Annotated in this window: 102 protein-coding genes and 1 pseudogene (1 of these 103 running past the window's edge); 65 read left to right on the top strand and 38 right to left on the bottom strand. The window is 62.2% G+C overall.

The annotated features are described in order from the left end of the window. Positions 1-1,194 (top strand): arginine-ornithine antiporter (gene arcD, locus EGJ09_RS17315; protein WP_125924444.1); only part of this gene is annotated, 1,194 nt, incomplete at its 5' end. Here arcD and EGJ09_RS17320 read toward each other — a convergent pair. The 6 genes from EGJ09_RS17320 to gap all read right to left on the bottom strand — a co-directional run bounded on the left by EGJ09_RS17320 (position 1,180) and on the right by gap (position 7,937). Continuing rightward, positions 1,180-1,587 (bottom strand): YbaN family protein, encoded by a 408-nt coding sequence (locus EGJ09_RS17320; protein ID WP_125924445.1) that lies wholly within the window; start codon positions 1,585-1,587, stop codon positions 1,180-1,182. The two genes, arcD and EGJ09_RS17320, sit on opposite strands and share 15 nt — an antisense overlap. A 54-nt stretch (positions 1,588-1,641) precedes the next feature. Then, positions 1,642-2,235 carry a biliverdin-producing heme oxygenase gene (locus EGJ09_RS17325; protein ID WP_046784421.1) on the bottom strand — a complete coding sequence of 198 codons (594 nt, stop codon included), beginning with the start codon at positions 2,233-2,235 and terminating at the stop codon, positions 1,642-1,644. A gap of 199 nt (positions 2,236-2,434) precedes the next feature. Beyond that, a complete protein-coding gene (locus EGJ09_RS17330; protein ID WP_125924446.1) occupies positions 2,435-5,020 on the bottom strand; it encodes a TonB-dependent receptor in 2,586 nt (861 codons plus the stop codon). A 126-nt stretch (positions 5,021-5,146) separates the two neighbouring features. Next, on the bottom strand, positions 5,147-6,109 hold the full coding sequence (locus EGJ09_RS17335) for a FecR domain-containing protein (RefSeq protein WP_046784419.1): 963 nt from the start codon (positions 6,107-6,109) through the stop codon (positions 5,147-5,149). 90 nt (positions 6,110-6,199) lie between these two features. After that, positions 6,200-6,712, bottom strand: a complete 513-nt coding sequence (locus EGJ09_RS17340; protein ID WP_125924447.1) for an RNA polymerase sigma factor — start codon at positions 6,710-6,712, stop codon at positions 6,200-6,202. Positions 6,713-6,935: 223 nt separating this feature from the next. Beyond that, positions 6,936-7,937, bottom strand: a complete 1,002-nt coding sequence (gene gap / locus EGJ09_RS17350) for a type I glyceraldehyde-3-phosphate dehydrogenase (protein WP_119687719.1) — start codon at positions 7,935-7,937, stop codon at positions 6,936-6,938. 265 nt (positions 7,938-8,202) lie between these two features. On the opposite strand from gap, the gene edd reads away from it, so the two are divergent. The 11 genes from edd to EGJ09_RS17405 all read left to right on the top strand — a co-directional run bounded on the left by edd (position 8,203) and on the right by EGJ09_RS17405 (position 21,384). Further along, positions 8,203-10,029: a phosphogluconate dehydratase gene (gene edd / locus EGJ09_RS17355; RefSeq protein ID WP_125924449.1), complete on the top strand. Its 1,827-nt coding sequence runs from the start codon at positions 8,203-8,205 to the stop codon at positions 10,027-10,029. Then, positions 10,026-10,985: a glucokinase gene (locus EGJ09_RS17360; protein WP_125924450.1), complete on the top strand. Its 960-nt coding sequence runs from the start codon at positions 10,026-10,028 to the stop codon at positions 10,983-10,985. Before edd ends, EGJ09_RS17360 begins: the two co-directional genes overlap by 4 nt. Positions 10,986-11,049: 64 nt before the next feature. Further along, positions 11,050-11,775 carry a two-component system response regulator GltR gene (gltR, locus tag EGJ09_RS17365; protein WP_046784414.1) on the top strand — a complete coding sequence of 242 codons (726 nt, stop codon included), beginning with the start codon at positions 11,050-11,052 and terminating at the stop codon, positions 11,773-11,775. Next, the gene (locus EGJ09_RS17370; RefSeq protein ID WP_119687715.1) at positions 11,756-13,210 is read left to right on the top strand and encodes an ATP-binding protein; all 1,455 of its coding nucleotides are present in this window, start codon (positions 11,756-11,758) and stop codon (positions 13,208-13,210) included. The genes gltR and EGJ09_RS17370 overlap by 20 nt, the downstream gene beginning before the upstream one ends. 102 nt (positions 13,211-13,312) lie before the next feature. Beyond that, the gene (locus tag EGJ09_RS17375) at positions 13,313-14,539 is read left to right on the top strand and encodes an AGE family epimerase/isomerase (RefSeq protein ID WP_125924451.1); all 1,227 of its coding nucleotides are present in this window, start codon (positions 13,313-13,315) and stop codon (positions 14,537-14,539) included. Between the two features lie 104 nt (positions 14,540-14,643). Then, positions 14,644-15,930 (top strand): ABC transporter substrate-binding protein, encoded by a 1,287-nt coding sequence (locus tag EGJ09_RS17380; protein ID WP_125924452.1) that lies wholly within the window; start codon positions 14,644-14,646, stop codon positions 15,928-15,930. A 193-nt stretch (positions 15,931-16,123) separates the two neighbouring features. Beyond that, a complete protein-coding gene (locus EGJ09_RS17385) occupies positions 16,124-17,032 on the top strand; it encodes a carbohydrate ABC transporter permease (protein WP_012316021.1) in 909 nt (302 codons plus the stop codon). Continuing rightward, the gene (locus tag EGJ09_RS17390; protein ID WP_046784410.1) at positions 17,025-17,870 is read left to right on the top strand and encodes a carbohydrate ABC transporter permease; all 846 of its coding nucleotides are present in this window, start codon (positions 17,025-17,027) and stop codon (positions 17,868-17,870) included. The genes EGJ09_RS17385 and EGJ09_RS17390 overlap by 8 nt, the downstream gene beginning before the upstream one ends. Before the next feature lie 3 nt (positions 17,871-17,873). After that, the gene (locus EGJ09_RS17395) at positions 17,874-19,028 is read left to right on the top strand and encodes an ABC transporter ATP-binding protein (RefSeq protein ID WP_125924453.1); all 1,155 of its coding nucleotides are present in this window, start codon (positions 17,874-17,876) and stop codon (positions 19,026-19,028) included. 40 nt (positions 19,029-19,068) lie between these two features. Next, on the top strand, positions 19,069-20,412 hold the full coding sequence (locus EGJ09_RS17400; protein WP_125924454.1) for a carbohydrate porin: 1,344 nt from the start codon (positions 19,069-19,071) through the stop codon (positions 20,410-20,412). A gap of 117 nt (positions 20,413-20,529) precedes the next feature. Beyond that, entirely contained in the window at positions 20,530-21,384 is an 855-nt protein-coding gene (locus tag EGJ09_RS17405) for a D-hexose-6-phosphate mutarotase (RefSeq protein ID WP_125924455.1), read from the top strand. Here EGJ09_RS17405 and hexR read toward each other — a convergent pair. Then, positions 21,377-22,240 carry a DNA-binding transcriptional regulator HexR gene (hexR, locus tag EGJ09_RS17410; RefSeq protein ID WP_174141604.1) on the bottom strand — a complete coding sequence of 288 codons (864 nt, stop codon included), beginning with the start codon at positions 22,238-22,240 and terminating at the stop codon, positions 21,377-21,379. The genes EGJ09_RS17405 and hexR overlap by 8 nt on opposite strands. Before the next feature lie 211 nt (positions 22,241-22,451). Between hexR and zwf the strand changes: the two genes are divergently transcribed. The 3 genes from zwf to EGJ09_RS17425 are packed head-to-tail and all read left to right on the top strand — an operon-like array spanning position 22,452 to position 25,313. Continuing rightward, the gene (zwf, locus tag EGJ09_RS17415; protein ID WP_125924456.1) at positions 22,452-23,921 is read left to right on the top strand and encodes a glucose-6-phosphate dehydrogenase; all 1,470 of its coding nucleotides are present in this window, start codon (positions 22,452-22,454) and stop codon (positions 23,919-23,921) included. Further along, positions 23,908-24,621, top strand: a complete 714-nt coding sequence (pgl, locus tag EGJ09_RS17420) for a 6-phosphogluconolactonase (protein ID WP_125924457.1) — start codon at positions 23,908-23,910, stop codon at positions 24,619-24,621. Before zwf ends, pgl begins: the two co-directional genes overlap by 14 nt. A 17-nt stretch (positions 24,622-24,638) precedes the next feature. Beyond that, complete coding sequence (locus EGJ09_RS17425) at positions 24,639-25,313, top strand: bifunctional 4-hydroxy-2-oxoglutarate aldolase/2-dehydro-3-deoxy-phosphogluconate aldolase (RefSeq protein WP_046784404.1); 675 nt, start codon at positions 24,639-24,641, stop codon at positions 25,311-25,313. Positions 25,314-25,597: 284 nt separating this feature from the next. Here EGJ09_RS17425 and EGJ09_RS17430 read toward each other — a convergent pair whose 3' ends face one another. The 7 genes from EGJ09_RS17430 to aepX all read right to left on the bottom strand — a co-directional run bounded on the left by EGJ09_RS17430 (position 25,598) and on the right by aepX (position 31,097). After that, on the bottom strand, positions 25,598-26,158 hold the full coding sequence (locus EGJ09_RS17430; RefSeq protein ID WP_125924458.1) for a cupin domain-containing protein: 561 nt from the start codon (positions 26,156-26,158) through the stop codon (positions 25,598-25,600). Continuing rightward, on the bottom strand, positions 26,148-27,299 hold the full coding sequence (locus EGJ09_RS17435) for a hypothetical protein (protein WP_125924459.1): 1,152 nt from the start codon (positions 27,297-27,299) through the stop codon (positions 26,148-26,150). The genes EGJ09_RS17430 and EGJ09_RS17435 overlap by 11 nt, the downstream gene beginning before the upstream one ends. After that, on the bottom strand, positions 27,296-28,180 hold the full coding sequence (locus tag EGJ09_RS17440) for an NAD(P)-dependent oxidoreductase (protein WP_125924460.1): 885 nt from the start codon (positions 28,178-28,180) through the stop codon (positions 27,296-27,298). The genes EGJ09_RS17435 and EGJ09_RS17440 overlap by 4 nt, the downstream gene beginning before the upstream one ends. 172 nt (positions 28,181-28,352) lie before the next feature. After that, complete coding sequence (locus tag EGJ09_RS17445; protein WP_125924461.1) at positions 28,353-28,922, bottom strand: cupin domain-containing protein; 570 nt, start codon at positions 28,920-28,922, stop codon at positions 28,353-28,355. Then, positions 28,919-29,668 carry a PHP-associated domain-containing protein gene (locus tag EGJ09_RS17450; protein ID WP_125924462.1) on the bottom strand — a complete coding sequence of 250 codons (750 nt, stop codon included), beginning with the start codon at positions 29,666-29,668 and terminating at the stop codon, positions 28,919-28,921. Before EGJ09_RS17450 ends, EGJ09_RS17445 begins: the two co-directional genes overlap by 4 nt. Before the next feature lie 3 nt (positions 29,669-29,671). Further along, positions 29,672-30,232, bottom strand: coding sequence for an HD domain-containing protein (locus tag EGJ09_RS17455; RefSeq protein ID WP_125924463.1), 561 nt, complete (start codon positions 30,230-30,232; stop codon positions 29,672-29,674). Then, entirely contained in the window at positions 30,213-31,097 is an 885-nt protein-coding gene (gene aepX, locus EGJ09_RS17460) for a phosphoenolpyruvate mutase (protein ID WP_125924464.1), read from the bottom strand. Before aepX ends, EGJ09_RS17455 begins: the two co-directional genes overlap by 20 nt. A gap of 211 nt (positions 31,098-31,308) precedes the next feature. On the opposite strand from aepX, the gene EGJ09_RS17465 reads away from it, so the two are divergent. Then, positions 31,309-32,502 (top strand): MFS transporter, encoded by a 1,194-nt coding sequence (locus tag EGJ09_RS17465; RefSeq protein WP_125924465.1) that lies wholly within the window; start codon positions 31,309-31,311, stop codon positions 32,500-32,502. A 110-nt stretch (positions 32,503-32,612) separates the two neighbouring features. Here EGJ09_RS17465 and leuA read toward each other — a convergent pair whose 3' ends face one another. The 3 genes from leuA to xseA form a co-directional block, all read right to left on the bottom strand. Next, positions 32,613-34,286, bottom strand: a complete 1,674-nt coding sequence (gene leuA / locus EGJ09_RS17470; protein ID WP_125924466.1) for a 2-isopropylmalate synthase — start codon at positions 34,284-34,286, stop codon at positions 32,613-32,615. 367 nt (positions 34,287-34,653) lie between these two features. Further along, complete coding sequence (locus EGJ09_RS17475; RefSeq protein ID WP_125924467.1) at positions 34,654-35,481, bottom strand: M23 family metallopeptidase; 828 nt, start codon at positions 35,479-35,481, stop codon at positions 34,654-34,656. A gap of 3 nt (positions 35,482-35,484) precedes the next feature. Further along, a complete protein-coding gene (gene xseA, locus EGJ09_RS17480; RefSeq protein ID WP_046784402.1) occupies positions 35,485-36,864 on the bottom strand; it encodes an exodeoxyribonuclease VII large subunit in 1,380 nt (459 codons plus the stop codon). A 216-nt stretch (positions 36,865-37,080) separates the two neighbouring features. Here xseA and EGJ09_RS17485 point away from each other — a divergent pair, with 216 nt between their 5' ends. The 3 genes from EGJ09_RS17485 (at position 37,081) to guaA (ending at position 40,898) form a co-directional block, all read left to right on the top strand. Next, entirely contained in the window at positions 37,081-37,638 is a 558-nt protein-coding gene (locus EGJ09_RS17485; RefSeq protein WP_046784400.1) for a hypothetical protein, read from the top strand. A gap of 86 nt (positions 37,639-37,724) precedes the next feature. Further along, entirely contained in the window at positions 37,725-39,194 is a 1,470-nt protein-coding gene (guaB, locus tag EGJ09_RS17490) for an IMP dehydrogenase (protein ID WP_008094438.1), read from the top strand. A gap of 126 nt (positions 39,195-39,320) precedes the next feature. Next, positions 39,321-40,898 carry a glutamine-hydrolyzing GMP synthase gene (gene guaA, locus EGJ09_RS17495; protein WP_012316007.1) on the top strand — a complete coding sequence of 526 codons (1,578 nt, stop codon included), beginning with the start codon at positions 39,321-39,323 and terminating at the stop codon, positions 40,896-40,898. A 65-nt stretch (positions 40,899-40,963) separates the two neighbouring features. Here the strand turns inward: guaA and EGJ09_RS17500 are convergent, their stop codons facing one another. Beyond that, on the bottom strand, positions 40,964-43,912 hold the full coding sequence (locus EGJ09_RS17500; protein ID WP_125924468.1) for a membrane-targeted effector domain-containing toxin: 2,949 nt from the start codon (positions 43,910-43,912) through the stop codon (positions 40,964-40,966). A gap of 204 nt (positions 43,913-44,116) precedes the next feature. Between EGJ09_RS17500 and EGJ09_RS17505 the strand changes: the two genes are divergently transcribed. Beyond that, positions 44,117-45,502 carry a multicopper oxidase family protein gene (locus EGJ09_RS17505; protein ID WP_125924469.1) on the top strand — a complete coding sequence of 462 codons (1,386 nt, stop codon included), beginning with the start codon at positions 44,117-44,119 and terminating at the stop codon, positions 45,500-45,502. Continuing rightward, positions 45,502-45,981 carry a tRNA adenosine(34) deaminase TadA gene (gene tadA / locus EGJ09_RS17510; RefSeq protein ID WP_046784397.1) on the top strand — a complete coding sequence of 160 codons (480 nt, stop codon included), beginning with the start codon at positions 45,502-45,504 and terminating at the stop codon, positions 45,979-45,981. Before EGJ09_RS17505 ends, tadA begins: the two co-directional genes overlap by 1 nt. 104 nt (positions 45,982-46,085) lie before the next feature. Here tadA and mltF read toward each other — a convergent pair whose 3' ends face one another. Then, entirely contained in the window at positions 46,086-47,543 is a 1,458-nt protein-coding gene (mltF, locus tag EGJ09_RS17515; RefSeq protein ID WP_115273982.1) for a membrane-bound lytic murein transglycosylase MltF, read from the bottom strand. Between the two features lie 282 nt (positions 47,544-47,825). Here mltF and purL point away from each other — a divergent pair, with 282 nt between their 5' ends. Continuing rightward, positions 47,826-51,725 (top strand): phosphoribosylformylglycinamidine synthase, encoded by a 3,900-nt coding sequence (purL, locus tag EGJ09_RS17520; RefSeq protein WP_115273983.1) that lies wholly within the window; start codon positions 47,826-47,828, stop codon positions 51,723-51,725. A gap of 3 nt (positions 51,726-51,728) precedes the next feature. Further along, positions 51,729-52,040: an NGG1p interacting factor NIF3 gene (locus tag EGJ09_RS17525; protein ID WP_125924470.1), complete on the top strand. Its 312-nt coding sequence runs from the start codon at positions 51,729-51,731 to the stop codon at positions 52,038-52,040. A gap of 43 nt (positions 52,041-52,083) precedes the next feature. On the opposite strand, the gene tatC is transcribed toward EGJ09_RS17525, so the two are convergent. From tatC to tatA, 3 genes are read right to left on the bottom strand one after another with little or no spacing between them, the layout of a single operon-like run. Next, positions 52,084-52,842 carry a twin-arginine translocase subunit TatC gene (gene tatC / locus EGJ09_RS17530; RefSeq protein ID WP_119687701.1) on the bottom strand — a complete coding sequence of 253 codons (759 nt, stop codon included), beginning with the start codon at positions 52,840-52,842 and terminating at the stop codon, positions 52,084-52,086. Further along, a complete protein-coding gene (gene tatB, locus EGJ09_RS17535; RefSeq protein WP_046784393.1) occupies positions 52,839-53,129 on the bottom strand; it encodes a Sec-independent protein translocase protein TatB in 291 nt (96 codons plus the stop codon). The genes tatC and tatB overlap by 4 nt, the downstream gene beginning before the upstream one ends. Then, entirely contained in the window at positions 53,129-53,362 is a 234-nt protein-coding gene (gene tatA / locus EGJ09_RS17540; protein ID WP_046784392.1) for a twin-arginine translocase TatA/TatE family subunit, read from the bottom strand. Before tatA ends, tatB begins: the two co-directional genes overlap by 1 nt. 145 nt (positions 53,363-53,507) lie before the next feature. Between tatA and gspK the strand changes: the two genes are divergently transcribed. Next, complete coding sequence (gene gspK, locus EGJ09_RS17545) at positions 53,508-54,473, top strand: type II secretion system minor pseudopilin GspK (protein WP_115273985.1); 966 nt, start codon at positions 53,508-53,510, stop codon at positions 54,471-54,473. A gap of 111 nt (positions 54,474-54,584) precedes the next feature. Here gspK and EGJ09_RS17550 read toward each other — a convergent pair whose 3' ends face one another. After that, entirely contained in the window at positions 54,585-56,648 is a 2,064-nt protein-coding gene (locus EGJ09_RS17550; protein ID WP_125924471.1) for a PhoX family phosphatase, read from the bottom strand. Between the two features lie 224 nt (positions 56,649-56,872). Between EGJ09_RS17550 and EGJ09_RS17555 the strand changes: the two genes are divergently transcribed. From EGJ09_RS17555 to EGJ09_RS17610, 12 genes are read left to right on the top strand one after another with little or no spacing between them, the layout of a single operon-like run. Then, positions 56,873-58,513 (top strand): lipoprotein UxpA, encoded by a 1,641-nt coding sequence (locus EGJ09_RS17555; RefSeq protein WP_125924472.1) that lies wholly within the window; start codon positions 56,873-56,875, stop codon positions 58,511-58,513. Continuing rightward, complete coding sequence (locus EGJ09_RS17560) at positions 58,510-58,935, top strand: pilus assembly protein PilZ (RefSeq protein ID WP_115273988.1); 426 nt, start codon at positions 58,510-58,512, stop codon at positions 58,933-58,935. The genes EGJ09_RS17555 and EGJ09_RS17560 overlap by 4 nt, the downstream gene beginning before the upstream one ends. Positions 58,936-58,956: 21 nt before the next feature. Next, complete coding sequence (gene gspD / locus EGJ09_RS17565; protein ID WP_371316846.1) at positions 58,957-60,891, top strand: type II secretion system secretin GspD; 1,935 nt, start codon at positions 58,957-58,959, stop codon at positions 60,889-60,891. Beyond that, a complete protein-coding gene (locus tag EGJ09_RS17570; RefSeq protein ID WP_119687698.1) occupies positions 60,891-62,339 on the top strand; it encodes a GspE/PulE family protein in 1,449 nt (482 codons plus the stop codon). The genes gspD and EGJ09_RS17570 overlap by 1 nt, the downstream gene beginning before the upstream one ends. 3 nt (positions 62,340-62,342) lie before the next feature. Next, complete coding sequence (gspF, locus tag EGJ09_RS17575; protein ID WP_012315992.1) at positions 62,343-63,545, top strand: type II secretion system inner membrane protein GspF; 1,203 nt, start codon at positions 62,343-62,345, stop codon at positions 63,543-63,545. An 18-nt stretch (positions 63,546-63,563) separates the two neighbouring features. Next, a complete protein-coding gene (gene gspG / locus EGJ09_RS17580; RefSeq protein WP_046784384.1) occupies positions 63,564-63,998 on the top strand; it encodes a type II secretion system major pseudopilin GspG in 435 nt (144 codons plus the stop codon). 3 nt (positions 63,999-64,001) lie between these two features. Further along, entirely contained in the window at positions 64,002-64,439 is a 438-nt protein-coding gene (gene gspH / locus EGJ09_RS17585; protein WP_046784383.1) for a type II secretion system minor pseudopilin GspH, read from the top strand. Beyond that, the gene (locus EGJ09_RS17590) at positions 64,436-64,804 is read left to right on the top strand and encodes a type II secretion system protein GspI (RefSeq protein ID WP_125924473.1); all 369 of its coding nucleotides are present in this window, start codon (positions 64,436-64,438) and stop codon (positions 64,802-64,804) included. Before gspH ends, EGJ09_RS17590 begins: the two co-directional genes overlap by 4 nt. Beyond that, positions 64,801-65,391, top strand: coding sequence for a type II secretion system protein (locus EGJ09_RS17595; protein WP_046784381.1), 591 nt, complete (start codon positions 64,801-64,803; stop codon positions 65,389-65,391). The genes EGJ09_RS17590 and EGJ09_RS17595 overlap by 4 nt, the downstream gene beginning before the upstream one ends. Further along, positions 65,388-66,476, top strand: a complete 1,089-nt coding sequence (gspL, locus tag EGJ09_RS17600) for a type II secretion system protein GspL (RefSeq protein WP_125924474.1) — start codon at positions 65,388-65,390, stop codon at positions 66,474-66,476. The genes EGJ09_RS17595 and gspL overlap by 4 nt, the downstream gene beginning before the upstream one ends. Next, positions 66,473-66,859 (top strand): type II secretion system protein GspM, encoded by a 387-nt coding sequence (gene gspM, locus EGJ09_RS17605; protein ID WP_046784380.1) that lies wholly within the window; start codon positions 66,473-66,475, stop codon positions 66,857-66,859. The genes gspL and gspM overlap by 4 nt, the downstream gene beginning before the upstream one ends. Further along, the gene (locus EGJ09_RS17610; protein WP_125924475.1) at positions 66,856-67,515 is read left to right on the top strand and encodes a general secretion pathway protein GspN; all 660 of its coding nucleotides are present in this window, start codon (positions 66,856-66,858) and stop codon (positions 67,513-67,515) included. The genes gspM and EGJ09_RS17610 overlap by 4 nt, the downstream gene beginning before the upstream one ends. 61 nt (positions 67,516-67,576) lie before the next feature. On the opposite strand, the gene EGJ09_RS17615 is transcribed toward EGJ09_RS17610, so the two are convergent. From EGJ09_RS17615 to EGJ09_RS17630, 4 genes are all read right to left on the bottom strand, one after another. Continuing rightward, positions 67,577-72,103 carry a hemagglutinin repeat-containing protein gene (locus tag EGJ09_RS17615; RefSeq protein WP_125924476.1) on the bottom strand — a complete coding sequence of 1,509 codons (4,527 nt, stop codon included), beginning with the start codon at positions 72,101-72,103 and terminating at the stop codon, positions 67,577-67,579. A 27-nt stretch (positions 72,104-72,130) separates the two neighbouring features. Further along, entirely contained in the window at positions 72,131-73,810 is a 1,680-nt protein-coding gene (locus tag EGJ09_RS17620; protein ID WP_125924477.1) for a ShlB/FhaC/HecB family hemolysin secretion/activation protein, read from the bottom strand. A 160-nt stretch (positions 73,811-73,970) separates the two neighbouring features. Beyond that, on the bottom strand, positions 73,971-74,525 hold the full coding sequence (locus EGJ09_RS17625; RefSeq protein WP_012315982.1) for a murein L,D-transpeptidase family protein: 555 nt from the start codon (positions 74,523-74,525) through the stop codon (positions 73,971-73,973). Positions 74,526-74,543: 18 nt separating this feature from the next. Further along, positions 74,544-75,095 (bottom strand): NUDIX hydrolase, encoded by a 552-nt coding sequence (locus tag EGJ09_RS17630; RefSeq protein ID WP_046784376.1) that lies wholly within the window; start codon positions 75,093-75,095, stop codon positions 74,544-74,546. Positions 75,096-75,221: 126 nt separating this feature from the next. Between EGJ09_RS17630 and EGJ09_RS17635 the strand changes: the two genes are divergently transcribed. From EGJ09_RS17635 to purT, 5 genes are all read left to right on the top strand, one after another. Beyond that, positions 75,222-75,821 carry a CoA pyrophosphatase gene (locus tag EGJ09_RS17635; RefSeq protein ID WP_046784375.1) on the top strand — a complete coding sequence of 200 codons (600 nt, stop codon included), beginning with the start codon at positions 75,222-75,224 and terminating at the stop codon, positions 75,819-75,821. Between the two features lie 41 nt (positions 75,822-75,862). Next, positions 75,863-76,387, top strand: a complete 525-nt coding sequence (locus EGJ09_RS17640; protein WP_039602029.1) for a gamma carbonic anhydrase family protein — start codon at positions 75,863-75,865, stop codon at positions 76,385-76,387. Beyond that, complete coding sequence (locus EGJ09_RS17645; RefSeq protein WP_039602028.1) at positions 76,380-76,580, top strand: DUF1289 domain-containing protein; 201 nt, start codon at positions 76,380-76,382, stop codon at positions 76,578-76,580. Before EGJ09_RS17640 ends, EGJ09_RS17645 begins: the two co-directional genes overlap by 8 nt. 59 nt (positions 76,581-76,639) lie before the next feature. After that, a complete protein-coding gene (locus EGJ09_RS17650) occupies positions 76,640-77,107 on the top strand; it encodes a VUT family protein (protein WP_012315977.1) in 468 nt (155 codons plus the stop codon). Between the two features lie 76 nt (positions 77,108-77,183). Then, on the top strand, positions 77,184-78,365 hold the full coding sequence (gene purT, locus EGJ09_RS17655) for a formate-dependent phosphoribosylglycinamide formyltransferase (protein WP_115273998.1): 1,182 nt from the start codon (positions 77,184-77,186) through the stop codon (positions 78,363-78,365). A gap of 104 nt (positions 78,366-78,469) precedes the next feature. On the opposite strand, the gene EGJ09_RS17660 is transcribed toward purT, so the two are convergent. The 3 genes from EGJ09_RS17660 to EGJ09_RS17670 all read right to left on the bottom strand — a co-directional run bounded on the left by EGJ09_RS17660 (position 78,470) and on the right by EGJ09_RS17670 (position 82,075). Continuing rightward, the gene (locus tag EGJ09_RS17660; protein WP_046784372.1) at positions 78,470-79,771 is read right to left on the bottom strand and encodes an MFS transporter; all 1,302 of its coding nucleotides are present in this window, start codon (positions 79,769-79,771) and stop codon (positions 78,470-78,472) included. 279 nt (positions 79,772-80,050) lie between these two features. Then, positions 80,051-81,256: a transporter associated domain-containing protein gene (locus tag EGJ09_RS17665; protein WP_125924478.1), complete on the bottom strand. Its 1,206-nt coding sequence runs from the start codon at positions 81,254-81,256 to the stop codon at positions 80,051-80,053. A gap of 9 nt (positions 81,257-81,265) precedes the next feature. Continuing rightward, entirely contained in the window at positions 81,266-82,075 is an 810-nt protein-coding gene (locus EGJ09_RS17670; RefSeq protein WP_012315973.1) for an inner membrane protein YpjD, read from the bottom strand. A 296-nt stretch (positions 82,076-82,371) separates the two neighbouring features. On the opposite strand from EGJ09_RS17670, the gene ffh reads away from it, so the two are divergent. The 6 genes from ffh to EGJ09_RS17700 all read left to right on the top strand — a co-directional run bounded on the left by ffh (position 82,372) and on the right by EGJ09_RS17700 (position 86,428). Next, a complete protein-coding gene (ffh, locus tag EGJ09_RS17675) occupies positions 82,372-83,748 on the top strand; it encodes a signal recognition particle protein (protein ID WP_046784370.1) in 1,377 nt (458 codons plus the stop codon). 235 nt (positions 83,749-83,983) lie between these two features. Further along, complete coding sequence (rpsP, locus tag EGJ09_RS17680) at positions 83,984-84,235, top strand: 30S ribosomal protein S16 (RefSeq protein ID WP_012315971.1); 252 nt, start codon at positions 83,984-83,986, stop codon at positions 84,233-84,235. Between the two features lie 5 nt (positions 84,236-84,240). Further along, positions 84,241-84,777 (top strand): ribosome maturation factor RimM, encoded by a 537-nt coding sequence (gene rimM / locus EGJ09_RS17685; RefSeq protein WP_012315970.1) that lies wholly within the window; start codon positions 84,241-84,243, stop codon positions 84,775-84,777. A gap of 3 nt (positions 84,778-84,780) precedes the next feature. Then, positions 84,781-85,533 carry a tRNA (guanosine(37)-N1)-methyltransferase TrmD gene (trmD, locus tag EGJ09_RS17690; RefSeq protein WP_008094486.1) on the top strand — a complete coding sequence of 251 codons (753 nt, stop codon included), beginning with the start codon at positions 84,781-84,783 and terminating at the stop codon, positions 85,531-85,533. Between the two features lie 42 nt (positions 85,534-85,575). Then, on the top strand, positions 85,576-85,926 hold the full coding sequence (gene rplS, locus EGJ09_RS17695) for a 50S ribosomal protein L19 (RefSeq protein WP_008094487.1): 351 nt from the start codon (positions 85,576-85,578) through the stop codon (positions 85,924-85,926). A 94-nt stretch (positions 85,927-86,020) separates the two neighbouring features. Beyond that, complete coding sequence (locus tag EGJ09_RS17700) at positions 86,021-86,428, top strand: acyl-CoA thioesterase (protein WP_012315969.1); 408 nt, start codon at positions 86,021-86,023, stop codon at positions 86,426-86,428. Between the two features lie 4 nt (positions 86,429-86,432). Here EGJ09_RS17700 and EGJ09_RS17705 read toward each other — a convergent pair whose 3' ends face one another. Further along, a complete protein-coding gene (locus EGJ09_RS17705; RefSeq protein WP_125924479.1) occupies positions 86,433-88,259 on the bottom strand; it encodes a sodium:proton antiporter in 1,827 nt (608 codons plus the stop codon). A gap of 68 nt (positions 88,260-88,327) precedes the next feature. Between EGJ09_RS17705 and xerD the strand changes: the two genes are divergently transcribed. The 6 genes from xerD (at position 88,328) to EGJ09_RS17735 (ending at position 93,986) form a co-directional block, all read left to right on the top strand. Beyond that, positions 88,328-89,224, top strand: coding sequence for a site-specific tyrosine recombinase XerD (xerD, locus tag EGJ09_RS17710; RefSeq protein WP_039603504.1), 897 nt, complete (start codon positions 88,328-88,330; stop codon positions 89,222-89,224). Positions 89,225-89,376: 152 nt separating this feature from the next. Continuing rightward, positions 89,377-90,138, top strand: coding sequence for a bifunctional protein-disulfide isomerase/oxidoreductase DsbC (gene dsbC / locus EGJ09_RS17715; RefSeq protein ID WP_012315966.1), 762 nt, complete (start codon positions 89,377-89,379; stop codon positions 90,136-90,138). Positions 90,139-90,220: 82 nt separating this feature from the next. Next, on the top strand, positions 90,221-91,525 hold the full coding sequence (locus EGJ09_RS17720; protein ID WP_046784366.1) for a homoserine dehydrogenase: 1,305 nt from the start codon (positions 90,221-90,223) through the stop codon (positions 91,523-91,525). Positions 91,526-91,690: 165 nt separating this feature from the next. After that, positions 91,691-93,100: a threonine synthase gene (thrC, locus tag EGJ09_RS17725; protein WP_046784365.1), complete on the top strand. Its 1,410-nt coding sequence runs from the start codon at positions 91,691-91,693 to the stop codon at positions 93,098-93,100. A 126-nt stretch (positions 93,101-93,226) separates the two neighbouring features. Then, on the top strand, positions 93,227-93,625 hold the full coding sequence (locus tag EGJ09_RS17730; protein WP_012315963.1) for a histidine kinase: 399 nt from the start codon (positions 93,227-93,229) through the stop codon (positions 93,623-93,625). Positions 93,626-93,704: 79 nt separating this feature from the next. Then, positions 93,705-93,986: a DUF3509 domain-containing protein gene (locus EGJ09_RS17735; protein ID WP_080765825.1), complete on the top strand. Its 282-nt coding sequence runs from the start codon at positions 93,705-93,707 to the stop codon at positions 93,984-93,986. Between the two features lie 128 nt (positions 93,987-94,114). Here EGJ09_RS17735 and EGJ09_RS17740 read toward each other — a convergent pair whose 3' ends face one another. After that, the gene (locus EGJ09_RS17740) at positions 94,115-94,975 is read right to left on the bottom strand and encodes a TIGR02285 family protein (RefSeq protein WP_125924480.1); all 861 of its coding nucleotides are present in this window, start codon (positions 94,973-94,975) and stop codon (positions 94,115-94,117) included. Between the two features lie 14 nt (positions 94,976-94,989). Beyond that, positions 94,990-96,189 carry a CaiB/BaiF CoA-transferase family protein gene (locus EGJ09_RS17745; protein ID WP_125924481.1) on the bottom strand — a complete coding sequence of 400 codons (1,200 nt, stop codon included), beginning with the start codon at positions 96,187-96,189 and terminating at the stop codon, positions 94,990-94,992. A 132-nt stretch (positions 96,190-96,321) separates the two neighbouring features. On the opposite strand from EGJ09_RS17745, the gene EGJ09_RS17750 reads away from it, so the two are divergent. Next, positions 96,322-96,864, top strand: coding sequence for a YaeQ family protein (locus tag EGJ09_RS17750; protein WP_115274002.1), 543 nt, complete (start codon positions 96,322-96,324; stop codon positions 96,862-96,864). Between the two features lie 12 nt (positions 96,865-96,876). Beyond that, positions 96,877-98,586 carry a single-stranded-DNA-specific exonuclease RecJ gene (recJ, locus tag EGJ09_RS17755; RefSeq protein ID WP_046784360.1) on the top strand — a complete coding sequence of 570 codons (1,710 nt, stop codon included), beginning with the start codon at positions 96,877-96,879 and terminating at the stop codon, positions 98,584-98,586. Positions 98,587-98,701: 115 nt separating this feature from the next. Here the strand turns inward: recJ and EGJ09_RS17760 are convergent, their stop codons facing one another. Genes EGJ09_RS17760 through EGJ09_RS17770 form a run of 3 tightly spaced genes read right to left on the bottom strand, consistent with a single transcriptional unit; the run spans position 98,702 to position 100,748 of the window. Further along, complete coding sequence (locus EGJ09_RS17760; protein WP_177433166.1) at positions 98,702-99,232, bottom strand: hypothetical protein; 531 nt, start codon at positions 99,230-99,232, stop codon at positions 98,702-98,704. A 60-nt stretch (positions 99,233-99,292) separates the two neighbouring features. Further along, positions 99,293-100,162 carry a hypothetical protein gene (locus EGJ09_RS17765; protein WP_125924483.1) on the bottom strand — a complete coding sequence of 290 codons (870 nt, stop codon included), beginning with the start codon at positions 100,160-100,162 and terminating at the stop codon, positions 99,293-99,295. Beyond that, positions 100,155-100,748 carry a 2OG-Fe(II) oxygenase gene (locus EGJ09_RS17770; RefSeq protein WP_125924484.1) on the bottom strand — a complete coding sequence of 198 codons (594 nt, stop codon included), beginning with the start codon at positions 100,746-100,748 and terminating at the stop codon, positions 100,155-100,157. Before EGJ09_RS17770 ends, EGJ09_RS17765 begins: the two co-directional genes overlap by 8 nt. 372 nt (positions 100,749-101,120) lie before the next feature. Here EGJ09_RS17770 and EGJ09_RS17775 point away from each other — a divergent pair, with 372 nt between their 5' ends. Beyond that, complete coding sequence (locus tag EGJ09_RS17775; RefSeq protein ID WP_115274006.1) at positions 101,121-102,227, top strand: NADH:flavin oxidoreductase/NADH oxidase; 1,107 nt, start codon at positions 101,121-101,123, stop codon at positions 102,225-102,227. A 9-nt stretch (positions 102,228-102,236) separates the two neighbouring features. Here EGJ09_RS17775 and EGJ09_RS17780 read toward each other — a convergent pair. Next, positions 102,237-102,482, bottom strand: a pseudogene (locus EGJ09_RS17780) (type II toxin-antitoxin system HicB family antitoxin); the annotation flags it as partial. A 1-nt stretch (position 102,483) separates the two neighbouring features. Further along, positions 102,484-103,908 (bottom strand): gamma-aminobutyraldehyde dehydrogenase, encoded by a 1,425-nt coding sequence (locus EGJ09_RS17785; protein WP_125924485.1) that lies wholly within the window; start codon positions 103,906-103,908, stop codon positions 102,484-102,486. A 236-nt stretch (positions 103,909-104,144) separates the two neighbouring features. Here EGJ09_RS17785 and EGJ09_RS17790 point away from each other — a divergent pair, with 236 nt between their 5' ends. The 9 genes from EGJ09_RS17790 to prfB all read left to right on the top strand — a co-directional run. Then, positions 104,145-104,831: a tellurite resistance TerB family protein gene (locus EGJ09_RS17790; RefSeq protein ID WP_125924486.1), complete on the top strand. Its 687-nt coding sequence runs from the start codon at positions 104,145-104,147 to the stop codon at positions 104,829-104,831. A gap of 189 nt (positions 104,832-105,020) precedes the next feature. Further along, on the top strand, positions 105,021-106,583 hold the full coding sequence (locus EGJ09_RS17795; RefSeq protein ID WP_231386448.1) for a methyl-accepting chemotaxis protein: 1,563 nt from the start codon (positions 105,021-105,023) through the stop codon (positions 106,581-106,583). A gap of 5 nt (positions 106,584-106,588) precedes the next feature. Further along, on the top strand, positions 106,589-107,095 hold the full coding sequence (locus tag EGJ09_RS17800) for a chemotaxis protein CheW (RefSeq protein ID WP_115274010.1): 507 nt from the start codon (positions 106,589-106,591) through the stop codon (positions 107,093-107,095). Beyond that, entirely contained in the window at positions 107,092-108,336 is a 1,245-nt protein-coding gene (locus EGJ09_RS17805) for a protein-glutamate O-methyltransferase CheR (protein WP_125924487.1), read from the top strand. The genes EGJ09_RS17800 and EGJ09_RS17805 overlap by 4 nt, the downstream gene beginning before the upstream one ends. After that, entirely contained in the window at positions 108,333-108,998 is a 666-nt protein-coding gene (locus tag EGJ09_RS17810) for a chemotaxis protein CheW (RefSeq protein WP_125924488.1), read from the top strand. Before EGJ09_RS17805 ends, EGJ09_RS17810 begins: the two co-directional genes overlap by 4 nt. Further along, positions 108,995-111,262 carry a hybrid sensor histidine kinase/response regulator gene (locus EGJ09_RS17815; RefSeq protein ID WP_119687684.1) on the top strand — a complete coding sequence of 756 codons (2,268 nt, stop codon included), beginning with the start codon at positions 108,995-108,997 and terminating at the stop codon, positions 111,260-111,262. Before EGJ09_RS17810 ends, EGJ09_RS17815 begins: the two co-directional genes overlap by 4 nt. Next, positions 111,259-112,272, top strand: a complete 1,014-nt coding sequence (locus EGJ09_RS17820) for a chemotaxis response regulator protein-glutamate methylesterase (protein ID WP_046784349.1) — start codon at positions 111,259-111,261, stop codon at positions 112,270-112,272. Before EGJ09_RS17815 ends, EGJ09_RS17820 begins: the two co-directional genes overlap by 4 nt. A gap of 51 nt (positions 112,273-112,323) precedes the next feature. After that, entirely contained in the window at positions 112,324-113,328 is a 1,005-nt protein-coding gene (gene wspR, locus EGJ09_RS17825; protein ID WP_046784348.1) for a Wsp signal transduction system regulator diguanylate cyclase WspR, read from the top strand. A gap of 91 nt (positions 113,329-113,419) precedes the next feature. Then, positions 113,420-113,759, top strand: a protein-coding gene (prfB, locus tag EGJ09_RS17830) for a peptide chain release factor 2 (RefSeq protein WP_115274014.1) whose coding sequence is annotated in 2 segments (ribosomal slippage) — positions 113,420-113,491 and positions 113,493-113,759 — 1,095 coding nt in all; it runs 756 nt beyond the window's last position. Because the reading frame shifts where the segments join, the coding sequence is not laid out codon by codon here.

Consider the following 113,759-nt stretch of genomic DNA (forward strand, 5'->3'; position numbering starts at 1 on the left):
AAGGCCGGCTTCGGCGACTACATGGGCTTCTCCTCGGCGTGGGGCTACTGGATCAGCGCCTGGCTGGGCAACGTCGGCTACTTCGTGCTGCTGTTCAGTACACTGGGCTTTTATTTCCCGGTGTTCGGTGAGGGCAATACGCCCATTGCCATCGGCTGTGCCTCATTGCTGTTGTGGTCGGTGCACTTTCTGGTGCTGCGTGGCATCAAGGAAGCGGCGTTCATCAACCAGGTAACCACCGTGGCCAAGGTGGTGCCGCTGCTGATCTTCATCGTCATCGCCGCCTTCGCCTTCCGCGCCGACATCTTTACCCGGGATATCTGGGGCGTGAGCAACCCGCAGTTCGGTAATGTGCTGGACCAGGTGCGCAACATGATGCTGGTCACCGTATTCGTGTTCATCGGCATCGAAGGCGCCAGCGTCTATTCGGGGCGGGCGCTGCGCCGCACGGATGTGGGTAAGGCCACGGTGATCGGTTTTCTCGGCGTACTGGCGCTGCTGGTGCTGGTCAACGTGCTGTCGCTGGGGGTGATGACCCAGCCGGAACTGGCCGGGCTGCAGAACCCCTCACTGGCATCGGTGCTTGAGCACATCGTCGGGCCCTGGGGCGCGTTGCTGATCAGCATCGGCCTGGCAGTTTCGCTGCTCGGCGCCTTGCTCTCGTGGGCACTGCTGTGCGCCGAAATCCTCTTCGCCACGGCACGGGACAAGACCATGCCGCGCTTTTTGGCCAAGGAAAATGCCAACCATGTGCCGGCCAATGCCCTGTGGCTGACCAACTGCATGATCCAGGGGTTCTTGCTGATCACCTTGGTTTCGGCGGGTACCTACACCAGCCTGATCTACCTGGCGTCGTCGATGATCCTGGTGCCGTACCTGTGGTCGGCCGCCTACGCGGTGCTCTTGGCGCTGCGCGGGGAGAGTTATGCCGGGCAAGAGGGGCTGCGCCGCAAGGACCTGTTGGTGGCGTTGGTGGCGCTGGTGTATGCGCTTTGGCTGCTGTATGCCGGTGGGCTCAAGTACCTGCTGCTGTCGGCATTGCTGTATGCGCCTGGGGTAATCCTGTTCGCTCGGGCCAAGCGTGAACAAGGCCAGGTGCTGTTCACCACGTGGGAGAAGTTGATCTTCGCGGCGGTGCTGATTGGCGCTGCTCTGGCAGCGTATGCGCTGTATTCAGGGCTACTGAGCCTGTGACGCAGGCGGGCATGCCTGCTCTGGCCGTGACCAGATCCACAGGTTGCCCAGGGCCATGCCGGTGATGGCCAGAAATACCGGCCAGCGATGGTCAAAGAAGGCCAGCATCAGGCCTGCGCACACCAGCATGCTCAGAGTTGCGCTGACCTTTGCCCGGCGCTGGATCACCTTGCCATTGCGCCAGTTGAACAGGATAGGCCCGAACAGCCGGTGGTTCTCCAGCCATGCCGACAGGCGCGGCGAGCTGCGTGTCGCTGCCCAGGCGGCCAGAAGGATGAACTCGGTGGTCGGCAGGCCAGGAATGACGATGGCGACCAGGCCGATACCCAAGCTTACGTAAGCCAGGATGCCATACAGCAGGCGCGACAGTTTCGAGCGGGCAGGTCGGGTCATGGTCTCACTGCACAAAACGGTCCGGCCACCGGAAGGGTGGCCGGGTTAAGCGTATCAGGCCAGCGCGCTGTCGGCGGCGTAGGCATGCTTGAGCAGTTCGGTGAAGCGCTCGAAGGCGGCCACTGCGCCGCGCTCGGCAGCAGCGTCTTCTTCGGCAGACAGCGCCAGGCCATCGAGGGTTCGGGTGAACTGCTTCCAGCCCTCGGCGCGGCCACCGGCCGGTTCGCCCAGGTGGCGGGCGCCAAAGCTGTCGGACAGCTCCAGGGCCACGGCCCGCTTGATCAGAAACGCGGCGCCCAGTTTGGAGCCTTCGGAGACGAAGATCCAGCCCAACGCTTCTGCCAGGCTTGGGTCGTGCAAGGCGCCGGGTACTGCAGCCGGTACTTCGGTATCGAGGTCGGCGAGGTCCAGGCGGGCTTGATCGGCGCGGCAGCGCTGGGCCAGGTCAGGCACGATGGCGATCAGTTTCGGGTCGTTGTACAGGGCCTGCAGTTCGGACTGGAACAGGTACTGGGCGACGACGAAACGGGCGAAACTCTCGCGGCTGTCGAACGGTGCGTGGGATTTGACCAGGGCGTCGAGCTCGGTGTGCGGGGCGTGGGTGACCTGGTTGAGGCGTTGCGAGCGCAGGGCTGGGCGGTCGGTCATGGGGTGTCCTTGGGAATTTGGGGCGTCTAGTGACAAGACGAAACAGAGGGGTGGGGAGAGTAAAAAAACCGGTTTTTTGTGTTGTCGGTTCCGGCCCTGTCGCCAGCAAGGTGGCCCCCACAGGGTACCCACTGCCCTCAGGTTCAGTGGCGTAGCCGTGGGGGCTTGCCGGCGATAGGGCCAGTACCGATCAGCTCAGTCAGATATCCCACACCACATTGATGGCGAAGTTGCGCCCTGGCATGGTCAGGCGGTCGAGGTTGGCAGGCTGGGTCACGCCCGCCTCACCCTGGCCGTCGTAGCCGCGCACCGAATCCCACTGCCAGTATTTCTTGTCGGTCAGGTTGTACAGCCCAGCGTTGACCGTGATGTCGTCGGTCACCTTGTAGAAACCGCTCAGGTCCAGCACGCCGTAGCCAGGGGTACGGAACTGCGAGCTCTGGCCGTCCGGGGCGAAGAACGTGGTGTCGTCGACGCGGGTCTTGCGCTTGACAACGGTCCAGCTCAGCAGGCCGCCGTAGTTCGGTTGCTCGTAACCCAGGCCGAACACGCCGGTCAGTGGGTTGACGCTGTTCAGCGGCTGGCCGTTGTCATCGTTGCGGCCGTTGGCGTAAGCGATCGAACCTTGAGTGTAGAGGCCCTCTGGCGCACCGAAGTGGTCGAGGTTGAGGCGGCCTTTGACCTCTGCGCCCTTGATGGTGGCGTGCTTGATGTTGTTGGCCTGGAAGGTGGTTTCCAGGTTGGCCGACTGCACGGCGTCTTCGTCGATGAAGTCGCGGTACTTGTTGTAGAACACCGCAGCGCTGAAGTTACCGGCATCGAAGTTGCCGCGCAGGCCGGTCTCGTAGCTCTTGCTCTTCTCCGGCTCAAGCCCGGGGTTGCCCTGCACGACATAACCCTCGGCCTGGTTTTCGAAGCGGCCGTACATCGACTTGGCGGTTGGCGTGCGGAAACCTTCGGCGTACTGGCCGTACCAGGTGTAGTTGTCGTTGAAGGCGTAGGTCAGGCCGAACTTGGGCGACACGCGGTGCCACTTCTTGTCCGAGTCATCGAGGCTGCCAGGGGCTGCCCCGGAGCCTTGGATGCCACGCAGGAATTCGTCGGTGAATTTCGGCTCCATGCGTGTGTAGTCGTAGCGGGCGCCGGGCAGGAAGGTCCAGTTGTTCCAGCGAATTTCATCCTGCACGAACAGGCTGTAGGTGTTGACGGTCGGGTCCGGGAAGTCGCTGACCAAGGCCTGGGCGTCGGTAGGGCTGTCCTGGCCGACGGAACGGCAGCTTCCGCTGACTGCAAGGCAGGTGCCTGTGCCGCTGCGCGTGCCGGTGACCTTCTCGTGCTTGAGTGTGGTGCCGTAGGTTAGCAGGTGGTCGGTGGCTGCGATGCTGAACGCCTTGTCCAGTTGTGCATCGAAGACCCACTGGCGGTCCTTGTAGGTGGTGTCCCGGGTACGAAAAACCGTGCGGCTGAACGGGAAGTAGACTTCTTCAGTGTGCTGGTCGGTCTTGGCGATCTGGTAGTTCAGGCTCCATTTGATGTGGTCGGCCACCAGCGAATCCAGCCCGAACTCATGATTGATGCCAAAGCGCTCGCGGGTCACGGTGTCGTTGCCGTTGCGGCTGCGGTACATGCCAAGGCCTGTGCCGTTGGTGAACGGACCGCCCACGGCACTGAGGATGTTCTGGTCGCGGTCATCCTTGTAACGCTCGTAGGTGAAGCCCAGGCGTGCGTCGTCGGCGTAGTTCCAGCCGAGCTTGGCCAGCACGTTGGTGGTGCGCACATCTTCCGGGTTGGCTTCGGTACGCGACAGGCCGCTACCGCCATGCTCGCCGTAGGATTCGGTTTCGTGGCCGTTGCGCTGGCTGACGTGCAGCAGGCCGTCGAAGTCGCCCTGGCGGCCTGCTACGGTGGCAGAGGTCAGCCAGCTATCGTCGGCCGAGCTGTAGCCAGTCTTCAGGCGCGCGCCCACATCCTTGCCGGGCTTGATGATGTCGTCCGGGTCCAGGGTGAAGTAGCTCACCGCACCGCCGATGGCATTGCTGCCGTACAGCACCGAGGCCGGACCGCGGAGGATTTCCACGCGCTTGACTATCTCGGGGTCGACGTAGTTGCGCTGGGTCTGGGCGTAGGGACCGTAGAAGAAGCTGTCAGGGATCGACACACCGTCGATCTGGGTCAGCACGCGCTCTCCGTCGATGCCACGGATGTTGTAACCGTTCAGGCCGCTGCGCTGGCCGGTGCCACCGACCGACACGCCTGGCTCATAGCGCACCAGTTCCTGGATGTTATTGACGTTCTGCCGGTCCAGTTGCTCGCGTGTCTGCACACTCACGGTGCTCGGCACCTGGCTGACGTCCTGGGCGCTGCGCGTGGCGCTGACGGTCATCTGCTGCAGGGCGATGGCATTGCCCGCCGATTGGCGTTCGAGCACCACATTGCCGTTGCCGATCTTGCGATAGCCCAGGCCGGTACCTTGCAGCAGTTGTTTCAGTGCCGCTTCCGGAGGCAGCGAGCCGCGTACACCTGGCGAAGCCACACCGTCGGCCAGTTCGGCGCTGAAACCCACCTGCCAGCCGGTCACCTGGCTGAAGGCGTTGATGGCCTCGACCAAGGGCTGCTGGGCGATGCTGAAGCGGTAGTCGCCCATGCGCGGGCTTGTCGCGTGCGCAGGTTCTGCGGCCAGCGCCGGCAGGCAGCAGGCGCCACTGGCGAGCAAGGCCATGGTCAGCAGGGACAATTGGCCGGTACGGCGGGGAAGGGGGGACGGGCGAGTTGGACCTGTGGACATCGAAAGCGCTCCCTGACGCGCGAACTGTTATAGGTGATGACCGTTCCTGTTTTGAAACAAGAATCAGTTGCATTGGCTATAACGAGACGGACGGGGCAGCGCGATCGCGTAAAAATAATTTTCAGGTCAGTTGAGAATGACCACGGCGGGGTATTCGTGCAGCTGCGCCGAGGTGATGTGGGCCAGGGCGCGCAAGGTCTCCAGCGGCTGGTCGAGGCGGTAGTTGCCGGTCACCGCCATGTCTTCGAGGTGGGCATTGCGGTTGATGATCCAGCCTGGGTAATAGCGCCGCACTTCGGCCAGCACCTGGCTAAGCGGGCAGTTCTCGAACACCAGGCGCCCATCGACCCAGGCCAGGTCCTTGTGCATGTCCGGGCGCTGGCGCTGGCCGAAGCCTTGCGGGCCGACGCTGATGCTGTCGCCGGCGCTCAGGCGGATACGCTGGTCGCTGGCGGCCTGCAGGTCGACGTCGCCGCGCTGCACCCGGACCTGTGCCTCACCATCGAGGTAGCGCACGGCAAAATCGGTGTCGCGCACCTGTGCCCGCAGCGGGCCGGCCTGAACTTCCAGTGGTGGTTGGGTGCCACCGGGTACCTGGAAATACGCCTCGCCTTGTAGCAACCGCGCCACCTGACGGCCTTCGCGCACGTCGCTGGCGAAAGCCGAGTTGGTGTTGAGCAGCACCTTGGCCCCGTCATCGAGCTGCAGGCGCTGGCGTTCGCCCACCACGGTCAGGTGGTCGGCCTGCAGGCGCATCGGCAAGTTGCCCACGGTGAACAGCCCGACCAGCAGTACTGCGGCGGTCGCCAGGGGTTTCCAGTGAGCCCGCAGACGCCCGCGTACAGAGCGGCGCCGCACCTGATGCATTTGTGTGGCGGCCTGGCGCACCGGCGTGCCGTTCCACAGGGCTTCGGCTTCGACGTAGGCCACGGCGTTTTCCGGCGCGGCGCTGAGCCACTGCTCGAAGGCCAGCGTGTCCGCTTCGGTGGCGCATTGCAGGCGGACCAGCCAGTCCAGCGCCTCGTCCATCGCACGGGCGCGGGCGTCGGGCCCTGCGGTCGGCGGGCGAGGGGCGGGGCTGTCGGTCACGGTGAATCCTTGAAATGATTTTCCCGAATGATCAAGGCTAAGTCGGGGCGTGGCAAGCGCTTCGCCGAGCTCGGGTGGCCAGCGGTCGTCTTACTTCAGGCGTTCGGCCACACCCATGCAGATTGCCATGATCAGTTTCAGCTCCTTCTGGACCGTGCTGGCCGAGACATTGAGTTGCTCGGCAACTTCCACGTAGCTGGCACCGTGCAGGCGGCTGAGGATGAAAATGCGCTGCTGACGCTCACTCAACTGGTTGAGGCTGACGCTCAGGTGCTTGAGCAGTTGCTCGGCGTGTGCGGCATCCTCGCTGCTGCTCAGCGGCGCGGCGACGTTGTGCAGGATTTCTTCGGGCACATCGTCGACCAGCATGCGCGATTGCACCCGGCGCGTGCGCAGATGGTCCAGGGCCAGGTTTCGCGCGGTCTGGAAGACGAAGGGCTCGAGGTGTTCGATGGGCCGCTCCCCCAAGGCGCGGGACACTCGCAGGTAGGTTTCCTGCAGCAGGTCCTCGGCGGTGCTGGGGTTGCCGACCATGCGCTGCAAGGTTCGCAATAGGGGGAGGCGCTGAACGAGGAAGACAGAGTTGAACCGGGACTGACTCACAGGGGGACCTGGCCGACGAAAGGTTAATGATAATGCTTATCATCTTGCCTGAAGGTCAAGCCTGGAAGTGTTAGGAAAAGGTAAAGATTGTCGGTAGGAGCGGCCTTGCGTCGCGAAAGGGCTGCAGAGCAGCCCCAAGGTTTTCTGAGCGCTACAGATATTGTCGGGGCCGCTGCGCAGCCCTTTCGCGACGCAAGGCCGCTCCTACCGCAAGCGCGTGCGCTCAGCGGGCGCTGCACAATGCCAGGCAGTTATCCAGCATGCGGTTGGAGAACCCCCACTCATTGTCATACCAGGCCAGCACCTTGAGCATCCTGCCGTTGGCGCGGGTGTGGTTGGCATCGAATATCGACGACAACGGGTTGTGATTGAAGTCGCACGAGACCAGCGGCAGGGTGTTGTAGCCGAGCACCTTGGAATGCCGGCTGGCTTCGAGGAACAACTGGTTCACCTGCTCGGCCGTGGCCTCGCGCTTGAGGTTGACGGTGAGGTCGACCAGCGACACGTTGATCACCGGTACGCGCACCGCCATGCCGGTCAGCTTGCCGGCCAGTTCCGGCAACACCAGGCCCACGGCTTCGGCGGCGCCGGTCTTGCTCGGGATCATCGACTGGGTGGCCGAGCGCGCCCGGTACGGGTCGCTGTGGTAGACGTCGGTAAGCACCTGGTCGTTGGTGTAGGCATGGATGGTGGTCATCAGCCCCTGCTCGATGCCGAACTCGCGGTGCAGTACCTGGGCGATCGGCGCCAGGCAGTTGGTGGTGCAGGAGGCGTTGGAAATGACCTGGTGCGACGCGCGCAGAATGTCATGGTTGACGCCGTATACCACGGTGGCGTCGGCGCCCTTGGCCGGTGCCGAGACGATCACCTTGCCAGCCCCGGCCGCCAGGTGCGCCGCGGCCTTGGCGCGGTCGGTGAACAGCCCGGTGCACTCGAACACCACGTCGATCGCTTCAGCCTTCCAGGGCAGCTCGGCCGGATTGCGGATGGCGCTCACCGCGATACGGTCACCGTTGACCGTCAGGCTCTCGTGATCAGCTTCCACCGACGCATCGAAAGCACCGTGTACGCTGTCGTATTTGAGCAGGTGGGCGTTCATGGCACTGTCGCCCAGGTCGTTGATGGCGACGACCTGCAGGTCGTGGCGGTAGCCTTGGGTATACAGTGCGCGCAGGACATTGCGACCAATGCGGCCGAATCCGTTGATGGCGATACGTAGTGTCATGGCAGTACCTCTGGCAGTTCGAGTGAAACCTGTGGCACAAATGAAGCTTCACTGAAACGGTTTTGTTGTTGGAATTACAAGATTATTCACTCAGCGATAGAAAACAAGCCTTTTTACTGGCAGTATTTTGTTTAAATATACAACGAGTGGTCGGGCAAGCCGCCGCCTCGATGCGCAGGGTCTCTTACACAGGAGCCTAGGCCGCAATCGTTTGGAGGGGAAATGCCCGGTAAACCGCCCTTACCGCTAGCCTGGAGTCCAGTACATGCACCCGCGCATCCTTGAGGTCACCCAACGGCTGACCGAACGCAGCCGTGCCACCCGTGAACGCTACCTGCAGCTGATTCGCGGCGCGGCCAGCGACGGACCCATGCGGGCCAGCCTGCAGTGCGCCAACTTCGCCCATGGCGTGGCCGGGTGTGGCGCTGACGACAAGCAGAGCCTGCGCCTGATGAATGCCGCCAACGTGGCCATCGTCTCGGCCTACAACGACATGCTCTCGGCGCACCAGCCGTATGTGCATTTCCCCGAGCAGATCAAGAAGGCACTGCGCGAAGTTGGCTCCGTCGGCCAGTTCGCTGGCGGTGTGCCGGCCATGTGCGATGGCGTGACCCAGGGTGAGCCTGGCATGGAGCTGGCCATCGCCAGCCGTGAAGTGATCGCCATGTCTACTGCGGTGGCGCTGTCGCACAACATGTTCGACGCTGCGCTGATGCTGGGTATCTGCGACAAGATCGTCCCCGGCTTGATGATGGGCGCGCTGCGCTTCGGTCACCTGCCCACCATTTTCGTACCGGGCGGGCCAATGGTTTCCGGCATCTCCAACAAGCAGAAAGCCGATGTGCGCCAGCGCTATGCCGAGGGCAAGGCCAGCCGTGAGGAACTGCTGGAGTCGGAGATGAAGTCCTACCACAGCCCGGGCACCTGCACCTTCTACGGCACTGCCAACACCAACCAGCTGGTGATGGAAGTGATGGGCCTGCACCTGCCGGGGGCCTCGTTCGTCAACCCATACACCCCGCTTCGCGACGCGCTGACCGCCGAGGCCGCACAGCAAGTGACACGCATGACCAAGGCCAGTGGCAGCTTCATGCCGCTGGGCGAGATCGTCGACGAGAAATCGCTGGTCAACTCCATCGTCGCCCTGCATGCCACCGGGGGGTCGACCAACCACACCCTGCACATGCCGGCGATCGCCCAGGCGGCAGGCATCCAGCTCACCTGGCAGGACATGGCCGACCTGTCCGAGGTGGTGCCGACCCTGTCCCACGTCTACCCCAATGGCAAGGCCGACATCAATCACTTCCAGGCCGCCGGTGGCATGTCCTTCCTGATCCGTGAGCTGCTCGATGCCGGCTTGTTGCACGAGGATGTCAACACCGTCGCCGGCCACGGGTTGCGCCGCTACACGCAGGAACCGTTCCTCGACAACGGCAAGCTGGTCTGGCGCGAAGGCCCGCAGCAGAGCCTGGACGAGACCATCCTGCGCCCGGTGGCGCGGCCGTTCTCGGCCGAAGGCGGCCTGCGGGTGATGGAAGGCAACCTTGGGCGTGGCGTGATGAAAGTGTCCGCGGTGGCCCCCGAGCATCAGGTCGTCGAGGCCCCGGCCCGGGTGTTCCAGGACCAGCAGTCGCTGGCCGATGCGTTCAAGGCCGGCGAACTGGAGCGCGACTTCGTGGCCGTGGTGCGTTTCCAGGGGCCACGTTGCAACGGCATGCCGGAGCTGCACAAGCTGACGCCGTTCCTCGGTGTGCTGCAGGACCGCGGCTATAAAGTGGCACTGGTCACCGATGGGCGCATGTCAGGTGCATCGGGCAAGATCCCGGCCGCAATCCATGTCTGCCCTGAAGCCTTTGATGGTGGACCGCTGGCGCGGGTGCGCGATGGTGATATCGTGCGGGTCGATGGTGTCGAAGGCACGCTGCAGCTCAAGGTGTCGGCCGAGGAACTGGCCAGCCGCGACCTGCCACCTGCGCCACAGGGCAACGACCTGGGCTGTGGGCGCGAGCTGTTCGGCTTCATGCGCATGGCGTTCAGCTCGGCCGAGCAGGGCGCCAGCGCCTTTACCTCGGCCCTGGAGAACCTCAAATGAAGGACCTGCTGGTTGGCGACATCGGTGGCACCAATGCCCGTTTTGCGTTGTGGCGTGACAACCAGCTGCATCAGGTGAAGGTCTTCGCCACCGCTGACTACACCAGCCCGGAGCAGGCCATCGAGGCCTACCTGCAGAGCCAGGGTATCGAGCGTGGCGGGCTGTCGGCGGTGTGCCTGGCGGTGGCCGGGCCGGTCGACGGTGATGAATTCCGCTTCACCAACAATCATTGGCGGCTGAGCCGCAGCGCATTCTGCAAGACGTTGCAGGTTGAACAGTTGCTGCTGATCAACGACTTCACGGCGATGGCCTTGGGCATGACCCGCCTGCAAGGGGATGAGGTGCGCCAGGTCTGCCCCGGCCAGGCCGACCCGGCGCGACCTGCACTGGTGATCGGTCCGGGCACCGGCCTTGGCGTCGGCAGCCTGCTGCGCCTCGGTGAGCAGCATTGGCTGGCGCTGCCCGGTGAGGGAGGGCACGTCGACCTGCCGGTGGGCAATGCCCGCGAAGCGGCGATCCATCAGCAGATTCATGGGCAGATTGGCCATGTCAGCGCTGAAACCGTGCTCAGCGGTGGTGGCCTCGTGCGTTTGTACCAGGCCATCTGTGCGCTGGACGGTGATACGGTACGGTACAAGACCCCCGCAGAAATTACCGATGCCGCCCTGAGTGGTGAGCCACGGGCATTGGCGGTGGTCGAACAGTTCTGCCGCTTCCTGGGGCGCGTGGCAGGTAACAATGTACTGACCCTGGGTGCACGCGGTGGTGTTTATATTGTTGGCGGCGTCATCCCGCGGTTTGCCGAACTGTTCATGCGCAGCGGGTTCGCTGCAAGTTTTGCCGACAAGGGCTGCATGAGCGGGTACTTCGCCGGTGTGCCGGTGTGGCTGGTGACGGCAGAGTTTTCTGGACTGCTGGGCGCCGGCGTGGCATTACAGCAGGCTCTGGATCATTGATAGGGGGCCGCTTGCGGCCCTCACAGCAGGCAAAAGACCTGTGACAACAAGAGGGCGGGATACCTTGAGCACTGCCGGAAAATCGATCCTGATGGTCGACGACGATCAGGAAATCCGAGAGCTGTTGCAAACCTACCTGAGTCGCGCCGGTTTCCAGGTGCACGCCGAAGCCGATGGCCAGGGTTTTCGCCACGCGCTGGAAAACACTCACTGCGATCTGGTCATTCTCGATGTGATGCTGCCCGACGAGGACGGCTTCAGCCTGTGTCGCTGGGTGCGCCAGCACCCGCGTCAATCGCGGGTGCCGATCATCATGCTGACCGCCAGCTCCGACGAGGCCGACCGGGTCATCGGCCTTGAGCTTGGTGCGGACGATTATCTGGGCAAGCCGTTCAGCCCGCGGGAACTGCAGGCGCGAATCAAGGCCCTGCTGCGTCGCGCGGAATTCGGCCAGGCCGCGCCAGCCACAGCGGTACTGGCCTTCGACGACTGGCGCCTGGACACGGTCAGCCACCGCCTGTTCCACCGCGATGGCGAAGAGGTGATCCTCTCCGGTGCCGATTTCGCACTGCTCAAGCTGTTTCTCGATCACCCTCAGCAGATCCTCGACCGCGATACCATCGGCAACGCTACCCGTGGCCGTGAGCCAATGCCGCTGGACCGTATCGTTGACATGGCGGTCAGCCGCCTGCGTCAGCGTCTGCGCGACACCGACAAACCGCCACGGCTGATCCGCACTGTGCGCGGCAGTGGCTACCTGCTGGCTGCGCATGTCTGCTGTGCTTCCTGAGCGGCGCTGGCGCCTGGTGCCGCGCTCGCTGCTGGGGCGCATGCTGCTGTTGACCTTGCTGGTGGTGTTGTTGGCTCAAGGTTTGTCCAGCGTCATCTGGGTCGCGCAGTTACGTGCCAGCCAGCTTCAGGGCTTGCGCGCCAGTGCCGGCAGCCTGGCCCATTCGATGAGTGCCAGCGTCAGTTATTTCCGTTCCTTGCCGGTGGCTTATCGGCCGATGGTATTGGACCAGTTGCGCAGCATGGGTGGTACGCGTTTTTTCGTGTCGCTCAACGACAAGCCGCTGGACATGCCGGTATTGCCCATAACACCGCGCAAGCAGGCGGTGATCGATGTGTTCCAGCAGGTACTGCATGAGCGGCTGGGCGCACAGATGGAAGTTTCCGTCGAGTTCGTCGCCCCCGATGACCTGCGCATCTTCAACAGCGGCCTGAAGCTCGATGAGCTGCCGCGTTCCTGGGCGCATTACTCGCTGACCCTGGAACCACTCAATCCGCCTGTACTGGTCACGCAGATTCGCCTGGGCCAAGACGAGTGGCTGTACATCGCCTCGTTGCTGCCTGAGCCCTACACCAGCCTTGAAGCCGAGCGCCTGCCACGCCAGCAGATCGGCTTCATCGTCCTGACCACCGCCTTGCTACTGCTGTTCATCGGCCTGCTGGTGCACTGGCAGAGCTGGCCACTCAAGCGCCTGGCGCGGGCCGCGCGGGACCTGTCGCTGGGCGCCGATGTGGCGCCAGTGCCCGAGGGCGGTGGCAGCGAGGTGGTCGAGGTCGGGCGTGCGTTCAACAGCATGCGTGAACGCATCAGCCGCTACCTCACCGAGCGCAGCCAGTTGTTCAGCGCCATTTCCCACGACCTGCGCACGCCCATCACTCGGCTGCGGCTGCGCGTCGAACTGCTGGAAGATGAGCGCCTGCAGGCCAAGTTCAGCCAGGATCTGGATGAGCTGGAGCTGTTGGTCAAAGGCGCCTTGCAATGCGTGAAAGACACTGACATCCACGAGAACATCGAGCCGGTCGACCTCAACCAGGTCCTGGAGATTCTTGCCGAGCCGTATCTGGGGGATGGCCGCATCACCGTCGAAGGCCAGGCCCTGGCGCCGTACCCCGGCAAGCCGCTGGCCTTGCGCCGCTGCATCGGCAACCTGATAGACAATGCCATCAAGTACGGCGAGCGGGCCCGCCTGCGCATCATCGACAGCGCACAGGGCTTTGTCCTGCAGGTGGATGACCACGGGCCGGGTGTGCCACAGCGGCAGCTTGAGCAGGTGTTCGAGCCGCACTTCAGGCTCGCCGGGCAGCAGCAAGGGTATGGCTTGGGGCTGGGGATCGCCCGCAACATTGCCCATAGCCATGGGGGTGAGGTGAGCTTGCTCAATTTGCGCGAGGGTGGGTTGCGCGTGACCCTTTATCTGCCGCGTGGCGTTGAGTGAAGGAATGTCACCGACCGGTGACATAACCGCAAGCCTTCGTGACATCCCAGCCAGGACGGCTGGCTAGAATCTGCAAACCTCACACAGGGAAGACGCGGGCGCATGGACTACATCGATTCCCCGGAACATACCGCCTGGCTCACAAGCGAGGGCCAGCGGCTGCTCTCTTTCGCCAAGGCCTCGCAAGCCCCTGAAGGTTTCGGCAATCTCGACGCCCGCGGCAAGCTGCCCCCTACGGCTGTCGCCGAAACCATGAACACCGCACGCATGACCCACAGCTTCGCCCTGGCCCACCTTCAGGGGGCGCCAGGCTGCCTGGCATTGGTGCAGCACGGTGTGCAGGCCTTGTGCGGGCCTTTGCGCGACGCCGGGTACGGCGGTTGGTTCGCCCGCCCGTACGGCCAGGGCGACAACGGCAAGGCGGCTTACCTGCATGCCTTCGTCGCGCTTGCCGCCAGCTCTGCCGTCGTGGCGGGCGCTGCGGGAGCACAGGGGTTGCTGGCGCAGGCGATACGGGTCATCGAGGAGCGTTTCTGGAGTGAGCAAGAGGGTGCGATGCGCGAGTCCTTCTCCAGCGACTGGCAGCAGCCTGAAGCTTATCGCGGCGCCAACAGCAACATGCACGCCACTGAGGCCTTCCTCGCCCTGGCAGATGTGACGGGCGATGTACTTTGGCTGGAGCGCGCCCTGCGTATCGTCGAGCGCATCATTCACGGCCATGCTGGCGCCAGTGACCACCGGGTGATCGAACATTTCGATGTGCACTGGCAACCGCTGCCCGAATATAACCGGGACAATCCCGCAGATCACTTCCGCCCATACGGCACAACGCCTGGCCATGCGTTCGAGTGGTCCCGTCTGGTCCTGCACCTTGAGGCTGCGCGGCGTCAGGCCGGGCTTCCTGCCCCGGCATGGCTGCTGGCCTGCGCGCGGGGCCTGTTCGCCAATGCCTGCCAGCATGCCTGGAGCGTCGATGGTGCCGAGGGCATCGTCTACACCTTGGGCTGGGACAATCAGCCCAGGGTGCGCGAGCGCCTGCACTGGGTGCATGCCGAAGCGTGCGCCAGTGCCGCAGCGCTGCTGCGGCGAACCGGCGAGCAGCAGTACGAGCAATGGTACCGGCGCTTCTGGACGTTCATCGACACTCATTTCATCGACCGCGCAGCCGGAAGCTGGCACCACGAACTCGGCCCGGACAACCAGCCAGCGGCGACGATCTGGGCAGGCAAGCCAGACCTTTATCACGCCTACCAGGCTGTACTGCTGCCAACGCTGCCCCTGGCACCCAGCCTGGCGAGCGCACTGGCGCGCAATGTAACCAAACGATGACATTCACGCATCGCTTCGTTACCTGGCGCAGCGGGCACTCTGATTAGACTCCATGCAATGCAAGCGCTCGACTTGCCCGGCATAACAACAAGAAAGGTACTCCGATGAATTCGACTCTCCGACTCGCTGCCGCGATTTCCTTCGCCTCCCTGTTCCCGCTCAGTGCTCTCGCCGCCGACTCCAAAGGCAGTGTCGAAGTGGTTCACTGGTGGACATCCGGTGGTGAAAAAGCGGCAGTCGATGTGCTCAAGGCCCAGGTCGAGAAGGATGGCTTCACCTGGAAGGATGGTGCGGTTGCCGGCGGTGGTGGCGCCACGGCCATGACCGTGCTCAAGAGCCGCGCCGTGGCCGGTAACCCGCCCGGCGTTGCCCAGATCAAGGGGCCGGACATCCAGGACTGGGCTGCCACCGGCCTGCTGGACCCGGATGTGCTCAAGGATGTGGCCAAGCAAGAAAAGTGGGACTCGCTGCTCGACAAGAAGGTCGCCGACACCGTCAAGTACGAAGGCGACTACGTGGCTGTGCCGGTGAACATCCATCGCATCAACTGGCTGTGGATCAACCCCGAAGTGTTCAAGAAGGCCGGCATCGACAAGGCGCCGACCACCCTCGACGAATTCTACGCCGCCGCCGACAAGCTCAAGGCCGCCGGCTTCATCCCGCTCGCCCACGGCGGCCAGCCATGGCAGGACAGCACGGTGTTCGAGAGTGTGGTGCTGTCGGTGATGGGGGCGGACGGTTACAAGAAAGCGCTGGTCGACCTCGATGAAGCCACGCTGACCGGGCCGCAGATGGTCAAGTCGCTGACCGAGCTGAAAAAGGTCGCCACCTACATGGACCCCGACGGCAAAGGCCAGGACTGGAACCTGGAAGCAGCCAAAGTCATCAATGGCAAGGCCGGCATGCAGATCATGGGTGACTGGGCCAAGAGCGAGTGGACCCTGGCCAAGAAGACCGCCGGCAAGGACTATCAGTGCGTCGCGTTCCCTGGTACCGACAAGGCTTTCCTGTACAACATCGACTCACTGGTGGTGTTCAAGCAGAACGACGAGGGCACGGCCGCTGGCCAGCAGGACATCGCCAAGAAGGTGCTTGGCCAGGACTTCCAGAAGGTCTTCAGTATCAACAAAGGCTCCATTCCCGTGCGTAACGACATGCTCGCGGACATGGGCACCTACGGCTTCGACGCTTGCGCCCAGACTTCTGCCAAGGACTTCATGGCCGACGCCAAAACCGGTGGCCTGCAGCCGAGCATGGCGCACAACATGGCCACCACGCTGGCCGTGCAGGGCGCCTTCTTCGATGTGGTGACCAACTACATCAACGACCCCAAGGCCGACCCTGCCGATGCAGCGAAGAAGCTGGCGGCGGCGATCAGATCGGCCAAGTAACCAAGCTCAAGGCAGGCACGATTGCTCTTGTAGGAGCGGCCTTGTGTCGCGAAAGGACCGCGAAGCGGTCCCCAGGCCTGCAAGCCAGGTTCGACGGTCTGTCTTTGTTCTCGAGCCCCTGGGGCTGCTGCGCAGCCCTTTCGCGACGCAAGGCCGCTCCTACAGCAGATGGGCAGTGCCTTCAAGGTGAATCATGACTACAGCAACCGCCCGACTGCGGGCCTCTCCCCTGGACGCTCTGCAGCGCTGGCTACCCAAGCTGGTGCTGGCACCCAGCATGTTCATCGTCCTGGTGGGCTTTTACGGCTACATCCTGTGGACGTTCGTCCTGTCTTTCACCACCTCGACCTTCCTGCCGACTTACAAGTGGGCGGGCCTTGCGCAATACGCCAGGCTGTTCGACAACGATCGCTGGTGGGTGGCCAGCAAGAACCTGCTGGTGTTCGGCGGGCTGTTCATCGGTATCAGCCTGGCCATCGGCGTGCTGCTGGCGGTGCTGCTTGACCAGCGCATCCGCCGCGAAGGTTTCATCCGCACGGTCTACCTGTACCCGATGGCTTTATCGATGATCGTCACCGGTACCGCCTGGAAGTGGCTGCTCAACCCTGGCATGGGCCTGGACAAGCTGTTGCGTGACTGGGGCTGGGAAGGGTTTCGCCTGGACTGGCTGATCGACCCCGACCGGGTGGTGTACTGCCTGGTGATCGCTGCCGTGTGGCAAGCCTCGGGCTTCATCATGGCGATGTTCCTGGCCGGCCTGCGCGGGGTCGACCAGTCGATCATCCGTGCTGCGCAGATGGATGGCGCAAGCCTGCCACGCATCTACTGGACCGTCGTGCTGCCGAGCCTGCGCCCGGTGTTCTTCAGTTCGCTGATGATCCTCTCGCACATCGCGATCAAGAGCTTCGACCTGGTGGCCGCAATGACCGCCGGTGGCCCGGGCTACTCATCCGACCTGCCGGCGATGTTCATGTATTCGTTCACCTTCAGCCGCGGCCAGATGGGCATGGGCTCGGCCAGCGCCATCCTCATGCTCGGGGCGATCCTGGCGATCCTCGTGCCTTACCTGTACTCGGAGCTGCGGAGCAAACGCCATGCATAGCCCTGTCGACAAAGCGGTGCCGAGCATCAGCCGCATCGCCATTCACGCTGTATTGCTGATGGCCGTGCTGCTTTACCTGGTGCCGCTGGTGGTGATGCTGCTGACCAGCTTCAAGACCCCGGAGGACATCAGTACCGGCAACCTGCTGAGCTGGCCGACCGTGGTCAGCGGCATCGGTTGGGTCAAGGCCTGGAGCACGGTCAGCGGGTACTTCTGGAACTCGATCATGATCACCGTACCGGCGGTGCTGATTTCGACCACCATCGGTGCGCTCAACGGTTATGTGCTGTCGATGTGGCGCTTCCGCGGGTCGCAGTTGTTTTTCGGCTTGCTGCTGTTCGGTTGCTTCCTGCCGTTCCAGACGGTGCTGCTGCCAGCCTCGTTCACCCTCGGCAAGTTGGGCCTGGCCAGCACCACCAGTGGCCTGGTGCTGGTGCATGTGGTCTACGGCCTGGCCTTCACCACGCTGTTCTTCCGCAACTTCTACGTGAGCATTCCCGATGCGCTGGTCAAGGCCGCACGCCTGGACGGTGCCGGGTTCTTCACCATTTTTCGCCGCATCATCCTGCCGATGTCGACACCGATCATCATGGTCTGCCTGATCTGGCAGTTCACCCAGATCTGGAACGACTTCCTGTTCGGCGTGGTGTTCTCCAGTGGCGACTCGCAACCGATCACCGTAGCCCTGAACAACCTGGTCAACACCAGTACCGGGGCCAAGGAATACAACGTCGACATGGCGGCGGCGATGATCGCTGGCCTGCCAACCCTGCTGGTCTATGTGGTGGCAGGCAAGTATTTCGTTCGCGGGCTCACAGCCGGCGCCGTCAAGGGGTAAGTCATGGCAACGCTTGAACTTCGTAATGTGAACAAGACCTACGGCAGCGGCCTGCCGGATACGCTCAAGGACATCCAGCTGTCGATCAAAGACGGCGAATTCCTGATATTGGTCGGCCCTTCGGGGTGCGGTAAGTCGACCTTGATGAACTGCATCGCAGGCCTTGAGAACATCACCGGTGGCGCGATTCTCATCGATGACCAGGATGTCAGCGGCATGAGCCCCAAGGATCGTGATATCGCCATGGTGTTCCAGTCCTACGCGCTGTACCCGACCATGAGCGTGCGCGAGAACATCGAGTTCGGCCTGAAGATCCGCAAGATGCCGCAGGCTGCCATCGACGAGGAAGTGGCGCGTGTGGCCAAGCTGTTGCAGATCGAACACCTGCTTTCACGCAAGCCGGCGCAGTTGTCCGGTGGCCAGCAGCAGCGGGTGGCGATGGGCCGCGCCTTGGCGCGGCGGCCGAAGATCTACCTGTTCGACGAGCCGTTGTCCAACCTCGACGCCAAGCTGCGCGTCGAGATGCGCACGGAAATGAAACTGATGCACCAGCGGCTCAAGACCACCACGGTGTATGTCACCCACGACCAGATCGAGGCCATGACCCTGGGCGACAAGGTTGCGGTGATGAAGGACGGCATCATTCAGCAGTTCGGTACCCCGCAGCAGATCTACAACGACCCGGCCAATCAGTTCGTTGCCAGCTTCATCGGCTCGCCGCCGATGAACTTCATACCGGTACGCCTGACCAGGCAGGACGGGCGCCTGCTGGCCCTGCTCGACAGCGGCCAGGCACGTTGCGAGCTGCCGTTGGGTGTGGCCGGTGACGAGCTGGACGGGCGCGAGATCATCCTCGGCATCCGCCCGGAGCAAATCAGCCTGGGTACGGGGGAGGGCAACGGCCTGCCGGGCATTCGCGCCGAGGTGCAGGTAACCGAACCTACCGGCCCTGACCTGTTGGTCTTCGTTACCCTCAACCAGACCAAAGTGTGCTGCCGCCTGGCGCCGGATGTGGCGTGCCGGGTCGGTGACAGCCTGAACCTGCAGTTCGACCCGGCACGGGTGCTGCTGTTCGACGCCGCCAGCGGCGAACGCCTGGACTTGAATACTGCCAACGCTTCACTGAAGGACAACGTGACTCACCTCAAGAGCCGTTGAATCGTCGAAACCATCAATAAGAAAAAGAGGACGCAAAGGGATGGAACAGCGCAATCGCATAAGGACCTTGGGCTCGCTGGCCCTGCTGGCCATAGTTGGGAGTAGCGGGGTGCAGGCCGCCGAGGCCTTCTCCAGCGAATCGAAATGGATGACCGGCGACTGGGGCGGTACTCGCACCGAACTGCTGGAAAAAGGCTATGACTTCACCCTCGACTATGTGGGCGAGGTCGCCGGTAACCTCAATGGCGGCTACAACGACGACAAGACGGCACGCTACAGTGACCAGTTCGCCCTCGGCGCGCACCTGGACCTGCAGAAGATCTTTGGCTGGCACGATGCCGAGTTCAAGCTGGCAATCACCGAGCGCAGTGGCCGCAACCTCTCCAATGACCGCATCAGCGACCCCCGTGCCGGGCAGTTCAGCTCGGTGCAGGAGGTATGGGGGCGCGGCCAGACTTGGCGTCTTACCCAGATGTGGGTCAAGCAGAAGTACTTCGACGGTGCCCTGGATGTGAAATTCGGCCGTTTCGGCGAGGGCGAGGACTTCAACAGCTTCCCTTGCGACTTCCAGAACCTGGCCTTCTGCGGGTCGCAGGTGGGCAACTGGGTCGGCGGCATCTGGTACAACTGGCCGGTCAGCCAGTGGGCGCTGCGGGTCAAGTACAACATCACGCCAGAGTTCTTCGTGCAGGTCGGCGCGTTCGAGCAGAACCCCTCCAACCTGGAAACCGGCAACGGCTTCAAGCTTAGCGGCAGCGGCACCAAGGGTGCGATCCTGCCGGTGGAGGCCGTCTGGTCGCCCAAGGTCAACGGCCTGCCGGGCGAGTATCGCCTGGGCTATTACTACAGCACGGCTGACGCCGAAGACGTCTACGAAGACGTCAATGGCAACCCGCAAGGGATCAGCGGCGCCGGCTTCAAGTCACACTCCAGCAAACACGGCTGGTGGGTGGTTGCGCAGCAGCAGGTCACCGCCCACGGCGGCGACGTCAGCCGCGGTCTCAGCCTGTTCGCCAACTTCACCGTGCACGACAAGGCCACCAACGTGGTCGACAACTACCAGCAGGTGGGGTTGGTGTACAAAGGTGCCTTCGATGCCCGGCCCAAGGATGATATCGGCTTTGGTGTCGCCCGCATCCACGTCAACGATGATGTGAAGAAGCGCGCCGAACAGCTCAACGCCCAGAGCGGCATCAATGACTACGACAACCCGGGCTTCGTGCCGCTGCAGCGTACCGAGTACAACGCCGAACTCTATTACGGCTTCCATGTGACCAACTGGCTGACCGTGCGCCCGAACCTTCAGTACATCAAGAGCCCGGGTGGCGTGGATGAGGTGGACAACGCGCTGGTCGCAGGGTTGAAGATTCAGTCGTCATTCTGAGCACATTTGTTGTAAATTTACGCCAATCCAAAAACGGCTCCCGGCATCCACTGGCTTGCAGTGGTTGTCGGGGATAGGCCGAGACAGCGCTATCTCAAACAACAAGAGCTTGGAACCATGCCTGAACATCCGCTACATCGCTTCTTTTCCGTACAGAGGCCGAGGCCGACATTCGAGTGGGAGCGTTACCAGCAGCGCGATGTGCTGATCATCGATCACCCCTGCTGCCAGGCGGTTTTCAGCCGCCAGGGCGCACAGTTGCTGCACTTCCAGCCGGCCGGCGAGCGGCCATGGCTATGGTGCGCCGAACAGTGGCCGCAGGTGGGGGCAATCCGTGGCGGCGTGCCGGTGTGCTGGCCGTGGTATGGCCGCCACCCCAGCGAGGACCTGTGGCCGGCCCATGGCTGGGCGCGCCTGCTGGACTGGAAGCTGGTGGACAGCCGGGAGGACGAGGAGGGCGTGAGCCTGAAGTGGCGGCTGGACTTGTGCGACTGGCAGGTCGACCTGCATGCCCGCCTGGGCAGCCGCATGGAACTGGGCCTGAGTACCGAGCACCAGGACAGCGAACCCTGCCAGTTGAGCCATGCACTGCTGGCCTACTGGCGTATCAGTGACGTTTCCGAGATAGCGCTGTCCGGGCTTGAAGATATCGAAGGCTATGACCGTCTGAGCCGGCAAGCCTGCCGCGAGGAGGGCGCATTGAAGCTCAAGGGCGGCTGCCAGAAGGTCTACCCCGGCACGCCGCGCGTGCAGTTGCAGGACCCGGCCTGGCAGCGTGAACTGTGTATCGATACGGGTGACAGCGACGATACTGTGGTCTGGCACCCAGGCAACCGCCCGTTGATGGGTGTGAGCGGGCGCGAGTGCCAGGGTTTCGTCTGTGTCGAGGCGGCCAGCGGCAGCGGTGAAGGTCTGAGCCTGGCGCCGGGCCAGCGCGCTCATCTGCGGCTGCAGGCGCACCGGCTCAGCTGAGTTCGTCGTCCTCGATCGGGTAGCGGCTGGCGTTGAGGCTTTCCTTGATCTTGCGCAGGTGCGGCTGGAAGTCCACGCCGCGGCGCAGGGTCATCCCGGTGGCGAGTACGTCGAGCACGGTCAGCTGGATGATCCGCGACGTCATCGGCATGTAGATGTCGGTGTCTTCCGGCAGCGGGATGTGCAGGCTCAGGCTGCACGCTTGGGCCAGGGGTGAGCCGGCGGCGGTCAGGCCGAGCACCGAGGCGCCGTTTTCCCGGGCCAGGCGCGCCACCTCCACCAGTTCGCGGGTGCGCCCGGTGTAGGAGATGATCACGAACAAGTCGCCCGTGTGGGCCACAGAAGCCAGCATGCGCTGCATCAGCACGTCGGCGTGGGCCGAGACGGCGAGGTTGAAACGGAAGAACTTGTGCTGGGCGTCCAGGGCTACCGGAGCAGAAGCGCCCAGGCCGAAGAAGTGGATCTGCCGGGCCTGGATCATCATGTCCACGGCGCGGCTGACCTGCTGCGGGTCAAGCTGCTGGCAGGCGCTGTCGAGCGAGGCGATGGCACTGGCAAAGATTTTCTGGGTGTAGGCTGCAGGATCGTCATCGGCCTCGACGGCGCGGCTGACATAGGCCGCGCCACTGGCCAGGCTTTGCGCCAGCTGCAGCTTGAGCTCGGGGTAACCGCTGACGCCGAACGAACGGCAGAAACGGTTGACGGTCGGTTCGCTGACCTTGGCCGCCTGGGCCAGTGCGGCAATGCTGAAACGGGTGGCTTGTTGCGGGTTGAGCAGGATGACTTCGGCGACTTTGCGTTCGGCCTTGTTCAGCTCGTCGAGGCGTCCCTGGATCTGCTCCAGGAGGTTTCGCACGCGGTCCATGGGTGTGTCCTTGGGTCGGGAAGACAGCCGGCTGGCGAAGCAGCAGGCTTTTTGCACGGTCGTCTATCGTACTGTCGGTACGGGTGGCGCACCACTTATCTGTAACACTTGTGTGTAATGTTGTGGTTTTTACTACATTTTCTCTTGAAAACCGTATGTGAAAGCGGTATTCCTAGGCCAACTTTAGGAAAGAACCAACATCATGGCTGCGATCAGTGTTGAACCTTGCACCTTTGCCCTGTTCGGCGCCCTGGGCGACCTGGCATTGCGCAAGCTATTTCCTGCGCTCTACCAGCTCGACCGCGCCAATTTGCTGCACGCCGATACTCGCTTGCTGGCGCTTGCCCGCGAGCCTGGCAGCGTGCAGGAGCACCTGAATACCATCGAGGCTCATCTGCGCAAGCACGTGGCGGAGGCCGATCTGGAACCTGCGGCGCTGGGGCGTTTTCTGGGGCGTCTGAGCTACCAGCACCTGGACTTCCTGCAGCCGGAGGGCTACCAGGCCCTGGCCGAGCAGGTACCTGCCGAGCTGCCGTTGATTGCCTATTTCGCCACTGCGGCTGCCGTGTATGGCGCGATCTGCGAAAACCTCGACAAGGCGGGCCTTGCCGCGCGCACCCGGGTGGTGCTGGAAAAGCCCATCGGGCACGATCTTGAGTCATCGCGCCGGGTGAACGACGCCGTGGCGCGGTTCTTCCCGGAAAGCCGTGTTTACCGCATCGACCATTACCTGGGCAAGGAGACGGTGCAGAACCTGATCGCCCTGCGCTTCGCCAACAGCCTGTTCGAAACCCAGTGGAACCAGAACTCCATCTCCCACGTGGAAATCACCGTGGCCGAGAAGGTCGGCATCGAAGGCCGCTGGGGCTATTTCGACAAGGCCGGGCAGCTGCGCGACATGATTCAGAATCACCTGCTGCAGCTGTTGTGCCTGATCGCCATGGACCCGCCCAGCGAGCTGTCGGCCGACAGCATCCGCGATGAGAAGGTCAAGGTGCTCAAAGCCCTTGCGCCGATCACCGGCGAGGGCTTGAGTACCCGCGTGGTGCGCGGCCAGTACATTGCCGGCTACAGCGACGGCAAGCCGGTGCCGGGTTACCTGGAAGAAGACAACGCCAACGCCCAGAGCGACACGGAAACCTTCGTCGCCCTGCGTGCCGACATTCGTAACTGGCGCTGGTCGGGCGTACCGTTCTACCTGCGTACCGGTAAGCGCATGCCGCAGAAGCTGTCGCAGATCGTCATCCACTTCAAGGAGACGCCGCACTACATCTTCGCCCCGGAGCAACGTTTGCAGGTCGGCAACAAACTGATCATCCGCCTGCAACCGAGTGAAGGCATTTCTTTGCGGGTGATGACCAAGGAGCAGGGCCTGGACAAAGGCATGCAACTGCGCAGCGGTCCCTTGCAGCTGAATTTTTCCGACACCTGGCGCACCGCGCGGATCCCGGATGCCTACGAACGCCTGCTGCTTGAGGTGATGCGCGGCAACCAGAACCTGTTCGTGCGCAAGGATGAAATCGAATATGCCTGGAAGTGGTGCGACCAGTTGATCGCGGGCTGGCAGAGCGCAGGCGATGCGCCCAAGCCGTATGCGGCGGGGTCCTGGGGGCCGATGAGCTCGATTGCACTGATTACGCGTGATGGGAGGGCGTGGTATGGGGATATCTGAATTGCAACTGCCGACATCCGTCAAGGCGCATCAACTGGATGATGCCCGCGTGCTCTCGGCAACATTGGCTGCTGATGTGGCCGACCGCTTGCGCGCAGCCATTGCTGCGAAAGGGCAGGCCTGCCTGGTGTTGTCCGGTGGCCGCAGCCCGGTGCCGTTCCTCGAGAAGCTGGCGACCGAGGCGCTGGACTGGTCGAAGGTCACCGTCAGCCTGGCCGACGAGCGCTGGGTGCCGGTGGAGCACGCTGACAGCAACGCCGGTTTGCTGGCTCGCCATCTGTTCCAAGGGGGCGCTGCCAAGGCTCGTTTTGTCGGCCTGTATCATCAGGCCGAAAACCTCGAAGCAGCGGCTGCCAAGGCCGACCAGGTCCTGGCCGATCTGCCGGCTATCGACGTGCTGGTACTGGGCATGGGCGATGATGGCCATACGGCTTCGCTGTTTCCCAACAGCCCGAATCTCGCCGAGGGCCTGGACCTGAACAGCAAGCGCCGTTGCCTGCCGTTGCTGGCGCCGAGCGTGCCGCACCAGCGCCTCTCGCTGACCCGTTCGCTGCTGGCCAGCGCCGCTTTCATCGCGCTGTCCGTGCAGGGCCCGGGCAAACTCGCTACCCTGCGCGCCGCGCTGGCGGGCAACGACTTCAATGAAATGCCGATTCGCGCCTTTCTTCACGACCCCCTGGACATCTACTGGTGCCCATGAGCAAAGGATCCACTGTCATGACCACCCTTGAACGCCCCCAGCCTCTGCTCTCGATGGCCGAGAAAGCCGCCCGGATCGATGCGATCTGTGGGGCGGCGCGCATCCTGCCGGTGATCACCATCGCCCGTGAGGAAGATATCTTGCCGCTGGCCGATGCCTTGGCCGCAGGTGGTATCCGCACCTTGGAAGTAACCCTGCGCTCGCAGTATGGCCTGAAGGCTATTCAGGTCCTGCGTGAGCAGCGTCCGGAACTGTGTGTCGGTGCTGGTACGGTGCTCGATCGCGGCATGTTTGCCGCAGTCGAGGCGGCGGGCGCGCAGTTTGTCGTTACCCCGGGGATTACTCAGGACATCCTCGAAGCTGGAGTCGACAGCGATATCCCATTGTTGCCGGGCATCAGCACGCCTTCGGAAATCATGATGGGTTATGCCTTGGGTTATCGCCGCTTCAAGCTGTTCCCGGCGGAAATCAGCGGTGGCGTGGCAGCGATCAAGGCCTTTGGTGGCCCGTTCGGTGATATTCGATTCTGCCCTACCGGTGGCGTCAACCCGGCCAACGTGCGCAACTACATGGCGCTGCCCAATGTGATGTGCGTGGGCGGCACCTGGATGCTCGACAGCAGCTGGATCAAGAACGGCGACTGGGCGCGGATCGAAGCGTGCAGCGCCGAGGCGATGGCTTTGCTGGACTGATACTGAATTTGTTGTGTGCTTTACGGCTTATGGGGCGCTTGGTCGGCGCCCCTTTTTTTGCCCGGCGTTTTTGAATTGCCAGTGCCGACCCTTTCGCGGGTAAACCCGCTTTCACAGGCATTGCACAGCGTTCGAATTCTGTGAAGTCTCTATGGGAGCGGGTTGACCCGCGAAAGGCCGGTATAGGTTAAAAAAGCCCGCATCAAATATGCGGACTTTCTCGTTCATCGCGGCACCGCTTAAGTCGACTTGGCTTTCTCCCGGCTCAGCGACTGTGACAGTAGTTAAAGGTAGTCAATCGCGAGAATTTGTGAATCCGGTTCAAGTTTATAGAAACAATGAGGAGTCCATTCTTCAATGAAAATGGAATCTCCCTCATTTAGTACCTCGTTGTGAAGATGTGGATGACTTCCCCATTTAACCCCTACTGTCCCAGAGAGAATGTATACGAATTCTCTAGCCTTATGTCCGGCGTTTAGTATTGCCTTCTCGGCCGATGGGAATAGAGGGGTAGTCCTGAGTACCAGCAGATTTTTATCTGAAGTTGTCTTGAGTAAGTGGCGGTAAAAATAGGCAGGCTCACCCTGCACGTGCCGTAGGCGATCGAATCGGATGAGTCCGCCGAAAACGCAGCTTTGAGATTTATCGTACTCGCCGCCTAATTCGTCAATCACATAGGCTGCTGTGACGTTAAGATGTTGGGCAATATTTTTAAGCTGCGTAGAGTTAATTGTAATGCCGTCGATGGTTCTATCATAGAGGTCTCGAATATTATCTAAAGTCATTTTTCGTTTTTGTATTAGTTTCTGAAGGTCATCGAGTCTTGCTGTGATGTTAAACTCCATGTTGCCTTCCTTTCTTTATAGTGGAGCAAAGCATGGCCACATCGGTAAGAGTTATGGCACTTGATTTAATCATGGATACCTCTCTTACCAATTGCAGTAATTGCTGGACTTCATCATCTGAGCATGTGATTTGCAATTGGTCCAATGCGTATTTTATTGAGGCGCGTCCAGAATGTTTACCGACGATAATGTGACGTTCGCGCCCCATCACGCTTGGGTCGTAAGGCTCGAATGACTTGCCGTTGTTGAGAGTACCTTTTGTGTGAATACCTGACTCGTGAGAAAAAATGTTGCTGCCCACGATGGGCTGCCAAGGATTGATTTGAGAGCCAGTTGCATTGGCGACAATCTCAGAGAGTGTTTGAAGCTTTTCCGGCTTAACACCAAGGTCAATCCCGTATTGAATTTTTAGGGACATTACCATTTGCGCCAGGTCAGGCATTCCCGCTCGTTCACCAATACCGTTTACAGTGGCATGAAAATATTTTGCGCCTGCCTGCAAACCGGATAATGTATTGCTTACACCGAGGCCGAAGTCGTTATGAGCATGGCACTGGGTATCAATCTCCACTGCGGATACCACTGTACGGATGATGGAGTGGTACTGTTCAGGCGTAAGCACTCCAATCGTGTCAGAGAGCCGTAACCTATCGGCTCCCGCTTCGCAGATGTGGCCGGCATAATCAACGACAAATGACAAGTCTGAGCGGGCAACATCTTCAGCGCTGATTGAGACAAATACATCGCGTTGCTTTGCACAGTCTATTAATTCGCATGCCTGTCTGACAAGCCAGTCCTTTGATTTGTTTATGCTGTGCTTCAGGTGGACCTCTGAAGTGGGTAACCCGATATGTATGTATCGGTAGCCTGCGTCGAGTGATGCTTCTACGTCTGCACGTATCCCTCTATTCCAGCCTACCAGTCGAATATCAGTTCCCTGTGTGCGCTCTAGCATCTCACTTAATGTTCGGCTCTCAGTGCCGCCCATCGCATATATACCGCCTTCAATCCAGCGTATGCCCGCGTCGATAAGGGCATCGAATATCTTTAGTTTAGTTGCTCTTCCAAACGAAATGCCAGGTGCTTGCTCGCCATCTCGTAATGTCGTGTCTTCGACGATAATATCTTGACGTGGATTCATGATGTAACACTCCGTCGTTGAGCGAGTAGTGAAAAGTATTGGCATTGGTCAACGTCGTCGCCAAAGGCGTGTCTGGCGTCGATGAAGCATTGGATCGCCATCGCTGTTGCTGGATAAGCCTTAAGGTCTGGTAATTGAGATTGCGCCAATTCCAAATCTTTACAGCGGACGGCCAGCGTCACATGACTAGTTGTCAACCCTGAGAGTATATAGTTCAGCGATACATGCATGTAGGCAGAACGACCGCGGCAGGAAGTGAATACCTTCACCATTGATTCGAGATCCAAGCCCAACGCCTGCCCTTGATGAATAACTTCCAGGGCCCCTGCTAGATTGATAGACTCTGCCAGATTGTTGAGGATTTTAAGTTGCTGTGCCTTTCCAGGTTGTTTAACGTAGTTGATTGTTTTGCAGATTTTTATGAGTATGGGATGTGCCGATGAGTAGGCTTGTTCATTGCCTGAGACAATAGAGCATAATTTTCCCTGGAGAGCGCCCATTACTCCCCCAGAGATCGGGCATTCGATATAACTCACACCGATATTTCCGAACGCTTCATGTAGGTTGACCGCAGACTCCGCTGATAAGGTGCTGAAGTCAATTACGACTTTTCCTTCTTGGAGCGAATAAAGCAGTCCGTCAGTATCTGAGTAATAGATTGCCCGTAGTGCACTTTCTCCGCTAACACATACAAGAATAATGTTTGCGTTAGCTGCGAGCTCTCTCAAGTTGTTTTTCCAAAGTGCCCCTCGGTGTATCAGTTTTTCAGCTTTTTCGTACGTGCGGTTGTGGATTAATACCTCGACGCCAGTGACTAGAAGTCGATGGCATATGGCATGACCCATTTGATCTAGGCCAATTAATCCGACGGTGATAGTCATGGTTTGATCCTCTATAATTCACAAGGCATGCATACCTGCAATTTCAAGTAGATAAAGGAGTGCAGCACGGCATGCTTGATGCCTGCCGGTGGAGCTTGCGTCAGTGACTAGTTTTCTAGAAGGTGGCTAGTGTGAAAATTATCCTATGCCACCTGGTCTGTTGTTTTCAATGCTAGCCATAGTTGATGGCGATAATTTCTGATTTCTCACCAGGTACATTGCTGACAAACCCGTGAGGTACATCGGGGAGAATGAAGATGGAGTCGCCCTCGTTCAATATCCCTTCTTTAAACTCATTGTCAGAGTCCAGCCACCGAACCCGTACGCTCCCTTTAGTTACGTATACAACTTCCTTTGATGAGTGTCCGTCATTCAAAGGCATGCATTGGAAGTCGTTGGCGCGTACATCCAGTCGTAGAGCCATTAATCGAGGGTCTTGATTGGTTGTAACCAAATGCTCATAAGTGTAGCAATGAGTACCATTTCTGATTTCTTCACGCTTGAAGCCAGTTCCTCGCCTAGCTATTTTTACGCCATTATCCAAGTCGGTAATAGTAAAACCTAAAAAAAGATCGCTCAGTGGCAAGGCCAAGTAGCTAGCAAGCTCTCTCAATTGCTCAATACTTTCGAAGTAAGCGAATTTGTCATCGAGCTCCACATCACAAACGTGTGACATGGTCATCTTTCTCGAAGCAAGGAGTCTCTCAAGGTTGTTTTTGCAAATAGTTATTTTGTTGTTCATGGTTCCCTTCTCTCTGTGTCGGTTTGGCGATGGATCCTAGCCAAAGCAGTTAAACGCAATGAGTCGCGATCCGGTTCGTGCGTTGTGTGATGGCTGTGCAGCCATTTTTTCAGGGTGAGTGGACTGTGCGTGTTATCTTCATTTATAAGTGTTTTACAAGCGCCTATGGATATGAATGAGTGAGAATCAGACCCTCCTGTAGTGTCGAGATTTAATGTCGATGCTAATGTCAAGTATTTATGTATGTTAGTGAGGTCTTTGGCCGGGACCTCGATCGCGTTTATGCAGCGTTTTAAAGCTTCAAGATCTGAGCATGTCTTACCTGGCCAAAAAATATGGTGCGCTACTAGTTTAAAAGGTCTGCCTCGCTTCTCTAGCAGTCCATGAAGCGTATCCAGGGTATACGCGCTCGCTCGTCGATCAAGACTCAGCAGTGTTTCCAGGTCAGCATGCACGCCAATGTTCATATTGTTCGCGAGATGTAGCTCTGCACCGGGTAACACAAGGACACCGTTACAGATAACTGAGCCATCTCCCTGCGTGCTACCACCGAGGCGATTGCTGCAGAATAGACCCAGCATCAGTTTTTCGTAAGCATCAGCTTCGATGTGTTCGGTGATGCAGATTGCATCGAGTTCATTAAAGTTTGCTACTTTCAGCGTCTGGCTCACTGAGTTCCAATCCGGCTCTGCTTGCTGCTTCCACATGAGCAGATGCACATGAGCATCCAATATTGTCCTTTTCATTCATCACCTCATTACGGCCATGATGATTTTTTCATACCTTGAATACGCATTCACGAATCCATTGTCATACGGCGTGTCATCAAATTTTCGGATGGATAGCGCGTCATGGTGGTATGGCTGGTTTTGAAACGCCAAGATTTCTTCGCTTGTCATACGTCCCCCTTGGTTAAGTAAGCTTGACAGTGATCCCGAACTCAGTTGATCGTTGTAGTTTTCATTAACGGTGATTAAGTATCGCTTTGCATCGATATGGAGTTGAATGGGGATGCAGACTGACTGAGGGAACCATCGGTTTAGCCATTGGGCACCCAGATCAGCATGCTGGCAGTCCTTTTCATATGGAGTCATTTCCGGGTCACTGTTGCATAGGAAATGGCCAATGTCGTGGAACAACGCTGCGACAATCACTTCTTCCGCACAGCCCTCAGTCAATGCTTGGTGAGCACTCCAAAGCGAGTGCTCCAAGAGTGTCTCGCCGTTGCTAAGCTTTACTTCTTTACATTCAAGCATGATTGTTTTGAGCATGTGGCAGGCAGCCCGCATGCTAGCTTTCTTGTCGAGCATAAATCAGCTCCGCATCCTTTAGTTCGTCGTAGTTCAAAAGTTGAAATACTTCGGAGAGCGAGCAGATGTTATTGTCGATGTTGCAGATGCTATTGTCTGCATGAATTTGTGCTGCTGCATTTCGCATTGCAAGCAATGAGGCCCGCATCATTTGGTTTGCACATATATACACCGAGACCCCAACTTCCTGTAGTAGCTCCGTCGACACGTTTTTATAGGTTGTTGGGGCAACTATCAAAGGGCAGCGTCCTGCCCAGCACTTACTGAATTCCAATATGTCGAATCCGTCTGTCTCTTTGGAGTGTATAAAAATTCCATCGGCACCTGCTTCGTAGTACTGCTCCGCTCGTTTCAAAGCCGCCTGGACACTCATTCCGGCTACCAATGCTTCTGTACGAGCAATAACAATAAAGTCATCGTCCCGTTTCGAATCCTGCGCAGCTTTAATCTTTCCGCAAAATTCATCCACGCTACTAAGTGCGTGCTCATGGCTGACGAACGAGTTCATTTTAGGAAACTGTTTGTCTTCTAAAGAAACTCCAGCTATCCCATAGTGCGACAGGCGCTTAACTATGTGCCTTACATTATTGAAATTCCCGAAGCCTGAATCTCCGTCGAAAAGAACAGGGATATTTACTGCGTCAGCTATGCATTGAGCGACCTCCATGACCTGACTCCATGATGCCTCATTGCAATCGCGAAGCCCCATCGCTGAGGAAATAGCGAGTCCCGACGCCCAAATAGCTGGATAGCCCGTCTCCTCGACTATTCTAGCGGAGAGCCCATTGTGGGCCTCCAGAATCAGGTCGAGCCTGCCGTTGAATAATAGTTTTCGGAAACTTCCTACAGTTTTTTTTCTTGACATCACAAACTCCGTTTTTTGTTGTTGTGGATGAGTTGCTGATTCAGTCTTAGTCGCACTTGGTGAAAAACTCAATGCCCTGTATGGTTTTTTTTACATTTGCTCTTCCATAGATAAAATTGTCACTGTCAGGTGACAATTCAACCTAATCTGCTGGTTGACGGTAGATTGGTCGCGATTTACGCTTCGTTGATTGATGTGTAACTAGTTAATTATGAACAATCAATCAAAGGCAATAACATGTCTGCTTCTTGCTTTCTCTGTCGAGGCGTGTGCAGCGCAGGTGATTTTTATCTACGTACCGCTAAGCATGCTAAGTGGGTCGGGGGATGAAGTTTTCTCAGCGCTGCTAAGAGCGACCGTTTATTTAGGTCCAGTTGCCTTTGGTTATTGGGCTGGGAGACTTGTGGATGGAGTTCGCTCGCGAGCCTTAGGTTTCTTGGTCGCGCTGGGGCTATGCTGTCATGTGGCGTTGTATGCGATTCGGCGAGGGGGATGGACGTTGTTAGAGACGTTTGTTCTATTAAGTGTGATTTCCATCGGGATATATATACTCAGCAATCTTCGTGCTTGCCTGATACCCCGTATCCTCCATAAAGATTTACTCCCGCGCATGAATGCAGGATTACTTATCGTCGAGCACTGTGCGCTCATCCTATCGCCCGTCGCCGTCTCATATTTTTTGATGTTGCAAAATCCGGTGGTAGTATTTTATGGTGCTTCCATTTGTTTTTTGCTTTCAAGTTTTCTGTATCGCTACTCCTCTTTGGAACTCCCGCCTCGCATCGCCCCGGTTGTCCCCACTTCCTTTATCTCCAGCTATAGGGCGCTTGTGCAAAACAAGCCGCTGGTGCATGTTGTTTATATCGTCGTGGGCAATAATGCCTTCACAGCTATTTATCTTTTTTTCGTGCTCCTGAGTGCTGCGGACAGTGGGGTATTCAATATCAGCGAAACACCATTCCTTTTGGTTTCATATGCTTTGGGTTCCATTTTTTCCGGATTAGTCGCACCGAGGATGATGCGTGCATTAAATACCCGCATTGCTGTGTGTACATGCAGTGCTGGAATGGCTGCATCAGGGGTGTCGCCACTTGGACTAGGAACGGTTGAGTCTTACTATGTGTCAGCCTTTTTCGTGGGCTTCTTTGGGGCCTATGTGATCATTACAGCTTGGACATTGAGACAGGCGCTGGTACCCGCGGCTTTGCTTGGCAGAGTCACCGGAATTACCAGTGCACTCTTCAAAGTTTCGATGCTGCTTTCTGTCCCATTGGCAGGGTTGATAAGCAGTTCTTTTGGCAGTGCTGTAGCCATACTTGCGGGTATTGTGCCCGTAGGGTTAGGGCTCGCACCTATGGCAGTCGCTTCGTTGAAAGTGAAAATGGGTAGTCCTCATACTGACTGACGGGCCTGATTTTTCTTAAACTGTTGTTTAAGCTGGCTGACAGTCCAACTGGTGAATCCAGGGTAAAAAAAAGCCCGCATCAAAGATGCGGGCTTTTTTGGGGGGGCAAGTTACGCGGCCTTGGCCTCTTGCTGGCTCAGCGAGCGGTTCAGCGCGCTGAACAGTGCCTTGAAGCTGGCCGTGGTGATGTTCTCATCGATACCCACGCCGTGCACCGGGCGGCCACCGGCCACGCGCAGTTCGATGTAGGCCGCGGCCTTGGCATTGGTGCCGGCACCGATGGCGTGCTCGTTGTAGTCCATGATCTCCACCGCAACCGGCAGGCCGGCTACCAGGGCTTCGAGGGCGCCATTGCCCTTGCCGCGCCAGTGCAGGGTAGTTTCGCCTTCACCGGCGACTTCCACTTCCACTGCGCTGTGGCCGTTTTCTTCCTGCAGGCGGTGGCTGACCAGTGCGTACGGGCTGTTGGCCTGGAGGTATTCCTTGTGCAGCAGGCTGTAGATCTGCTGCGCGGTCATTTCCAGGCCAAGGCGGTCGGTTTCACCCTGAACCACCTGGCTGAACTCGATCTGCATGCGGCGCGGCAGGCTGATGCCGTACTCCTGCTCGAGCAGGTAGGTGATGCCGCCTTTGCCCGACTGGCTGTTGACGCGGATCACGGCCTCGTAGCTGCGGCCGATGTCGGCCGGGTCGATCGGCAGGTACGGCACTTCCCACAGCTCGCCTTCCTGCTGCTTGGCGAAGCCCTTGCGGATGGCGTCCTGGTGCGAGCCGGAGAACGCAGTGTGTACCAGGTCACCGACATACGGATGACGCGGGTGAACCGGCAGCTGGTTGCATTCTTCGACCACCTTGCGCACGCCGTCGATGTCGGAGAAGTCCAGTTGTGGGTCGATGCCCTGGGTGTAGAGGTTCAGTGCCAGGGTCACCAGGTCGACGTTGCCGGTACGCTCGCCATTGCCGAACAGGCAGCCTTCGGCACGGTCGGCACCGGCCATCAGGCCCAGTTCTGTGGCGGCGATGCCGGTGCCACGGTCGTTGTGGCAGTGCAGGCTGATGATCACGCTGTCGCGGCGGCTGATGTTGCGGCAGAACCACTCGATCTGGTCGGCGTAGATGTTCGGCGTGGCAACTTCCACGGTGGCCGGCAGGTTGAGGATGACCTTGTGCTCTGGCGTCGGGTTCCACACTTCGATGACTGCGTCGCAGACTTCCTTGGCGAACTCAAGCTCCGTGGCGCTGAAGGTTTCCGGCGAGTACTGGAACGTCCACTGGGTTTCCGGCTGCTGGGCGGCGTACTTGACGAACAGCTTGGCCGCGTTCACCGCGATGTCCTTCACGCCTTGCTTGTCCTGGTTGAAGACGATGCGGCGGAACGACGGGCTGGTGGCGTTGTACAGGTGGACGATGGCCTTCTTGGCCCCGCGCAGCGATTCGAAAGTACGCGCGATCAGGTCTTCACGGGCCTGGGTGAGCACCTGGATGGTGGTGTCATCCGGGATGTGACCCTCTTCGATCAGGGTGCGCACGAAGTCGAAATCGGTCTGCGAGGCGGACGGGAACGAGGCTTCGATTTCCTTCACGCCAACCTGCACCAAGGTCTTCCAGAACCGCAGCTTCTTCTCCGAGTCCATCGGCTCGATCAGCGACTGGTTGCCATCACGCAGGTCCGAGCTGCACCAGATCGGCGCTTCGGTGATGGTCTTCGACGGCCAGGTACGGTCTGGCAGGTCGATGGTCGGGAAGGCGCGGTACTTCTTCGAAGGGTCTTTGAGCATGGTCATGGAAGCAATCCTTTTGTGTGCGGCCGAGATCGGGCCTGCCGAGCGATAACGAGATGAAGAGGCGAGGCGACGCGATCAGCCTGGTAGTCGTGCACTGACCAGGCAAAGGCTGCGATGTTGTCGGAGCAGGATGAGGGTGCTGGAGGTTTTCATGCCTTCAACCCTAACCAGTGGGGTGAGGGATGGCAAGCGCTGCCGAAAAATTGAGATAAATGCTTAAAAAAATCCTGATAGCGAGATTTTATGGCGGTTATTTGTCTCAAGCTTTATACCTGTTGCGCGGTATTTTTTGATTGCGCAAATCAAGCTAAGGGGTGCAAAAGGGCGGGCCCCGTCGCCGGCTTGCCGGCGATGAAGGCGCTACGGATCAAGGCTGGAACGCCCCAATGAAGATGGCCGGATCCACCCGCGCATCATTCAGGCTAACGTTCCAGTGCATGTGCGGCCCGGTTGCCCGCCCGGTCGACCCAACCTTGCCCACCACATCCCCGCGGAGCAGCTGCTGGCCGACATTCACGTCGATCTTCGACATGTGGCAGAACATGCTGATGAAGCCCTGCCCATGGTCGACGAACACCGTGCGGCCATTGAAGAAATAATCGCCCACCAGAATCACCTTGCCATTGGCCGGTGTCTTGATCGGCGTGCCGGCTGGCACCGCGAAATCCAGCCCCGCATGCGGGTTGCGCTCTTCACCGTTGAAGAAGCGGCGTACGCCGAACTTGCTCGACAGCGGGCCGCTGACCGGCTTGTCGAGGATCAGGTTGCTTGGCAGGTTGGGGCTGAAGCTGCGGTAGGCCTTGATCTGCTCGGCCAGTTCACGGTCGATGCGCTTGAGGTCGGCGGGGTTGGGGTTGACCTGGCGCTTGTTCTTCAGGGTGATGTGCTGCTCGGGGTACTTCTTGGTGCCGACGCTGAACGGCAGGGTGCGCCCGCCCTGGGACAGCACGGCCGTGCCAGGCTTTTGCGTCAGTGGAATGCCGACGATGGCCAGCCAGTTGTCCTGCTCTTTCACCACCAGCACCGGTTTGCCGTCGAAGCGTGCGCTCGGCGCCGTGGCCGCCGGGCCCAGATCGACCACGGCAACGCCGCCCGGGACGGGCTTGTTCAGGATGCGGGTGATGTAGCTGGCCTGGGCGCCGCCGGCCAGCAACAACAGGGATAGGGCAAGCAGAGGGGCAAACAGGCGGGGCATGTGTCAGTCCAGTAGGGAAAGGGTGACCGGAGTCAGGTGGTTGTCCTCGACCCGCACCTGCAATTCGCCCTCATTCAGGCGGGCAGTCAGGCGCTGGCCGTTGCGGGTTTGCTCGGCACTGCGGATGGCCTGGCCACGCTCATCGAGAAGGATGCTGTAGCCACGTGCCAGGGTCGCCAGCGGGCTGACCACCTGCAGCGTCTGCAACTGCGCCTGAAAGCGCTGGCGGCGGTCCTTGAGCACCTCGCGCATGGCCCGCGGCAGCCGCTCGGCGAGGCTGTCCAGGCGTTGGCTGAGCAGTTTCAGCGTACGCCCCGGATGCTGCGCGGCCAGGCGTGTGTCGAGGCGCGCCAGGCGTTCGCGGCGCTGGTTGAGGCTCTGCAGGAAGGCGCGGCGCATGCGCATGTCCAGGTCGTCCAGGCGCTGTGCCTGCTGGCGCAAGCGCTCGCCGGGGTGGCGCAGGCGCCGGGTCAGCGATTCCAGGCGCAGGCGGTCGTGGGCCAGGCGGTTCTGCATGCGCAGCAGCAGGCGCCGCTGCAACCCTTCAAGGCGCTGCTGCAGCCCGCTGCTGTCGGGTGCCAGCAGCTCGGCGGCGGCAGAGGGCGTAGGGGCGCGCACATCGGCGACAAAGTCGCTGATCGACACGTCGGTCTCATGGCCCACGGCGCTGACGATCGGCGTGACGCAGGCCGCTATTGCACGCGCCACGGCTTCTTCGTTGAAGCACCACAGGTCTTCCAGCGACCCGCCGCCACGGGCCAGGATCAGGGCATCGAAACCGAGGCTGTCGGCCAGGCGGATGGCGCGCACGATCTGCGCAATGGCTTCGCGGCCCTGTACTGCTGTTGGGATCAGGTTCAGTTCGACCTGCGGGGCGCGGCGGCCGAACACGCTGATGATGTCGCGGATGACCGCGCCGGTGGGCGAACTGATGATGCCGATGCGCTGCGGGTGGGCAGGCAGCGGCTTTTTGCGTTCGGCGCTGAACAGGCCCTCGGCGCCGAGCTTTTCCTTCAGTGCCTCGAAGGCCAGGCGCAGAGCGCCGTCACCGGCCGGTTCGACGGTGTCGAGAATCAGCTGGTAGTCGCCACGGCCTTCGAACAGCGAGACCTTGCCGCGCACACGCACTGCCAGGCCATCGCGCAGGGCCTGGCGGACACGTGTGGCGTTCTGCCGGAACAGCGCGCAGCGCACCTGGGCGCCGCTGTCTTTGAGGGTGAAGTACATGTGGCCGGAGGCCGGGCGGGCGAGGTTGGATATCTCGCCTTCCACCCAGACGCTGCGGAACACGTCTTCCAGCAGCACACGGGCGCGGCCGTTGAGCTGGCTGACGGTGAGAACCTCGCGGTCCAGGCCGAGTCGTTCGAAGGGGTCTTTGATCATGGGGGCATGATAAGGGGGTGGGTGGGGAGCGCCAAGTGCAAGGGGCGAGATTTTGGGGGTGGATAATAGAGGAGCGGGGTGGGGGCGGGTGATGCCTTGAGTGTTGCAGCGTTGATGAATCGAGCGCCGCCCGCGGCCTTGCGCTGATCGGTCGCTACCTGAGCGCGTGAGCGGTAGAATTGCGCGATTACCGCAATCCCCAGGCCCGTTTCGCCCATGAACACCCAGAGCATCATCGTCCCGAAACTCTCCACCGTGCCGGTGCACGAGGCCCGCGCCCGGGCCATCCTGCGCTGGCTGGTACGCGAAAAAGTGGTCGAGGAGCAACTGACCACTTGCGGTCGCACCGGCAACCGCATGGGCCATGCCCTGGCCGAAGGCGCGCGCAAAATCGCCCTGCACCCGCAAAAGCTGCCGTTTGGCGCGCCGGTCAACGGCCTGGAAGTGATGCTCAAGCGCTGCATCTATACCCCCACCGAGGGTTTCCTCGAAGAAGCCGGCTGCCCCGAGTGCCGGCGCGAGGTGGGCGAACCCTTGTTCGAAAGCCTGGAAGAGTGGATGCCGGGGGTGAGTGACAACTTCACCTGCCCCTTGTGCGGCTTCGAGGACGACATCAATGGCTTCATTTACCTGCAGCCATGTGCCTTTTCCAACCTGGGGTTCATCTTCAACAACTGGGGCGAGGCCGGGTTTACCCAGGCCTTTCTCGACAGCTTCGCCGACTGGCTGGATCAGCCGGTGGCGGTGGTGCAGGTAAAACTGCCAGAACGCTGACCGAAGGCCCTTATTTTGCATTGAGCGGCGCGCCGTGGATGAGTATAATGGCGCGCTTCCATTTTTCCCGCCCGGGAGCCCCCGCGATGCTGCGTATCAGCCAAGAAGCCCTGACTTTCGACGATATCCTCCTTGTACCTGGCTACTCCGAGGTACTGCCCAATGAAGTCAGTCTCAAGACCCGTTTGACTCGTGGCATCGAGCTGAACATCCCTCTGGTTTCCGCCGCCATGGATACCGTGACCGAAGCGCGCCTGGCCATTGCCATGGCTCAGGAAGGCGGCATCGGCATCATCCACAAGAACATGACCATCGAACAGCAGGCCGGCGAAGTACGCAAGGTCAAGAAGTTCGAGGCTGGCGTGGTCAAGGACCCGATCACCATCGAAGCCGACGCCACCGTGCGCGACCTGTTCGACCTGACCCGCCTGAACAACATCTCGGGTGTTCCGGTGCTGGAGAACGGCGACCTGGTCGGTATCGTCACTTCCCGTGACGTACGCTTCGAAACCCGCCTGGATGCCAAGGTGCGCGACGTGATGACGCCCAAAGAGCGCCTGGTCACCGTGCGCGAAGGCGCCGACAAGAACGAAGTCCGCGAGCTGCTGCACAAGCACCGCCTGGAAAAAGTCCTGATCGTCGACGACAAGTTCAGCCTCAAGGGCATGATGACCGTCAAGGACATCGAAAAAGCCAAGGCCTACCCGCTGGCCAGCAAGGACGACCAGGGTCGCCTGCGCGTCGGCGCTGCCGTCGGCACCGGCAAGGACACCGGCGAGCGTGTTGCCGCCCTGGTAGCGGCTGGCGTTGACGTGGTTGTCGTCGACACTGCTCACGGCCACTCCAAAGGTGTGATCGACCGCGTTCGCTGGGTCAAGGAAACCTACCCGCAAGTTCAGGTGATCGGCGGCAACATCGCTACCGGCGCTGCGGCCAAGGCCCTGGCAGAAGCCGGTGCTGACGCCGTCAAGGTCGGTATCGGCCCAGGTTCGATCTGCACCACCCGTATCGTCGCCGGTGTCGGCGTACCGCAAATCAGTGCCATCGCCAACGTTGCCGCGGCACTGGAAGGCACTGGCGTGCCACTGATCGCCGACGGCGGCATCCGTTTCTCGGGTGACCTGTCCAAGGCCATCGTCGCCGGTGCTTCCTGCGTGATGATGGGTTCGATGTTCGCCGGTACCGAAGAAGCCCCGGGTGAAGTCGAGCTGTTCCAGGGCCGTTCCTACAAGGCCTACCGCGGCATGGGCTCGCTGGGTGCCATGGCACAGGCGCAAGGCTCCTCCGACCGTTACTTCCAGGACTCCTCGGCCGGTGCCGAGAAGCTGGTGCCGGAAGGTATCGAAGGCCGCGTACCATACAAGGGCGCCCTGGCCGCGATCATCCACCAGCTGATGGGCGGCCTGCGTTCGTCCATGGGTTACACCGGCAGCGCAACCATCGAAGAGATGCGCACCAAGCCGGAGTTCGTGCGCATCACCGGTGCCGGCATGGCCGAGTCCCACGTGCATGACGTGCAGATCACCAAAGAAGCCCCTAACTACCGGGTCGGCTGAAGCCTTCAGCGGTAAGTAGCAAGCTTCAAGCTCCAAGCGGTAGTTGCGTTGCAGCAGCTACCGCGTTTTCCCCGATCAACTTGCAGCTCGCAGCTAGACGCTTGCAGCTGCACCAGAGATTGAGTCATGGCCCTCGACATTCACGCTCACCGCATCCTGATCCTCGATTTCGGTTCCCAGTACACCCAGCTGATCGCCCGCCGCGTGCGCGAAATCGGCGTGTACTGCGAACTGCACCCGTTCGACATGGACGATGAAGCGATCCGCGAATTCAACCCACGCGGCATCATCCTCGCCGGCGGCCCCGAGTCGGTCCACGAAGCCAACAGCCCGCGTGCACCGCAGGCCGTGTTCGACCTGAATGTACCGTTGCTGGGCATCTGCTACGGCATGCAGACCATGGCCGAGCAGCTGGGCGGCAAGGTCGAAGGTTCGGACCTGCGCGAGTTCGGTTATGCCCGCGTTGACGTGGTCGGCAAGAGCCGCCTGCTCGACGGCATCGAAGACCACGTTGATGGCGACGGCGTATTGGGCCTGGACGTGTGGATGAGCCACGGCGACAAGGTCACCCAGATGCCGGGCAACTTCAACATCCTGGCCAGCACCCCGAGCTGCCCGATCGCCGGCATGTTCGACGACGCGCGCGGCTACTACGGCGTGCAGTTCCACCCGGAAGTGACCCACACCAAGCAAGGCGGTCGCATCCTGTCCCGCTTCGTGCAGGACATCTGTGGCTGTGAAGCCCTGTGGACGCCTTCGAACATCGTCGAAGACGCCATCGCCCAGGTGCGTCAGCAAGTCGGCTCGGCCAACGTCCTGCTGGGCCTGTCTGGCGGTGTCGACTCCTCCGTGGTAGCCGCGCTGCTGCACCGCGCCATCGGCGACCAGCTGACCTGCGTCTTTGTCGACAACGGCCTGCTGCGCCTGCACGAAGGCGACCAGGTGATGGCCATGTTCAAGGAGAACATGGGCGTCAAAGTGATCCGCGCCGATGCCGAGAAGCAGTTCCTCGACAACCTGGAAGGCGAAGCCGACCCGGAGAAGAAGCGCAAGATCATCGGCCGCACTTTCATCGACGTGTTCGATGCCGAAGCCAGCAAACTGGACAACATCCAGTTCCTCGCCCAGGGCACCATCTACCCGGACGTGATCGAGTCGGCCGGCGCCAAGAGCGGCAAGGCCCACGTGATCAAGTCGCACCACAACGTGGGTGGCCTGCCGGAGGAAATGAACCTCAAGCTGGTCGAGCCGCTGCGTGAACTGTTCAAGGACGAAGTGCGCAAGATCGGCCTGGAGCTGGGCCTGCCGTACGACATGGTCTACCGCCACCCGTTCCCGGGCCCAGGCCTGGGTGTGCGTATCCTCGGTGAAGTGAAGAAGGAGTACGCCGACATCCTGCGTCGCGCCGACCACATCTTCATCGAAGAGCTGCGCAAGGCCGACTGGTACCACAAGACCAGCCAGGCCTTCGTGGTGTTCCAGCCGGTGAAATCGGTTGGCGTCGTGGGCGACGGCCGTCGCTACGCCTGGGTCGTGGCCCTGCGTGCTGTCGAGACCGTGGACTTCATGACCGCGCGCTGGGCGCACCTGCCTTACGACCTGCTGGAAACCGTCAGCGGCCGTATCATCAACGAAATCGACGGTATCTCGCGCGTGACTTACGACGTGTCGAGCAAGCCGCCGGCCACCATTGAGTGGGAATGAGTTGAGCCACGAGGGCGCCGCAAGGCGCCCTTGTTGTTTGCGGTTCGCAAAGTGGTTGATGGTCTTCAATGGGCTACATGACGCATGCCCCGCATCCTGAGGAAGATGTCCAGATCGGAAAGATGCTCTAGTCGTCGCTCATGAATGGTCGGCCAGTCTGGTCGCTCGATGTAATAGAAGCGTCCATCGCGTTTGACGGGGGTACGGCGCAGGCTAAGGTCGCGGCTGCGATTGATCAGGTACGTGTCGCTGTCGATATGTTCAAAGGTGTAGTCACCCGGCCTGATCAGCAATGTTTCAAAATCGGTCGCCGCTGTGGTGAATGGCTCAATCGAGGCGCGCAGCCGTATGTCGCTTTTCAGGTGCCAGACTTTGCCCCCCTTTTCTGGCGCGTCTACACCAGGGTCGACCGCATAGCTGTCGACGCCTCCGACCGGAGTATCCTCGACGCGCAACCCTACCACGCCTTCGGTTTCTGCCAGGCCTGTAACGCCATGGAAGTTATTGGCATGGGTGTTACCGACCAATGCGACCCATTTGCCTGGCCCGCGGGCAGCCTGGTCAGCTTCGATGATCAGGTGAGCATAGAAATTCATCATCTCCTGACGTGCCACGGGGGATGGTGGCGTTGCCCACGCCTGGCGGTAGCTTGCCATGCAGTCGATGGACTGGATACGCAAGCCGTTTTTCTGCGCCTCCAGCAATACCCGGCGGAAGGTGTATCGGCCTGCCAGGTCGGTCTGGTGTCCAAAGTCCTGTGCGGTGATATAGCGGTCCAGCGCTGTGGGCAGTTGGCCGCTGCGGTTGAAGGCGTCCAGGTCGGCCTGCTGGAAGTCGGTCGTGAAATGTTCCATGTACAACGTCTTGACCTTCAGCTTGCGTAGCACAGCCATGTTGTCGATCAAGAAGCGCTTGCTACCCAGGCTGCTATGCGCCTCGCCTACCACCAGGCCCTGGCTGTTCTCATAGATGTTTTGCAGGATCTGTTTTGGCGTTGTTCCGGGGATTATGTCTGGTAATCGAGGGCGCGCAGGCGCTTGCACAGTAGCCATGAAGTCGCGGGCATCCGTAGCCAGTTGCTCGCGAAGCGTGAGAAAGCGAGCGACGGCCGCTAGCCTGTCAGGGTCATGAATATTGATTCGCACCCCTGTTAGCTCTTCGTCTGCCACGTCTTTGAGTGAGGCGCGCAAGTCGGCAGGCACTTCGTAAGGTGTGGCGGCTAGCGCAGGCTGGCTTGTCCCGGTGGCGCGGCGCCCCCAGATTTTAAGCCTCGGGAGCATGCCACCCTTGAGCCCGCCCCGGTCGACGGGATACCAATGGCCCTCGTCATCCAGCCGGATGGGCTGGCTTTTGTAGAAAGAGAAGGGGGTCTCGGGAGGCACAATGGCCCAGGTTTTCAGCTCGGGCGCAAAGCGCACCTGATAGGGTAGCTCGTCGATCAGTACATAGAACTGCCCATCCTGCGTATAGATACCTTGGAGTGCTCCTGTGCCGGGCTCGCCGCTCAGTAGAACGTTGGTTTCGAATGGGCTAAGCAACGGCCAGCCTTCTGCGGGCTGGAACGGCGCAGGGACCCAGGCTTTCACCGCATCCGTCACGCTGGCATCCTCTTCCTCGCCCTGGACCACTTCGCCGGCCGTGGCTGGATCTTCTGCCGAACCTAGGTTTTTCCCTGTGCCTGCTTCAGTGACCTCGGCCAGTTCTGCAATGGGTTGCCCCGGCGCACTCAGGAGAAACGTGGCGTTGAACAGGGTTTCGATGGCCGAAAGAATTGCGCCTGTTACGCCTGCCTTGCGTTCGCAGGTTGTATGGCCACTGATCGCTTGATCGATATTGAGGCCAGTTTCTGCCATGCCGGCACCCACCAGGGCCAACGCAACGGGCCAGTCCACCGCAGCCATGGGGCCGAAGACTCTCAGCGACGCCCTCAGGTAGCCGATCCACAGTTGTTTGCGCAAATCGTCATTCGAGCGCAGGGAAACGTGCGCATCATCGAGCATTCGCTGATGGGCTTTGTCGCGCAGCCAGCTAAAAACATCGCCATCGATTCGCTGATCGAGCGTGTTAAGGCCGGAGTAATCATCTTTTCCCCAGCCTTGATACAGCAGGTCGACAAGGTGGTTGAGCCCGATGCTGGTATTGCCCTCGTCACGATCTTGGAGGGAGAAGTGCGCCATGAAGCGGGCCCGGTTTTCGGCCTGATTGCAGTGGTTGAGCACCCACCAGAACAGCGCCTGATCATTCTCGAACACCTGCAATGCATCGACATCGCCGGGCAAGTAGACAAGTTGCCTGCCATCTTGCATTTGTACGCGCAGGATATCCGTAGCCACATGTCCGCCGATATCGAATGTGCATGCACGAATACCCTTGCCCGTTGCAGACTGGTGTTGCAGTGCTTCTATCGAAGGCGGCCAGGAAATGTCTCCCACCAAGGCTTGGGTGACTTCCCGGCAACACTTTGCAAGCCCTGACGTGGGGGCCTGTGCACAGGCTTCTAGCACTTTGCTCAGGAAGTTGGCCTTGGCCAATGTACGAAAGTTCTCGGAATGTGTTGACCAGAATGACTTCAACCGGCTTTTGAAGTGACTGGCGAAATCGATGCTCCAGAAGTACTCCAGGACATTCCTCGCGTCGAGTCGCACCTCGTTGAGTTCGTCGTAGGCATCTTTGCCAGGGCCATCGCTGTAGAAACCGACGAGGTAGCCGAGCAAGTCGGCATTGTCCTGATCATTGGCATCGAAGCGGTGCATGACCAGCTGGGGCAATGTCAGGGACTCGTACGGTGGGTCCAGATGTTGCCATCCGTTGAAGGTTCTGGGGCTGCTGACGGCGGTGTGAAACCGGTGCAGATAGACGCTGTCGGGGTCATGTGCCTCCAAGCCATGCCGGTCAAGGATCTGCTGCGCGACCTCTCGCGCCATCTGGCGCATGTCCGGGCACGTTTCACTCACTTGCCTGGCCAGCTTGGTCAGCGAATCAAGGGTATCTGGTTGCGTTTTGCCAAGTAACATAAGGGCTCTCAAGGGTCGAGGGTGAGGGCCGGAAAGTGGCAGAAACGGTGCCGTGGTGGCGGTATATAGTGCCTGCCAGGTGTGCTCAGGGCAGCGCTATGCAACACTTCACTTAATCTTTCCCATTTGCAGGTGTATCGTATTCGCCCTTCATCGCCAGCCGTGCTGGCAGCTTGACTGCGCTTAAACGAGGTACCCGCACCGATGTCCTTCACCCGTCGACAAATGCTCAAGGGCCTGACCGGCCTGGTTGTAGTAGGCCTGGGCGCCGGAGGCGCAGCGCGGTACTGGCTGGGCAAGGTCGAGGACGAGAATGCCGGGCACGACTACGAGCTGATCGCGGCGCCCCTGGAGGTCGAGCTTGTGCCCGGCTTCAAGACCGAGGCCTGGGCGTTCGGCCCGTCGGCACCAGGTACCGAGTTGCGGGTTCGCCAGGGCACCTGGCTGCGGGTACGGTTCATCAACCATCTGCCGGTGGAAACCACCATTCACTGGCATGGCATCCGCCTGCCGCTGGAAATGGACGGTGTGCCGTATGTGTCGCAGTTGCCGGTCAAGCCGGGCGAGTATTTCGACTACAAGTTCCGTGTGCCTGACGCCGGCAGCTACTGGTACCACCCGCACGTCAGCAGCTCTGAAGAACTCGGCCGCGGCCTGGTAGGCCCGCTGATCGTCGAGGAGCGTGAGCCCACCGGTTTTTTGCATGAGCGCACGCTGAGCCTGAAGAACTGGCACGTGGACGAGCAGGGTGCCTGGCTGCCGTTCAGCATCCCCCGGGAAGCGGCGCGCAATGGTACCGCCGGCCGGCTGATCACCATCAATGGCCAGGCTGACTCGGTCACCGAATTACCGGCCGGGCAGGTGGTGCGCCTGCGTTTGCTCAACCTGGACAACACCTGGACCTACCGCCTGAACCTCAAGGGTGGCAATCACGAGGCCAGAATCTACGCCCTCGATGGCAACCCGATCACCCCGCGTGTGCTCGATGACGAGTACTGGCTGGGGCCGGGCATGCGTATCTGCCTGGCGATCCGCATCCCCGAGGCAGGTGAAGAGATTTCCCTGCGCGACGGCTTCGTGCGCTTGGGCACCTTGCGCTCGGTAGCCAGCAACGATGCGCCCAGCGACTGGCCGCCTGCCTTGCCGCCGAACCCTGTGGCCGAGCCGGACCTGGAGAATGCCGAGAAGCTGAACTTCAATTTCGAATGGGTGGGCAAGGTTTCGGTCAACACCGAAAATGGCAGGCCGCCGAGCCTGTGGCAGATCAATGGTCAAGCCTGGGACATCACCGACAAGACCTGCGCCGACCGGCCGATCGCCACGCTGCAAAAAGGCAAGAGCTACATCTTCGAGTTGAAGAACATGACCCAGTACCAGCACCCGATCCACCTGCATGGCATGAGCTTCAAGGTCATTGCCTCCAACAGGCACAAGATCGTCGAACCGTGGTTCACCGATACCTACCTGCTGGGCAAGAACGAGCGGGCCCAGGTGGCGCTGGTGGCCGATAATCCAGGCACCTGGATGTTCCACTGCCATGTCATCGACCACATGGAAACCGGCCTGATGGCCGCGATTGCGGTGGTCTGATGCGCCCACAGATCATCGATCGCAGCCGTGATCAGGAATTCATGCGCATGGCCCTGGACCTGGCGGCACAAGGTGCCGCGCTGGGCGAGGTGCCGGTGGGCGCGGTGCTGGTGCAGCACGGCCAGGTGATCGGGCAGGGCTTCAACCGGCCGATCATCGACAGCGACCCCAGTGCCCATGCCGAGATGGTCGCCATCCGCGCGGCGGCAAAGTCTGCGAGCAATTACCGCCTGCCGGGCAGCACCCTTTATGTGACCCTGGAGCCTTGCAGCATGTGCGCGGGGTTGATCGTGCATTCGCGGGTGGCCCGGGTGGTGTATGGCGCGCTGGAGCCCAAGGCCGGCATCGTGCAGAGCCAGGGGCAATTTTTCAGCCAGGGCTTCCTGAACCATCGGGTAATGTACGAAGGTGGGGTGCTGGCCGAGGAATGTGGCGCAATCTTGAGCGAATTCTTCAAGGCGCGGCGCGCCAAGGTGTAGGAGCGGCCTCGTGTCGCGAAAGGGCTGCAAGGCAGCCCCGCCTTTAATGCCTCAATACTGAACCCTGGACAGCTGTGCGGGCCTTTCGCAACACAAGGCAGCGCCTACATCGGCGGCGACTGTTCCGCCGGTTTGTCCTTGTTGACCCCCGGCACGTGCAGGTTGCCCTCGGCCACCTGGCCCTCGAGCTGCGGCTGGGTCACCCAGGTGAGGATGTCGTAGTAGCGGCGGATGTTGGCCACGAAATGCACCGGCTCGCCACCACGGGCGTAACCGTACTTGGTCTGGCGGTACCACTGTTTCTGCGACAGGCGCGGCAACATCTTCTTCACGTCCAGCCACTTGTTCGGGTTGAGCTTTTCTCGTTTGGCCAGCGTGCGCGCGTCTTCAAGGTGGCCGCTGCCGACGTTGTAGGCCGCCAGGGCGAACCAGGTGCGGTCTGGCTCCTTGATGCTGTCGTCGAGCTGCTGCTTGACCAGCATGAAGTATTTGGCACCACCTTTGATGCTCTGCCTCGGGTCCAGGCGGTTGGACACGCCCATCGCCTGGGCGGTGCGCTGGGTCAGCATCATCAGGCCGCGTACGCCGGTCTTGGAGGTGACTTCCGGTTGCCACAAGGATTCCTGATAACCGATCGCGGCCAGCAGGCGCCAGTCCACCTGTTCGACCTTGGCGTAGCTCTTGAAGTATTTTTCGTATTTGGGCAGGCGCTGCTGCAAATGCTGCGCAAATGTGTAGGCGCCCACGTAACCGAGCACGTCGACGTGGCCGTAATAGCGGTCTTTCAAACGCTGCAGGGTGCCGTTTTTCTGCGATTTGTCGAGGAATTCGTTGACTTCGTTCAGCAGGCTGTTGTCTTCGCCCGGGGCGACCGCCCAGCGTTGGTTGCGGGTTTCGCCAAGGTCGAAGGCCACCCGCACGTTGGGGAAGTACACCTGGTTCATCGCCAGTTCGTTGGAGTCGACCAGCGTCAGGTCGACCTGCCCTTCATCGACCATGCGCAACAGGTCGACCACCTCCACCGCGTCGGACTCTTCGTATTCCAGGCCCGGGTAGCGCCTTTTCAGTTCGGCCAACTGGTCGGCGTGGCTGCTGCCTTTGAGCACCATGATCTTCTTGCCGACCAGGCCCTTGGGGTTTGTTGGGCGCGAGCGGCCGTTGCGATAGATGACCTGAGGGGTCACTTCCAGGTATGGATGGGAGAACCTGGCCTGGGTCTTGCGCCGCTCGCTGCTGACCAGGCCGGCCGCTGCCAGCACCGGACCGGACGGTTTACCCAGGTCGTCGAACAGTTCGTCGAGGTTGTCGGCGGTCTCGATCTCCAGCTTGACGCCAAGATCGTCGGCGAAACGCTTGACCAGCTCGTATTCGAAGCCGGTTTCGCCGTTGCGGTCCTGGAAATAAGTGGCCGGGCTGTTGCGGGTGATCACGCGCAGCACGCCGTCCTCCTTCACGCGCTCGAGGGTGCTGGGTTTTTCAACGCAGGCACCGAGCAACAGAAAGAGACCGGTTGCGAAAAGCCATTTGGCGCAACGCTGGCGCAAAGCAGTATGGGCGAACATAGCTTGCAGTATACGCAAAGGACGGGGGGCGCCATATCTCGACAACTGCCAGGTTGTCTGGTAGCGCGTTCTGTGATGCAAGCTGCAAGCGGCAAGAAAAATGCGACCTGCGCGCCACCTGTTTTTTCTTGTAGCTTGCAGCTTGCGGCTTGTCGCTTTTTTTGACCCCGAAGTCCGGTTCCGCCGCCCGGCAGCATTGCCCTCTGGCGGGTGCCGCAAGCCGCGGAATTAGGCTAGAATGCACGGCCTCTAAGCACACCCCTTCCTGAGGCTGTCCCGACGATGTTGATCCTGCGCGGCGCTCCTGCCCTTTCTGCCTTTCGCCACGGTAAATTACTCGAGCAACTGAGCCAGAAAGTCCCCGCTGTTACTGGTTTGTATGCCGAATTTGCCCACTTCGCCGATGTCGACGGCGAGCTGACCGCCGACCAGCAGCAGGTGCTGGGCCGTCTGCTCAAGTACGGCCCGAGCGTGCCGGTGCAGGAGCCGACTGGCCGCCTGTTCCTGGTCGTGCCGCGCCTGGGCACCATCTCGCCCTGGGCCAGCAAGGCCAGCGACATCGCCCACAACTGCGGCCTGCAGTCGATCCAGCGCCTGGAGCGCGGCATCGCCTACTACGTTGCCGGTGACCTGAGCGACGCCGACGCCGCCGTTGTCGCCGCTGAACTGCACGACCGCATGACCCAGCGCGTGCTGGCCCAGCTGGAGCAGGCGAGCGACCTGTTCAGCCATGCCCAGCCCAAGCCGATGACGTCGGTCGATATCCTGGCCGGTGGCCGCGACGCGCTGGCCAAGGCCAACATCGAGCTGGGCCTGGCCCTGGCCGAAGACGAGATCGACTACCTGGTCAACGCCTTCCAGGGGCTCAAACGCAACCCGAACGACATCGAGCTGATGATGTTCGCCCAGGCCAACTCCGAACACTGCCGCCACAAGATCTTCAACGCCAGTTGGGACATCGACGGCCAGGCTCAGGAAAAGAGCCTGTTCGGCATGATCAAGAACACCTACCAGATGCACAGCGAAGGCGTGCTGTCTGCGTACAAGGACAACGCCTCGGTGATCGTCGGCAACGTTGCCGGCCGTTTCTTCCCGAACCCTGAGACCCGCCAGTACGGCGCGGTGCAGGAGCCGGTGCACATCCTGATGAAGGTCGAGACGCACAACCACCCGACCGCCATCGCTCCGTTCTCCGGTGCCTCCACCGGCTCGGGCGGCGAAATCCGTGACGAAGGTGCTACCGGCCGTGGCGCCAAGCCAAAAGCCGGCCTGACCGGCTTCACCGTGTCCAACCTGCGCATCCCGGGCTTCGAACAGCCATGGGAGCAGGCCTACGGTAAACCTGAGCGTATCGTTGACGCCCTCGACATCATGATCGAAGGCCCGCTGGGTGGCGCAGCGTTCAACAACGAATTCGGTCGCCCGGCTCTGACCGGCTACTTCCGTACCTTCGAGCAGGCCATCAACACCCCGCACGGTGAAGAAGTGCGCGGCTACCACAAGCCGATCATGCTGGCCGGCGGCATGGGCAACATCCGTGAAGACCACGTACAGAAGGCCGAAATCACCGTCGGCGCCAAGCTGATCGTGCTCGGTGGCCCGGCCATGCTGATCGGCCTGGGCGGCGGCGCCGCTTCGTCGGTCGCCACCGGTGCCAGCTCGGCGGACCTGGACTTCGCCTCGGTGCAGCGCGAAAACCCGGAAATGGAGCGCCGTTGCCAGGAGGTCATCGACCGTTGCTGGCAGCTGGGCGACAAGAACCCGATCGCCTTCATCCATGACGTCGGCGCCGGCGGCATTTCCAACGCCTTCCCTGAACTGGTGAACGACGGTGGCCGCGGTGGCCGCTTCGAACTGCGCAATGTGCCCAACGACGAGCCGGGCATGGCCCCGCACGAAATCTGGAGCAACGAATCGCAGGAGCGTTATGTGCTGGCCGTCAGCGCTGTCGACTTCGAACGCTTCCAGGCCATCTGTGAGCGCGAGCGCTGCCCGTTCGCCGTCGTTGGCGAGGCGACCGAAGAGCCGCACCTGACCGTGACCGACAGCCACTTCGGCAATACGCCGGTGGACATGCCGCTTGACGTGCTGCTGGGCAAGCCGCCGCGCATGCACCGTTCGGTAACCCGCGAAGCCGAACTGGGCGATGATTTCGACCCGAGCAAGGTAGACCTGGACAGCGCCGTGCAGCGTGTCCTGAACCACCCGGCGGTTGCCAGCAAGAGCTTCCTGATTACCATCGGCGACCGCACCATCACCGGCCTGGTGGCCCGCGACCAGATGGTCGGCCCGTGGCAGGTACCGGTGGCCGACTGCGCCGTCACGGCCACCAGCTTCGACGTGTACACCGGTGAAGCCATGGCCATGGGTGAGCGCACGCCGCTGGCAGTGCTCGACGCGCCAGCGTCCGGCCGCATGGCGATCGGTGAAACCCTGACCAACCTGGCTGCCGCGCAGATTGAAAAGCTGTCCGACATCAAACTGTCGGCCAACTGGATGTCCGCTGCCGGCCACCCAGGCGAAGACGCCCGTCTGTACGACACCGTCAAGGCTGTCGGTATGGAGTTGTGCCCGGAGCTGGGCCTGACCATTCCGGTCGGCAAGGACTCCATGTCGATGAAGACCAAGTGGAGTGAAGAGGGCGTCGAGAAGAGCGTCACTTCGCCAATGTCGCTGATCATCACCGGCTTCGCCCCGGTCACCGACATCCGCAAGACCCTGACCCCGCAACTGCGCATGGACAAGGGTGAGACGGACCTGATCCTGATCGACCTGGGCCGCGGCAAGAACCGCATGGGCGCTTCGATCCTGGCGCAGACCTACGGCAAGATCGCAGCCCAGGCTCCGGACGTCGACGACGCCGAAGACCTCAAGGCGTTCTTCGCCGTGATCCAGGGCCTGAACGCCGACGGCCACCTGCTGGCCTACCACGACCGTTCCGACGGCGGCCTGCTGACCACCGTGCTGGAAATGGCCTTCGCCGGCCACTGCGGCCTCGACCTGCAACTGGACCCGCTGACCGACAACAGCAATGACGTGCCGGCCATCCTCTTCAACGAAGAGCTGGGCGCAGTCATCCAGGTTCGCCAGGATGCTACCCCGGACGTGCTGGCGCAGTTCAGCGCCGCAGGCCTGGGTGAAGGTTGCGTGGCGGTGATCGGCAAACCGGTCAACAACGCCGAGGTGTCCATCAGCCTGAACGGCCAGGTGCTGTTCGACGACGACCGTCGCATGCTGCAGCGCCAGTGGGCCGAGACCAGCTACCAGGTTCAGCGCCTGCGTGACAACGCCGACTGCGCCGACCAGGAGTTCGACGCGCTGCTCGAAGAAGACAACCCGGGCCTGTCGGTCAAGGTTGGTTACGACGTCAACGAGGACATCGCTGCGCCGTACATCAAGAAGGGCGTGCGCCCGCAAGTGGCGATCCTGCGTGAGCAGGGCGTCAACGGCCAGGTCGAGATGGCTGCCGCCTTCGACCGCGCCGGCTTCGCCGCCATCGACGTGCACATGAGCGACATCCTCGCTGGCCGCGTCGACTTCGAAGCCTTCAAGGGCCTGGTGGCCTGCGGTGGTTTCTCTTACGGTGACGTGCTCGGTGCCGGTGAAGGCTGGGCCAAGTCGGCCTTGTTCAACGCCCGTGCCCGTGATGCCTTCCAGGCCTTCTTCGAGCGTACCGACAGCTTCGCCCTGGGCGTGTGCAACGGTTGCCAGATGATGTCCAACCTTCACGAGCTGATCCCGGGCACCGAGTACTGGCCGCACTTCGTGCGCAACCGCTCGGAGCAGTTCGAAGCCCGTGTGGCCATGGTCGAGGTGCAGAAGTCCAACTCGATCTTCCTGCAGGGCATGGCCGGTTCGCGCATGCCGATCGCCATCGCCCACGGCGAAGGCCATGCCGAATTCGCCAGCGAAGAGGCACTGTTGGAAGCTGACCTGTCCGGTTGCGTGGCCCTGCGCTACGTCGACAACCACGGCAAGGTCACCGAAGCCTACCCGGCCAACCCGAACGGCTCGCCGCGTGGTATCACCGGCCTGACCAGCCGCGACGGCCGCGTGACCATCATGATGCCGCACCCGGAGCGCGTGTTCCGCGCCGTGCAGAACTCCTGGCGCCCGGATGAGTGGCAGGAAGACGCCGCGCTGATGCGTATGTTCCGTAACGCGCGCGTCTGGGTGAACTAAGGCGTGTACAAGCTCGCCTTCTTCGTCCCGGCCAGCCACGTCGACGTGGTCAAGGCCGCCGTGTTCGCCGCCGGTGGCGGGCTTATCGGCGACTACGACCACTGCGCCTGGCAAACCCTGGGCCACGGCCAGTTTCGCCCCTTGGACGGCAGCCAGCCGTTCCTTGGGCAAACCGGCCAGGTCGAGGTGGTGGAGGAGTGGAAGGTGGAGCTGGTGGTGGCCGACGACCTGATTGCCCAGGTCGTCGCTGCGCTCAGGCAGAGCCATCCTTACGAAACACCGGCCTACGAAGTCTGGCGCCTCGCCGATTTCTAGGCCGAGCTGAGTTCATCGCCGGCTTGCCGGCGATGAACCCGGTTCATTCAGCGACGCTCTGCGGCGCTTGCCCCTCCCGCCGCAACCCGGCACACGCCAGCAACCCCACCTCGAACAGCACCCACATCGGCACCGCCAGCATGGTCTGTGAGAACACATCCGGCGGCGTCAGGACCATCCCCACCACAAAGCAGCCGACAACTACGTAGGGCCTGCTGCGCCGTAATGTGGCCACGTCGGCCAGCCCCACCCAGACCACGATGAACGTTGCCACCGGGATCTCGAAGGCCAGGCCGAACGCCAGGAACAGCGCCATGATGAAGTCCAGGTACTGGCTGATGTCGGTCATCATCGCCACGCCGTCTGGTGTCACGCTGGCAAAAAAGCCGAACATCATCGGGAATACCAGGTAGAAGGCGAACGCCATGCCGGCGTAGAACAGCACAATGCTCGACACCAGCAAGGGCAGGGCGATGCGCCGCTCGCGGCGGTAAAGGCCCGGCGCAAGAAAACCCCAGGCCTGATGCAGCAGCAGCGGCATGGCCACGAACAGCGCACACATCGCGGTCAGCTTGAACGGTGTGAGAAAGGGCGAGGTGACACTGGTGGCGATCATGCTGGCGCCTTCCGGAAGGAAGCGGCGCAGCGGTTCGGAAATCAGTGTGTAGAGCTGCTGGGCGAAGGGGAACAGGCCGGCGAACACCAGCGCGACCAGTAGCAGGCAGCGCACCAGGCGCCTGCGCAGGTCGCGCAGGTGACCGGTGAGCGGCATGTGTGCCGCCGGGTCCAGGGCGATACTCATGAGGTGGTCTCCCGAATGACCGTGGCCGTTGCAGCGTCAGTGGCCGGTTCCGCCTTGAGGCTGATGCCCTGGCGCAGCTCCTGCTCGAGGCGTTGCAATGGCGCGCTGTCGAGGTTGGGCATGTCGATTTCGCGTTCCATCTGCGCGCGCAAACCCTGCATTGCCCGGCGCGCCTGGCCCAGGCCACGGCCCAGCGTACGCGCCGCGACGGGCAAGCGTTCCGGGCCAAGCACCAGCAGCGCGACGATGCCCACCAGCAGCATCTCGCTGAAGCCTACCTCGAACATCAGGCCTGCCGATCCGCGTGCGGCTGTGGCGCAGGCGAACGGGTCAGTGGCTCCTGTTGTACCTGCGGTGCTGCAGTTTGGGTGCTGGCATCGCTGTCGCCCCCCATGGACTTGCGAAAGCCCTGGATCGCTTCGCCAACATCACTGCCCAGACCCTTGAGGCGTTTGGTGCCAAACAGCAGAAACACGATCATCAGTACGATCACCAGTTGCCAGATTCCGATGCCACCCATTACGACCACTCCTGTAAGGCCATGAAAAGAAAGGCCAATCCTGCCTCGCGTAGATGACGCGAACATGACTGCAAGGTATTTGCAATCTGCCTGCAACAACTCCCCTGTTGACTGGCGCCTTGTTCGATAAGAGGAGTGCTGCGCCATGGGTGGCAAGCGACAGCAGGGCGCCGCGCTGCTGATGGTGTTGGTGGTACTGGCGATGCTCGCAGCGGGTATGGCCTGGCTGGTGGAGGACGGGCGGCGTCAGGTCGATGACGTACAGCTGCTGCGCCAACGGGTACAGGTGCGGGCCATGGAGCAGGCTGGCCTGGCCTATGCCGAGCAGGCCTTGCGTGACCCCGCCTGGCGGCTTAGCCCGCTGTTCTGGCAGGCGCTGCGGGGGCAACCGTTGACGTACGATTTTGGCGCCGGCCAGGCACAACTGCGGGTGTACGACCAGCACACCTGTTTCAACGTCAATGCGCTGCTGGGGGATGACGGTGAACGTGCCGAGCGCCAGCTACGGCGTTTGCTGGGCGACAACATGGCCGCGCAACGTCTGGTCGACGCCTTGGCAGACTGGCTCGACAGCGACAGCGATGCACGCCTGCAAGGCGCCGAAAGTGCCCAGTATCTGCGCCAGCAGCCGCCTCGTCTGGCGGCCAACCAGCCGATGCTGGACACCAGTGAGTTGAACCTGCTGCTCGAAGCGGATGCCTCGCGCCAGCGCCGTTATCCGATGTTGTGTGCTTTGCCGCAGACCACCGGCTGGCGTCTGAATGCCAATGCTGTAGGCCTGGAGCATCTGCCATTGCTGGAGGCGCTTTATGAAGGGCGGTATCCCCGCTCGTTGCTCAGCCGCATCGTCAGTGGTCGGCCGGCGTCGGGCTATGTAGATGCCGCAGCGTTGCGTCAGGCGCTGGGGGCGGTGGATGACGAAACGTTTGAGCGGTTGAGCGAAGGGTTGCTGCTCAACAGTGGGCATTTTCAGTTGCAGCTTTCGTTCGAAGAACAGGGCAGGACGATACGCAGCGCGTTTGAGCTGGAGGCGTTGGGGGTGGTGCAGTGGCATGCGCGGGTGCCGGCGCAGCAGGTGCGGGTGAAGAGTCGGGCACCAATGGCCTGGTGATCATGTTCAAGGGCTGCCGTGCAGCCCAATCGCCGGCAAACCGGCTCCCATACCTGTAGGAGCCGGCTTGCCGGCGATTGGGCCGCGCAGCGGCCCTGATGCAAAAACGGATCAGACGGTCCCGATCTCCCCGCCATCATCGCGCTGGATCACCACGGTCGAAGCCCTCGGCCGTACCGTGGTCCCCGCTGGGGTCACATCGGTGGCCTTGTCGGTGTAAGGCCAGTTTTCCGGGTGCTGGATATTGACGAACATCGACTTGTTGTCCGGGCTGAAGGCAATCCCGGTCACCTCGCTGCCGTTCGGCCCGACGAAGAAGCGGCGCAAGTCCACCTGGTTCTGGGCATTGACCGGTATTTGGTTGCCAGCGGCATCCACCAGGTCGGTAGGGATCACCGCCAGCAACTGATCGTTGGTGTAATCGGTGACCGTGCTCTCGCCGTTGTCAGTCTCGAACCACAACACGCCACGGCTATCGAAGCTCATGCCGTCGGGGCTGGCGAACTGGTTGAGTTCGGTCAGGCCCGAGCGGTTGATGTCTGCGGTGCCGGCGGCGTTGGCACCGAACACGAAGATATCCCAGGTGAAGCTCACGTGATCGTCGCTGTCGTGCCAGCGGATGATGTGGCCGTGGCGGTTCGGGCCACGCGGGTTGGCCGCATCGACTTTTTCCGGGGTGCGCGCACTGTTGTTGGTCAGGGTCAGGTAGACGTCGCCATTGAGCGGGTTTACCGCTGTCCATTCCGGGCGGTCCATCGGTGTTGCGCCCACTGCATCACCGGCACCGCGAGTGTTGAGGATGATGCCTGCCAGGTCACCGTACAGCGCCCCGAGGGTGCTGCCGGCAGTGGTGGCGGTGGTCACGTCGAGCAGAATCCACTCGCCCGTGCCGTCTGCATTGAAGCGGGCCACGTAGAGGTTGCCCTGGTCCATGTACTTGGCGCCGGTGGCCAGGCGGTCGGCCGGGCTTGCGTCGGCGGCATCCCACACCGCGGTGGAGACGAACTTGTACAGGTACTCGTTGTTGGAGTCGTCGCCCATGTACCAGACCAGCGGTTTACCGGCCACCGGCAGGCCCGGGCAGCAGCCTTCGTGGCGGAAGCGGCCGAGTGCGGTGCGCTTGGTGGCCAGGGTGCTGCTGTTGTACGGGTCGATCTCGACGATGTAGCCATAGGTGCTGGCTTCGTTGCGGTAGTCGTCGGTGGCGCTGGCACCTTTGATGGTCACGTCGAAGCGGGCGAATTCATCGTTTTCTTCGGTGCTGTCACCAGCAGCGGTCTCCCACTTGTACTGGCCGCTGGAGGTGCCTACGCCGATGCGTCGCTGGTCCTCCGGACGGGTGTCCTTGTTGACGAAAATGCCAGGCCAGTTCTCTTCGCAGGTCAGGTAAGTGCCCCACGGGGTGTAGCCGTTGCCGCAGTTGTTGTTGGTGCCGCGGCAGTGCGTGCCGTCAGCCGAATACTTGGTCTTGACGTGGTCGGTGCCACGCAGCGGGCCAGTGATTTCCATACGTGAGGCGGTGGTGAAACGGCGGTTGAGCGGGTCGTTGTCGACCACCTGCCAGCGCCCGTTGAGCTTCTGCAGGCGCACCACGCCGGCACCGTGGGCGTTGATTTCCTTGCGCACTTCTTCGGCCGGGCGATTGCCGCTGGCGTCGGTGGTCGGGCCGTTGGGGTGCAGGGCGGCGGCATCGATGTATTCGAAGTTGATCGCCAGCAGGCCGTCTTCGGAACTGCCATTGATGGGGAAGAAGTGCATGCCGTCATGGTGCATGCCCATGGCATTGGCCTGGTCGCTGGAGGTATTGCTGCCGTCCGGTTTCCAGGGGTTGGCGTTGCTGTTGATCGGCGTGCCCCACGGTGCCAGCACGTAGGCACTGTAGCCGGCGGCGACGACACAGGCGTCGGTGCGTGAACCCGCGATGGACTGGAAGCCCAGCGCCAGTTTCGGTACTTCAGGTTCGGTAACCGGCGGCTCGGTGGCCGGGTCATCGTTGTCGGAACCGCCACCACTGTCGAAGCAGCCGGTCAGGCCGGTACCGGCAATCATGGCGATAGCGGCACCCAGGCTGCCGCGCATCACGCTGCGACGGCTAAGGTAGGCGTCCATGACGCTGGCCATCGGCAGGTTGCCACTGTGGTTGCGGTCCAGGTTGTCGCCGGTTTCTCGACTCATCAGGGTGTCCTTGTATTGGCTGAGTTGGAGGAAACCGCGACTTTAGTGCGCAAAGATGATGATTCTTTGGCAGAAATATTAACGTCGCTTTAAAACATTAAGTTCTTATCGCTGTGCCAGACAGAACAATCTGGAATGGTTGTCGGATTTCTGCCATCAAACTGTAATGCCAACGCCGCAACATCCGGGGCCCAAAGAGAACTCGGATAAGGATGGCGGGCCCGATGGCAAGCAGTGTGTACAGGCGCGAAATGATCAGATGGATGGGTGTCGGTGCCCTGGCACCGTTGCTCGGTGCCTGTTCTGCATTCCCGGGCCAGCGCGGCGGCAATGCCAGCCTGGACCTGTTGTACGTCGCCGACACCCTCGATGCGCGCCAGCCCGGCCAGCCCGTGGTGCCGGCGACCCGCCTGGGCCCGGTCAGCCACCTGGGCCGTGCCCCCTGGATGACCGGCGACAGCGCCAGCGTGGCTTACCCTCAACTCGCGCCTTTGCTCGATGCCAGTCAGGCGGCCGGCGTGCAATTGGGTGGCTATGCCGTGCTCGCGGCCCTGTTGGAACAGCTGCGCGCCGAGGTGGGGCCGGGCAATAGCCTGACCCTCGAGAACGGCCAGGGCTGGAACGGCAGTGGCCTGGCCTATCTGACCCAGGGCGAGAGCGGTGTGCAGGGCAGCCAGCTGTTGGGCAGCGAAGCCCGTGTGAGCAGTGATGAACGCGTGCTTTGGCCACAGCGCAGTGCCGCCCTTTACCACCAGTCTTCAGCGATGACCCTTGCTGCGGGTATTGCCGACGAACAACGCAAAACCTTGGGCCTGGAGCCTCTGCACGTGTTCGAGCGCGGCGGTGCACGCATCGCCGTGGTGGGCGTCACCGACCCTTACGCCCAGGACCAGAAAGCCTCGCTCAAACAGTGGTACCAATCGCTGCTGCCGACCTTCGAGCAGGCCCGCCGCGAAGCGGACCTGGTGGTGGCGCTGGCGGATGTCGGCACCGGCCCGGGCCTGTGGCTGGCCGAGCGCGTGGCGCAGATCGACGTGCTGCTCTGCGCACGTGGCCAGGACCTGTGGCCCACACCTGTGCAGGCGACCCAGGCCAGTGGCCGGCGCATCCCGGTGTTGTTTGCCGGTTGCCGGGGCAGTGGTGCGTTTCGCCTGCGTTGCCAACAGGTTGCCGGGCAATGGCAGTTCGATGGGCGCTTCTTTCCTGCATTGGCCCAGCAACTCTCACCCGCAGCGCAGTTGCGCGCCAGCCAGTTGCAGGCCGAGTTGCGCCAGCAGCGCGCAGGCCATGCAGCGTGGCTCGACCAGCCGCTGGCGGTTGCGCCACAGGCGCTGTGGCGTCGCGACACGCGTGGCGGCAGTTGGGACCGTTTGCTGCACCAGGCCCTGGCCGATGACAGCAGCATGCCGGTGCTGTTGCCGGGCCTGCGCTATGACTACCCATTGGCCGCTGGCGAGGCCATCACGCGCGAGCACCTGATCAGCCTCACCGGCGGCTACCCGGCACCAGTGGTCGAGGCGCCGGCCCGGCAGGTCGAGCAGGTGCTGGAAAACGCCGCCGAGCAACTGTTCGGTGACCCCTTGCTGCTGGACAACAGCCAGGACCTGCCACGCTGGCAGGGCCAGGCCTGGCAGGTGAGCTACAGCCCGCAAGGCAAGCGCATCACCGGCCTGGATCCGGTGCAGGGCCTGTGCCGCACCTTTGGTCTGCAATTCGAGCCCCAAGCCGGTGAGCCGTTGTGGCAAAGGGTCGAGGCCTGGCTCGGGCGGCAGCAGCCGGGTTGGCAACTGGCGGCCTTGCAAGTGCCGCAGGTGCGCTACGTGCAAGGCCACCCAGGCTGGCACCCACGGCAGCTGATGTCATGACATTCGCCGCTCGCCTGATGACCGGTGGCCTGCTGACGCTGGCCGGGTGGCTTGCCGCTCAATGCGTGCTGCAACTGGCGCGCCAGCCGCAACCGGCCAGCGCCCCGGTTACCGTCGACGCCCCGCTGCCGGGGTTGCTGGTTGGCCATTGGCAAGCGCCAGGCGACGACGGCTCGATTGCGCTCACCCGGTTGCCATTGCAGTACCTGGGCGGCCTCAAGGCCAAGCCGTTGTCGGCCAGCGTCGTGGTGCTGCGCTACGGCCAGCAGGTGCGCACCTTGGGCCGCGGCCAGCGCCTGGCACCGGGGATCGTGTTGCAGGACATCGACGCCGATGGCCTGATTTTCGACAACCAGGGGCGGCGTGAACGCTTGCCCTGGCCGCCACGCCCCGCCGTGACCGGCTTCAAGCGGCAAGGATGAACAATGCTGGTGAAATATTGCGTGGCCGCTGCCTTGACCCTGGCTCTTGCTGCGGCCTGGGCAGAAGAACCGGAAACCTTCGATGACAACGGCACCCCGCTTTACGAGGTGAACTTCGTCGACACCGAACTGGGCGAATTCATCGACAGCGTGTCGCGCATCACCGGCACCACGTTCATTGTCGACCCGCGGGTCAAAGGCAAGGTCACGGTGCGTACCGTCGACCGCCACGATGCCGATGCCATCTACGACATCTTTCTCGCCCAGCTGCGTGCCCAAGGCTATGCCGCGGTCGATCTGCCCAATGGCAGTGTGAAGATCGTCCCCGACCAGGCCGCGCGCCTGGAGCCGGTGCCAGTTGAAGCCGCCGGCAAGCACAGCGAAGGCAGTGATGGCGTGGCCACCCGCGTATTCAATGTGCGTAACGCCGCCAGCGAGCAGATGCTCGGTATTCTCAAGCCGCTGATCGACCCGCGTGTTGGTGTGATCACCCCTTATCCTGCGGCCAACCTGCTGGTGGTCACCGATTGGCGCAGCAACCTCGAACGCATCGACAGCCTGTTGCGCCAGCTTGACCAGGTCAGTGACGAACCCCTGAAGGTCATGCCCCTGCGCCATGCCAGCGCCGCCGACACCGCGCAGTTGCTGACCCGCCTGTTGGCCCGGGAGCAGGGCGCAGACAGCACCCAGGTGGTGGCTGACCCGCGCAGCAATGCCTTGCTGGTGCGTGGCAGCACCGACCGTGTGCGAGCCCTGCTGGGCCAGCTCGATCAGCCCAGTGAGAACCGGCACAGCAGCAACACGCAGGTGATCTACCTGCGCCATGCCAATGCTGGCGAAGTGGTGAAGGTGCTGCGCGGGTTGAGCCAGGAAGGCGGTGTGCCCAGCGAGGGAGCAGGCGAAGGCGAGGCCAAGGACAAGCCGGTGATGGCCGCCGCCAGCGATTCGGGCATACGCCTGGAGTACGAGGAGGGCACCAACGCCGTGGTCATGGTCGGCCCCGACAGCGAGCTGGCCGCCTACCGCTCCATCGTCGAGCAGCTGGACATCCGCCGCGCCCAGGTAGTGGTCGAGGCCATCATCGCCGAAGTGTCCGACAGCCGTGCCCAGGAGCTTGGTGTGCAGTGGCTGTTCGCCGACGAAAAGTTCGGCGCCGGCATCGTCAACTTCGGCAGCAACGGGGTGAACATCGCCAACATCGCGGGCGCCGCCGCCAGCGGCGACAACGAAGCGCTGGGCGACCTGCTGTCGGCCACCACGGGCGTGACTGCCGGCATCGGCCACTTCGGCGGTGGCTTCAACTTCGCCATGCTGATCAACGCACTGAAGGGCAAGAGCGGCTTCAACCTGCTGTCCACGCCGACCCTGTTGACCCTGGACAACGCCGAGGCATCGATCCTGGTCGGCCAGGAAGTGCCCTTCGTCACCGGCTCCGTGACGCAGAACAACGCCAACCCCTACCAGACCATCGAGCGCAAGGAAGTCGGGGTGAAGCTGCGCATCAAGCCGCAAATCAACATCGACAACAGCGTACGCCTGGACATCGTTCAGGAAGTCTCGTCGATCGCCGACTCCAGCGCCGCCAGCGATGTGATCACCAACAAGCGCGAGATCAAGACCAAGGTCATGGTCGAGGACAATGGCCTGGTGATTCTTGGCGGCCTGATCAGCGATGAGCTGAGCACCAGCGATCAACGCGTACCGTTTCTCGGGGATATTCCGGGGCTGGGCCGGCTGTTCCGTTCCGAGGCCAGCAAGAACACCAAGCAGAACCTGATGGTCTTCATCCGCCCGCGCATCCTGCGTGACGGGCCGAGCCTGGCGGGTTTGAGCGAAGACAAGTACCGCACCCTGCAGCAGACCACGCCGCTCAAGCTGCCAGGCCTTGCGCAGGACGGCCAGCTGCTGCGGGTATTCCCGGCCAGCCGCGCGCGCCTGGACGGGGGCGACTGGTGATGCTGCCCTATCGCCTTGCGCGTCAGGCCGGGCTGGCCATGGCCCCGGCGGATACCGGCTGGCAGTTGTGGCTGCGCCGCGATGCCGACAGTAACCAACTGCAGGAACTGCTGCGTGTGCATGGCCAGCCCGTGGCACTGCACTACCTGGAAGCTGCGCCGTTCGACGAACGCCTCGGCCAGTTGTATCAGGCCGGGGATGCTGCCACCGAAGCACTGATCGAAGGCATCGGCGAACAGGTTGATCTGGACAGCCTGATGAGCGAAATGCCGCGCATCGAGGACCTGCTAGAAAGCGATGATGAGGCCCCGGTGATCCGCCTGATCAACGGCCTGTTCGGCCAGGCCCTGCGCCTGCGCGCTTCGGACATTCATATCGAGACCTTTGAGCAGAGCCTGGTGGTGCGCCTGCGTGTCGATGGCCACCTGCGCGAGGTGTTGCGCCCGCCGCGCGCGTTGTCGGCCATGCTGGTGTCGCGGATCAAGGTCATGGCGCGCCTGGACATCGCCGAGAAGCGCCAGCCCCAGGACGGTCGCATCACCTTGCGCGCCGCCGGGCGTGAGGTGGACGTGCGCGTCTCGACCTTGCCCGGTATCCATGGCGAGCGCGTGGTGATGCGCGTGCTCGACAAGCAGGCCAGCTTGCTGGCGTTGGGCAACCTGGGCATGCCCAACGCAGTGCTGCACGGCCTGCGCAATTGCCTGACAAGGCCCAACGGTATCGTGCTGTCCACCGGGCCGACCGGCTCGGGCAAGACCACCACCCTGTACGCCAGCCTCAACAGCCTCAATGACGGCAGCCGCAACATCCTCACCGTCGAGGACCCGGTGGAATACGCCATCGCCGGCATTGGCCAGACGGCCATCAATCCGCGCGCCGGGCTGACCTTTGCCACTGGCCTGCGCGCCATCCTGCGCCAGGACCCGGACGTGATCATGCTCGGTGAAATCCGCGACCAGGAAACCGCGCAGATCGCCGTGCAGGCCAGCCTCACCGGCCACTTGGTACTGTCGACGTTGCACACCAACAGCGCAGTGGGCGCGGTCACCCGCTTGCGCGACATGGGCGTCGAGCCGTTCCTGATCGCCTCATGCCTGCGTGGCGTGCTGGCCCAGCGCCTGGTGCGGCGGCTGTGCCATTGCGCGGTGGCGCAGCCACTGCAGCCGGCCGAACGGGCGCTGTGGCCTGAGCTGGCGGCGCTGGGCAGCAGCTACCACGCGGTGGGCTGCGAGCAATGCCAGGGCACTGGCTATATCGGTCGTTTGGGCCTGTACGAATTCATCGAACTGGACGCTGGCCTGATCGGCCTGCTGTATGACGGCGCCAGTGAACTGGCCATGCACGACTACCTGGCCGAGCGCCGCCAGAGCCTGGTGGCGATGGCCAGTGATTGCCTGGCCCGCGGCGAGACCAGCCTGGCCGAAGTACTGCGTGTGGTGCAGGGCTGACCCATGCCGACCTTTCGCTACCAGGCCGTTGATCTAGCCGGCAAGACCCACAAAGCCAGCCTGCAGGCCGATACCGAACGCCACGCACGCCAGTTGCTGCGCGAGCAGGGCTTGTTCCCCCGCCAGTTGCAGCGCTTCGAAAGCGGTGCCCGGCAGCCGCGCCGACAACGCCTGAGCCGTGCCCAACTGTGTGAGCTGACACGCCAGCTGGCGACCTTGACCGGCGCGGGCATCCCGCTGGTCGATGCCTTGGCGACGCTTGAGCGCCAGTTGCGCCAGCCAGCCCTGCACGGGGTGCTGGTGGCTCTGCGTGGCTCGCTCGCCGAGGGCCTGGGCCTGGCCCGTAGCCTGGCCCGCCAGGGCGCGCCGTTCACCGGTCTGTACTGCGCGCTGGTCGAAGCCGGTGAGCGCTCCGGGCGGTTGGCCCAGGTGCTTACCCGGCTGGCAGACCACCTGGAACAGGTGCAGCGCCAGCAGCACAAGGCGCGTACGGCACTGATCTACCCCTGCGTGCTGATGGGCGTGTCACTGGCGGTGGTGATCGGCCTGATGACCTTCGTCGTACCCAAGCTCACCGAACAGTTTGCCCATGCCGGGCAGAGCCTGCCGCTGATCACCTCATTGCTGATCGGCCTGAGCCAAGGCCTGGTGCACGCCGGCCCCTGGCTACTGGGGCTGGCCATCCTCACGTCGCTGCTGGCCAGCTGGTTGCTGCGCAAGCCGCACTGGTGCCTGCGCCGCGACGACCTGCTGCTGCGCCTGCCACGCGTGGGGGGGCTGTTGCAGGTGCTGGAGAGTGCCCGCCTGGCGCGCAGCCTGGCGATCCTCACCAGCAGCGGTGTTGCCTTGCTCGAAGCCTTGCAGGTGGCCACTGAAACCGTCGGCAACCGGCGTATCCGCCTGGCCATGGAGCAGGTGCGCCAGCAGGTGCAGGGCGGCACCAGCCTGCACCGGGCGCTGGATGGTTGCCAGCAGTTCCCGCCGTTGCTGGTGAACATGGTCGGCAGTGGCGAGGCCAGCGGCACCCTGGCCGACATGCTCGAGCGCGTGGCCGACGACCAGGAGCGTGGCTTTGCCCGCCAGGTGGATACGGCCATGGCGCTTTTCGAACCCCTGATGATCCTGGTGATGGGCGCCGTAGTGCTGTTCATCGTGCTGGCGGTGCTGCTGCCGATCATGCAGCTCAACCAGGGCCTGCAACTGTAGATGACAAGGAGCAACCCCATGCAGCATCGACGCAAGCGCCAACACGGCTTCACCCTGATGGAAATCATGGTGGTGATTTTCATCATCGGCCTGCTGATCGCCGTGGTCGCGCCCAGCGTGCTCGGCAACCAGGACAAGGCCATGCGGCAGAAGGTCATGGCCGACCTGAGCACGCTCGAGCAGGCGCTGGACATGTACCGGCTGGACAACCTGCGCTTTCCCAGCAATGAGCAAGGCCTGGCTGCGCTGGTGAAAAAACCGACCCAGGAGCCGCTGCCGCGTGCCTGGCGCAGCGATGGTTATGTACGCCGCCTGCCGGAGGACCCGTGGGGCACCCCGTACCAGTACCGCATGCCTGGCGAGCATGGCCGGGTCGATGTGTATTCGTTGGGCGCCGATGGTGTACAGGGCGGCGAAGGCCAGGACGCCGACCTGGGTAACTGGGCGCTGTGAGCGATGCGCCCACAGCGCGGTTTCAGCCTGCTCGAATTGCTGGTGGTGCTGGCCATCGCCGGCCTCATGACCGGGCTTGCGGTGGCCTGGCTGGACAGCGGCAAGGCCAGCGTCGATCAGGCGTTGCAGCGGCTGGCGGCGCACGTCCACACCCAGGCTGCACTGGCCCGGCATGCCGGGCAATTGCGCGGGCTGCGCTGGACCGGCCAACACCCGGAGTTCGTGCGGCGTGAGCGCGAGGGCTGGGTGGCCGAACCGGTCAGCTTTGGGGACTGGCCCAAAGGGCTGCGCCCCGACTGGCCGGCCAGCCTGCAGCCGCATCTGCAGTTCACGCCGCAAGGGTGGGCCCAGCCGGGTTCGGTGCGCTGGCACTGGGCAGGTGGCAGCCAGCGCTGGGCGTGGGGGCGTGACGGCCAGTTGCGAGTGGGGTTGTCACCATGAAGCGCACGCAACAGGGGTTCACCCTGCTGGAGGTGACCGTGGCCCTGGCGATTGCTGCTGTGCTGGCGGTGATCACCAGCCAGGTTCTGCGCCAGCGCCTGGCAGTGCAGGACAGCGTGCAACAGCATCGCCTTGGCGTGCTGTGCGCTCGCGAGCTGCAGGCGCGCTTTGCCGTGGACCGGTACTGGCCGGCCAGCAACCAGCCCAGTGGGGTGTTGAACCAGGGCGGGCAGGCGTGCCACTGGCAGATGCAGCTGCGCCGTACCGGCGTGCGCGACCTGCGTCGCGGCGAGATGCAACTGTATGCCGACCGCGATCAGCGCCTGCCGTTGGGCCAGTACACGGTTTTTCTGGAGCGTCCATGAAGCGGCGCCAGGCAGGCTTGACCCTGATCGAACTGATGGTGGCCATGGCCTTGACCGCGCTGCTGGGGGTCATGCTCGCGGCGCTGGTCAATGGCTGGCTCAAGGTCCGCGAGCGGCTGCAGGTAACCCGCCAGGAGAACAGTGTGCTGGAGTTCTGCCTTGCGCTGGAGCGGCGCTTTGACAGCCCGGTACTGCGCCGGGTGTATGAGCAGCGCCTGCCACTGGCCAGCCGCTGGCTCGACTGGCAGCCCGATCGCCAGCAGTTGCTGTGGGTGGCAGCCACGGCTGTGCCAGAGGCCGAGGGTGGCTCACGGCTGCAGCGCCAACGCCTACGTTTCGACCCCCGCGAACAACGCCTGATGCTGGAAACCTCGGCAGACCTGTACGCCGCCAGCGAACCCCGTTGGGTCGTGCGCGAGCAGCTGCAGCAGGTCAGTGCGCTGAATGTTCTTTATCACCAGGGAGGCCGATGGCTGCCCTGGCCTTCCGACCAACCCGCGCACCCCGGCCGTGGTGTGCGCGTGCAACTGCAGCGTGATGGAGCCCCCTATGTCTGCACCTTCACGCTCCCTTGGGGGCGTTCATGAAGCTTGAATGGCGGCGACGTGCGCCGGCGCGGTCTTGGTTGCTGCTGCGCCCGGGCGTGATCTGGGACTGGCTGTTGGTTGAAAACGGTGTGGCCCAACGGGAAGGCCAGGGCGAGCCCCCGGCGAACCTGGACGCACAGGTAGCGCTGATCATCCCGGGCGAGCGGTGCAGCCAGTTCGAGCTGGCTGCACCGCCGGGCCTCAAGCGTGATGAGTGGCCCTTGCTGCTGGAAGACCACTTGCTGCAGAACGCCGAACAGGTGCAGTGCGCTTGCCTCGCTCGCCAGGCAGGGCAGTTGCGCCTGCTGGCGGTAGCCCGCCAGGCGCTGGACGAATGGCGTGGCCAGTGCAGCGAATGGGGGCTGCAGATCGAGCGCTGTTGGGCCGAGTTCCAATTGTTGCCCACGCCTGAGCCCGGGACGGGCTGGCAGTGGCAGCGCGCGCCTGGCCTGTGCCTGTACCTGGGGCGCAGCGAAGAGGGGAGCGCCCATTGGCTGGCCTGGCCTGACGCGCTGGGTGAGGTACCGCAGCAGCCCTGGGATAGCCTGCGCAAAGCCACCCAGGTCGGGCGCTGGCCGGGAACGCTGGCGTCGCTCGACACGCTGCCAAGCCTGTTCGAGCGAACCCGTCAGGCCCGCTCGGCGCCCCGTGTGCCGGCCCTGCCGCGCGCGCTGGTTGTCGCCTGCCTGGTGCTGGCCGTGGTGTGGTGCGGGCTATGGGCGGGCCAGCAATGGCGGCAGGTACAAACCTGGCGCACGCAGGTGCTGGCCGTGACCGACCCCCAGGCCAGCCCTCGGCAAGCGGCGCAGGCCCTCAAGCGCCTGCGCGAAAGCGAACTGCAACAGCAACTGCGGGAGCGTCAGCTTCAAGACCTGCAAGCACACCTGCAGGCCTGGCTGCATGAGCACCCAGGCTGGCGCCTGCAAGCGGTGCGCTTCGACGGCCAGCGCTGGCACCTGCGCCTGCAGGGCGAGGGGAGCGAGCCGCCCTGGCAAGAAATGGCAAGCGCCGCCGGAGCGGCGGTGCAGGTACTGAGCGCTGCGCCAGCGGCGCACGTGGTTTTCGATCTGGGAGCGCCAACATGACCCGAGCGTGGTTTCAGCGTCATCGATTGTTGCTCGCCTGGTGCCTGATCGGCTTTCTGCTGGCGTTGCTGGCACTGCGCCAAGGCGTGTCGCAATGGCGCGAGCTCAGCCAGTGGCATGGGCTGGCAGTGCAGGCCGCCGCCTTCCCCAGCGGGCCAGGCGTGAGCCTGGAGCGGCTGCGTCAGTCTGCTCAGGCGCGGCGGGTCGAAGTTGCCGAGGTCGAGGTGCAAGGCAAGGTGTGGCAACTGCGCGGCCAGGTGGCCGATGAGCAGGTTTTGCAGCGCTGGCTGCAGGCCTTGCGCGCAGAGGGTGCGCAACCGCTGCAGTGGGCCCTGGAACAGGATGCCAAGGGCCTGCGTTTCGACCTGGTGGTGCAGCCATGAGCCGCCGTGGGCTGCTGTGGGCCGGGCTGGTGTTCAGCCTGACCTTGCTGGTGCAGTTGCCGGCGTCCTGGGTTGCAAAGGGCTTGGGCCTGCCGATGCATGCGGTCAGCGGCAGCCTGTGGCAGGGGCAGGCGCAGCAGTTCGGGCCTGCCGGCCCCGTACGCTGGGCCTTGCAGCCTTGGCGCTTGCAGGCCAACGCACAGCTGGGCTTTCAGGGCCAGGGCTGGCAGTTGCATGCCGAAGGCTGGCCATGGCGCTGGCGGTTGGACGTCACTGCACAGGCTCCCCAGGCGAGTGTGCAGACGGCCTATCGGCTGGCCGGGCAGTGGCAGGGCACGCTGCGCCTGCAAGGCGCGGGGGGGCAGTGCCGAACCAGCGAAGGCCGCATCACGGTCACCGACCTCGCCTTGAGTGAACCTTGGTCGCTGGGGTTGGGGCAGGGCTGGGTAGAAATGGATTGCCGCACAGGCTGGCGCCTGCATGGGCAACTGATACAACAGGGCGAGCATCAGTTGGCGCTGGATGCAGACCTTCTGGGGCGCCACGCAGTGGTGGCGGCCGAACTGCAGCCGGACGCGGCCCTTACACCGCTGCTGCGCGCTGCTCGGTTGCTGGGGCCACAGGCATTGACGGGGCAGGGGGAGTGGCGTTGGTAAGCAGCGGTTGACGTGACGTGCATGGCCCTATCGCCGGTTTGCCGACGACAGGGCCTGTGGATCAGTTGGCTTTCCCTTCAATCCCCGATGCCCACTGCTCACTTCGGCTATGCCCACTGGTGCGCAGCAAGCCAAGGTCCAGTGCATTCTCGCCGTCTGCGGCACCTTTGCCTTTGCTGATCTGGGCAATGGCGGTACCCAGGTCTACCGGCGAGTTCGACGCATCGATCGACACATCCCGGCGGTAATCATTGCCGCTCAGCGTTTCCTTGGTCACCGCGTTGGCGGTGAGTTTTACCTCACCCTTGGCCGAGTGCAGGCGGGCGCCCGTCAGGTGAGCGTCACCGCCAACCGTCAGGTCTACCCCATCGCTGCCCTTGAGCGCCGTCTGCTGGGCTACGCCATCACGCTGAACATGCGACACATCGAGCCTGAAGGTTGGCGAAACGCCCGGGTCGGCCTTGGCCAGGGCGGAACCTGCTTTTTCGCTGACCTTGCTTCCCAGCGGCCCTGCGACGGCCGTGGCAGCGTTCACATAGCCTTGCGGGTTTTTCTCTTTGCTCAGCCGTGCATCACCTTTTACGGTCAGGGTATCGACGCTGTCCTTGCGGCTGGCGATGCGCAGATCGCCGTCGATTGCGCCGCTGATGCGCCCGGCTTCCAGGCTTACGCCTTCGATGCGGGTGTCGCCGCGGCTTTGCAGGTCGATACGCTCGGCGCGCAGGTTGCCGGCGTTCCAGATGAGGTTGTCGCGCTTGTCGAGGTTGACCTGAACACGGCCGTGCAGCCCAAGGGTGTCGGTGCCGCCCTTGGATGTGTTGAAGCCGGCGCCGGCGGTGATGTCCAGGTTGTCGCGCCGCTCGACGTTGGATGACGCTTCGATCAGCATGCCGCCCTTGGCGGCATTGATGCCGATGTGCTCGGCCGATGCCTGCAGGCCCTGGAGATGCACGGCGATATCCTCGCGGGTGCCGCTGTCGAGGGTCAATTTGCCCGCGCTTTGGAACTGCGCATCGATGGCCTGGCGGGCATCCTCGTTCTTCTTGCCATGGTTGAAATGGCCCCCGATGGCGCCACCTTGGGTGGTGCCGGTCTTCACGGCCAGCTCCAGGCCGCCACCCAGGTTCCCGCCAGTGTGCTGCTGGGTATGGCTCGCAGCTTTGACCTGCAGGCGGCCATCGCTTTGCAGGAGTGTATCGCCGACCTTGGCCTCGCGGCTGCCAATACGCGTGCCTTCGAGCAGCATGTCGCCCCCGCTGGTCAGGCGCACTTGGCCTTTGGCGTCGACCTGCGCCACCTGGGCATTGGTTTGCGTAGCCTGCTGCTGGGCATGGTCGAGATAGCCTCGGCCGTCGACGCCAGTGCTGCCCGGGCGGTTGCCGACCTTGGCCCAGGCGTTGCCATCGAGCTGGCGAGCGCGCTGTTGAGCGTGGTCGGTGGCCTGGGCCAGCGACAGTGTAGTGCCACTCTGGATCACTACGTCGCCTTCACCGCCATCGATGCGCGTGCCTTCGTAGCGGCCGTCGCTACCCAACTGCACCTGAATGCCCTGTTGCCCATAAAGGCTGCCCGGCACTGCGGTGCTGGCGGTATCCTGCTTGCCCTGCGAGCCGCCCTTGCCGGAAGCGCGGACGTTCAGGTCGCTCCCCGAACTGGTATCCACGCGCAGGTCACCGCCGTAGGCCAGGCGCTGCACGTTATCTTCCCGGGTGTTTTCGGCGGCGCGCAGGTGGTGCTGCTGGGCGTCGACCTGCAGGGCGCCGGCGTTGGCACGCCAGGTGGTGCCCTGGTCATCGAGGGTATCGGCCTTGACCTTCACGTGCCCCCCTGCCAGTTCGCTCACCTGGGCAAAGCCGCGGCGCTGGTTTTCCAAGCGTTTGAGGTGGTCCAGGGTCATGTCGCCGCCAACGCTCGGTGCCACCATTGCGTCTTCGGGCGAGGCTTGCTGGAAGCGCGCCGCTTCTTCGCCCTGTACCAAGCGTTCGATCGGCCGGGTCACGTCACGGTACTCCAGGCTGGCGCCGATGCTGCCTGACCAGTCATTGCGCTGCACTTCACGTTCATGGGTGTCCTGCACGGCACGGTTCTCAATGCGCTTGGCAGTTACCTGAAGGGTGTCGCCTGCGTTGACGCGTGCAGCTTCGGTGACCAACTCGTCGGCGCTGAGCTTCAGGTCGCCGCTGGCCTGCAGCCCGGTGCGTTGCGTCTTGCTGTCGCGTTCGGTGGTGACTTCGTTGTTGCGATGGCCTTCGAACAGGCTGCCCAGCCGATCCATACCGCCGGTCACCGTCAGGCCACCACCGCTTTGGGTAGAGCTGCCGGACGACACGCGCTCGTTGCGTGTGACGCCAAGGCTCACCTGTTTGGCCTGCACGTTCAGGTCGCCCGCATTGGCCTGTACGCTGGAACCGTTGACCTGTAGCTGCGCGCCGCTGTCCAGGCCAACCGTAGCGCCCGTCAATTCGCTGGCCACCTGCGACGTTTCGCGTTGTTGGCCTGTGCTGGTGACCACCTCGTAAGCAACGCCGGCGGCGTACTGGCGCGACTCGGGCTTGCCGTCTTCGGCTTCTGCGGTCTGTTTGGCGCTGGCCGTGAAACCGCGCTGCTGGCTGCGTGTTTCGCTCTCATCGCTTGACTGTGTGCTACCGATCAACAGGTCGCCCTTGGCCTCGACCTGCAGATGCCCGCCGGCCTTCACCTTCGAACCCTGGATGCGCAATTCTTCAGCACTGGCCAACCGCAGGTTGCTGGCAGAACTGACGTCACTGCTCAGCACCTGCTGCTTGCGCTGCGTGCGCTCGCGATCGTTGCCGATCAGGCCGAACAACTTGCTGCTGCTGTCGCGGTCGGTGGCAACAGTGCTGGCGTGGTCTGCCTCGATCGCCAGGGCGCCTTTTTCGCTGTACATCACCGCGTCTTGGGCGCCGTGGACGGTGCTGCCCTTGATGCCCACCTGTTCGGCCGCAACGTTCAGCTTGCCATCGGCTGTGACAGCGCTGCCGGCTACGCTCTGCCCTTGGGTATCGTTGCCTTTGCGGTCACCAAAAAAGGTGCCCGATACCAGGTCGCCACGGTAGTTGCGGCGTGTGCCCTGTTCCTGCAGCGCCGTTGTGCCGATTTCGACGTTGCTGGCGTTGATGTCCAGGCCGGCGCGGCTGTGCAGCTTGCTGCCTTGCACGGTGAGCGTGTCATTGGCCTTGACCGTCATGCGCGCGGCATTGAGCGTGCTGCCTTGTGCTGATTCCTTGTACTGGTTGGTATCGCTGTCGCCGCGCCACAGGTCTTTGCGGTGGCGTACCTGCTCCTCGATACGTTGGCTGTTGGTGCCTGCACTGATATCCAGGTTGGCAGCGCTGTCGAGTGTCAGGTCGCCGCCCGCATCCACATTGGCTGCCAACAGGCGCATGTCGGCGCCAGACTGCAACAGCACGCTGTCACTGGCTTGCAGCTGCGCCCCGCGCAGTTGGTCGGCGGTGGTGGTACGTTCGCGCTGGTAGGTCTCGCGGGTAACGAAGAGGAACTTTTTGTTCCAGCTTTCCTGCTCGCGGGCGATGCTCTGGCGGCTTTCGGCATCCAGAGTGAGCTTCTTTCCAGCCTTTATCTCGATACGCTCGGCTTTGCCGTCGACGGCGCCAAGGCGCAGGTCATCGGCAGCGGTGAGTTGCAATGCGCCGTGTTCGCTGAGCAGTTCCCCGGGCCGGTTTTCATGCCCGCTGACCTGCAGTGCGCCGGCAGATTGAAGGGTGATGCCCTGGTCGGCCTTGATCTGCACCGGCCCCACCCGCACCCCCGCGCCCTCGGCAGTGCTGACCACACGAATGCGCCCGGCACGCATGGCGCCGAACAGGTTGGCGTCGATGCTGGACGGCGTGCCCGGCAGATGCTCGATGACCTGCCCGTCGTCGTGACGCATGCGGTTGCGGCCAACGGTCACGGTGAGATCGCCACTGGCCGAGAGCACGCCCTTGCTGTCGAGCTTCGGCGCGATCAGGTCCAGCGCGCCCTCGGCATTGTGCTGGCCGCCTGTGAGCACTTGCAGCGTGCCACTGGCATTGAGGGTGTTGAGGTATTTGAGCTGTTCGCCCTGCAGCTCCGGTGTACCTACCAGGAAACCGGCCCGGGTGGTGTTGATGAAGGTCCCGCCATTGAGGGTGATGCCGTTCGGGTTGGCCAGGATGTAGTCGGCCGGGCGGCCGAAGATTTCCTGTGGGCCTTCGATCAGCGAGGCGTTGCGGCTGATCACCTCGTTGAGGATGGTCGAGGCCGCCTGGCCCTGGAACTGGGGGTTGGCCGCCAGCGCGCCGGCCAGTTGCGACTGCCCGGCCTGGAGGGCGTTGTTCAGTACCACGCCGGGGCGGGCGACGTTGTAGTCCAGGAACTGGTTGTGCGACAGGCCGCTGGCGTTGGGCGCGACGATGTCGATAACAGGTACGCCATGATTGTTGCTGATGAGCGGCGTACCCCCAGGGCCGGTGGCCGCCTCCAGGCCGTGTTCGGCCAGCGCGCTGGTGGAGGCGAGCAGGGCGAGGAAAATGGCCCAGCGCAAGGTATCGGGGCGGATTGCGGGTATCTGCGAGAGTGTCTGCATGTTCTCGTTCTCTTTGTTGTGGGTGAATCAGATGTTCAGGGCCCATTCAAGTACCCAGAATCCGGGTTCGAGCAGCGGGCGCTGCAGGTCGCTGGCATAGAGGGCGCGCTGATAGTCCAGGCGCAGGCGGCTGTGCGGCAGGTTCACTTCGATACCCGCCGTGGCACCTGCCAGCCGGCGCGGCGAAGCGCCTTGCGCCAGCCGCTCCCAGCCCAGGTCCAGGCCCAGGTAGGGGCGCACCGTAGCCGGTGTGGTCCAGGGCAATGCCAGCGGTTGGCTGAAGGTATTGCGCCAGGTGGCGGCGCTGGCGCCACTGTAGGTACGCAGGCGAAAGCCACGCACCGCCGAATCGTCGCTCAACAACATTTGCTCGACGGCCGGCAAGACATCGGTGCTGTACTGCAGGCCAAGTTCGCTTTGCCAGCGCCACGGCCAGTTCGCTGGCCCTTGGCGCAGGTGCAGCAGGCTGGCGCGGTATTTTCGAAAGTCGAGCTGCGGCGCAGCTGCGTGCTGGGCGGGTTGCTCAGCGCCCAGCCAGCGAGTGCCCTGGGCGACGCCGATGTAGGCGTTCCACAGGCCGTGGTCCAGCCAGAGCAGGTTGAGCCCGGCCTCCACGCTGGTCAGGGTGGGGCTCTGCAGGCCGATGACTGCAGAGCCGGCGCGGTTGATCAGTTGTTTGCGGTCCAGCCGGGCGCTGGCGCTGAGCATGCCGTACTGGTTGCGCCAGAGCATGCGCTCGGCGCTGACGCTCTGGTAGCTGCTGTTGCCGTTGCTGTCGTGCCGCCCTTGCGGAATCGGCGCGTTGTAGCGCAGTTGGCCGACATTGAGCGTGAAATTCCATGGGCCGTAGGGGATGCTGTAGTAGAGGGTGACGCCCTGGCTGCGCCCCGGAGCATCGATGACCGTTGTCGACAGTGACAGGCGCAGGTCGTCGTTCAGGCCCAAGGGGCTGTCCACGCCGATGCCGAGGTTCAGGCGGTGACGCCCGGTCAGCGGGCTGCCCCGGTTATCGAAGCGGCTGTCCAGGTGCCAGCGTGAAGCCACTTGGCGAGGCTGCAGCAGCACCCGGGTGCCACCCTGCAGTTCGCCCGGCAACAGGTCGGCACTGAGCTCGTAGGCCCGCAGGCGGTTGAGCTGGTCCAGCCCCTGCTCAAGGTCTGGCAGGTACAGGGGGTTGCCCAGCAGATGGGGGAATGCGCTGTTCAGGGAGAGCGGCAGCTCGGCAGCCAGCTCGATCGACTCGACGAAGCCTTCGATGATGACGATGTCCAACGGCGTGTCATGCGCTGGCGCTTGGCGCAGATAGGGGCGGCTGGCCGGGTAACCGGCGTGCACGTAGCGCTGGGTGATGGCCTTGAGCAGGTGGTTGATGTCGGCGATGCCCATGCAGGGCTTTATCAGCGCCTGGATGGCCGGCTCGAGCGCCTGTGCCGAAAGCTGCCGGTTGCCGGCCAGGCGAACGCCGGCTATCTCCCAGCAGCGGCTGTCGCTGGGTGGGTTCGGTGCGAGGGCGTCGCTGTGTTGCGCCGCTGGAGGGCGCTGCCAGCGCTGCAGCCGCTGTTGCTGCTCGAGCTGGCGCAAGGTTCGCTGTTGATCACGCAGTTGCTGGCTGGCAGGGTCGTCCGCCCATGCCTGCTGCATGGCCAGCAAGCTCGTCATGCAGCAGGCAAGCAGCCTGCTGGCGATGTGGCCGTATCGGGCTGGCATGGAGGAACCCCGCAAATGGCGTACGGCCTGCGTACTCGTTTGCGTGGATGCTAAAAACTTTGCCAGTCGATTGGATGCAGTCTGCTGCCTACACGGCAGTAGGGCGGATGCTTAATTGAAGTGGGAAGGCTCCTACAGCCTCAATTGGAATACTGGACTATCAGGGCCGAATCTCGATCAATGTGCCGTCCGGCACCAGGTCCCAGACCTCGCGCATGTCCGAGTTGCGCATGGCGATACAGCCGTCGGTCCAGTCAAGCGTATGGAAATACCATTCGGGATACTCGTCGTTGATCGGGGTGCCGTGGATCATGATCATGCTGCCGGCACTCCAGCCCTCGCGTGTGGCCCGGGCTGCATCGCTGATGTTCGGGTAGGTGATGTGCATGGACAGGTTGAAACGGTCGCTTTGCTTGCGCCAGTCCAGCCAGTACAGGCCCTCGGGGGTCTTCTTGTCGCCTTCGCGCTGCTTGGCGCCCTTGGGCTGCTTGCCCAGCGAGATGCGGTAGGTTTTCAGCGGTTCGCCACGGCTGATCAACTGCAGGCGGCGCTCGGACTTGATCACCAGCACCTTGTCGATCAGTGGCTGCATGGCCGCCTGCGATTGCGATTGTGCCGGCAAAGGCGGCTGTGGCTTGCGAATGATGGTCTCGGTGAAGGCCGCCTGGGACACCGAGGTAACGCAAAGGCAGAAAAGGGCGAACAACCAGCGCATGAAGCGGTACCTGCAAACTTAAGTGGTGGGCGAAACGCTCATCGGTGGCAGGTACTCATGGCCTATGGGGTAATGCTGCCCGATGCGGTCGCGATAATAGCATTCTAGTGTGCGTGTGACGGTCCGGAAAGCCAGCTCGCCCCACGGTATCTCGTGTTCGTCGAACAGCCGTACCTCCAGGCTCTCGACGCCGATGTCGAAGTCCAGGTCGGCCAGTTCGGCGCGGAAGAACACATGCACCTGGTTGATGTGCGGCAGGTCGAACAACTGGTACAGGGCCATCGTGCCGACCCGGGCGCAGGCTTCTTCGACAGTTTCACGGCGGGCGGCCTGGTCCAGTGTTTCGCCGTTCTCCATGAAGCCGGCGGGCAAGGTCCAGAAGCCGCGGCGAGGCTCGATGGCTCGCCGGCACAGCAGCACCTGGCTGCCCCAGACCGGCAGCACCCCGGCAACGATGTTCGGGTTCTGGTAGTGAATGGTCTGGCAATGATTGCAGACATACCGCAGGCGGCTGTCGCCTTCGGGTATCCGCTGAATGACCGGCTGGCCGCACGCGCTGCAAAATTTCATGCTGTTCTTCCCTTGAGCCCACGCTATCTTGGCGTGCCAGGCAGGCCTGCCGCAAGCGTACAGGGCTTGGGTGCTTCGCGGCTTTGGTGCATCATGCAGGGCAGGCCTTGGAAACGAGAGTGCGCAATGCTGGACGAGCTACTTCGCCGAATGAGCAACCACCAACCAGCTTCACTGGAAACCGACCGACGGTTCCCCGAGGCGGCGGTACTTTTGCCCATTACTCGCAGCGAAGCGCCCGAACTGGTCTTGACCCTGCGTGCCAAAGGGCTTTCCACCCATGGCGGTGAAGTCGCCTTCCCCGGTGGCAGGCGCGACCCGGAAGACCCCGACTTGATATTCACCGCGCTGCGCGAGGCCGAAGAAGAAATCGGCCTGCCGCCAGGCCTGGTGGAAGTGCTCGGCCCGCTGAGCCCGCTGATTTCCCTGCATGGGCTGAAAGTGACGCCATTCGTCGGGGTGATCCCTGATTTCGTCGAATACCGCGCCAATGATGCGGAGATCGCGGCAGTATTCAGCGTGCCACTCGAATTTTTCCGCCAGGACCCGCGCGACCACACCCACCGTATCGATTACCAGGGCCGCAGTTGGTATGTGCCCAGCTATCGTTATGGCGAATACAAGATCTGGGGGCTGTCGGCGATCATGATCGTCGAACTGGTCAACTTGCTGTACGACGCAGGCATCAGCCTGCATCAGCCCCCCGAGCGTTATATAGAGATCTGAACGGGGCACACCCCGTCGCCGCTGATTCCTGAGGAGCGAGAATGAAATACCGCCTGGGCGACCTGCGGGTCGAGAGCCATGCCACCAGTTGGGCCGCACCCAATGCCATGCTGATTGGCAAGGTACGCCTGCAGGCGCGCGCCAGTGTGTGGTTCGGCGCGGTGCTGCGCGGCGACAACGAGCTGATCGATATCGGCGAGGACAGCAACGTCCAGGACGGTACCGTGATGCATACCGACATGGGTTCGCCGCTGACATTGGGCAAAGGCGTGACCGTGGGCCACAACGCCATGCTGCACGGTTGCACGGTTGGCGATTACAGCCTGGTCGGCATTAATGCTGTGATCCTCAACGGTGCGCGCATCGGCAAACACTGCATCATCGGCGCCAATGCACTGATCCCCGAAGGCAAGGAAATCCCCGATGGTTCGCTGGTAATGGGGTCGCCCGGCAAGGTGGTGCGTGAGCTGACCGAGCAGCAGAAGCGCATGCTCGAGGCCAGCGCCGCGCACTATGTTCACAACGCCCAGCGTTATGCGCGGGACCTGGTGGTGGACGATGAGTGAGGTGATCGCTACCGAACGCCCGGTCGCTTCGCCCTGCGTGAGCATCTGCGCGCTGGACGAGCAGGATGTCTGCACCGGGTGCCAGCGCACCGTAGCGGAGATCGGCCGTTGGGGGCGGATGGACAATACCGAACGCCGGGCGGTGCTCAAGCTGTGCCATGAGCGGGCGGTGGCGGCCGGATTGATCTTGTAAGCGCTGCGGTTGACTCGAAAATCAGGTAATCTGTGCCGCTTGTCGGACGGTCACTGCCCATGTTCTTTCTAATCGCTTACATCAGCAGCGTTGTACTGATCAACTTTGCCTTTTCCAGCGCCCCGCATCTGGACGTGATCTGGTCGGCCTGGGGTGGGCTGGTGTTCATCCTGCGTGACATGGTGCAGACCCGCTACGGCCATGGCGCGCTGATCGCCATGCTGATGGCCCTGGTGCTGTCGTATGTCACTTCCGAGCCGGCCATTGCCCTGGCCAGTGCCACGGCGTTCTTCGTTTCCGAGCTGATCGACTGGCTGGTGTTCAGCATCACCCGGCGCCCCTTGCGTGACCGCTTGTGGTTGAGCTCGGCACTGAGCATCCCGGTGGACACCTTCATTTTCTTCGGCATGATCGGTGCCCTGACCCCCGCCGTGATCGGCACCGCGATGGCCTCCAAGTTCGCAGGCGTGACTGCGGTGTGGCTGGCCATGGCATTTCGTGCGCGGCGGGCTGCCGTGGCTGGCTGATGGTGTAGAATACGGGTCCTTTTTCAGCGGGCGGCGCTAAGACTGGCGCGGCCCCGGACGCCTTCGAGGACCTGAAATGACCCGTATCGGAACCCCATTGTCGCCTACCGCGACCCGTGTACTGCTCTGCGGCTGTGGTGAGCTGGGCAAGGAAGTGGTGATCGAGCTGCAGCGCCTGGGCGTCGAAGTGATCGCCGTGGACCGCTACGCCAATGCGCCGGCCATGCAGGTCGCGCACCGCAGCCACGTGGTCAACATGCTCGATGGTGTCGCCCTGCGCGCGGTGATCGAGGCTGAAAAACCGCATTACATCGTCCCCGAAATCGAAGCCATCGCCACCGCTACGCTGGTCGAGCTGGAGAACGAAGGTTTCACCGTCGTGCCGACCGCCCGCGCCACCCAGCTGACCATGAACCGCGAGGGCATTCGCCGCCTGGCGGCCGAAGAGCTGGACCTGCCGACCTCGCCGTACCACTTCGCCGATACCTTTGAAGATTATGCCAAGGCTGTGGCCGATGTCGGTTACCCGTGCGTGGTCAAACCGGTGATGAGCTCGTCCGGCAAGGGCCAGAGCCTGCTGCGCAGCGATGCCGACCTGCAGAAGTCGTGGGACTACGCCCAGGAGGGTGGCCGCGCCGGCAAGGGCCGCGTGATCATCGAAGGCTTCATCGATTTCGACTACGAGATCACCTTGCTGACCGTGCGCCATGTTGGCGGCACCACCTATCTGGAGCCAGTCGGTCACCGCCAGGAGAAAGGCGACTACCAGGAGTCGTGGCAGCCCCAGGCGATGAGCCCGAAAGCCTTGGCCGAGTCGCAGCGTGTGGCGAAGGCGGTCACCGATGCACTGGGCGGCCGTGGTTTGTTCGGCGTCGAGTTGTTCGTCAAGGGCGATCAGGTGTGGTTCAGCGAAGTCTCGCCGCGCCCGCACGATACCGGCCTGGTCACGCTGATTTCCCAGGACCTGTCGCAGTTCGCGCTGCATGCCCGTGCCATTCTGGGCCTGCCGATCCCGGTGGTGCGCCAGTTCGGCCCGTCTGCGTCGGCGGTGATCCTGCCTGAAGGCCAGTCGCAGCAGACCAGCTTCGCCAACCTCGGCGCAGCGTTGAGCGAGCCGGATACCGCGATCCGCCTGTTCGGCAAACCGGAAATCAACGGCCAGCGCCGCATGGGCGTGTGCCTGGCACGTGATGAATCGATCGAAGCGGCGCGGGCCAAGGCGACTCGTGCGGCGCAGGCGGTCAAGGTCGAGTTCTAAGCTCAAGCTACAAGCTACAAGCTACAAGCTACAAGCTACAAGCTACAAGCTACAAGCTGCTAGGGGATGCCTTTTCTTGCAGCTTGAAGCTTGCAGCTCAAAGGTCACAGCTCTGTATTGCGGGTCTCTTTCAGGCACAGCACAGCAATCAGGCTGATCACCGCCGCCACCGACACATACCCACCCACCCAGCTCAAGCCGCCCATGCTCACCAGTTTCTGAGCAAAGAACGGCGCCGCCGAAGCCCCGACGATGCCGCCCAGGTTATACGCGGCAGACGCGCCGGTATAACGCACGTGGGTAGGGAACAGCTCTGGCAGCAGCGCGCCCATCGGTGCGAAAGTCACGCCCATCAAAAACAGCTCGATGGCCAGGAACAACGCGACGCCAGTGGTCGAGCCGGAGGTCAGCAAAGGCTCCATGGTGAAGCCCGAGGCCACCGCCAGCAGGCCGCCGACGATCAGCACCGGCTTGCGCCCGTAACGGTCGCTGAGCCAGGCCGACAGCGGCGTGGCCAGGGCCATGAAGACCACGGCGAAGCACAGCAGGCCAAGGAAGGTTTCGCGGCTGTAGCCCAACGTAGTGACACCGTAGCTCAGCGAGAATACCGTCGAGATGTAGAACAGCGCATAGCACACCACCATGGCGGCCGCGCCCAGCAGGGTCGGCAGCCAGTATTTGCTGAACAGGTCGACCACCGGCATTTTCACCCGCTCGTGGCGGGCCACTGCCTTGGCGAACACGGGGCTTTCTTCAAGCTTCAGGCGTACGTACAGGCCTACCAGCACCAGCGCGGCACTGAGCAGGAACGGAATGCGCCAGCCCCACTCCCGGAACTGCTCGTCGCTGAGCAGCAGGGCCAGGGTCAGGAACAGGCCGTTGGCCGCCAGGAAGCCGATCGAAGGGCCTAGCTGCGGGAACATCCCGAACCAGGCACGCTTGCCCGCCGGGGCGTTCTCGGTGGCCAGCAACGCCGCGCCACCCCATTCACCGCCCAGGCCAAGGCCCTGGCCGAAGCGCAGCAGGCAAAGAATGATCGGTGCCCACACGCCGATGCTGTCGTAGCCTGGCAATACACCGATCAGCGTGGTGGACACACCCATCAGCAGCAGCGAGGCAACCAGCGTCGACTTGCGCCCGATACGGTCACCGAAGTGTCCGAACAGTGCTGAACCCAGCGGGCGGGCGAGGAAGGCGATGCCGAAGGTAAGGAAGGCCGCCAGCATCTGCGCGGTGCCTGACCCTGAAGGGAAGAATACGGGGCCGATCACCAGCGCGGCGGCAGTGGCATACACGTAGAAATCGTAGAACTCGATGGCCGTGCCGATGAAGCTGGCGGTGGCCACCCGCGCGGGCGAGTTGACCGGCGCGGCAGGCGCTTGGGCATAAGTGCTGCTGGTTGTCATTAAGTAGGTCCCTAACAGTCTGGTCGTGCTCCATGGGCTTGGCCCGCGACGGTATGCACTGGCCAGCGAAGGGCTGGTACGGTTCGCGGACGCCGGAGCGTATTGTTCTTTTGTTCGCCCGACTGACGATAGCCCAAGGGGGATAGGGGCGGCAGCGGGCACTGTTCGGGGTGTTGAAGCAGGACCGCAGGGCGCGTCAGTGGAGCGCGCTGGCCGTGTGGCGCCGGGTGCGGATAGCGGGCGGGACGGCAGGGCTGGGTAAGCGTGACCGGAGTATAGCTAGCGGGTCACGGTCCACACCAGTACCTTGCTGGCGCAATTGTCTTCTGTTTCGAGGATTTCCAGGCGATAGCGGCCGATCTTCAGGCAAACAGCGCTTTCCGGGATGCTTTCCAGGGCCTCGGTGACCAGCCCGTTCAGGGTCTTCGGCCCGCCGTCGCTGGGCAGGTGCCAGCCGAGGGTGCGGTTGATTTCGCGCAGGGAAGCGGCGCCATCGATGACGAAAGTGCCGTCGGACTGGGGGTGTACATGGGGGTTGTCGAGGCTGTGCTCTTCCTCGAACTCGCCGACGATCTCCTCGAGTATGTCCTCCAGCGTAACGATGCCCAGTACCTCACCGTATTCGTCCACCACCACGCCCAGCCGGCGCTGCTGCTTGTGGAAGTTCAGCAGTTGCAATTGCAGTGGGGTGCTTTCGGGGACGAAGTAAGGCTCGTAGCAGGCGCTGTGGAGCTTCTCCAGCGTCAGCTCGGCCTTGGGCAGCAGGTGGCTGATCAGCTTGGTGTTGAGGATGGCTTCTACCTGGTTGATGTCGTTGTGGTAGACCGGCAGGCGCGTGTGGCGGCTGAGGATCAGTTGCTCGATGATGCGCCCGATCGGCTCATCCAGGTTGATGCCATCGACCTCGTTGCGCGGCACCAGAATGTCGTTGACGGTGACCTTGTCCAGCGAGTGCAGGCCATCGAGCAGGCCGTGGCGCGGCATGTCTTGGTCTTCATCCTCGGTAAAGTCGTCATCTGCCTGCGGGTGCAGGGCCACTGCGGTGGGCGGTACGCGAAACGGCCGCAACATCAGCTTGGCGCAGCCGTCCAGCAGGCAAGCCAAGGGTTGCACCAGTGCCAATGGGAGCTTCAGCAGGCTGGCGCCCAGGCTGATGAAGGCCAGCGGGTTGCGCCGAGCCAGGCGCCGCGGCAGGTATTCGGCGAACACCAGCAGGCCAGAGGTGGCGGCCAGGCCGGCCAGCCAGAAACCGTGCTCGCCGTTGAGGCGTTGGCCGATCAGGCAGGCCAGGCCCAATACCAGAAGCTTGCCCAGGCTGGCGCACAGCACCAGGGCCTGGGCTGGCAGTACCGGTTGCCCGTCATCGCCGGGGCGCAACGAGCCGTTGAGTTGCAGGCGGGCGGCATCCACCGCGGTGAACAGCGCCGACCAGAGCAGCGCCAGTGCCAAAGTGCCGAGTAGCGGAGCGTACGGCAGGGTGTCCATGGGCGACCGTCAGATATGCAGGATGAATTCGCGGACCAGCTTGCTGCCGAAATAGGCCAGCATCAGCAGGCAGAAACCGGCCAGTGTCCAGCGGATCGCCTTGTGCCCACGCCAGCCCAGGCGGGTGCGGCCCCACAGCAGTACGCTGAAGACGATCCAGGCCACGCAGGCCAGCAGGGTTTTGTGTACCAGGTGCTGGGCAAACAGGTTGTCCAGGAACAGCCAGCCAGAGATCAGCGACAGCGACAACAGGCACCAGCCCGCCCAAAGGAAGCCGAACAGCAGGCTTTCCATGGTCTGCAACGGTGGGAAGTTGCGGATCAGCCCGGAAGGGTGCTTGTTTTTCAGCTGGTGGTCCTGCAGTAGCAGGAGCAGCGACTGGAACACCGCAATGGTGAACAGCCCATAGGCCAGGATCGATAGCAGGATATGAGCGAGGATCCCCGGCTCTTCATCGATCAGCGGAACGGTGCCGGGTGGGGCGAACTGGGCCAGCAGGGCCGTGATGGCGCCGAGCGGGAACAGCAGCACCAGCAGGTTTTCCACCGGTATGCGCAGGCAGGCCAGCAGGGTCAGGGTGATCACCGCCACGGCGATCAGGCTGGCGGCGCTGAAGAAGTCCAGGCTCAGGCCCAGCGGGGTGATCAGCTGAAAGAACAGCGCGCCGCTCTGGGCGATCACGGCGAGGGCGCCGAGCAGGCCGAGCAGCCGTTTGTCGGCTTTGCTCGACTGGGCCAGGCGCGAACCCTGATAAACGGTCGCCGCTATATATAGGCCGGCGGCGATCAGGTTGGGGATGAGGCTGGGTGAGGAGACCATAAGTCCTGGTGGGCAAGCCTTAAAGAGACGGAGTTTGGCATAGATCGCGCTGGGGGGGCTAGTGAGCTGCAAGCTTCAGGCTGCAAGCTGCAAGCGAAGGCAGATTCGTACGGGGGGCGGGATTTTCTGATGGTTTGCGGCTTGAGGCTTGCAGCTTGAAAGTTGCCGCTGGGAAGCCGAGGTGTGCGCCGCCGCCGCTCTTCGCTATAATCGCCGCCTTGCTGTGCCCAGCGCGTGTGCATATTCACCTGGGCGCCTGACAAACCTCGGCTTTTACTTGGCCTGAAAGGATCACCATGTTCGAAAACCTGACCGACCGCCTGTCACAGACGCTGCGCCATGTCACCGGCAAGGCCAAGCTGACTGAAGACAACATCAAGGATACGTTGCGCGAAGTGCGCATGGCCCTGCTCGAGGCCGACGTTGCCCTGCCGGTGGTCAAGGATTTCGTCAACAGCGTCAAGGAGCGTGCGGTCGGCACCGAGGTGTCGCGCAGCCTGACCCCGGGCCAGGCGTTCGTGAAGATCGTCCAGGCCGAGCTGGAAAGCCTGATGGGTGCGGCCAACGAAGACCTCGCGCTCAATGCCGCCCCGCCTGCCGTGGTGCTGATGGCCGGTTTGCAGGGCGCGGGCAAGACCACCACCGCCGGTAAGCTGGCGCGCTTCCTCAAGGAGCGCAAGAAGAAGAGCGTGATGGTGGTTTCGGCCGACGTCTACCGCCCGGCTGCGATCAAGCAGCTGGAAACGCTGGCCAACGACATTGGCGTGACCTTCTTCCCGTCCGATATCAGCCAGAAGCCTGTGGCCATTGCCGAAGCGGCGATTCGCGAGGCCAAGCTCAAGTTCATCGACGTGGTCATTGTCGACACCGCCGGCCGTCTGCACATCGACGCCGACATGATGGACGAAATCAAGGCGCTGCATGCCGCGGTCAAGCCGGTTGAAACCCTGTTCGTGGTCGATGCCATGACCGGCCAGGACGCCGCCAATACCGCCAAGGCCTTCGGTGAAGCCCTGCCGCTGACCGGCGTGGTGCTGACCAAGGTCGACGGTGATGCCCGTGGCGGTGCCGCGCTTTCGGTACGTGCCATCACCGGCAAGCCGATCAAGTTCATCGGTATGGGTGAGAAAACCGAGGCTCTCGAGCCCTTCCACCCGGACCGTGTGGCGTCGCGCATCCTCGGCATGGGCGACGTGCTCAGCCTGATCGAGCAGGCCGAACAGACCATCGACAAGGCCAAAGCCGACAAGCTGGCCAAGAAGCTGAAGAAGGGCAAGGGCTTCGATCTCGAGGACTTCCGCGACCAGCTGCAACAGATGAAGAACATGGGTGGCCTGGGCGGCCTGATGGACAAGCTGCCGAGCATCGGCGGGGTCAACCTGTCGCAGATGGGCAATGCCCAGGGCGCAGCCGAGAAACAGTTCAAGCAGATGGAGGCGATCATCAACTCCATGACCCCGGCCGAGCGTCGCGATCCTGACCTGATCAGCGGTTCGCGCAAGCGCCGGATCGCCCTGGGCTCCGGTACCCAGGTGCAGGACATCGGGCGGCTGATCAAGCAGCACAAGCAGATGCAGAAGATGATGAAGAAATTCTCCGCCAAGGGCGGCATGGCCAAGATGATGCGCGGCCTGGGCGGGATGTTGCCTGGCGGCGGCATGCCGAAGCTGTAACCCTTATTCCGGGCGCTTGTCTTTTGAAGAATGAGCGCTCAGAACCCCCGCTGCGGCGGGGCAATGGCCACGCAATCCGTGGCTCAACCGGCAAATCTAGATGGCAGGGCGAGGCCTTGTCGAAAAAGTCATTTGCAAATGTCCGTGTATTCCCCGAGAATATGCGGCCTTTTGGGCACCCGTGTGCCTATTTGGCATTCAGATTTGCAGCACCGACTATAGGAACGATGTTCACATGGTAACCATCCGTCTTGCCCGTGGCGGCTCGAAAAAGCGCCCTTTCTACCACCTGACCGTGACCAACTCGCGTAACGCCCGTGACGGCCGTTTCGTTGAGCGCGTAGGTTTCTTCAACCCGATCGCTGCTGGCGCTGAAGTCAAGCTGTCGGTCAACCAGGAGCGCGTCAGCTACTGGCTGAGCCAAGGCGCACAGCCGTCTGAGCGTGTTGCTCAGCTGCTGAAGGACGCTGCCAAGGCCGCTGCCTGAGCAATATGAACGCGACGCCAGAAAAGGCTGACGACCTCATCGTCGTTGGCAAGATTTTTTCGGTTCACGGCGTTCGCGGCGAGGTGAAGGTGTATTCCTTTACCGATCCGATTGAAAACCTGTTGGATTATCCACGCTGGACGCTTCGGCACGAAGGCAAGGTAAAGCAGGTCGAGCTGGTCAGCGGTCGTGGCTCCCAAAAGGGCCTGGTCGTTAAACTGAAAGGCCTCGATGATCGTGATGAAGCGCGTCTTCTGAGCGGCTTCGAAATCTGCATCCCGCGGAGCCTTTTGCCCAACCTGGCCGCAGACGAGTACTACTGGTACCAACTGCAGGGCCTGAAGGTCATCAACCAGGACGAACAGCTGTTCGGCAAGGTCGATCACCTGTTGGAGACCGGTGCGAACGATGTAATGGTGGTCAAACCCTGCGCAGGCAGCCTGGATGATCGCGAGCGTCTGTTGCCCTATACGGCGCAATGTGTGCTGGCAATCGACCTGGAAGCAGGCGTGATGCGGGTTGAATGGGACGCGGACTTCTAAACGATGGGTAACCTTCGCGTAGACGTCATCACGTTGTTCCCCGAGATGTTCTCGGCCATCACTGAGTACGGCATTACCAGCCGCGCGGTAAAACAGGGGTTGCTTCAGGTGACCTGCTGGAACCCGCGGGACTACACCACAGATCGCCACCACACAGTGGATGATCGGCCGTTTGGCGGTGGCCCGGGCATGGTGATGAAAATCAAGCCTCTGGAAGACGCCCTGGTTAGCGCCAGGCAAGCGACCGGAGCATCGGCAAAGGTGATCTACCTTTCGCCGCAAGGCCGCAAGCTGACTCAGCAAGCGGTCAAAGGCCTGGCCGAACAGGAATCGCTGATCCTGATCGCCGGTCGTTATGAAGGCATCGACGAGCGCTTTATCGAGGCTCATGTCGATGAGGAGTGGTCGATTGGCGACTATGTGCTTTCCGGTGGCGAGCTGCCGGCCATGGTACTGATCGATGCGGTTACACGGCTGCTGCCCGGAGCTTTAGGGCATGTGGACTCGGCGGAGGAAGACTCCTTCACCGACGGTCTGCTCGATTGCCCGCACTACACCCGACCTGAGGTGTATGCGGATCAGCGTGTTCCCGACGTGTTGCTAAGCGGCAACCATGCACACATCCGGCGTTGGAGAATGAAGCAGTCCCTTGGTAGGACCTTCGAACGACGCGCCGATCTTCTGGAAAGTCGCTCGCTTTCTGGAGAAGAGAAGAAGCTGCTCGAGGAATATCTCCGCGAGCGGGACGATAGTTAAACGTATCGATGGTGGATCACGTATCCATCTTAGGAGCACAGCATGACCAACAAGATCATCCAGCAGCTCGAAGCCGAGCAGATGAGCAAGGAAATCCCGACCTTCGCACCAGGCGACACCATCGTCGTTCAGGTTAAAGTGAAGGAAGGTGAGCGTTCCCGTCTGCAGGCGTTCGAAGGCGTTGTTATCGCCAAGCGTAACCGCGGCCTGAACAGCGCTTTCACCGTGCGCAAAATCTCCAGCGGCGTTGGCGTTGAGCGTACCTTCCAGACCTACAGCCCGCAGATCGACAGCCTGGCCGTGAAACGTCGTGGTGACGTGCGTAAAGCCAAGCTGTACTACCTGCGCGACCTGTCCGGCAAAGCCGCTCGCATCAAGGAAAAACTGTCCTGAGTACAGTTTGCCCGGTGGCCCTGGCCGCCTAGCGAGAAAAAAGCAGCCTTCGGGCTGCTTTTTTGCGTTTTGAAACCCGAAAGAAGTGACGGACATGACCAGCCGAGACCAGGAAATTCAGCGCCGCACCGAGTTGTCGGTGACCCGCGTGACCAAAGCGGTGTTCCCCAACACCACCAACCACCACAACACCTTGTTCGGCGGCACTGCGCTGGCCTGGATGGACGAAGTGTCGTTCATCGCCGCTACGCGCTTCTGCCGGCTGCCGCTGGTGACCGTGTCCACAGACCGTATCGATTTCAAACACCCGATCCCGGCAGGCTCGATCGTCGAGCTGGTGGGAACGGTGATCAAGGTCGGCAACACCAGTTTGCAGGTTCAAGTGGACGTATTCGTCGAGAACATGTACCTGGATGGGCGCGAGCGGGCAATCCATGGTGTGTTCAGCTTTGTCGCCATCGACGAGGACAAGCGCCCGGTGCCGGTGTTGCCACAAGCCTGAAGGCTCAACCCGGCGCGGCAGTGCTCTCGGTGATGGGGGCCGGTTCCACCAGCGCCACCAGGGTCCAGCCAGGTTGCGGCGCAAGCGGGTTCTCGGGGCTTGATACATGCACCCAGCCCTGGGCATCCCGGGCAAACAACAGATGTGCGCGCTCGCCATGCAATGCCTGGTAATTGTCCCAGTCGAAGCCCTCGGTAAGGTTGGTGCTGTACAGTTCCGCGCCATGATGCAGGCGATTGGCCATTTGTTGGTAGGTCATCGGGCTTGAGCCCAGCAGTTGGCCACGGTGCTCTTCGCTGGCCCGGTGCTTGTCGCTGCGCTGCTTCTCCAGGCCGCTGGCCAGCACATACAGGCGGCCGTGGCCGAAGTCATGACGAAAGCGCGCACAGGCCAAGGCGTTGATCTCCCCGGCAGGCGACAGCCCCAGCAGGTGGCCGAGGCCTACCAGGTCCAGGTGTGCGTCGGCATGCTGCGAAGCCGGGTTGCCAAAGTAGGTCGGCAGCCCCTCCATGCGTGCCGCACGAATGTTTTCCCAGCTCGAATCGGTCAGCAACACACGGCAGCCCAGTTGCTGCAGGGCCTTGCCGATGGCGCGTGCGGGTTGGTTGGCGCCGACGATGAGAAAGCCGCTGGGCGCCGGCTCGGCCACCTTGAGCAGGCGCGCCAGGGGGCGCGCCGTAGCGCTCTGCAGCACGACAGTGCCGATGATCACGGCAAAGGTGAGCGGCACCAGCAGCAGTGCGTCCTGATGCCCGGCCTCATGCAGGCGGATGGCGAATATCGCCGACACTGCGGCGGCAACGATACCGCGTGGTGCGATCCAGGCCAGCAGGGCCCGTTCCCGCCAGTTCAGCGAGGACCCCAGCGTTGACAGCAAGACATTCAGCGGCCGCGCCACCAGCTGGATCACCAGCAGCAGTGCCAGTACGGCCGGGCCCAACCCCAGCAGGGCATGTAGATCGAGCCGCGCGGCAAGCAGGATGAACAGGCCGGAGATCAGCAGTACGCTGAGGTTCTCCTTGAAGTGCAGGATCTGCCGTACATCGACGCCACGCATGTTGGCCAGCCACATGCCCATTACCGTCACCGCCAGCAGCCCGGACTCGTGAACGATCTGGTTGGCGGCGATGAAAATACCCAGTACGGCGGCCAGCGACGCCAGGTTGTGCAGGTATTCCGGCAGCCATTGCTCGCGCATGATCTGCCCCAGTAACCAGCCACCGGCGGCGCCCAGGGCGCTGCCGCAGAAGATCACCCCGGCAAAGGTCCCCAGGCTCTGGCTCAGGCCATCGCCATCGGCGCTGGCGATGATGAAGCTGTACACCACGACGGCGAGCAGGGCACCGATCGGGTCGATGACGATGCCTTCCCAGCGCAGGATGTTGGCAATGGTCGCCTTCGGCCGTACCACGCGCAGCATGGGCACGATGACCGTAGGGCCTGTCACCAGGGTCAAGGTGCCGAACAGGATCGCCAGCGGCCAGTCGAAACCCAGCAGCCAGTGTGTCGCCAGGGCGATCACCAGCCAGGTCGACAGGGCGCCGACGGTGACCAGGCGGTGCACCACGCTGCCGATGTCCCGCCATTGCGAGAGGTGCAGGGTCAGGCTGCCTTCGAACAGGATCAGTGCCACCGCCAGTGACACCAGCGGCATCAGCAGCGGGCCGAACAGCGCTTGCGGGTCGAGCCAGCCGAGCAACGGGCCGACCATTATCCCGGCCAGCAGCAGGAAGAGAATCGCTGGCAGCTTCAGGCGCCAGGCCAGCCACTGGCAGGCGAGGGCGGCGGCACCGATACCGCCCACACTGAGTAGGATCTGCTGTTCGTTCATGCGGGCTCCCTATGCCGGCGTTGTTATGAAAGACTAAGCGTCATTTCGTCGTTTGCCACCGAGTTTTCATGCCAGCCCTTGACCACCCCTTGATCGACCAGTTCCTTGATGCCCTGTGGCTGGAAAAAGGCCTTTCAGACAACACTCGCGTCTCTTATCGCAGTGACCTGGCGCTGTTCAATGGCTGGCTGCAGGATCACGGCCTGGCCTTGCCTGCCGCCGGTCGAGAGCTGATCCTCGATCACCTGGCCTGGCGTCTGGATCAAGGCTACAAACCGCGTTCCACTGCGCGTTTTCTCTCAGGTCTGCGTGGCTTCTTTCGCTACTTGCTGCGGGAAAAGCTCATTGCCGTCGATCCAACCCTGCAAATAGAGATGCCTCAGCTGGGCAAACCCTTGCCCAAGTCGTTGTCAGAAGCCGACGTCGAGGCCCTGTTGCAGGCCCCGGACCTTGGCGAAGCCATCGGCCAGCGCGACCGTGCCATGCTTGAAGTCCTGTACGCCTGTGGTCTGCGCGTTACCGAACTGGTCAGCCTTGCCCTGGACCAGGTGAACCTGCGCCAGGGCGTGCTGCGGGTGATGGGCAAGGGCAGCAAGGAGCGCTTGGTGCCGATGGGCGAAGAGGCGGTGCTGTGGCTGGAACGCTACCTGCGCGATGGCCGCGCCGAACTGCTCAGCGGGCGCCCGAGCGATGTGTTGTTCCCCAGCCTGCGCGGTGAGCAGATGACCCGCCAGACGTTCTGGCACCGCATCAAGCATCACGCGCGAGTTGCCGGCATCGACAAGCCGCTGTCACCGCACACCCTGCGGCACGCCTTCGCCACCCATCTGCTCAATCATGGTGCCGACCTGCGCGTGGTGCAGATGCTGCTGGGGCACAGCGACCTGTCGACCACACAAATCTATACCCACGTGGCCAAGGCACGCCTGCAGCAACTGCACGCACAGCACCACCCGCGTGGATGAATGATTTTCATGTTCCGCCGGCCGGTACTCGCAGACCCCTTCACCGGTAGCGTGTTGTGGTAGGCTTGGGCGGTTTGCACCAAGGGCCGCACGGTCGCCGCGTTTTTGCGCAGGTGACGCCCTCCGGCCCCTGTCCGCCCTCAGGAGTTCCCATGCGCGTGACCCAGATTTTCGCCGCCGCCGCGTTGGCGCTGGCCAGTACCTTTGCCGTTGCCGCGGCGACCGACAGCAATGCCGCTGCCGAGCAGGCGATTCGCAAGTCGTTGCAGAACCTTGAGCTGGAAGTGCCGGTCGAGAGCGTGGCCAGCAGCCCGCTCAACGGCCTGTATGAAGTCAAGCTGCAGGGCGGCCGTGTGCTGTACGCCAGCGCCGATGGCCAGTTCGTCATGCAGGGCTACCTGTACCAGATCCAGGACGGCAAGCCGGTCAACCTGACCGAGAAGACCGAGCGCCAAGGCGTAGCCAAGCTCATCAATGGCATTCCAGCTGCCGAGATGGTGGTTTATCCTGCCAAGGGCCAGACCAAGTCGCACATCACCGTGTTCACCGACACCACCTGCCCGTATTGCCACAAGCTGCACGCCGAAGTGCCAGAGCTGAACCGTCGCGGTATCGAAGTGCGCTATGTCGCCTTCCCGCGCCAGGGCCTCGGCTCGCCGGGTGACGAGCAGTTGCAGGCCGTGTGGTGCTCCAGTGACCGCCGCGCAGCGCTGGACAAGATGATCGACGGCAAGGAAATCAAGGCTGCCAAATGCGCCAACCCGGTCGGCAAGCAGTTCCAGCTGGGCCAGTCGATCGGCGTCAACGGCACGCCGGCGATCGTGCTCGAAAACGGTCAGGTGATTCCAGGTTATCAACCGGCACCGCAAGTGGCCAAACTGGCCCTGGCCGGCCAGCAGCAGGCCGCCAAGTAAATCATTCAGTACGCCGTCGTCATGGGGTGACGGCATGTTTCACGGTCGGCGCAGGTGCCGGCCGTTCAATGGGGAGTTCACAGTGAAACCGGTCAAAGTAGGCATCTGTGGGTTGGGGACCGTCGGTGGCGGAACCTTCAATGTACTTCAGCGCAACGCCGAGGAGATTGCCCGCCGTGCCGGGCGCGGTATTGAAGTGGCACAGATCGCCATGCGCTCGCCGAACCCGAACTGCCAGATTACCGGTACCCCCATTACCGCTGATGTGTTCGACGTTGCGAGCAACCCGGAGATCGACGTTGTCATCGAGCTGATCGGTGGCTACACCATCGCCCGCGACCTGGTGCTCAAGGCCATCGAAAACGGCAAGCACGTGGTGACTGCCAACAAGGCGCTGATCGCCGTTCACGGCAACGAAATTTTCGCCAAGGCCCGTGAGAAGGGCGTGATCGTTGCGTTCGAAGCCGCAGTGGCCGGTGGCATCCCGGTGATCAAGGCGATCCGCGAAGGCCTGTCGGCCAACCGCATCAACTGGCTGGCCGGGATCATCAACGGCACCGGCAACTTCATCCTCACCGAGATGCGTGAAAAAGGCCGCGCCTTCCCCGACGTGCTGGCCGAAGCGCAGGCGCTGGGCTATGCCGAAGCCGACCCGACCTTTGACGTGGAAGGTATCGATGCTGCGCACAAGCTGACCATCCTGGCGTCCATCGCCTTTGGCATCCCGCTGCAGTTCGACAAGGCCTACACCGAAGGCATCACCCAGCTGACCACTGCCGACGTGAACTACGCCGAAGCCCTGGGCTACCGCATCAAGCACCTGGGTGTAGCCCGCCGCACTGCCGAAGGCATCGAGCTGCGCGTGCACCCGACGCTGATCCCGAGCGATCGCCTGATCGCCAACGTAAACGGCGTGATGAACGCCGTGATGGTCAATGGAGATGCGGCCGGCTCGACCTTGTATTACGGTGCCGGCGCCGGCATGGAGCCCACGGCTTCCTCGGTGGTCGCCGACCTGGTTGACGTGGTCCGCGCCATGACCTGCGACCCGGAAAACCGCGTGCCGCACCTGGCCTTCCAGCCGGACTCGCTGTCGGCGCACCCGATTTTGCCGATCGAAGCTTGCCAGAGCGCCTACTACCTGCGCATCCATGCCAAGGACCACCCGGGCGTGCTGGCTCAGGTGGCGAGCATCCTGTCGGAGCGCGGCATCAACATCGAGTCGATCATGCAGAAAGAAGTCGAGGAACAGGACGGCCTGGTGCCGATGATCCTGCTGACCCACCGTGTGGTCGAGCAGAGCATCAACGACGCCATCGTTGCTCTGGAAGCCTTGCAGGACGTGGTCGGCAAGGTCGTGCGCATCCGCGTCGAACAGCTCAACTAAGCGGCAAGCTTCAAGCTGCAAGCTGCAAGAAAAAGCAGTTCGGTGTTGGGGCTTCTAACAGTTTAAATTTGCGGCAAGGGCAGTGCAGCGCGTAAGAAAAATGCCGAACAGCTTTTTCTTGGCGCTTGCAGCTTGCAACTTGCCGCTCGAACCGAAGGTTTGCATATGCGCTATATCAGCACCCGCGGCCAGGCACCGGCCCTTAATTTCGAAGACGTCCTGCTGGCTGGCCTGGCCAGCGATGGCGGCCTGTACGTGCCAGAGAACCTCCCACGCTTCACCCAGGAAGAAATCGCTTCCTGGGCAGGCCTGCCGTATCACGAACTGGCCTTCCGTGTGATGCGCCCGTTCGTCGAGGGCAGCATTGCCGACGCCGATTTCAAGAAGATCCTGGAAGAGACCTACGGCGAGTTCGCCCACGCTGCGGTCGCTCCGCTGCGCCAGCTGAACAGCAACGAGTGGGTTCTTGAGCTGTTCCACGGCCCGACGCTGGCCTTCAAGGACTTCGCCCTGCAGCTGCTCGGGCGTCTGCTCGACCACGTACTGGCCAAGCGCAACGAGCGCGTGGTGATCATTGGCGCCACCAGTGGCGACACCGGCTCGGCCGCCATCGAAGGCTGCCGTCGCTGCGACAACGTCGACATCTTCATCCTTCATCCGCATCAGCGTGTGTCGGAAGTTCAGCGCCGTCAGATGACCACCATCTTCGGCGACAACATCCACAACATCGCCATCGAAGGCAACTTCGATGACTGCCAGGAGATGGTCAAGGCCAGCTTCGCCGACCAGTCGTTCCTCAAAGGCACCCGCCTGGTCGCAGTCAACTCGATCAACTGGGCGCGGATCATGGCCCAGATCGTCTACTACTTCCACGCTGCCCTGCAGCTCGGTGGCCCGGCGCGTTCGGTGGCGTTCTCGGTGCCGACCGGCAACTTTGGCGACATCTTCGCCGGCTACCTGGCACGCAACATGGGCCTGCCGGTCAGCCAGCTGGTGGTTGCCACCAACCGCAACGACATCCTGCACCGCTTCATGAGCGGCAACCAGTACGTCAAGGAAACCCTGCACGCGACCTTGTCGCCGTCGATGGACATCATGGTTTCGTCCAACTTCGAGCGCTTGTTGTTCGACCTCCACGGTCGCAACGGTGCCGCTATCGGCGAACTGATGGCCAACTTCAAGCAGGGCGGCGGTTTCAGCGTCGACCAGGACCGCTGGACCGAGGCGCGCAAGCTGTTCGACTCGCTGGCAGTGAGCGACGAGCAGACTTGCGAGACCATCGCCGAGGTCTTCGCCAGCACAGGTGAAGTGCTCGACCCGCATACCGCGATTGGCGTAAAGGCCGCGCGCGAATGCCGTCGCAGCCTGGATACCCCTATGGTGGTGCTGGGCACTGCGCACCCGGTCAAGTTCCCGGAGGCTGTGGAGAAAGCGGGCGTCGGCAAGGCGCTGGAGCTGCCTGCGCACCTGAGCGACCTGTTCGGCCGTGAGGAGCGCTGCACGGTTCTGGCCAACGACCTCAAGGCAGTCCAGGCCTTCGTCAGCCAACACGGTAATCGCGGCAAGCCGCTTTAATCGTGATGAGAGGGGCTGCTGCGCGGCCCCTCTTTTAGATTTTTCCCCGGTTTCATTCAGACTTTTCCTATGTAAAACGCGTTGAGCGCTGCATACAGTGGCCCGTCCTTCCCTCAGGAGCGGCTCATGCATCAGCCCTACGTGTTGATTCACCAGGCTCGGCCTTCCCACCAGATTCTCCTGCATCAGGCGTGCAATGCCCTGGGCGTTTTCGATGTGCGCATCACCCATGATCTGGTTGACCTCAATGCCTGCCTGGCACGCAAGCGCGGTGCCGATCTGCTGATCCTCGACCATGCGATGAAAGGCGGCCAGGCCCTGCTCGAACGCCTGGAGCGCAACCGCTGTTCACGCGCTTTGCTTTTCGTCGGCTGTGCCAGCAAGCACCGGCCCAACCTTGCCGAGCAAGCTCGCGAGCGTGGCCTCTGGGTGCTGGCCGACCTGCCCTGGCCGCTACCGGTGCGGCGTTGGCAGCAGGCCTTGCAGCGTATTCAAACGGTCACATCACCCACGCATGCTCACTGAAACAGCTGCAGCGCAACGAACTTTCCGCTGCGCTTGCTGGTCAGTTCCTTCATATACCACCACGCAGCGAGTGATCCGGATGGAAAGAATCTGCAGACTGCTTAATGACGCCCTGAGCCCCTATCAGACCCAGCTAGGCACCGCCGATGCCATTGGCAACCGGCAACTCACCGTTTTCGACAGCCTCGGTGGTATTACCTTGCGCCGAACGGTCAGCCAGCGTCAGTTGCAGGAGCAAAGCCTGCTGATCGACCTGGTCGATGGCCTTCACCGTGACCTGCAGATAGCCGAGGGGCGCCTGCAGCCCTGTGTCATCGCCGCGTTGCAGCAACGTCAGCATCCTCAAGGAACCTTTGCCTGAGTGGCGCATCAGAGACAGTAGGGCAGCCAGCCAGCACACAGCTCCGGTGATGGCGGGTTGTCGCGGGAAGTCCATGAGGACTTTCGATTGGCCCCGGGCGTCCTCCCCAGCGTCCCGGGGTTTCTTTTTTACCGCCCTTCGAAAAAATGCCTGCTCTGTTCCAGATATTCTTCTTGCAGCTCCGGATCCAGCCATTTGGCGTAAAGCGCGGGCAGAGTATCCCGGCGTAGCGGGGGCAGCAGTTGGTCTATATGCGCGACCGCCGCTTGCCCCAAGGGCGAGTCCGAGCAGCCCACATGCAGGAACTGGTAGCGGTTCACCCCCTGTATCGGGTGAAACTGGTACTCATCGAGCGAGCCGCCTTGCTGCTGGATCAGGTAGCGCACTTCCGGCCAGTAGCCGAGCACCAGTTGCAGGCGCCCCAGGCGCTGCATCTGCAGCAGATTGGCAGTGGCATCGTTACCATAGTGGCGGCTGAGGACTGCGTCGGGGAGCTGCTGCAGGATCTCGTCGATCTGTGTGTTGTAGCTGCGTCCGGCGACGATGCCAAGCTGCAGTTGCGTGTCGCTCAACAAGCGTTTGAGGTCAACCTGCGCACCATCCAGAAACGGTGCCAGCAGAGATCCGGCTTGCTTGCGTACGACCAGGCCACCGCTCATCGCCCCCAGCACCGGTTCGGAGAAATGCACGAACTTCGCACGCTCCGGTGTCCACAGCATGGTCGGATCGCAGGTGAAGCTGGTAGGGTCCTGCAGCATCTGTATGCCGCGCGCCCGAGTGACCCGTACGATGTCGTGGTCGTACTCGGGCATCTGTTCGATCAGCAGCGCCAGCATCCGGTCGATCGCACCTTGGCCCTTGGCCGCACCCTCCAGGATGGTGAAGGGCGGCAGGTCGCGGACCAGCCATATCAGGCGTTCCTTGGCCTGCACTGGCGCGATGGCCATGGCGAGCAGCAGCCCGCACAGCAGGGACAGGAACGCGCGCACGGGCGGGGGCGACCTCAGACCGTGCCTGCCTGGCGCAAGCTGGCGACGGCGGCGGCGTCATAACCCAGGGTGCCAAGCAGGGCATCGGTGTGCTCGCCCAGCGCCGGGCCTACCCACTCGGCCGAGCCGGGTGTTTCGGACAGCTTGGGTACAATGCCTGGCATCTTGAACGCTTTACCGTCTGGCAGGCGGGCCTGCAGGAACATCTCGCGGGCCAGGTACTGCGGGTCGTTGAACATGTCTTCTGCCGAGTAGATTCGGCTTGCCGGCACTTCGGCGGCTGTCAGTACCTGCATCACCTGCTCCAGGGGCAGGCTGTTGGCCCAGCGGTCGATCACCCCGTACAGTTCGTCACGCCGCGCATCGCGGCCATCATTGCTGGCCAGCGTCGGGTCGTCGGCCAGGTCGTTACGGCCGATGGCCTGCATGAAACGTTTGAATATCGCATCGCCATTGGCACCGATCTGCACGTGCTTGCCGTCGGCGCTGGTGTGGATGGAAGAGGGCGTGATGCCCGGCATGATGTTGCCGGTGCGTTCGCGAATGAAGCCAAACACATCGAACTCGGGAACCATGCTTTCCATCATGGCGAAGATTGCCTCGTACAGCGCCACGTCCACCACCTGGCCCTGGCCGCCGTTGACCTCGCGGTGGCGCAGCGCCATCAGTGCGCCGATCACGCCCCACAATGCAGCGATCGAGTCGCCGATGGAGATGCCGGTGCGCACCGGTGGGCGGTCATCGAAGCCGGTGATATAGCGCAGGCCACCCATCGACTCGCCCACGGCACCGAAACCTGGCTGATCCTTCATCGGCCCGGTCTGGCCGAAGCCTGACAGGCGCACCATCACCAGTTTCGGGTTGAGCTCATGCAGCACATCCCAGCCCAGGCCGAGCTTTTCCAGCACGCCCGGGCGAAAGTTCTCGATGAGAATGTCGGCCTCGGCCAGCAGCCGCTTGAGGATCTCGCGACCATCGGGATGCTTGAGGTTCAGCGTCAGTGACTGCTTGTTGCGCGCCTGCACGAACCACCACAGCGAAGTACCCTCGTACAGCTTGCGCCATTTGCGCAGCGGGTCACCGCCGTCGGGCGACTCGACCTTGATCACCTCGGCGCCGAACTCGGCGCAGATGCGCGAAGCGAACGGGCCAGCGATCAGGGTGCCAAGCTCGATGACTTTCAGGCCGGCGAGGGGTTTGCTGGGCGTAGACATGGGGCATCCGTGGCAATTGGGCAGAGCCGTGGTTTTATCATAGGTCGGTAGCGGCAGATACTGCTGCGGCGCAACGAAGATCAGGATCGGGTAGACTGTGTGACTTTTCTTTGCGCAAGTAGCCCTTCGACCATGGCCCAGCCGTCCACCACCTACAAATTCGAACTGAATCTGACCGATCTCGATCGCGGCGTGTACGAAAGCGTCAAGCAGACCATCGCCCGTCATCCTTCGGAAACCGAAGAGCGCATGGCCGTGCGGCTGTTGGCCTACGCACTCTGGTACAACGAGAATCTGTCGTTCGGCCGCGGCCTGTCGGATGTCGACGAGCCTGCCCTGTGGGAAAAGAGCCTGGACGACCGCGTACTGCACTGGATTGAAGTGGGCCAGCCGGACGCTGATCGCCTGACCTGGTGTTCGCGCCGTACCGAGCGCACCAGCCTGCTGGCCTACGGCAGCCTGCGTGTATGGGAGAGCAAGGTGGTTGGCGCGGTCAAGAACCTGAAGAACCTGAACATCGCCGCTGTGCCGCAAGAGGTGCTCGAAGTGCTTGCCACGGAGATGCCGCGCAGCATCAAGTGGGACGTGATGATCAGTGAAGGCACAGTGTTCGTCACTGATGACCGTGGCCAGCACGAAGTGCAGCTGCAGTGGCTGCTCGGTGAGCGTGGCTGAGCCAACCGACCCATGCGTATCGAACCCCGCCCGCTGCCGCCGACCCTGCCGTTTCTCGGTAACCTGCCACCTTTGCTGACCCGCCTGTATGCCGCCCGCGGCGTGCAGTCCGAGGCCGAGCTGGACAAGAGCCTGGCGCGGCTGTTGCCGTACCAGCAGCTCAAGGGCATCGATGCCGCTGTAGACTTGCTGGTCGAAGCGCTCGACCAGCGCCAGCGCATCATCATCGTCGGCGACTTCGATGCCGACGGCGCCACCGCCAGTACTGTCGGCGTGCTCGGCCTGCGCCTGCTGGGCGCGGCCCATGTCGACTACCTGGTGCCCAACCGTTTCGAATATGGCTATGGCCTGACCCCGGAGATCGTCGAGGTGGCGCTGCAGCGCCAGCCGCAATTGCTGATCACGGTCGACAACGGCATTTCCAGTGTCGAGGGTGTGGCGGCAGCCAAAGCGGCCGGGCTCAAAGTGCTGGTCACCGACCACCACCTGCCGGGCCAGCAATTGCCGGACGCCGACGCTATCGTCAACCCGAACCAGCCAGGTTGCGACTTCCCAAGCAAATCGCTGGCCGGCGTCGGGGTGATCTTCTACGTGCTGATGGCCTTGCGCGCGCGCCTGCGCAGCCTGGGGCGCTACCAGACGCAAGCACAACCGAACATCGGTGAGCTGCTCGACCTGGTCGCGCTGGGCAGCGTAGCCGACGTGGTGCCGCTGGATGCCAACAACCGCATCCTCGTGCATCAGGGCCTGGAGCGCATCCGTGCCGGCCGGGCGCGGCCGGGGCTGAAGGCGATTCTGGAGGTGGCACGTCGCGATCACCGGCGTATCACCTCCACTGACCTGGGCTTCATTCTAGGCCCGCGGCTCAATGCCGCCGGGCGCCTGGACGACATGAGCCTGGGTATCGAGTGCCTGTTGTGCGAGGACGAGGCGCTGGCCCTGGACATGGCACAGCAGCTCGACGGCCTGAACCAGGACCGCAAGTCGATCGAGCAGGGCATGCAGCGCGAAGCCTTGGCCCAGCTCAAGGATTTGCCGGTCGAGTCCATGCCTTACGGCCTATGCCTGTTCGATGCCGAATGGCACCAAGGTGTGATCGGGATCCTCGCCTCACGCCTGAAAGAGCGTTACCACCGGCCTACTATCGCCTTCGCCGATGCTGGTGACGGCATGCTCAAGGGGTCGGCGCGGTCGGTACCGGGCTTTCACATCCGTGATGCGCTGGATGCAGTGGCAGCGCGCCAGCCTGAACTGATCAGCAAGTTCGGTGGGCATGCCATGGCTGCGGGCCTGTCGTTGCCCGAAAGTCATTTCCCGGCGTTCGCCGAAGCGTTCGATGAAGAAGTCCGTCGCCAGTTGCGCGAAGAGGACTTGACCGGCCGTCTGCTTTCGGATGGTAGCCTGGCGGTGGAGGAATTTCACCTGGACCTGGCCAAGGCCCTGCGTAATGCCGGGCCTTGGGGGCAACACTTCCCCGAACCGCTGTTCCATGGTGTGTTCCAGCTGGTCGAACAGCGCGTGGTCGGCGAGCGCCATCTTAAAGTGGTGCTCAAGAGTGAGTGTGGCTCGGTGCGGTTGGATGGTATTGCCTTTGGTATAGACCGTGAGGTGTGGCCGAACCCGACCGTGCGTTGGGTGGAGCTGGCGTACAAGTTGGATGTGAACGAGTTTCGTGGGAATGAGAGTGTGCAGCTGATGATTGCGCATATGGAGCCGCGCTGAGGAGCCTACAAGTGCCTGCCTTGGTTTTGCGGGGTTGTGGAAGTTGAGCGCCGCCCTGACTCTGCAACGTCCATGTGCATTTTGGCTACTCGCGCAGCGAAGCCGAGAAATCCTGCTATGTTTCGACCGCACGCTGTTGCTTCTTATTTCGCAGGTTTTGCCAGTGCATCACTGCGGCCCCTGCAAATGAGAGGAGGCTGAACGTGCAGACGAACACGATCCCTTCTACAGCTTTCCGATCACTCGTTTCGTTTACACGCTGCCTGAGTGAAGGGTCGGATAATATTTCATCTTTAGTCGATAAAGTCCTCGCGATAGGGCCGGAAAGGGTGTTTTCGACTTCTATGAATAGAGGTGTTGTTTTGCTGACGTTGGCGTTGTCGTAGCGGGACCTGTCCACGTACATCCATGTTTTAACCCGTTGGCCATTAGGCGCATTGTAACGAACACCTAAGCCATATATGGATTTGTCGTACTCCCAAATCTCAGGGTTTGAAGTCAGCGACGCGGGTATGCGAACCCATGGAGCGGTAGCGGGCTCGATTTTCTCTCCGAAGTTATAGAGAAATATGGGTAGTAAAAAGAGGAATGCGATCCCCGTCAATATCAGGCACTTCACACGGTCATGCGCAGGCATGCTGCGCATCAGTTTGATCCAAGCTCCCCAAGTTAGCATTGGCGTCTCTCTCTTAGAGGTGATTGCCGGTCAGCGATATTTGTCTTGCTGCGGTGCATTGCAGCAAGCATATTTATCTTGCCCTGCGCCAAACCCAACGGTAATTGATGGCGTCGGCCCTGCCGGAGGCTGCCCGGTTAAGCTTTCAATTCCTATGGTCAGTGTTGCGCCTCCTGAGTGCTCAGGCGCAGATGGCGTAACGGGTAGATTATTGCCTCCATGGGGGATGGGGCGAGTACTTGCGTTGGTTTTGAATTCCTCAAGTATTCGGGTGTCTAACTTGATGTCGTGAGTAGTAGGGTTCCATGTAATGACCGTGATCAATCCGCCGAAATGAGAGGCTATCGACGCTGGGTCTGTTACTGTTAGGTTTGGTGCAATGAGGGGTGTAGAGGGTTCTTGTGTTACATCATGGGTTTTCAATGCATTGATAATGGCGTCCGTAGCGGTTTTTTGGATTCTCCGGGCTAGCTCTGAATTATATGTCCCTATCAGACTTGCTGCTAGTGATAAGGCGGTGAAGGAACCGGCGGTCAAAGGTCCTCCTAGCAATAGTGCAAAACCCGCGACGACACCGGCGACGTTACCCACCAGGCTGACTACGTCGCCATAGTTTAGCTTTTGATTGTCTCGGTATTCGGCAACAATCTTTAAGAAAGTAACCGTTCCTGCGAGGGAGTTGGTGACGATATTGATAAATGGTACTGCCCCCGCCGTCATCTGGGTGACTGAAAGTACAGAGGCGACTGCGGTGCTGGTTTGAGCACCTTGTACTATCAGTGAAAATCCCTTTTTATCGGTATTGAACTGATCATGTACGGCCGAAGCTGCTCCAGCCTGGAATCCAGGTTTTCCCACACGGTCTACCATGGCAACAAATATTTCCACGCGATTACTCATGCGACTTGCTCCTGATTGTTTTGAACGCAAGTGTCACTCGCAAACGATCGCATTCAATTGCTGGCGATTTTGCTCGGTGTGGAATTTCGCCGTTGAACACTACGATGCGTTTAGGTTTTGGAAGAACGGCAGCGATAATGTCGTTTTTTACGTCATTGCAAAACATGAGTTCGCCTCCCCAAGTCGTGGCCCAATAATCGTTGCAGAAAATCACTGCTGTCTGGCCGGGTTCGCTTGGTAGGTTGTCTCGATGAATCGGGCTGTCCTGCCCTGCTGTCTGTCCGTTTGCGTATACGCCAAGTAGTCTGGAGTTTTTGATGTGCGTCGCTTTCAATCGATGCCAAATATGAGTCAGAAAACCCCAGCGTTTATCATTTTCCAGCTCTTCCTCACAGCATTCGAGGGATTCGCGGCGGCTTCCTGCAATGAAAAAATGCCAGCAGGGACGAGAGAAGGGTGTTGAGTTTACCGGCCAGTCATATCGCCATAGGGCATCAGAAAATGCCTTGGTAAGCAGAAGCTGTTCGTGGTCGGTAATGGCGTTATCGAGCGTGCTTATATCTTGTGTGGAGAAAAATTTGTCCATTAATCTTATTGTCAAGTCAGTGGGTGTTTTCTTCGATTTACGAAGATTTTTCGCATGTCGAGGGCGATAATGACGATAGTTTTATTTGTGTCGGGTGGCGATAGGACACAGCACTCGCTTATTGAGAAGAATTTCTTACCGGGCCGTAGGATTATTAAAGTTGCCTTGTAGGCTATTTCTACATAGGCTAGTCGACCGGCATCAGATCGCTCTGGAGGGTGGTACCACCCATGGCGTCAGAGCAGTCAACAATCCCATCGAACCTCCCTCCCACCAATCTGGTCTAGTCTGATTAATGACCGGCACCGGGCCAGGGATGTGCACTTGAATGCCCGGGCCGGATCACCATTGGAGTCCTTGGGAGGTGCCCTCATGAGCCTGCTGCTCGAGCCTTACACCCTGCGTCAGCTGACGTTGCCCAACCGCATCGCCGTCTCGCCGATGTGCCAGTATTCCGCTGTCGATGGCCTGGCCAACGACTGGCACCTTGTCCATTTGGGTAGCCGCGCCGTCGGTGGTGCCGGGCTGGTCATCACCGAAGCGGTCGCTGTGACCGCCGATGGCCGGATCACTGCCGAGGACCTTGGTCTGTGGAACGATGAACAGATCGCCCCACTGCAACGCATCACCCGCTTCATCACCGCGCAGGGCGCCGTGCCGGGCATCCAACTGGCCCACGCCGGGCGCAAGGCCAGCACCCATCGCCCCTGGCTGGGCAAGCATGGCAGCGTCAAGATCGAGGAAGGAGGCTGGCAGCCGGTGGGGCCGTCGAAGATTGCCTTCGATCCTGAACACACGGCGCCGCGTGAGTTGAGCAAAGACGAGATCCAGGATGTTGTAGCCGAGTTTGTCAAAGCCACCGAACGGGCATTGCAAGCGGGCTTCAAGGTAGTCGAGATCCACGCCGCCCATGGCTACCTGCTGCACCAGTTCCTCTCGCCGCTAAGCAACCAGCGCCGCGACGAATACGGCAGTTGCTTCGAAAACCGCATCCGCCTGACGCTGCAGGTGACCGAGGCGGTGCGTAAGGTCTGGCCGAAGGAACTGCCGCTGTTCGTTCGCGTGTCGGCGACCGACTGGGTGGAAGACGGCTGGAACCCCGACGAAACAGTAGAACTGGCCCGTCGCCTGCGAGCGCTCGGTGTCGACTTGATCGATGTGTCCTCCGGCGGTACTTCGATGAATGCCGAAATCCCCACCGGCCCCGGCTACCAGACCCGCTTCGCCGAGCGTGTACGCAAGGAATCGGAAATCGCCACCGGTACGGTGGGCATGATCACCGAACCGGCCCAGGCCGAACACATCCTGCGCACCGGGCAGGCCGACCTGATCTTCCTGGCTCGCGAGCTGCTGCGCGACCCTTACTGGCCGTTGCATGCCGATGATGACCTGGGCGGTAACAGGGCTACGTGGCCGGCGCAGTATCAACGGGCTACCAGCCGGGCGAATCCGATACATGAGTCGGATCTGCGGGACTGATTGACCACCTCAGCTGTAAGCGGCCTTGCTCAGAATATCGCTGACCCACTGATTGATGCTTTTTTCCGCCAGCTCGGCCTTTGCGGCCACGCTGGCGTGAAGGGTGGGCTCAAGGCGCAGACTCAGCTTCCCCGAATAGGTCTTTTGCGGCTCACGGCCAAGGCGTTTACAGGTTTCGAGATAGTCATCAACGGCCTCCTCGAATGCTTGTCGCAATTCACTGATCGATTCGCCGTGAAAACCAATCACCTCACGTTCAATGCTTGATCATCACGTGCCGCACGCAGGTGTAATCCTCCAACCCATACATCGACATGTCCTTCCCATACCCTGAATGCTTCTGCCCACCATGGGGCATTTCGCTGACCAGCATGAAGTGGGTATTGACCCAGGTGCAGCCATACTGCAACCGCGCCGCCAGGCGGTGGGCGCGGCCTGTGTCGCGGGTCCACACCGACGAAGCCAGGCCATACTCCGAGTCGTTGGCCCATTCCAGCGCCTGCGCTTCGTCGGTGAAGCGCGTTACCGACACCACCGGGCCAAACACCTCGTGGCGCACGATCTCGTCATCCTGCAGCGCATCGGCCAGCACCGTTGGCTCGAAGAAGAAGCCATCCCCCGGTAGTGCCTTGCCCCCGGTGACCAGGCGAATGTGCGGCTGGGCGATGGCGCGCCCGACCAGGCCGGCCACCTTGTCACGGTGCTGGGCGCTGATCAGCGGGCCGAGTTCGGTGTCTTCGGCATCCTGCAGGCCGGTTTTAAGGCTGGCCACGGCTTTGCCGAGGCGTTCGACGAAGCGTTCGTAGATGCCGGCCTGCACATACAGGCGGCAGGCCGCGGTGCAGTCCTGGCCTGCGTTGTAGAAACCGAAGGTCCGGATACCGTCGATGGCGGCATCGATGTCGGCATCGTCGAACACCAGCACAGGCGCCTTGCCGCCCAGTTCCATGTGCATGCGCTTAACGCTGCCCGCCGTGGCGCCGATGATGTGCGCGCCGGTAGGGATCGAGCCAGTCAGCGAGACCATACGCACCTTGGGGTGGGTAATCAGTGGGTTGCCGACCGTCTGGCCGCGGCCGAAGAGGATGTTGAGCACGCCGGCAGGCAGTACGTCCTTGGCCAGTTCGCCGAGGCGCAAGGCGGTCAGCGGGGTCAGCTCGGACGGCTTGATGACCACGGTATTGCCAGCGGCCAAGGCTGGGGCGATCTTCCACGCCAGCATCATCAGTGGATAGTTCCAGGGTGCGATCGAGGCCACTACGCCCAGCGGGTCGCGGCGGATCATCGAGGTGTGCCCTGGCAGGTATTCACCGGCCGCCGAGCCACCGAGGCAGCGGGCGGCGCCGGCAAAATAGCGCAGCACATCGGCGATGGCCGGTATTTCGTCGTTCAGGGCCGCAGCGAAGGGTTTGCCACAATTTTGCGACTCCAGCCTGGCCAGTTCATCGGCATGCGCCTCAATCGTGTCGGCCAGCGCCAGCAGGGCCAGCGAGCGCTCTTTAGGGCTGGTCTGCGACCAGCTGTCGAAGGCATGGTCGGCGCCACGCACCGCCGTATCGACCTGGGCCTCGGTGGCTTCGTTGATCTGTGCCAAGGCACTGCCTTCAGCGGGGTTGAGCACAGTCCAGGCCGGGCCATCGCCTGCGACCAGGCGACCGTTGATCAGCATGTTGGTTTGCATCGGGGGCTCCTGTTGTGTCTGCGGCCGGCGCCTGGGCGGCTGCGTTTGGGGGCGTGGTCGGGCAGTCATCCAGACCGCAGTGTTGCGATTGCTACCAGCCTGGGGTGCTTGTGACGATCTCGAGTCTAGTTGGCTTTTTGCCTGCCAATGCAACATCCGGAAGCAAATCCACGGGTGGCCCTTGGCCTTGCAAGCCTTACTCTGGACGTTACTTTCCGCTGCGTGGAGACATGCGAATGAATACTCGGGGTCTGCTCGATCAACTGCTCAAATCCGGCCAGGAACTGTTGAACAAACAGTCCGGCGCAGGCAAGCCGGCCACAGGCTCAGGAGGCTTGGGCAGCCTGCTTTCCGGCGCCGGGGGCGGGGCGCTTGGGGCTGGCGCCCTGGGCTTGCTGTTGGGCAGCAAGAAGGCGCGCAAGTACGGGGGCAAAGTGATCACCTACGGCGGCCTCGCCGCGCTCGGCGTGCTGGCCTACAAGGCCTATGGCAACTGGCAGACCCGCCAGGGCGCAGGGCAGGGGACCGAACCGCAAACCCTCGATCGCCTGCCGCCGGCCCAGGTCGAGCAGCATAGCCAGGCGGTATTGCGGGCGTTGGTGGCGGCGGCCAAATCCGATGGCCACATCGACGAGCGCGAGCGCGCGCTGATCGAAGGCGAATTCACCCGCCTGGACAGCGACCGCGAACTGCAGCACTGGTTGCACGCCGAGCTGAACAAGCCACTGGACCCGGCCGAAGTCGCGCGCGCCGCACAAACGCCGGAAATGGCCGCCGAGATGTACCTGGCCAGCCTGATGATGGTCGATCAGGAGAACTTCATGGAGCGTGCATACCTGGACGAACTGGCCCGCCAGCTTCGCCTGGACCCGGCGTTGCGCCAGGAACTGGAGAGCCAGGCCCGACTTGCCGCAGGTCAATGACGGGTAAATGGCCTGGCCATCAGGCAGGGATGCCTGGTTAACCCCGCATATTCAGCCGCATAAGCGTAGGAAGCCTGGGCTATACTTCGGCGATTTTTCCCGCTCGTTGTGAATTCCTGAGGGCTGAATGTGAAGAACTGGACCTTGCGCCAACGGATCCTGGCAAGTTTCGCCGTGATCATCGCCATCATGTTGCTGATGGTCGTAGCTGCTTACTCGCGGCTGGTGGCGATCGAAAGTGCCGAGGAGGCAGTAGGTACCGACAGCATTCCGGGGGTCTACTACAGTTCGATGATCCGCAGTGCCTGGGTCGACAGCTACGTCACCAGCCAGCAGCTGGTGGGGTTGTCCGACCACCGCGAGATCACGGCAGCCGACATGGAGCTGTTCAAAAGCTTCGACGAACGCCTCAAGCAACACCTGGCCAGCTACCAAGGCACCATTCACGACAAGGACGACCAGGCCCATTTCGACACCTTTCTCCAGATGGAGGCAAACTACACCCATGTCATCGGCCAGGTGATGGAAGCCTATCGACGGCAGGATTATGCCGAGGCAGAGCGGTTGATCAAGGACGTTCTGACACCGGTCTGGTCGCAGGGGCGCAATCATCTCAACACGATGATCGAGTACAACCGCGAAGCCGCCGACGCCGCTAACCACGAGATCGTCGGTGCCGTGAGCACCGCCAAAGGCAGCATGATCGTTTCGCTGTTGTTGGCAATCGTCGCGGCGGGTATCTGCGGCCTGCTGCTGATGCGCGCCATCACCGCTCCCGTACAGCGTGTGGTGCATGCCCTCGACAAGCTGCGCTCGGGCGACTTGAGCATGCGCCTGAGCCTGGACCGCAAGGACGAGTTCGGCGCCATCGAAAGCGGCTTCAACGAGATGGCCGAGGCGCTGGCCAAGCTGGTGTCCCAGGCCCAGCGCTCTTCGGTACAGGTGACCACATCGGTCACTGAAATTGCGGCCACCTCCAAGCAACAGCAGGCCACCGCCACCGAAACCGCTGCGACCACCACCGAGATTGGTGCCACCTCGCGTGAGATTGCCGCGACCTCGCGCGACCTGGTGCGCACCATGACCGAAGTCACCAGTGCCGCCGACCAGGCTTCGAGCCTGGCAGGTTCCGGCCAGCAGGGCCTGGCGCGCATGGAGGACACCATGCACCAGGTCATGGGCGCAGCCGACCTGGTCAATGCCAAGCTGGCGATCCTCAACGAAAAGGCCAGCAACATCACGCAGATGGTGGTGACCATCGTCAAGGTCGCCGACCAGACCAACCTGCTGTCGCTCAATGCCGCCATCGAAGCGGAAAAGGCCGGTGAGTACGGGCGCGGCTTTGCCGTCGTGGCCACCGAGGTGCGGCGCCTCGCGGACCAGACGGCCGTGGCCACCTACGACATCGAGCAGATGGTTCGGGAAATCCAGTCGGCGGTATCGGCAGGGGTCATGGGCATGGACAAGTTTTCCGAAGAAGTGCGCCGTGGCATGTTCGAAGTGCAGCAGGTGGGCGAACAACTGAGCCAGATCATCCATCAGGTACAGGCGCTGGCGCCGCGGGTGTTGATGGTCAACGAAGGCATGCAGGCCCAGGCTACCGGTGCCGAGCAGATCAACCAGGCACTGGCCCAGCTCAGCGATGCCAGCACGCAGACGGTGGAATCGCTGCGCCAGGCCAGCTTCGCCATCGACGAGTTGAGCCAGGTGGCCGCGGGCCTGCGCGGTGGTGTATCGCGCTTCAAAGTCTGACCGCCATGACTGACCTGCACACGCATGCGGCAGCAGCGGCCAGCGCCAAGGGCAAGCTGTACCTGCTATTTCGTCTCAACGACCAACGTTTCGCCCTGGATGTGCGCCAGGTGGTCGAAGTGCTACCTCGCCTGCCACTCAAGCCGATCGCCCAGGCGCCGGCCTGGGTTGCCGGCATCGTTGCCCATCGTGGTGTGCTGGTGCCGGTGGTCGACCTGTCGGCCCTGAGCTTTGGCCAGCCTGCCACTGCGCGCACCAGCACACGGCTGGTGCTGGTGCGCTATCGCGGCGAGCATCAGTTGGGGCTGATCCTCGAACAGGCTACCGAGACCTTGCGCTGCCTCGCTGAGGAGTTTCAGCCGTATGGGCTGGACAACCCCGAAGCGCGTTACCTGGGCCCGGTTCGCCAGGACGCCAACGGCCTGCTACAGCGTATCGAGGTCGATGACTTGCTGTCTGATACTGTGCGCGAACTGCTGTTCCCACAACAGTCGGGGCAGGTGTCGGCATGAGCGAGCAACGGTTTTTCCGCTTTCTGCAAGAGCGCATCGGCCTGGATGTCGAATCGGTCGGCGCGCCCATGGTCGAGCGTGCCTTGCAGCAGCGCCGTGTCGCGGTCAACGCCCAAGACCTTCACGACTATTGGCTGTGCTTGCAGCAATCGGCAGATGAGCAACAGGCGCTTATCGAAGCGGTGATCGTCCCGGAAACCTGGTTCTTCCGCTACCGGGAGTCGTTTACCGCGCTGGTCGGGCTGGCCCACAAACGCCTGGCCGAAGTTGCCGGCGAGCGGCCGCTACGCTTGCTGAGCCTGCCGTGCTCCACGGGTGAAGAACCTTATTCCCTGGCCATGGCACTGCTCGATTCAGGCATGAACCCGGCTGCGTTTCGCATCGACGGTATCGACATCAGCCCCAATTCGGTGGCCAAGGGCGTGCAGGCGGTCTACGGTCGCAACTCGTTCCGCGGCGTTGATCTGGCCTTTCGCGAGCGCCACTTCCACGCGCTCGCCGAAGGCCATGAGTTGAATGAGCGGGTGCGTGCACAGGTGAACCTGGCCGTGGGCAACGTGCTCGACCCGGCGCTGGGCAGCCGTGACGGTTGTTACGACTTCGTGTTCTGCCGCAATTTGCTGATCTACTTCGACGTGGCGACCCAGCAGCGCGTGTTCGAGGTGCTCAAGCGCCTTACCCACGAGCACGGCGTACTGTTTATCGGGCCGGCCGAGGGCAGCCTTCTGGCAAGGCTGGGTATGCGGCCGCTGGGCATTGCCCAGTCGTTCGCCTACGTTCGCCAGCCGTTGGATGCGCCAGCACAGCCTCGGCTCAGCCCACCGGCGCCACTCGCACCGAGCCGCCCCGTGCCTGCCCCTGCGCCCATTTCGCGGCCCTTGCGCTCGGTTCCGGTTGCCCCGCCCGCAGTGGTGCAGCGCGAGAGCGAAAGTGAGTTGCTGGCCCTCATCGCGAGGCAGGCCAACGCGGGTGAGGGCACGCAAGCGCGTGCCAATTGCCAGCGCTACCTGCAGCAGTTCGAGCCCAAGGCTCAGGTGTATTACTGGCTGGGACTGCTCAGCGATACCGAAGGCGATGCCCGGCAAGCCCAGACGCACTACCGCAAAGCCCTGTACCTGGAGCCGCAGCACCCTGAGGCGTTGCTGCACCTGGCCATGTTGCTAGCGGCCCAAGGCGACGAAGCCGGCGCTCGCCGCTTGCACGAACGCGCGGCACGCGCTGGCAGGGGTGCTGAACGATGAGCGTGGAACACGCAATTGCGCTGCTCGCCCAGGACGATGAGCGTATCGACGATTGCTGGAACCGGATCGGCGTGCACGGCGACAAGCAATGCCCGCTGCTGCAAAGGCATATCCATTGTCGCAACTGTGAAGTCTATGCTGCGGCCGCTACCCGTCTGCTGGACCGCTATGCACTGGCTCAGGACGATCAGTTGCACGAGGCGGCGCAGGTCGAGTCCAGCGTCGGGCGCTCGCTGCTGCTGTTTCGTCTGGGTGAGGAGTGGCTGGCCCTGGCGACCGCCTGCCTGGCCGAGATCGCCCCGGTGCAGCCGGTACATTCATTGCCGCATCAGCGCTCCAGAGTGCTGCAAGGGGTGGTCAATGTGCGTGGCGCACTGGTGCCGTGCCTGTCGCTGAGCGAAATGCTGGGGCTGGCGCGCTTGCCGGAGCCTGCGCGCAGCAGCCGGGCGATGCCGCGCATGTTGATTCTGGCGGCGGCAGGCGGGCCAGTGGTGCTGGCGGTGGACGAGATCGACGGTATTCATCGCCTGGAGTTCACACTACCGGGCGCCACTGAAGATACTGCACCGTTCACCGCCGCCGTGCTGCAGTGGCGCGGGCGCAGCGTGCGTGTGCTGGACGAACAACAACTACTGTCTGCCGTGCAGCGGAGCCTGTCATGACCCCTGAGCAAATGCGCGACGCATCGTTGCTCGAGCTGTTCAGCCTGGAAGCCGAAGCTCAGACCCAGGTGCTCATCACAGGGCTGATGGCGCTGGAGCGCAACCCGACCCAGGCCGCTCAATTGGAAGCCTGCATGCGTGCTGCGCACTCTTTGAAGGGTGCTGCACGCATCGTGGGCATCGACGCCGGGGTCAGCGTGGCCCATGTGATGGAAGATTGCCTGGTAGCGGCCCAGGAAGGCCGGCTGCTGCTGCGCGCTGAACATATCGATGCCTTGCTGCGCGGTACCGACCTGCTGCTGCATGTCGCAACGCCCGGGGACCCTGCCGGTGAGGGGGCGGTACCCGGTTTTCTGGCCCAGATGGCTGGCTTGCTGGACCCTCCCGGTGCACCTGTGCCTTCCAGCGTGCCGGCCCAGACACCATTGCCCACGGTCGAGCTGGTTACCCCCGAGCTTGAGCCCGAAGCAGAGCCTCCCGTGCCGCGCAGGGCATCCAAGCGCGGCGCGCAAGGTGGCGAGCGGGTGTTGCGGGTAACTGCCGATCGGCTCAACAGCCTGCTCGACTTGTCGAGCAAGTCGCTGGTCGAGACCCAGCGCCTCAAACCCTATCTGGCCACCCTGCAGCGCCTCAAGCGCATGCACGGCCAAGGCATGCGCGCCCTCGATGGCCTGAAAGCCCAGTTGGAAGGCAGCGGGCAGAGCCTGCCGGTGTTGGAAGCACTGGCCCAGGCGCAACGGCTGCTGATGGAAACCCAGCACATCCTGCAACAGCAGACCGCCGACCTTGACGAATTCGGCTGGCAGGCCAGCCAGCGGGCGCAGTTGCTGTACGACACAGCCCTGGCCTGCCGCATGCGCCCGTTTGCCGATGTGCTTACCGGCCAGAGCCGTATGGTGCGAGACCTGGGCCGCTCGCTGGGCAAGCAGGTGCGTCTGCAGATAGACGGTGAAAAGACCCAGGTCGACCGCGATGTGCTGGAAAAGCTCGAAGCGCCGTTGACCCATTTGCTGCGCAATGCAGTCGACCATGGTATTGAACTGCCTGAGCAGCGGCTGTTGGCGGGCAAACCGGAAGAAGGTGCAATACGCCTGCGAGCCTCCCATCAGGCCGGCCTGTTGATCCTTGAACTGAGCGATGACGGCGCCGGCATCGACCTGCAACGGCTGCAGCGCAGTATCGTTCAGCGCGGCTTGTCCCCGGCGGACACCGTGGCGCAGATGAGCGAGGCGGAGCTGCTGACCTTCCTGTTCCTGCCGGGCTTCAGCATGCGCGACAAAGTGACCGAAGTCTCCGGCCGCGGTGTTGGCCTGGACGCGGTGCAGCATCTGGTGCGGGACCTGCGCGGCTCGATCGAGCTGACCCAGCAGGCCGGCCAGGGCTGCCGCTTCCATCTGGAAGTGCCGTTGACCCTTTCGGTGGTACGCAGCCTCGTGGTGGAAGTCGGCGGGGAGGCTTATGCGTTCCCGCTGGCGCATATCGAGCGCACCTTGGAGGTGACGGCCGAGCAGATCGTGCAAATCGAGGGGCGTCAGCATTTTTGGCACGAGGGCCGGCATATCGGTCTGGTGGCGGCCAGCCAGTTGCTCAACCGGCCCGCCGCGCAAGGTGATGAAAGCGCTTTGCGGGTCGTGGTGATCCGCGAACGTGAACAGCTTTACGGTGTGGCCGTGGAGCGGCTGATCGGTGAGCGGGTGTTGGTCGTGATGCCGCTCGATGCACGGCTGGGCAAGGTCCAGGACATTTCTGCCGGGGCGCTGCTGGACGACGGTTCGGTGGTGTTGATCGTCGATGTCGAAGACTTGCTGCGCTCGGTCGAGAAACTGCTCAGCACCGGCCGCCTGGAGCGCATCGAGCGCGGCGTGCAGGCAGGTCGTGGCGCCAGCCGCAAGCGCATTCTGGTTGTCGACGACTCGCTCACCGTACGCGAGCTGCAACGCAAGCTGCTGAGCAACCGCGGTTTCGAGGTGGCCGTGGCAGTCGATGGCATGGACGGTTGGAATGCACTGCGTAGCGAGGATTTCGACCTGCTGATCACCGACATCGACATGCCGCGAATGGACGGTATCGAGCTGGTCACCTTGGTGCGCCGCGACCAGCGCCTGCAGTCGCTGCCTGTGATGGTGGTGTCGTACAAGGACCGCGAAGAAGATCGACGGCGAGGCCTGGACGCTGGCGCCGACTACTATTTGGCAAAAGCCAGCTTCCACGACGATGCGTTGCTCGACGCCGTGGTTGAACTGATCGGAGGTGCTCAAGGATGAAGATCGCCATCGTCAACGATATGCCCATGGCGGTAGAGGCGTTGCGCCGGGCCCTGGCCCTGGAGCCTGCGCATGAGGTGATCTGGGTGGCCAGCAATGGCGCCGAGGCCGTGCGCCAGTGTGCCCAGGCAACGCCCGACCTGATTCTCATGGACCTCATCATGCCGGTGATGGATGGTGTGGAGGCGACCCGGCGGATCATGGCCGAGACGCCGTGTGCCATCGTCATCGTCACCGTCGACCGCAAGCAGAACGTGCACCGCGTGTTCGAGGCCATGGGCCATGGGGCCCTGGATGTGGTCGACACCCCGGCGCTGGGCGCGGGTGATGCGCGGGAAGCGGCGGCGCCGTTGCTGCGCAAGATCCTCAACATCAGCTGGTTGATCGGCCAACAGCGGCCCAGCGCGACCAAACCGGTCGCCGCGCCGTTACGCGATGCCGCCCAGCGCCGCGGCCTGGTGGCGATCGGCTCATCGGCCGGCGGGCCTGCGGCCCTCGAGGTGCTGCTAAAGGGCCTGCCCAAAGCGTTCCCGGCATCCATCGTGCTGGTCCAGCATGTTGACCAGGTGTTCGCTGCCGGCATGGCAGAATGGCTTGGCAGTGCCTGCGGCATGCCGGTGCGCCTGGCCCGTGAAGGGGAGCCGCCGCAGCCTGGGCAGGTCCTGCTGGCGGGCACCAATCACCATATACGCCTGCTGCACAACGGCCAGTTGGCCTACACTGCCGAACCTGTCAACGAAATCTACCGGCCCTCGATCGATGTGTTCTTCGAAAGTGTGGCGCGCTATTGGCGCGGGCAGGCGGTGGGCGTGCTGCTCACCGGCATGGGCCGCGATGGTGCCCAAGGCCTGAAACTGATGCGCCAGCAAGGCTTCCTGACCATTGCTCAGGACCAGTCCAGCAGCGCAGTCTACGGTATGCCCAAAGCCGCCGCGGCAATCGATGCAGCGGTGGAAATCCGTCCGCTGGAGCGAATCGCCGGGCGCCTGATGGAAATCTTTGCACAATGACGATATGTATTGAATCACACCGCCCCTGCGGCCGTGATCAGGTGAATAGGGATGATTGATCTACCGATCGAAGGGTTTGCGACCGCCAATGAAAATTCGGCGATGGTCTTGCTGGTCGACGATCAGGCGATGATCGGCGAAGCGGTGCGTCGTGGCCTGGCCCATGAGGAAAACATCGATTTCCATTTCTGCGCCGACCCCCATCAGGCGGTGGCTCAGGCCATGCGCATCAAACCTACGGTGATCCTCCAGGACCTGATCATGCCGGGCCTCGACGGCCTGACCCTGGTGCGCGAATACCGTAACAATCCGGCTACCCGGGACATCCCGATCATCGTTCTGTCGACCAAGGAAGACCCTTTGGTCAAAAGTGCGGCCTTCGCTGCCGGGGCCAACGACTACTTGGTCAAGCTGCCGGATACCATCGAACTGGTGGCTCGCATCCGCTACCACTCCCGCTCGTACCTGACCCTGCTGCAGCGTGACGAGGCCTACCGGGCGCTGCGCGTGAGCCAGCAGCAACTGCTTGACACCAACCTGATGCTGCAGCGGCTGATGAACTCCGATGGCCTCACCGGTCTGTCCAACCGCCGCCATTTCGATGAGTACCTGGAACTGGAATGGCGCAGGGCCATGCGTGAGCAGCAGCAGTTGTCGCTGCTGATGATCGATGTCGACTACTTCAAGGTCTACAACGACAGCTTCGGCCACCTGGCAGGTGATGAAGCGCTGCGCCAGGTTGCAGAGGCCATCCGCGGCTCCTGCTCACGGCCTACCGACCTGCCGGCGCGCTACGGGGGCGAGGAGTTCGCGCTGGTATTGCCCAACACCTCCCCGGGCGGTGCGCGGCTGGTCGCGGAGAAGCTGCGCCAGACCGTACATGGCCTGAATATCCCGCATACGGCATCGCAAGACGATTCGCGCCTGACCGTGAGCATCGGCCTGGCGACCCAGACGCCGGCGATCGGCAGCCATTGTCGGCAATTGATCTCGGCAGCCGACAAGGGGTTGTACCAGGCCAAGAACAGCGGGCGTAACCAGGTCGGTATCGCCTGAGGTTCAAGCGGCTGCCCAACGGGCTGCCGCAGCTCCCTGGATCGGTTATACTCGCGGGCTTTTCACCGAATTCGTACGAGAGCCGCGCGCCATGGAAATCCAACCGATCCTGAACACCATCAAGGACCTCACCGAGCGTTCCCAGTCCATTCGGGGGTATCTTTGACTACGATCAAAAAGCTGACCGCCTGATCGAAGTCAACCGCGAGCTGGAAGACCCGGCCGTCTGGAACAAGCCCGAGTACGCCCAGGCCCTGGGCCGCGAGCGTGCCATGCTGGCGCAGGTCGTCGAGACCCTGGACAAGATGTCCGGCGGCCTGGCCGACTGCCAGGATCTGCTCGACATGGCCGTCGAGGAAAATGACGAAAGCGCCGTGAGCGACGTCGTGACCGAGCTGCAAGGCCTGGAAGAAAAACTGGCCCAGCTTGAG

Source organism: Pseudomonas sp. p106 (assembly GCF_003936645.1).
GTDB classification, from domain to species: Bacteria; Pseudomonadota; Gammaproteobacteria; order Pseudomonadales; family Pseudomonadaceae; genus Aquipseudomonas; species Aquipseudomonas putida_E.

Excerpts from the sequence above, each read along its gene's own strand:
- EGJ09_RS17320 (WP_125924445.1), bottom strand. The coding sequence starts at position 1,587 with ATGACCCGACCTGCCCGCTCGAAACTGTCGCGCCTGCTGTATGGCATC.
- EGJ09_RS17325 (WP_046784421.1), bottom strand. The coding sequence starts at position 2,235 with ATGACCGACCGCCCAGCCCTGCGCTCGCAACGCCTCAACCAGGTCACC.
- EGJ09_RS17330 (WP_125924446.1), bottom strand. The coding sequence starts at position 5,020 with ATGTCCACAGGTCCAACTCGCCCGTCCCCCCTTCCCCGCCGTACCGGC.
- gap (WP_119687719.1), bottom strand. The coding sequence starts at position 7,937 with ATGACACTACGTATCGCCATCAACGGATTCGGCCGCATTGGTCGCAAT.
- edd (WP_125924449.1), top strand. The coding sequence starts at position 8,203 with ATGCACCCGCGCATCCTTGAGGTCACCCAACGGCTGACCGAACGCAGC.
- EGJ09_RS17360 (WP_125924450.1), top strand. The coding sequence starts at position 10,026 with ATGAAGGACCTGCTGGTTGGCGACATCGGTGGCACCAATGCCCGTTTT.
- EGJ09_RS17370 (WP_119687715.1), top strand. The coding sequence starts at position 11,756 with ATGTCTGCTGTGCTTCCTGAGCGGCGCTGGCGCCTGGTGCCGCGCTCG.
- EGJ09_RS17375 (WP_125924451.1), top strand. The coding sequence starts at position 13,313 with ATGGACTACATCGATTCCCCGGAACATACCGCCTGGCTCACAAGCGAG.
- EGJ09_RS17380 (WP_125924452.1), top strand. The coding sequence starts at position 14,644 with ATGAATTCGACTCTCCGACTCGCTGCCGCGATTTCCTTCGCCTCCCTG.
- EGJ09_RS17385 (WP_012316021.1), top strand. The coding sequence starts at position 16,124 with ATGACTACAGCAACCGCCCGACTGCGGGCCTCTCCCCTGGACGCTCTG.
- EGJ09_RS17390 (WP_046784410.1), top strand. The coding sequence starts at position 17,025 with ATGCATAGCCCTGTCGACAAAGCGGTGCCGAGCATCAGCCGCATCGCC.
- EGJ09_RS17395 (WP_125924453.1), top strand. The coding sequence starts at position 17,874 with ATGGCAACGCTTGAACTTCGTAATGTGAACAAGACCTACGGCAGCGGC.
- EGJ09_RS17400 (WP_125924454.1), top strand. The coding sequence starts at position 19,069 with ATGGAACAGCGCAATCGCATAAGGACCTTGGGCTCGCTGGCCCTGCTG.
- EGJ09_RS17405 (WP_125924455.1), top strand. The coding sequence starts at position 20,530 with ATGCCTGAACATCCGCTACATCGCTTCTTTTCCGTACAGAGGCCGAGG.
- zwf (WP_125924456.1), top strand. The coding sequence starts at position 22,452 with ATGGCTGCGATCAGTGTTGAACCTTGCACCTTTGCCCTGTTCGGCGCC.
- pgl (WP_125924457.1), top strand. The coding sequence starts at position 23,908 with ATGGGGATATCTGAATTGCAACTGCCGACATCCGTCAAGGCGCATCAA.
- EGJ09_RS17425 (WP_046784404.1), top strand. The coding sequence starts at position 24,639 with ATGACCACCCTTGAACGCCCCCAGCCTCTGCTCTCGATGGCCGAGAAA.
- EGJ09_RS17430 (WP_125924458.1), bottom strand. The coding sequence starts at position 26,158 with ATGGAGTTTAACATCACAGCAAGACTCGATGACCTTCAGAAACTAATA.
- EGJ09_RS17435 (WP_125924459.1), bottom strand. The coding sequence starts at position 27,299 with ATGAATCCACGTCAAGATATTATCGTCGAAGACACGACATTACGAGAT.
- EGJ09_RS17440 (WP_125924460.1), bottom strand. The coding sequence starts at position 28,180 with ATGACTATCACCGTCGGATTAATTGGCCTAGATCAAATGGGTCATGCC.
- EGJ09_RS17445 (WP_125924461.1), bottom strand. The coding sequence starts at position 28,922 with ATGAACAACAAAATAACTATTTGCAAAAACAACCTTGAGAGACTCCTT.
- EGJ09_RS17450 (WP_125924462.1), bottom strand. The coding sequence starts at position 29,668 with ATGAAAAGGACAATATTGGATGCTCATGTGCATCTGCTCATGTGGAAG.
- EGJ09_RS17455 (WP_125924463.1), bottom strand. The coding sequence starts at position 30,232 with ATGCTCGACAAGAAAGCTAGCATGCGGGCTGCCTGCCACATGCTCAAA.
- aepX (WP_125924464.1), bottom strand. The coding sequence starts at position 31,097 with ATGTCAAGAAAAAAAACTGTAGGAAGTTTCCGAAAACTATTATTCAAC.
- EGJ09_RS17465 (WP_125924465.1), top strand. The coding sequence starts at position 31,309 with ATGAACAATCAATCAAAGGCAATAACATGTCTGCTTCTTGCTTTCTCT.
- leuA (WP_125924466.1), bottom strand. The coding sequence starts at position 34,286 with ATGACCATGCTCAAAGACCCTTCGAAGAAGTACCGCGCCTTCCCGACC.
- EGJ09_RS17475 (WP_125924467.1), bottom strand. The coding sequence starts at position 35,481 with ATGCCCCGCCTGTTTGCCCCTCTGCTTGCCCTATCCCTGTTGTTGCTG.
- xseA (WP_046784402.1), bottom strand. The coding sequence starts at position 36,864 with ATGATCAAAGACCCCTTCGAACGACTCGGCCTGGACCGCGAGGTTCTC.
- EGJ09_RS17485 (WP_046784400.1), top strand. The coding sequence starts at position 37,081 with ATGAACACCCAGAGCATCATCGTCCCGAAACTCTCCACCGTGCCGGTG.
- guaB (WP_008094438.1), top strand. The coding sequence starts at position 37,725 with ATGCTGCGTATCAGCCAAGAAGCCCTGACTTTCGACGATATCCTCCTT.
- guaA (WP_012316007.1), top strand. The coding sequence starts at position 39,321 with ATGGCCCTCGACATTCACGCTCACCGCATCCTGATCCTCGATTTCGGT.
- EGJ09_RS17500 (WP_125924468.1), bottom strand. The coding sequence starts at position 43,912 with ATGTTACTTGGCAAAACGCAACCAGATACCCTTGATTCGCTGACCAAG.
- EGJ09_RS17505 (WP_125924469.1), top strand. The coding sequence starts at position 44,117 with ATGTCCTTCACCCGTCGACAAATGCTCAAGGGCCTGACCGGCCTGGTT.
- tadA (WP_046784397.1), top strand. The coding sequence starts at position 45,502 with ATGCGCCCACAGATCATCGATCGCAGCCGTGATCAGGAATTCATGCGC.
- mltF (WP_115273982.1), bottom strand. The coding sequence starts at position 47,543 with ATGTTCGCCCATACTGCTTTGCGCCAGCGTTGCGCCAAATGGCTTTTC.
- purL (WP_115273983.1), top strand. The coding sequence starts at position 47,826 with ATGTTGATCCTGCGCGGCGCTCCTGCCCTTTCTGCCTTTCGCCACGGT.
- tatC (WP_119687701.1), bottom strand. The coding sequence starts at position 52,842 with ATGAGTATCGCCCTGGACCCGGCGGCACACATGCCGCTCACCGGTCAC.
- tatB (WP_046784393.1), bottom strand. The coding sequence starts at position 53,129 with ATGTTCGAGGTAGGCTTCAGCGAGATGCTGCTGGTGGGCATCGTCGCG.
- tatA (WP_046784392.1), bottom strand. The coding sequence starts at position 53,362 with ATGGGTGGCATCGGAATCTGGCAACTGGTGATCGTACTGATGATCGTG.
- gspK (WP_115273985.1), top strand. The coding sequence starts at position 53,508 with ATGGGTGGCAAGCGACAGCAGGGCGCCGCGCTGCTGATGGTGTTGGTG.
- EGJ09_RS17550 (WP_125924471.1), bottom strand. The coding sequence starts at position 56,648 with ATGAGTCGAGAAACCGGCGACAACCTGGACCGCAACCACAGTGGCAAC.
- EGJ09_RS17555 (WP_125924472.1), top strand. The coding sequence starts at position 56,873 with ATGGCAAGCAGTGTGTACAGGCGCGAAATGATCAGATGGATGGGTGTC.
- EGJ09_RS17560 (WP_115273988.1), top strand. The coding sequence starts at position 58,510 with ATGACATTCGCCGCTCGCCTGATGACCGGTGGCCTGCTGACGCTGGCC.
- EGJ09_RS17570 (WP_119687698.1), top strand. The coding sequence starts at position 60,891 with ATGCTGCCCTATCGCCTTGCGCGTCAGGCCGGGCTGGCCATGGCCCCG.
- gspF (WP_012315992.1), top strand. The coding sequence starts at position 62,343 with ATGCCGACCTTTCGCTACCAGGCCGTTGATCTAGCCGGCAAGACCCAC.
- gspG (WP_046784384.1), top strand. The coding sequence starts at position 63,564 with ATGCAGCATCGACGCAAGCGCCAACACGGCTTCACCCTGATGGAAATC.
- gspH (WP_046784383.1), top strand. The coding sequence starts at position 64,002 with ATGCGCCCACAGCGCGGTTTCAGCCTGCTCGAATTGCTGGTGGTGCTG.
- EGJ09_RS17590 (WP_125924473.1), top strand. The coding sequence starts at position 64,436 with ATGAAGCGCACGCAACAGGGGTTCACCCTGCTGGAGGTGACCGTGGCC.
- EGJ09_RS17595 (WP_046784381.1), top strand. The coding sequence starts at position 64,801 with ATGAAGCGGCGCCAGGCAGGCTTGACCCTGATCGAACTGATGGTGGCC.
- gspL (WP_125924474.1), top strand. The coding sequence starts at position 65,388 with ATGAAGCTTGAATGGCGGCGACGTGCGCCGGCGCGGTCTTGGTTGCTG.
- gspM (WP_046784380.1), top strand. The coding sequence starts at position 66,473 with ATGACCCGAGCGTGGTTTCAGCGTCATCGATTGTTGCTCGCCTGGTGC.
- EGJ09_RS17610 (WP_125924475.1), top strand. The coding sequence starts at position 66,856 with ATGAGCCGCCGTGGGCTGCTGTGGGCCGGGCTGGTGTTCAGCCTGACC.
- EGJ09_RS17615 (WP_125924476.1), bottom strand. The coding sequence starts at position 72,103 with ATGCAGACACTCTCGCAGATACCCGCAATCCGCCCCGATACCTTGCGC.
- EGJ09_RS17620 (WP_125924477.1), bottom strand. The coding sequence starts at position 73,810 with ATGCCAGCCCGATACGGCCACATCGCCAGCAGGCTGCTTGCCTGCTGC.
- EGJ09_RS17625 (WP_012315982.1), bottom strand. The coding sequence starts at position 74,525 with ATGCGCTGGTTGTTCGCCCTTTTCTGCCTTTGCGTTACCTCGGTGTCC.
- EGJ09_RS17630 (WP_046784376.1), bottom strand. The coding sequence starts at position 75,095 with ATGAAATTTTGCAGCGCGTGCGGCCAGCCGGTCATTCAGCGGATACCC.
- EGJ09_RS17635 (WP_046784375.1), top strand. The coding sequence starts at position 75,222 with ATGCTGGACGAGCTACTTCGCCGAATGAGCAACCACCAACCAGCTTCA.
- EGJ09_RS17640 (WP_039602029.1), top strand. The coding sequence starts at position 75,863 with ATGAAATACCGCCTGGGCGACCTGCGGGTCGAGAGCCATGCCACCAGT.
- EGJ09_RS17645 (WP_039602028.1), top strand. The coding sequence starts at position 76,380 with ATGAGTGAGGTGATCGCTACCGAACGCCCGGTCGCTTCGCCCTGCGTG.
- EGJ09_RS17650 (WP_012315977.1), top strand. The coding sequence starts at position 76,640 with ATGTTCTTTCTAATCGCTTACATCAGCAGCGTTGTACTGATCAACTTT.
- purT (WP_115273998.1), top strand. The coding sequence starts at position 77,184 with ATGACCCGTATCGGAACCCCATTGTCGCCTACCGCGACCCGTGTACTG.
- EGJ09_RS17660 (WP_046784372.1), bottom strand. The coding sequence starts at position 79,771 with ATGACAACCAGCAGCACTTATGCCCAAGCGCCTGCCGCGCCGGTCAAC.
- EGJ09_RS17665 (WP_125924478.1), bottom strand. The coding sequence starts at position 81,256 with ATGGACACCCTGCCGTACGCTCCGCTACTCGGCACTTTGGCACTGGCG.
- EGJ09_RS17670 (WP_012315973.1), bottom strand. The coding sequence starts at position 82,075 with ATGGTCTCCTCACCCAGCCTCATCCCCAACCTGATCGCCGCCGGCCTA.
- ffh (WP_046784370.1), top strand. The coding sequence starts at position 82,372 with ATGTTCGAAAACCTGACCGACCGCCTGTCACAGACGCTGCGCCATGTC.
- rpsP (WP_012315971.1), top strand. The coding sequence starts at position 83,984 with ATGGTAACCATCCGTCTTGCCCGTGGCGGCTCGAAAAAGCGCCCTTTC.
- rimM (WP_012315970.1), top strand. The coding sequence starts at position 84,241 with ATGAACGCGACGCCAGAAAAGGCTGACGACCTCATCGTCGTTGGCAAG.
- trmD (WP_008094486.1), top strand. The coding sequence starts at position 84,781 with ATGGGTAACCTTCGCGTAGACGTCATCACGTTGTTCCCCGAGATGTTC.
- rplS (WP_008094487.1), top strand. The coding sequence starts at position 85,576 with ATGACCAACAAGATCATCCAGCAGCTCGAAGCCGAGCAGATGAGCAAG.
- EGJ09_RS17700 (WP_012315969.1), top strand. The coding sequence starts at position 86,021 with ATGACCAGCCGAGACCAGGAAATTCAGCGCCGCACCGAGTTGTCGGTG.
- EGJ09_RS17705 (WP_125924479.1), bottom strand. The coding sequence starts at position 88,259 with ATGAACGAACAGCAGATCCTACTCAGTGTGGGCGGTATCGGTGCCGCC.
- xerD (WP_039603504.1), top strand. The coding sequence starts at position 88,328 with ATGCCAGCCCTTGACCACCCCTTGATCGACCAGTTCCTTGATGCCCTG.
- dsbC (WP_012315966.1), top strand. The coding sequence starts at position 89,377 with ATGCGCGTGACCCAGATTTTCGCCGCCGCCGCGTTGGCGCTGGCCAGT.
- thrC (WP_046784365.1), top strand. The coding sequence starts at position 91,691 with ATGCGCTATATCAGCACCCGCGGCCAGGCACCGGCCCTTAATTTCGAA.
- EGJ09_RS17730 (WP_012315963.1), top strand. The coding sequence starts at position 93,227 with ATGCATCAGCCCTACGTGTTGATTCACCAGGCTCGGCCTTCCCACCAG.
- EGJ09_RS17735 (WP_080765825.1), top strand. The coding sequence starts at position 93,705 with ATGGAAAGAATCTGCAGACTGCTTAATGACGCCCTGAGCCCCTATCAG.
- EGJ09_RS17745 (WP_125924481.1), bottom strand. The coding sequence starts at position 96,189 with ATGTCTACGCCCAGCAAACCCCTCGCCGGCCTGAAAGTCATCGAGCTT.
- EGJ09_RS17750 (WP_115274002.1), top strand. The coding sequence starts at position 96,322 with ATGGCCCAGCCGTCCACCACCTACAAATTCGAACTGAATCTGACCGAT.
- recJ (WP_046784360.1), top strand. The coding sequence starts at position 96,877 with ATGCGTATCGAACCCCGCCCGCTGCCGCCGACCCTGCCGTTTCTCGGT.
- EGJ09_RS17760 (WP_177433166.1), bottom strand. The coding sequence starts at position 99,232 with ATGCGCAGCATGCCTGCGCATGACCGTGTGAAGTGCCTGATATTGACG.
- EGJ09_RS17765 (WP_125924483.1), bottom strand. The coding sequence starts at position 100,162 with ATGAGTAATCGCGTGGAAATATTTGTTGCCATGGTAGACCGTGTGGGA.
- EGJ09_RS17770 (WP_125924484.1), bottom strand. The coding sequence starts at position 100,748 with ATGGACAAATTTTTCTCCACACAAGATATAAGCACGCTCGATAACGCC.
- EGJ09_RS17775 (WP_115274006.1), top strand. The coding sequence starts at position 101,121 with ATGAGCCTGCTGCTCGAGCCTTACACCCTGCGTCAGCTGACGTTGCCC.
- EGJ09_RS17785 (WP_125924485.1), bottom strand. The coding sequence starts at position 103,908 with ATGCAAACCAACATGCTGATCAACGGTCGCCTGGTCGCAGGCGATGGC.
- EGJ09_RS17790 (WP_125924486.1), top strand. The coding sequence starts at position 104,145 with ATGAATACTCGGGGTCTGCTCGATCAACTGCTCAAATCCGGCCAGGAA.
- EGJ09_RS17795 (WP_231386448.1), top strand. The coding sequence starts at position 105,021 with ATGTTGCTGATGGTCGTAGCTGCTTACTCGCGGCTGGTGGCGATCGAA.
- EGJ09_RS17800 (WP_115274010.1), top strand. The coding sequence starts at position 106,589 with ATGACTGACCTGCACACGCATGCGGCAGCAGCGGCCAGCGCCAAGGGC.
- EGJ09_RS17805 (WP_125924487.1), top strand. The coding sequence starts at position 107,092 with ATGAGCGAGCAACGGTTTTTCCGCTTTCTGCAAGAGCGCATCGGCCTG.
- EGJ09_RS17810 (WP_125924488.1), top strand. The coding sequence starts at position 108,333 with ATGAGCGTGGAACACGCAATTGCGCTGCTCGCCCAGGACGATGAGCGT.
- EGJ09_RS17815 (WP_119687684.1), top strand. The coding sequence starts at position 108,995 with ATGACCCCTGAGCAAATGCGCGACGCATCGTTGCTCGAGCTGTTCAGC.
- EGJ09_RS17820 (WP_046784349.1), top strand. The coding sequence starts at position 111,259 with ATGAAGATCGCCATCGTCAACGATATGCCCATGGCGGTAGAGGCGTTG.
- wspR (WP_046784348.1), top strand. The coding sequence starts at position 112,324 with ATGATTGATCTACCGATCGAAGGGTTTGCGACCGCCAATGAAAATTCG.